80 protein-coding genes are annotated in these 109830 nt (G+C 36.2%); 47 read left to right on the top strand and 33 right to left on the bottom strand.

The window, feature by feature from the left end; all coding sequences use genetic code 11:
* Nucleotides 1-207 precede the first annotated feature (207 nt).
* The 5 genes from ACT9TX_RS07560 to ACT9TX_RS07540 form a co-directional block, all read right to left on the bottom strand.
* On the bottom strand, nt 208-2208 hold the full coding sequence (locus ACT9TX_RS07560; protein ID WP_481337662.1) for an OmpA family protein: 2001 nt from the start codon (nt 2206-2208) through the stop codon (nt 208-210).
* Nucleotides 2209-2283: 75 nt separating this feature from the next.
* Nucleotides 2284-5109 carry an Ig-like domain-containing protein gene (locus tag ACT9TX_RS07555; RefSeq protein ID WP_481337661.1) on the bottom strand — a complete coding sequence of 942 codons (2826 nt, stop codon included), beginning with the start codon at nt 5107-5109 and terminating at the stop codon, nt 2284-2286.
* 468 nt (nt 5110-5577) lie between these two features.
* Complete coding sequence (locus ACT9TX_RS07550) at nt 5578-7155, bottom strand: DUF1501 domain-containing protein (RefSeq protein WP_481337660.1); 1578 nt, start codon at nt 7153-7155, stop codon at nt 5578-5580.
* A gap of 19 nt (nt 7156-7174) precedes the next feature.
* The gene (locus ACT9TX_RS07545; protein WP_481337659.1) at nt 7175-8845 is read right to left on the bottom strand and encodes a DUF1800 domain-containing protein; all 1671 of its coding nucleotides are present in this window, start codon (nt 8843-8845) and stop codon (nt 7175-7177) included.
* A gap of 144 nt (nt 8846-8989) precedes the next feature.
* On the bottom strand, nt 8990-9823 hold the full coding sequence (locus ACT9TX_RS07540) for a polysaccharide deacetylase family protein (RefSeq protein ID WP_481337658.1): 834 nt from the start codon (nt 9821-9823) through the stop codon (nt 8990-8992).
* 176 nt (nt 9824-9999) lie between these two features.
* Between ACT9TX_RS07540 and ACT9TX_RS07535 the strand changes: the two genes are divergently transcribed.
* The 9 genes from ACT9TX_RS07535 to ACT9TX_RS07495 all read left to right on the top strand — a co-directional run bounded on the left by ACT9TX_RS07535 (nt 10000) and on the right by ACT9TX_RS07495 (nt 18296).
* On the top strand, nt 10000-10830 hold the full coding sequence (locus ACT9TX_RS07535) for a CvfB family protein (RefSeq protein ID WP_481337657.1): 831 nt from the start codon (nt 10000-10002) through the stop codon (nt 10828-10830).
* Between the two features lie 162 nt (nt 10831-10992).
* Nucleotides 10993-13335, top strand: coding sequence for a TonB-dependent receptor (locus tag ACT9TX_RS07530; RefSeq protein ID WP_481337656.1), 2343 nt, complete (start codon nt 10993-10995; stop codon nt 13333-13335).
* Nucleotides 13336-13338: 3 nt separating this feature from the next.
* Nucleotides 13339-14133: a DUF4249 domain-containing protein gene (locus ACT9TX_RS07525; RefSeq protein WP_481337655.1), complete on the top strand. Its 795-nt coding sequence runs from the start codon at nt 13339-13341 to the stop codon at nt 14131-14133.
* Between the two features lie 272 nt (nt 14134-14405).
* Complete coding sequence (locus ACT9TX_RS07520; protein ID WP_481337654.1) at nt 14406-14873, top strand: hypothetical protein; 468 nt, start codon at nt 14406-14408, stop codon at nt 14871-14873.
* Nucleotides 14863-16182 carry a hypothetical protein gene (locus tag ACT9TX_RS07515; RefSeq protein ID WP_481337653.1) on the top strand — a complete coding sequence of 440 codons (1320 nt, stop codon included), beginning with the start codon at nt 14863-14865 and terminating at the stop codon, nt 16180-16182. The genes ACT9TX_RS07520 and ACT9TX_RS07515 overlap by 11 nt, the downstream gene beginning before the upstream one ends.
* Before the next feature lie 615 nt (nt 16183-16797).
* A complete protein-coding gene (locus tag ACT9TX_RS07510) occupies nt 16798-17175 on the top strand; it encodes a hypothetical protein (protein WP_481337652.1) in 378 nt (125 codons plus the stop codon).
* Between the two features lie 184 nt (nt 17176-17359).
* On the top strand, nt 17360-17800 hold the full coding sequence (locus tag ACT9TX_RS07505) for a VOC family protein (protein WP_481337651.1): 441 nt from the start codon (nt 17360-17362) through the stop codon (nt 17798-17800).
* Nucleotides 17801-17904: 104 nt separating this feature from the next.
* A complete protein-coding gene (locus ACT9TX_RS07500; RefSeq protein ID WP_481337650.1) occupies nt 17905-18147 on the top strand; it encodes a type II toxin-antitoxin system ParD family antitoxin in 243 nt (80 codons plus the stop codon).
* Nucleotides 18144-18296 (top strand): type II toxin-antitoxin system RelE/ParE family toxin, encoded by a 153-nt coding sequence (locus ACT9TX_RS07495; protein ID WP_481337649.1) that lies wholly within the window; start codon nt 18144-18146, stop codon nt 18294-18296. Before ACT9TX_RS07500 ends, ACT9TX_RS07495 begins: the two co-directional genes overlap by 4 nt.
* Nucleotides 18297-19102: 806 nt before the next feature.
* On the opposite strand, the gene mnmE is transcribed toward ACT9TX_RS07495, so the two are convergent.
* On the bottom strand, nt 19103-20485 hold the full coding sequence (gene mnmE / locus ACT9TX_RS07490; RefSeq protein ID WP_481337648.1) for a tRNA uridine-5-carboxymethylaminomethyl(34) synthesis GTPase MnmE: 1383 nt from the start codon (nt 20483-20485) through the stop codon (nt 19103-19105).
* 267 nt (nt 20486-20752) lie between these two features.
* On the opposite strand from mnmE, the gene ACT9TX_RS07485 reads away from it, so the two are divergent.
* The 5 genes from ACT9TX_RS07485 to ACT9TX_RS07465 all read left to right on the top strand — a co-directional run bounded on the left by ACT9TX_RS07485 (nt 20753) and on the right by ACT9TX_RS07465 (nt 23174).
* A complete protein-coding gene (locus tag ACT9TX_RS07485) occupies nt 20753-21274 on the top strand; it encodes a hypothetical protein (protein ID WP_481337647.1) in 522 nt (173 codons plus the stop codon).
* Nucleotides 21275-21357: 83 nt separating this feature from the next.
* On the top strand, nt 21358-22062 hold the full coding sequence (gene trmB / locus ACT9TX_RS07480) for a tRNA (guanosine(46)-N7)-methyltransferase TrmB (protein WP_481337646.1): 705 nt from the start codon (nt 21358-21360) through the stop codon (nt 22060-22062).
* The gene (locus ACT9TX_RS07475) at nt 22043-22258 is read left to right on the top strand and encodes a C1orf53 family protein (RefSeq protein WP_481337645.1); all 216 of its coding nucleotides are present in this window, start codon (nt 22043-22045) and stop codon (nt 22256-22258) included. The genes trmB and ACT9TX_RS07475 overlap by 20 nt, the downstream gene beginning before the upstream one ends.
* Entirely contained in the window at nt 22233-22619 is a 387-nt protein-coding gene (locus tag ACT9TX_RS07470) for an MGMT family protein (protein WP_481337644.1), read from the top strand. Before ACT9TX_RS07475 ends, ACT9TX_RS07470 begins: the two co-directional genes overlap by 26 nt.
* 399 nt (nt 22620-23018) lie before the next feature.
* Nucleotides 23019-23174, top strand: a complete 156-nt coding sequence (locus tag ACT9TX_RS07465) for a hypothetical protein (protein WP_481337643.1) — start codon at nt 23019-23021, stop codon at nt 23172-23174.
* 9 nt (nt 23175-23183) lie between these two features.
* Here the strand turns inward: ACT9TX_RS07465 and ACT9TX_RS07460 are convergent, their stop codons facing one another.
* The 3 genes from ACT9TX_RS07460 to ACT9TX_RS07450 all read right to left on the bottom strand — a co-directional run bounded on the left by ACT9TX_RS07460 (nt 23184) and on the right by ACT9TX_RS07450 (nt 27654).
* Complete coding sequence (locus tag ACT9TX_RS07460; RefSeq protein WP_481337642.1) at nt 23184-23645, bottom strand: hypothetical protein; 462 nt, start codon at nt 23643-23645, stop codon at nt 23184-23186.
* A gap of 40 nt (nt 23646-23685) precedes the next feature.
* The gene (gene mfd / locus ACT9TX_RS07455; protein WP_481337641.1) at nt 23686-27177 is read right to left on the bottom strand and encodes a transcription-repair coupling factor; all 3492 of its coding nucleotides are present in this window, start codon (nt 27175-27177) and stop codon (nt 23686-23688) included.
* 87 nt (nt 27178-27264) lie between these two features.
* Nucleotides 27265-27654, bottom strand: coding sequence for a hypothetical protein (locus tag ACT9TX_RS07450; protein WP_481337640.1), 390 nt, complete (start codon nt 27652-27654; stop codon nt 27265-27267).
* A gap of 138 nt (nt 27655-27792) precedes the next feature.
* On the opposite strand from ACT9TX_RS07450, the gene ACT9TX_RS07445 reads away from it, so the two are divergent.
* A complete protein-coding gene (locus ACT9TX_RS07445) occupies nt 27793-31560 on the top strand; it encodes a S8 family serine peptidase (protein ID WP_481337639.1) in 3768 nt (1255 codons plus the stop codon).
* 18 nt (nt 31561-31578) lie between these two features.
* On the opposite strand, the gene ACT9TX_RS07440 is transcribed toward ACT9TX_RS07445, so the two are convergent.
* Nucleotides 31579-32421, bottom strand: a complete 843-nt coding sequence (locus tag ACT9TX_RS07440) for an aminotransferase class IV (protein WP_481337638.1) — start codon at nt 32419-32421, stop codon at nt 31579-31581.
* Nucleotides 32422-32599: 178 nt separating this feature from the next.
* Here ACT9TX_RS07440 and ACT9TX_RS07435 point away from each other — a divergent pair, with 178 nt between their 5' ends.
* From ACT9TX_RS07435 to ACT9TX_RS07410, 6 genes are all read left to right on the top strand, one after another.
* Entirely contained in the window at nt 32600-33697 is a 1098-nt protein-coding gene (locus ACT9TX_RS07435; RefSeq protein ID WP_481337637.1) for a Nif3-like dinuclear metal center hexameric protein, read from the top strand.
* A gap of 211 nt (nt 33698-33908) precedes the next feature.
* Nucleotides 33909-34664 (top strand): zinc ribbon domain-containing protein, encoded by a 756-nt coding sequence (locus ACT9TX_RS07430; protein WP_481337636.1) that lies wholly within the window; start codon nt 33909-33911, stop codon nt 34662-34664.
* A 93-nt stretch (nt 34665-34757) separates the two neighbouring features.
* Nucleotides 34758-36218, top strand: a complete 1461-nt coding sequence (locus tag ACT9TX_RS07425) for a tetratricopeptide repeat protein (RefSeq protein ID WP_481337635.1) — start codon at nt 34758-34760, stop codon at nt 36216-36218.
* A 92-nt stretch (nt 36219-36310) separates the two neighbouring features.
* Complete coding sequence (recN, locus tag ACT9TX_RS07420; protein ID WP_481337634.1) at nt 36311-37966, top strand: DNA repair protein RecN; 1656 nt, start codon at nt 36311-36313, stop codon at nt 37964-37966.
* Between the two features lie 427 nt (nt 37967-38393).
* Complete coding sequence (locus tag ACT9TX_RS07415) at nt 38394-39209, top strand: enoyl-ACP reductase FabI (RefSeq protein WP_481337633.1); 816 nt, start codon at nt 38394-38396, stop codon at nt 39207-39209.
* A 287-nt stretch (nt 39210-39496) separates the two neighbouring features.
* The gene (locus ACT9TX_RS07410; protein WP_481337632.1) at nt 39497-39757 is read left to right on the top strand and encodes a SemiSWEET family sugar transporter; all 261 of its coding nucleotides are present in this window, start codon (nt 39497-39499) and stop codon (nt 39755-39757) included.
* An 11-nt stretch (nt 39758-39768) separates the two neighbouring features.
* On the opposite strand, the gene ACT9TX_RS07405 is transcribed toward ACT9TX_RS07410, so the two are convergent.
* Both ACT9TX_RS07405 and pgl read right to left on the bottom strand, forming a co-directional pair.
* Entirely contained in the window at nt 39769-40500 is a 732-nt protein-coding gene (locus tag ACT9TX_RS07405; protein WP_481337631.1) for a ferredoxin--NADP reductase, read from the bottom strand.
* A gap of 531 nt (nt 40501-41031) precedes the next feature.
* The gene (gene pgl / locus ACT9TX_RS07400; protein WP_481337630.1) at nt 41032-41748 is read right to left on the bottom strand and encodes a 6-phosphogluconolactonase; all 717 of its coding nucleotides are present in this window, start codon (nt 41746-41748) and stop codon (nt 41032-41034) included.
* Between the two features lie 308 nt (nt 41749-42056).
* Here pgl and ubiE point away from each other — a divergent pair, with 308 nt between their 5' ends.
* From ubiE to ACT9TX_RS07370, 6 genes are all read left to right on the top strand, one after another.
* Nucleotides 42057-42800: a bifunctional demethylmenaquinone methyltransferase/2-methoxy-6-polyprenyl-1,4-benzoquinol methylase UbiE gene (gene ubiE, locus ACT9TX_RS07395; RefSeq protein ID WP_481337629.1), complete on the top strand. Its 744-nt coding sequence runs from the start codon at nt 42057-42059 to the stop codon at nt 42798-42800.
* Between the two features lie 8 nt (nt 42801-42808).
* Nucleotides 42809-43501 carry a type IX secretion/gliding motility protein PorT/SprT gene (gene porT / locus ACT9TX_RS07390; RefSeq protein WP_481337628.1) on the top strand — a complete coding sequence of 231 codons (693 nt, stop codon included), beginning with the start codon at nt 42809-42811 and terminating at the stop codon, nt 43499-43501.
* Nucleotides 43502-43857: 356 nt separating this feature from the next.
* Nucleotides 43858-45453, top strand: coding sequence for an apolipoprotein N-acyltransferase (gene lnt / locus ACT9TX_RS07385; RefSeq protein ID WP_481337627.1), 1596 nt, complete (start codon nt 43858-43860; stop codon nt 45451-45453).
* Between the two features lie 9 nt (nt 45454-45462).
* The gene (locus ACT9TX_RS07380) at nt 45463-46281 is read left to right on the top strand and encodes an alpha/beta fold hydrolase (RefSeq protein ID WP_481337626.1); all 819 of its coding nucleotides are present in this window, start codon (nt 45463-45465) and stop codon (nt 46279-46281) included.
* Nucleotides 46282-46305: 24 nt separating this feature from the next.
* Entirely contained in the window at nt 46306-48723 is a 2418-nt protein-coding gene (locus ACT9TX_RS07375; RefSeq protein ID WP_481337625.1) for a T9SS type B sorting domain-containing protein, read from the top strand.
* 268 nt (nt 48724-48991) lie between these two features.
* A complete protein-coding gene (locus ACT9TX_RS07370) occupies nt 48992-49243 on the top strand; it encodes a hypothetical protein (RefSeq protein ID WP_481337624.1) in 252 nt (83 codons plus the stop codon).
* 95 nt (nt 49244-49338) lie between these two features.
* Here the strand turns inward: ACT9TX_RS07370 and ACT9TX_RS07365 are convergent, their stop codons facing one another.
* The 3 genes from ACT9TX_RS07365 to ACT9TX_RS07355 form a co-directional block, all read right to left on the bottom strand.
* Complete coding sequence (locus ACT9TX_RS07365; protein WP_481337623.1) at nt 49339-51111, bottom strand: acyltransferase family protein; 1773 nt, start codon at nt 51109-51111, stop codon at nt 49339-49341.
* Between the two features lie 108 nt (nt 51112-51219).
* The gene (locus ACT9TX_RS07360) at nt 51220-52569 is read right to left on the bottom strand and encodes a M20/M25/M40 family metallo-hydrolase (RefSeq protein WP_481337622.1); all 1350 of its coding nucleotides are present in this window, start codon (nt 52567-52569) and stop codon (nt 51220-51222) included.
* A 219-nt stretch (nt 52570-52788) separates the two neighbouring features.
* On the bottom strand, nt 52789-53823 hold the full coding sequence (locus tag ACT9TX_RS07355; RefSeq protein WP_481337621.1) for a DUF3089 domain-containing protein: 1035 nt from the start codon (nt 53821-53823) through the stop codon (nt 52789-52791).
* A gap of 128 nt (nt 53824-53951) precedes the next feature.
* On the opposite strand from ACT9TX_RS07355, the gene ACT9TX_RS07350 reads away from it, so the two are divergent.
* From ACT9TX_RS07350 to ACT9TX_RS07340, 3 genes are all read left to right on the top strand, one after another.
* Nucleotides 53952-54896 (top strand): isopenicillin N synthase family dioxygenase, encoded by a 945-nt coding sequence (locus tag ACT9TX_RS07350; protein ID WP_481337620.1) that lies wholly within the window; start codon nt 53952-53954, stop codon nt 54894-54896.
* Between the two features lie 434 nt (nt 54897-55330).
* Nucleotides 55331-58360 (top strand): SusC/RagA family TonB-linked outer membrane protein, encoded by a 3030-nt coding sequence (locus ACT9TX_RS07345; RefSeq protein WP_481337619.1) that lies wholly within the window; start codon nt 55331-55333, stop codon nt 58358-58360.
* 17 nt (nt 58361-58377) lie between these two features.
* Nucleotides 58378-59826 (top strand): RagB/SusD family nutrient uptake outer membrane protein, encoded by a 1449-nt coding sequence (locus ACT9TX_RS07340; RefSeq protein WP_481337618.1) that lies wholly within the window; start codon nt 58378-58380, stop codon nt 59824-59826.
* 65 nt (nt 59827-59891) lie between these two features.
* Here the strand turns inward: ACT9TX_RS07340 and ACT9TX_RS07335 are convergent, their stop codons facing one another.
* Both ACT9TX_RS07335 and ACT9TX_RS07330 read right to left on the bottom strand, forming a co-directional pair.
* Nucleotides 59892-60977: a quinone-dependent dihydroorotate dehydrogenase gene (locus ACT9TX_RS07335; RefSeq protein WP_481337617.1), complete on the bottom strand. Its 1086-nt coding sequence runs from the start codon at nt 60975-60977 to the stop codon at nt 59892-59894.
* A 48-nt stretch (nt 60978-61025) separates the two neighbouring features.
* The gene (locus ACT9TX_RS07330) at nt 61026-61769 is read right to left on the bottom strand and encodes an NUDIX hydrolase (protein WP_481337616.1); all 744 of its coding nucleotides are present in this window, start codon (nt 61767-61769) and stop codon (nt 61026-61028) included.
* Between the two features lie 145 nt (nt 61770-61914).
* Here ACT9TX_RS07330 and ligA point away from each other — a divergent pair, with 145 nt between their 5' ends.
* Together ligA and ACT9TX_RS07320 are read left to right on the top strand one after the other, a co-directional pair.
* On the top strand, nt 61915-64068 hold the full coding sequence (ligA, locus tag ACT9TX_RS07325) for an NAD-dependent DNA ligase LigA (protein ID WP_481337615.1): 2154 nt from the start codon (nt 61915-61917) through the stop codon (nt 64066-64068).
* A 48-nt stretch (nt 64069-64116) separates the two neighbouring features.
* Nucleotides 64117-64527, top strand: coding sequence for a hypothetical protein (locus ACT9TX_RS07320; RefSeq protein ID WP_481337614.1), 411 nt, complete (start codon nt 64117-64119; stop codon nt 64525-64527).
* Nucleotides 64528-64559: 32 nt separating this feature from the next.
* On the opposite strand, the gene ACT9TX_RS07315 is transcribed toward ACT9TX_RS07320, so the two are convergent.
* The 3 genes from ACT9TX_RS07315 to ACT9TX_RS07305 form a co-directional block, all read right to left on the bottom strand.
* A complete protein-coding gene (locus ACT9TX_RS07315; RefSeq protein WP_481337613.1) occupies nt 64560-65153 on the bottom strand; it encodes a YceI family protein in 594 nt (197 codons plus the stop codon).
* Nucleotides 65154-65248: 95 nt separating this feature from the next.
* Complete coding sequence (locus tag ACT9TX_RS07310) at nt 65249-66619, bottom strand: hypothetical protein (RefSeq protein ID WP_481337612.1); 1371 nt, start codon at nt 66617-66619, stop codon at nt 65249-65251.
* Between the two features lie 56 nt (nt 66620-66675).
* Nucleotides 66676-67245 carry a YceI family protein gene (locus ACT9TX_RS07305; protein ID WP_481337611.1) on the bottom strand — a complete coding sequence of 190 codons (570 nt, stop codon included), beginning with the start codon at nt 67243-67245 and terminating at the stop codon, nt 66676-66678.
* Nucleotides 67246-67413: 168 nt separating this feature from the next.
* Here ACT9TX_RS07305 and ACT9TX_RS07300 point away from each other — a divergent pair, with 168 nt between their 5' ends.
* Nucleotides 67414-68082, top strand: a complete 669-nt coding sequence (locus ACT9TX_RS07300) for a DUF2461 domain-containing protein (protein ID WP_481337610.1) — start codon at nt 67414-67416, stop codon at nt 68080-68082.
* A gap of 125 nt (nt 68083-68207) precedes the next feature.
* On the opposite strand, the gene ACT9TX_RS07295 is transcribed toward ACT9TX_RS07300, so the two are convergent.
* Together ACT9TX_RS07295 and ACT9TX_RS07290 are read right to left on the bottom strand one after the other, a co-directional pair.
* Nucleotides 68208-69359, bottom strand: a complete 1152-nt coding sequence (locus tag ACT9TX_RS07295; RefSeq protein WP_481337609.1) for an AlbA family DNA-binding domain-containing protein — start codon at nt 69357-69359, stop codon at nt 68208-68210.
* A 1-nt stretch (nt 69360) separates the two neighbouring features.
* Nucleotides 69361-69765, bottom strand: a complete 405-nt coding sequence (locus ACT9TX_RS07290) for a hypothetical protein (protein ID WP_481337608.1) — start codon at nt 69763-69765, stop codon at nt 69361-69363.
* 406 nt (nt 69766-70171) lie between these two features.
* On the opposite strand from ACT9TX_RS07290, the gene ACT9TX_RS07285 reads away from it, so the two are divergent.
* Complete coding sequence (locus tag ACT9TX_RS07285; RefSeq protein WP_481337607.1) at nt 70172-70885, top strand: hypothetical protein; 714 nt, start codon at nt 70172-70174, stop codon at nt 70883-70885.
* 64 nt (nt 70886-70949) lie between these two features.
* Here ACT9TX_RS07285 and ACT9TX_RS07280 read toward each other — a convergent pair whose 3' ends face one another.
* The 5 genes from ACT9TX_RS07280 to ACT9TX_RS07260 all read right to left on the bottom strand — a co-directional run bounded on the left by ACT9TX_RS07280 (nt 70950) and on the right by ACT9TX_RS07260 (nt 75767).
* Nucleotides 70950-71939, bottom strand: a complete 990-nt coding sequence (locus tag ACT9TX_RS07280) for an aspartate-semialdehyde dehydrogenase (protein ID WP_481337606.1) — start codon at nt 71937-71939, stop codon at nt 70950-70952.
* Nucleotides 71940-72173: 234 nt separating this feature from the next.
* Entirely contained in the window at nt 72174-72389 is a 216-nt protein-coding gene (locus tag ACT9TX_RS07275) for a type II toxin-antitoxin system HicA family toxin (protein ID WP_481337605.1), read from the bottom strand.
* Entirely contained in the window at nt 72382-72597 is a 216-nt protein-coding gene (locus ACT9TX_RS07270) for a type II toxin-antitoxin system HicB family antitoxin (RefSeq protein ID WP_481337604.1), read from the bottom strand. The genes ACT9TX_RS07275 and ACT9TX_RS07270 overlap by 8 nt, the downstream gene beginning before the upstream one ends.
* 73 nt (nt 72598-72670) lie before the next feature.
* Nucleotides 72671-74698: a M13 family metallopeptidase gene (locus tag ACT9TX_RS07265; protein WP_481337603.1), complete on the bottom strand. Its 2028-nt coding sequence runs from the start codon at nt 74696-74698 to the stop codon at nt 72671-72673.
* Nucleotides 74699-74846: 148 nt separating this feature from the next.
* A complete protein-coding gene (locus tag ACT9TX_RS07260; RefSeq protein WP_481337602.1) occupies nt 74847-75767 on the bottom strand; it encodes a PfkB family carbohydrate kinase in 921 nt (306 codons plus the stop codon).
* Nucleotides 75768-75893: 126 nt separating this feature from the next.
* Between ACT9TX_RS07260 and ACT9TX_RS07255 the strand changes: the two genes are divergently transcribed.
* The gene (locus tag ACT9TX_RS07255; protein WP_481337601.1) at nt 75894-76484 is read left to right on the top strand and encodes a TetR/AcrR family transcriptional regulator; all 591 of its coding nucleotides are present in this window, start codon (nt 75894-75896) and stop codon (nt 76482-76484) included.
* A gap of 46 nt (nt 76485-76530) precedes the next feature.
* The gene (locus ACT9TX_RS07250) at nt 76531-77913 is read left to right on the top strand and encodes a UDP-N-acetylmuramate--L-alanine ligase (RefSeq protein ID WP_481337600.1); all 1383 of its coding nucleotides are present in this window, start codon (nt 76531-76533) and stop codon (nt 77911-77913) included.
* A 93-nt stretch (nt 77914-78006) separates the two neighbouring features.
* On the opposite strand, the gene galE is transcribed toward ACT9TX_RS07250, so the two are convergent.
* The 3 genes from galE to ACT9TX_RS07235 all read right to left on the bottom strand — a co-directional run bounded on the left by galE (nt 78007) and on the right by ACT9TX_RS07235 (nt 80964).
* On the bottom strand, nt 78007-79038 hold the full coding sequence (gene galE / locus ACT9TX_RS07245; RefSeq protein WP_481337599.1) for a UDP-glucose 4-epimerase GalE: 1032 nt from the start codon (nt 79036-79038) through the stop codon (nt 78007-78009).
* Nucleotides 79039-79182: 144 nt separating this feature from the next.
* Nucleotides 79183-80223 (bottom strand): inorganic phosphate transporter, encoded by a 1041-nt coding sequence (locus ACT9TX_RS07240; RefSeq protein WP_481337598.1) that lies wholly within the window; start codon nt 80221-80223, stop codon nt 79183-79185.
* A gap of 93 nt (nt 80224-80316) precedes the next feature.
* Nucleotides 80317-80964, bottom strand: coding sequence for a DUF47 domain-containing protein (locus ACT9TX_RS07235; RefSeq protein WP_481337597.1), 648 nt, complete (start codon nt 80962-80964; stop codon nt 80317-80319).
* 674 nt (nt 80965-81638) lie between these two features.
* On the opposite strand from ACT9TX_RS07235, the gene ACT9TX_RS07230 reads away from it, so the two are divergent.
* The 6 genes from ACT9TX_RS07230 to ACT9TX_RS07205 all read left to right on the top strand — a co-directional run bounded on the left by ACT9TX_RS07230 (nt 81639) and on the right by ACT9TX_RS07205 (nt 100292).
* The gene (locus ACT9TX_RS07230) at nt 81639-84644 is read left to right on the top strand and encodes a SusC/RagA family TonB-linked outer membrane protein (protein WP_481337596.1); all 3006 of its coding nucleotides are present in this window, start codon (nt 81639-81641) and stop codon (nt 84642-84644) included.
* Nucleotides 84645-84664: 20 nt separating this feature from the next.
* Entirely contained in the window at nt 84665-86293 is a 1629-nt protein-coding gene (locus ACT9TX_RS07225; RefSeq protein WP_481337595.1) for a RagB/SusD family nutrient uptake outer membrane protein, read from the top strand.
* Between the two features lie 90 nt (nt 86294-86383).
* Nucleotides 86384-89707: a VCBS repeat-containing protein gene (locus tag ACT9TX_RS07220; protein ID WP_481337594.1), complete on the top strand. Its 3324-nt coding sequence runs from the start codon at nt 86384-86386 to the stop codon at nt 89705-89707.
* Nucleotides 89708-90137: 430 nt separating this feature from the next.
* A complete protein-coding gene (locus ACT9TX_RS07215; RefSeq protein WP_481337593.1) occupies nt 90138-93497 on the top strand; it encodes a CRTAC1 family protein in 3360 nt (1119 codons plus the stop codon).
* Nucleotides 93497-96820 carry a VCBS repeat-containing protein gene (locus tag ACT9TX_RS07210; RefSeq protein WP_481337592.1) on the top strand — a complete coding sequence of 1108 codons (3324 nt, stop codon included), beginning with the start codon at nt 93497-93499 and terminating at the stop codon, nt 96818-96820. Before ACT9TX_RS07215 ends, ACT9TX_RS07210 begins: the two co-directional genes overlap by 1 nt.
* A gap of 127 nt (nt 96821-96947) precedes the next feature.
* Nucleotides 96948-100292 (top strand): VCBS repeat-containing protein, encoded by a 3345-nt coding sequence (locus ACT9TX_RS07205; protein ID WP_481337591.1) that lies wholly within the window; start codon nt 96948-96950, stop codon nt 100290-100292.
* Here the strand turns inward: ACT9TX_RS07205 and ACT9TX_RS07200 are convergent.
* A complete protein-coding gene (locus ACT9TX_RS07200; protein ID WP_481337590.1) occupies nt 100282-101223 on the bottom strand; it encodes a hypothetical protein in 942 nt (313 codons plus the stop codon). The two genes, ACT9TX_RS07205 and ACT9TX_RS07200, sit on opposite strands and share 11 nt — an antisense overlap.
* Nucleotides 101224-101434: 211 nt before the next feature.
* Between ACT9TX_RS07200 and ACT9TX_RS07195 the strand changes: the two genes are divergently transcribed.
* From ACT9TX_RS07195 to ACT9TX_RS07180, 4 genes are all read left to right on the top strand, one after another.
* Nucleotides 101435-103474 carry a kojibiose hydrolase gene (locus ACT9TX_RS07195; protein ID WP_481337589.1) on the top strand — a complete coding sequence of 680 codons (2040 nt, stop codon included), beginning with the start codon at nt 101435-101437 and terminating at the stop codon, nt 103472-103474.
* A gap of 30 nt (nt 103475-103504) precedes the next feature.
* Nucleotides 103505-105244 carry a glycoside hydrolase family 13 protein gene (locus ACT9TX_RS07190; protein ID WP_481337588.1) on the top strand — a complete coding sequence of 580 codons (1740 nt, stop codon included), beginning with the start codon at nt 103505-103507 and terminating at the stop codon, nt 105242-105244.
* 115 nt (nt 105245-105359) lie between these two features.
* A complete protein-coding gene (locus tag ACT9TX_RS07185) occupies nt 105360-106298 on the top strand; it encodes a hypothetical protein (protein WP_481337587.1) in 939 nt (312 codons plus the stop codon).
* Between the two features lie 109 nt (nt 106299-106407).
* Nucleotides 106408-107094 carry a hypothetical protein gene (locus ACT9TX_RS07180; RefSeq protein WP_481337586.1) on the top strand — a complete coding sequence of 229 codons (687 nt, stop codon included), beginning with the start codon at nt 106408-106410 and terminating at the stop codon, nt 107092-107094.
* Nucleotides 107095-107135: 41 nt separating this feature from the next.
* Here ACT9TX_RS07180 and ACT9TX_RS07175 read toward each other — a convergent pair whose 3' ends face one another.
* Together ACT9TX_RS07175 and ACT9TX_RS07170 are read right to left on the bottom strand one after the other, a co-directional pair.
* On the bottom strand, nt 107136-107501 hold the full coding sequence (locus ACT9TX_RS07175) for a hypothetical protein (protein ID WP_481337584.1): 366 nt from the start codon (nt 107499-107501) through the stop codon (nt 107136-107138).
* A gap of 295 nt (nt 107502-107796) precedes the next feature.
* Nucleotides 107797-108702, bottom strand: a complete 906-nt coding sequence (locus ACT9TX_RS07170; protein WP_481337583.1) for a hypothetical protein — start codon at nt 108700-108702, stop codon at nt 107797-107799.
* 241 nt (nt 108703-108943) lie between these two features.
* Between ACT9TX_RS07170 and ACT9TX_RS07165 the strand changes: the two genes are divergently transcribed.
* Complete coding sequence (locus ACT9TX_RS07165; RefSeq protein ID WP_481337582.1) at nt 108944-109363, top strand: hypothetical protein; 420 nt, start codon at nt 108944-108946, stop codon at nt 109361-109363.
* Nucleotides 109364-109830: the final 467 nt, after the last annotated feature.

The raw sequence follows: 109830 nt of genomic DNA, 5'->3' as shown, positions 1-109830 counted from the left end.
GTCGCTATCAACTTAATCAAGAATGATAAAACAACAAAAGCTAGTATCAAAAACAAAAGGATGATGTGTATATTAAATGATAAGTTCTTAGAAAATATACTCTTTAAAGAAATTTAGATGCGTTTGCCCTGTATTGCACACAAAAATGCCTGAAACAATTGCAACAAGTACAACTGCCTCAGGCATAGGTTTTATTGGGGTAATAATTTACTTGCCTGGAATAATATCGATAATAACAGTTCTGTTATAAAAACGTTCTTCTGGTAAATTATTATCAAACGGTGACATGCTTGGATCTTCACCATAACCTAACACTTCAAATTTTACACCTTTTTTGCTAGCAGCAGCCAAGGCTTTTTCTAAAATTTGTTGTGCTTCCATGGCTCTATTGTGAGATAAGGTATGGTTGTATTTTTCATCGCCTATAATATCTGTATGGCCGTGAATAATCACCGTGCTATTTTCAGGAATTAACGGTGTAACTACTTCAGTTAAAAACTTAGCGTAGCTAGCAATGGTTTTTGATTTATCAAAATCGAACAGAATACTATAACGTAAACCTTCTTGTTTTGCATCATCCATTTTCATTAAACTCACAGAGCTTTCTTTGGTAATAATTTGACCAGTTTTAGTTTCGCCAGTCATTACTACCTTGTAGTTACCTTGTTGGTTATTGCCTAAAATTGTTTTACCGGGTATAGATGCTTGGTCTTCTGTATAAGGGCCATAGTGTTGCATATTGCCTTGCTCATCTGTTACATTAACGCTCCATACTTTTAGTTGGTCAGCAGCACCATCAGCATTTAAAATCACGTGGCTATCTAATGGGTCTTGCTGAACTGCACTTATTTGCACGGGCTTTAAAAAACTAGAATTAACACCACCTACTTGCAATAATAATTCAGGTGAATTGCTAATAATATCTACACGTCTATCACCTTCACGCAACAACGCTAAATCTTTGGTAGCACCGGGTTGCTCAGATGGAATCATTGGTTTGTCTCTACCTTCAGTCGTAATTCTCGCACTATTAATACCAAAATTAGATACTAAATATTCCTTGATATTTTCAGTCATCAACTTGCCTTCTGTAGGCTTGTTATCACTAGAACCAACTAGTGTAATAGCGCTAGATGGATTGTTACGTAGACGATCACCAACAATATTTAAAATATTGTGGTACACAGCTAACTGCCTTGCAGAACGACCATTGTTTAAATTGTCTGGCTGTGCATTTTGCAAATTAGCTTCTTTAAAAGTGGTTGCTTGTGAAGGAGATAATTGCATATAACGATTAGGAATTTTGCTTGAACCCATATCGAAAAACACAGAATTACGCAAAGGGAAGTTTTCTTTTACCTGACGGTTTAAAGGCACCACTTTTGGTGCACGAACAGAAAACTGTATAGGATTGTTATTAAGTGTTACTGTGTTGGTAACAGTATTGGTAATAGTATCTGTTTTAGATGTACCTGGCAATGCTGCTAAGGCCGCTACTTTTTTACTGCCAAATTTTAAAGCCACACCTGCTCTAATGGTATTAACTGCCCAAGTTTCTACAGTACGTGGTTGGTCAAATAAATCTGTTTGAAAAGATGCAAAAGGTGACAACGTCATTTGTGTAGGGCTAGCTTTTGCAGATAAAGGAATATCAACACCTAAGCCTGCTTGTGCGCCTAACACTGTTTTACGAACATCGCTAAAATCTGCACGAACATCTGTTTGCTTTTCTTGCATGTAGGTAAATTCTTTAGATAGATTGATGGCAATGGTTGGTCCAGCAAACACATAAAAAGCATTTGAAAATGGTGCAATGCGCAAACTAGGTTCAAAGGTTACATAGCTAAGTTTGGTAGATAAATTGGCGGGGCAATTACAAGGTGCAACTACTGCATCAAAAGTGCCACCACGATTATCAAAAGCTACGTTAAGCATACCGCCTAAAACCTTGCCTGGTCTGTATTCTACCAATAAAGAACCGTAAGGTTTTACGCTGCTACCTTTATGAAAAGCAGTAGGTACAGTAAGGTTTTGATTGAGCATTTGTGTAGTACCACGATAGTTATTAAAGTTGGCTGCACCAGATTCTCCAAACCACCATGTTGGTTGTATTCTTTTAATGGTTTGTGCATTGGAAGTAATGCCTACTAGCAATAGCATCACCATTGCCAATGTTGTTTTTTGTGTTGATGTATGAATATGTTTCATGAAATTCTTTTTAAAAAATGAAAGAGTTTGTAAAAATCATCCCGACCAATAGATCGGGATGACTATATAAGGGGGTTATTGTACGTTAACAACAGTATTTACCATTGTAACAGATGATACAAGTGATATTGCTCTGCCGTTTAATGTGGTTAACACAACATTGCCAGGGGTAGAAAAAGTAACACCAGAATTGGCGATGATAGTACCAGTCATTACACCGCCACCAGCACCATTAATCACTGCGGCGCTACCTACGTACCAAAACACGTTTTTAGCTTGACCACCATTAATTAATAATACACTTTTAGCACCTGCTGGGCCAGCTGTACCTACGGTTAAGCCTGCCGCTGTTTGAAATATCCAAACTGCATTTGCATCGCCTTTAGCATCTAATACTAATGGGCCATTGGTAATATTAAATGTGCCTCCAGCAGCTTTATAAACGCCAGGCTGTAAGGTTAAACCACCTAATTCGCCAGCACCAGGATCAATACCACCAGGTTTAGAAGCTGGTGAAATACTGTTGTAAGCAACGGTTGCATCGGCTAAAGCCTGTGTTGCAATAGCGGCAGATGTTGCGTTGCCAGGTGTAGGTGGTGCAGTGTAAATTCTACCTGTTATAAGCCCTTTGTTTAAAGGTGTTTCAGTGTACACATCACCTGTAGTACCATCGTGAAAACCAGTAATTAAAGTAGAAGCAGCAGTGCTACCAATGCTACCATTAATCACGGTAAAAATACCTTGGTTGGTTACGCCAGCATTACCACCAAAAGCACCAAATATTGACATTGAACCAATAGATGGTGGCGGTAAAGCTTGTGGTGCTGTTGTAAACTGCCATACATAATTACTTGCCAAGGCATTGCCTGCAACATCTTTAGCACCTGTAGTAATAGTGGCTGTGTACAATGTTGTGGCTAATAAATTTGCCGAAGGCGTAAATGTTGCTGTAGTACCTGCATAGGTTACAACGCCTGTTACTGGTGTTGCACCATTTTTTAAGGTAAATGTTAGTGCGTTAATGGTTAATGGATCCATTACTTCGCTAAATGTTGCAGTTACTTTTTTATCTACTGCTACACCCGTTGTATTATTTAAAGGATCTATAGATAATACTGTTGGTGGTATGATGTCAGATGCTACTGTTGTAAACGTCCATATATAATTACTTACCAAATTATTACCTGCCAAGTCTTTAGCACTATTGGTAATTGTAGCGGTGTAAGTGGTATTTGGTAGTAAATTAAACGTTGGCGATAACATTGCTGTATTACCTGTATAAGTTACTAAACCAGTAATACTATTAGCACCTTGCTTTAAAGTAAATGTATTGGTATTAATAGTTGCAGGATCCATTGCTTCGCTAAACGTTGCAGTTATTTGTTTATTTAGAGCCACATTGGTAGCAAGGTTTGTAGGGTCAGTTAAAATTACAGTTGGTGCAATGGCATCTACTGCTACACCTGTAGTAAAGCTCCATGTATAATTACTAACTACCGAGTTACCTGCTAAATCTTTTGCTCCCATAGTAATGGTTGCTGTGTAAGTGGTACTAGGTAATAAATTAACTATTGGATTAAACATAGCTGTTGTACCACTGTAAGAAACTGTACCTACCACTAGTGTACCACCAAGCGTCGTATTTGCAAGTGTAAATGTTGCTGAGGTAATAGTCGTTGCGTCCATTACTTTATTAAAGTTGGCAGCCACTGTTTTATTTAAAGCAACACCTGTTGCAAAGTTTGTAGGGTCAGTGCTAATTACCATTGGCGATATAATATCTGGTAATGCACCTGTGGTAAAGCTCCAAGTATAATTGCTTAACAACGGATTACCTGCAAGGTCTTTAGCACCTGTAGTAACTGTACCTGTATAAGTAGTATTTGGTAACAAATTAACCGATGGTGTAAATACAGCAATCGCACCCGCATATGTAACAACGCCTGAAACAGCCGTGCCGCCAGCCGTTGTATTAGCTAGTTTAAAAGTAGTAGCTGTAATAGTAGTTGCATCCATAGCAGTACTAAAAGTTACCGATACTTTTTTGTTGAAAGCCACACCTGTAGCAGAATTTGAAGGGTCGGTAGCAATAACCGTAGGTGAAATAATGGCTGGTAATGCACCAGTTGTAAAGCTCCATATATAGTTATTGGCTAGTCTTATACCAGTAGGATCTTTAGCACCATTTGTAATAGTAGCGGTATAAGTTGTATTGGGCAATAAACTTGCCGTAGGTGTAAATACGCCTGTAGTACCTGTGTACACAATTGTGCCAGCTACAAGTGTACCGCCAAGCGTTGTATTTATTAATGTAAAGTTTGTAACAACAGATGTTGAATCCATCACTTTACTAAAACTAAATGATACTTTTTTGTTGAAAGCCACTGCTGTAGCAAGATTCAAAGGATCGGTAGAAGTAACAGTAGGTGCAGGGTCTGGACCAGTAGTAAAGTTCCAAACATAATCTGCTATTGGTGAATTACCAGCCATGTCTTTAACACCCATCGTTACTGTAGCCGTGTACTGTGTGTTTGGGGCTAATTTATTGGTTGGTGTTAATGTAGCTGTTACGCCGTTGTAAGCCATTACAGCAGCTATAGGTATTGTGCCTTGGCGCAGTGTAAATGTTACTGCATTTAAAGATGCCGGGTTAATGGCCTCATTAAATGTGGCACTTACTGTAGTGCTTAAACTTACAGCCGTAGCATTGCTTACTGGGCTTGTTGAAATAATAATTGGACAAACACCTGTAGTGCCTGCTTGCTCATCTATTTTTTTACAGCCACCTATAAATGCTATTACAAGTAGGCTAGTAAACAGCCATTTATTATACAATAACCTGCATAAGCCGTTTAAGGCAATATGACTTTTTTGAGCATTTGTGTAAGCGTTTCTTTTCATGATGTAAATGTTAAAATGTGAAACCAAAAGGATCTTTTGGATAAAAGCGAAGAGAGCAACCGATAGTATTATTGGTGCTATTGATGGTGTCTCACGTGTTGAATGGCAAAACTATTTTGTGCTTGAAGTGTATGTGTTACGCAATTGTGTGTATTTGTTACATTATTCGCAGATAAGCCACTTTTATATTAATAGTACATGCACAAGAGTGCAATAACACTTAGGTATTATTAGTTGCAAATGATGTGGTAAGCTAGTTTTTAAATTATGGTATATGATAGCTTGATGTAGCGGTATATTGGATGGTGTAGCGTAACATGCCTATATGTAGGCAACTACCGTGCCTCAAAAAATATAGCTTTTAAAAGGTACTCAGAAATTGACCAATACTAATGATTGAGTAATACAAAACACAACAGCCACTTATGTACATAAGTGGCTGTTGTGTTTAAAGCAATTATTGTATATCTATCTTACTTTTAGCATGGTTCTCACTTGTTGTACAGCCATATTTTGAAGCCTTGCATAGTAAACACCTATTGGCAAAGAACCACTATTAAATGTTACAGTGTAAGTACCTGCACTTGGCATTTCTCTATCTAGTAAGTTCACAATTACTCTGCCTGTGGTATCTATTATTTGTATTAATGTATGACCACCAGCAGTTGTGTAGGCAATGGTAGTGCTACTAGTGAAAGGATTGGGGTAATTGGTAATTAAATCAAAGCCACTAATATTAGGGTTAACCTTATTACAAACTGCTGCATTTACAATAGGCAATTGCTGAAAGTTTTTAAGTAGTATTTGGTTGAGGTCGTTGTCATTTACACACAACCAGTTTGATAACAGCGTACCATAAATACTTCTAAAATCATACTGAAAAGGCAAGTTGTCAGCAACGGTTACATTCATAGGTATATTTGGTGTATCGCCAAGTACACCACCAAGTACATTTTTACCAAATACAAAGCAAGGGGCAGCCGCGCCATGGTCAGTACCACCACTAGCATTGCTTTTCATGCGTCTGCCAAATTCTGAGAAAGTCATACCAACAACTCTATCTTCGATATCTAAAAATTGCAAATCATCTTGAAAGGCTTTAATGGCATCACTTACATTTTTTAATAGGTTAGCATGTGTACCTGTCGTTTTATCTAAAGCATTTACCTGATTGGCATGTGTATCAAAGCTGCCATAGTTTACCATGTACACCCTTGTTTTCAAGCCGCCCTTTATCAGCCTTGCTACAATTTTTAATTGGTCTGCTAAGGCATTGCTAGGATAAGTCACTTGTTTGGTAACGGCTGTAGCAGCGTTTTTAACCACACTGGCATAAGCTTGTGTTTGCTGAGACATTTGCCTAATAAATGTTAGCTCTTTACCAGCAGGTGTAGCAGGTGCAGGGTCTAGTATGCTATTTACCAAACTATAAAAACTAGTAGGATTACTAATACTCATGCCCATACTTACCGATGGCCCTTGTAAGGTTAAGGAAGTAACAGAACCAATTTGTATCGCCAATGGGTCGCTCATAGAACTATTGGGATAACCATTAGGAAAGTTAGGATACTCGTAGTTTAAATATCTGCCAGCCCAGCCAGTATTTAATACATTGTTGCTATCGCTAGCGCTCATCCAAATATCGGTAGCCCTAAAATGAGAGAAGCTTGGTTGTGGGTAGCCTACAGAGTTTATGATTTTTAATTTGCCATCGTTGTACAGGCTTTGAAGCCCCGTCATTGCTGGGTTTAAGCCAACCTTATTTGTATTAGTAAGCTTTAATACTTTGTCTTCTGGAATAAAAATATTGCTTCTTGCATTGGCATAGCCACTAAAATATTCCAATGGAATTACCATGTTTAAGCCATCGTTACCACCTTGTAATTGCACTATTACTAGCACATGGTCTGTCTCGGTAGTTGGTAGGCTTAAGGCTTGCATTAAAGGTGAATTAGCACCCAATGCTTTTACAGAAAAGCCATTAATGAATGATGGTATAATGGTGCTAGATAGCAGTGTTTTTTTTAAGAACTCACTTCTTTTCATGGTAAGTATTTTAAGTGGTCTAGGCTAATTGGTATTCGGATAAATTCATTAAATATTTGTACAAGTCACGCAGCTTGTTTTTAACCGTTGTGGTGTTAGCAGTATTGGTTGGTGTTGATATAAAAAGATTCCAAGCATCTGTCCAATAGCTGTCTGTTATTTGCCCACTTAGTAAAATATCTTTCTTTATCTGCGCCTTTAAACTAGCCGATAGACTGATACGGTACAAGTATTTCAAGCTATCATCTATCAGTGCATTTGGGTTAGATGGATTTGGTAATAGCCTCGCAAATTCAATACCGTCAATCAGTATTTTTTTACTGTTGTAAGTATAGCCACTTACCACCATCGTATCAGTAAATTGGTTACGTTTTGGCAAGGTGTCTGCATTAATCCATATCTCATAAAACTGTGGTGCTTGGTAGTAAGCTTTCCAGCCGCTTACATCAGGTGGGTCGCCTGGGTTTTGTTGCATATTGGTACACCAACTTACTAAATAATTGTAGAAGCCATAGTTAGTAACATAATCACTACTTGGTTGAAACGCCACATTAAATTCTCTACAAGCACCTACTACTAAATCAACAGGGCTCTTTATTTGGCAGCCTTTAGATAAGGTGTCAAAGAAGTGTTCGCTTTTAAGTAGCGCACTTAATACAGGCTTTAATTCGTAATTATTGTTTCTAAAAATATCAGCTAGTGGTATAATGATATTGGTTTCTACACTTGCATCAATATCGTAGTACACAAACCATCGGTATAGCCTACGGCAAATGTATTTGGCTACTTCTTGTGTGCTAAAAATCATATTCAGTAGCGCATCTATTTCAAGGTCGCCACCATTAGCCACATTTCTACCTTGTATGACTGTGTTGTTGAAAAATGCTGAGAATTGCTTGTTAGTAATGTCATGCCTTGATAAGGTAAAGTATGAATCGATTAAGCTTGCATTGTTACGCCAACCTGTTAATACTTTAGCCGCTGCTTTTACGTCTGCTTCTGTGTATTGTGAGTCTGGCCCTTTGCCACAAGTAAATAGCTCTAATAATTCTCTGCCATAGTTTTCATCAGGTGCTGTAGCTGTGTTTAACTGCCCATTTAAATACACCAGCATGGCTGGATCGATAGTTATTGCTTTGGTTAATGTTTTAAAATTACCCAAGGCATTGGTGCGTAGTAAATTGTGGTGTTTGTAGCAATAATTACCATTGGCTACATCTGCGGTTTCTGTTGCAAAATGATTGTGAAGAAACAAGGTCATCTTTTCTCTGATGCTTCTGTCTTGATTAATCATTACGCCCATCCACCACTTCTTAAAACTCGCTCTACGAAGGCTTTGTATGGTACCATCAATATTATAATCATTTACCCACGTAGCGCCAGCAGCAATGTTTGTATCAGGTTGTGTCAATGCAGTGGTATCACTATATTCTTTTACTGGTGGTGTTGGTAATGGTGCTGTAGGGTTTAATAATGCATCTACTACTTGTGATACTGTTTTACCTAAAAAATAATCTACATCGGCTTTCGCAGCGCCAAACATCGTACGTTTCAGCAGATGAATAATTTCTTCCTCACCAAACGTGCCAGCATATGGGTTTAAACCCGTAGTAGGTGGTGGCGCCACAAATGGCGTAACTGTTGTGTTGGTAGTTATTTTATGGGGGGATAAAAATGACCTTCTATCCATAAGAGTTGTGTTTAGGTGGCAAATAATAACAATCTTGGAGGAAAGTTATTGATAAATTTTTAAAACTCCCAAATTCATTGCCACACAAAAAAGCCACCTCTTTACAGAAGTGGCTGTCAATAATATTATAAATGGTTAAATCAATTATTTTTTGCTCATTACACTAGGATAATGATCAATCGTTTCAAAAACGTTTCTTGGGTCTTTTTTCAATTCTGCAATAAACTTGCTTAATGAATCTGCATATTGTGGCTTGCCAAACAATCTGTCGTGTGATAAAATTACCAAGGCATTTTGCTCGTAAGTGTAGCCGCTTTCAAATTTCTCGTTTACTTTTTTCAGCATTTCAGCTACACTTTCTTTTGGTGCACCTTTAAATTGGTTCCATTCAATATCCCAACCTATTACTTTGTAGCCCAGTGTGTCTAATTTTTGGCACACAAATAGTGTAGATTTTGGGCCTTGAATTTTGCCATTTGCCACCCACGCATTATTGCCTGGTAAGCGAATAATTTTTACACCTACATTCAATTCTTTCTCATTTTTCAAGAAATCTTGCACCGCATTATCTATTTGCTTATAAAACAAGCTGTAATTATCTCTACCATTGATGTTGGCATGAGAAAAACTATGGTTCGCTATTAAAAATTGTGGGTACTCATTTCTCAATGAATCAATAATACGCTTTTTAAATGGCCCTACTTGGTTCATGCCTACGGCAAAAAAAGTTGCTTTTACACCTTCTTTTCTAAACACGGCTTTGCTTACTGTTGTGCCTGGCGGTTGAGGTGAATCATCCCAAGTAAGATAAATGTAGCGCTTGCTACTATCTAATTTAATAATACTACCTGGTTGTGGTTTTGCTGCTACTGTTGCTGCTGCACTGTCTTTACCGCTGTTGGTAGCTGATGGCTTGCTATTGCAGCTAGCCAATATTGCAATGGCTGCCATTGCAATAAAACTGTTCATTCTGTTCATAATCTCTCGTGTTATATCAAAAGTACAGCTAAACAAAAGCGTAGGTTTTAATTTTTTAGCTAGGTTGAAAACTTTTAACACTTTGTCTTAGTTACGCACTACTGTCTTTGTGTGTGAAACCATTTCTAGTACAGCTCTCGATTGTAATTATCTTTACACAAGTAATTCTGACTGATATGATACAAATAGGCAACTATAATTTATTAAAAATTGATAGACTAGTAGAAATTGGTGCTTATCTAGATGATGGCGATAAAGGCATTTTACTGCCAAAACGTTGGGTGCCTGAAAATGCTAAGCGTGGCGATATCATCAATGTGTTTGTGTATCACGATAATGAAGACAGAATGATTGCTACTACTATGCAGCCTTTTGCAGTAGTAGGCGATATTGCCCTGCTTGAAGCAGTTACCATTAATAGTTACGGTGCATTTTTAAAATGGGGCGTAATGAAAGATGTGTTTATTGCGAGGTCGCACCAATTGAGCGATATGGTAATAGGTGGTAAATATTTGGTGAAATTATACATTGATGAACGTACCAATCGTGTTGCAGCAACAGAGCGTATAGACAGTAATTTCAGCAACGATATTTTAACCGTAAAAGAGTTGGAAGAGGTAGATGTAATGGTGTACCGTAAATCTGACCTTGGCTATGTAATGATTATTAATAACCAACACATTGGCTTATTACACAATAGCGAAGTGTTTAAAAAAGTAAGCATTGGCGACAAACTGAAAGGCTTTGTAAAAAAGATTTACGACACCAATAAAATAGATGTGATACTAGGTAAACCCGGTTATCAACGTGTAGAAGATGAAGTGGGCAAAGTGTTGCGTTTATTGCAAGAAAACAAAGATTTTTTACCATATAACGATAAAAGTGAGCCCTCAGCTATCTACGATTTCTTTGGTATGAGCAAGAAAACCTTTAAAATGACTACGGGTAATTTATTTAAACAAAAGAAAATTGTATTTACCCCAAAGGGTATAGAATTGGTAAAATAGTCCTTATTTGTTTGCCTTTTTCTGTTAAAAACTGTACAATAAATTAACAATTACTAAAGTTTTTTGTAACAATTGGGTAGCATGTTGTGTTTACTTTCGCCGCCAAACAATTAATGCTTGGTGCAATCGTCAACCGACATCAGAAAAGCAACCTAAATTATTATGAAATTCTATCTGAAAGGGCTTAAAATTTTTCTCTTTTTCATTGGCCTTATGCCAATATTGGCTTACGGCCAAGTAAAACCAAAGCACACGGTAAACGGTACTATTCGTGATAAGCAAACTGGCGAAACGCTGATTGGTGCTAATGTAAAACTTACTAAACTAGCAGGTTTAGGCACCGTGTCTAATGCTTATGGCTTTTATTCTATTACTGCTGAAGAAGGCAGCTACACATTGGTAGTAAGTTTTGCAGGTTATGTAAATGATACCATCGCATTGAATCTTACCCAAAACAAAGAGCTAAATATTGCACTTGTGCCTTATCGTTCGCAACTAGAAGAAGTAGTGGTGAGCACACGCAAAAAGAACGAAAACATTACCAAAGCGGTAATGGGTATACAGAAATTATCTATCAACGAGATTAAAAATGTACCAGTTATTTTTGGTGAAAAAGATGTACTAAAAACCATCCAATTATTACCAGGTATTAAAAGTGCAGGCGAAGGTAATAGTGGCTTTTATGTACGTGGTGGTAGCAGCGACCAAAACCTTATTCTACTTGATGAAGCAACCGTTTACAACGCCTCGCACTTGCTAGGTTTCTTCTCTACATTTAATAGCGATGCCATTAAAGATATTACGGTGTATAAAGGTGGTATGCCTGCTGAATATGGTGGTCGTTTATCTTCAGTAATAGATATTAAAACCAACGATGGTAGCAACCAAAAATTTGGCATGAGTGGTGGTATTGGTTTAATCTCTTCTCGCTTAAACGCAGAAGGCCCTATTGTAAAAAACAAAGGCTCATTTAACATCAGTGCAAGACGTACTTATGCCGATTTGTTCTTGGCTTTGTCTAAAGACTCATCTATTAAAAACAACAAGCTGTACTTCTACGACCTTAACGGTAAAGCCAACTACAAACTCAACGATAAAAACCGCCTCTTCTTATCTATTTACAACGGTAGAGATAATCTTGGCTTCGGTAGAACTTTTGGTATTGACTATGGTAACACTACTGCCACGCTGCGTTGGAACCACATTTACAACACACGTTTGTTCTCAAATACATCGCTCATTTACACCAACTACAACTATAAAATTAAAATCACAGCAGGTAATAATAACTTACTCATTACCTCTAAAATTCGTGACTTTAACGTAAAGCAAGACTTTCAGTATTACGTAAATGGTACTAATAAAATAAACTTTGGCCTAGACTTTATACACCACAACCTAGTGCCAGGTAGCGTTACCGCTACACAACAATCTAGCTTTAACAATACCGAGTTGCAAACCAAATACAGTATAGAAAGCGCCTTGTATGTATCACACGAATGGAGCGCTACAGAAAAGCTAAACCTTACTTATGGCTTGCGTGTAAGCATGTTTAATGCACTTGGCCCAGGTAATTTTTATAGCTACGATGCAGCAGGCAATGTAAAAGATACTACAACTTACAAGAGTGGTCAAGTTGTAAAAACCTACGTAAACCTACAACCTCGCTTTGCTACAAGTTATAAGCTTAACGATAGGCAATCTATTAAGTTGTCATATAGCCGCAACGTGCAAAATATTCACTTATTGTCTAACTCTACATCGGCTAATCCTACAGACTTGTACGTAGGTAGCAGCAACAATATTAAACCAGAAATTGCTGACCAAATTGAGGTAGGCTATTACCAAAACTTCAAAGAAAACGCTTACGAGTTTTCGGCTGAAGTGTATTACAAAGCCTTACAAAACCAAATAGATTACAAGAATGGTGCAGAATTAAGAGCCAACGAAAATGTAGAATCGCAACTATTATATGGCAAAGGCAGGGCTTATGGTATAGAGCTATTCTTTAAGAAAAAATATGGCAAATTCAATGGTTGGGTGGGCTACACTTTATCTAAAACCGAGCGCCAATTTGACCAAATAAACAACGGTGCGTGGTACAATGCTACACAAGATAGAACACACGAATTATCGGTGGTAGGTATTTATCAAGCAAGCAAAAAATGGACGGTTTCTGCCACATTTGTTTACTACACAGGCAATGCCGTTACTTTTCCAAGTGGTAAGTACAACATCAATGGGCAAACGGTATTTTACTACACCGAACGCAATGGTTATAGAATGCCAAACTACCATCGCTTAGACTTTGGTGCTACGCTACAAGGCAAAAAAACAGCTAAAACAGACCGCAGTTGGACCTTCTCACTCTACAATGCTTATGGTCGTGAAAATGCTTTTGCTATTAACTTTCAAGAAGACCCAAACAACGCTGCCAAAACGCAAGCAGTACAAACTACCTTGTTTAGATGGGTGCCTTCAGTTACTTACAACTTTAAATTCTAAGCCATGAAACAATCAATCATACAATACACCTTACTCATAGCACTTACTGCCTTTGCAGCTTGCACCAAAGTAATAGACATTAACCTTAACGATGCTGCACCACAGCTAGTAATACAAGGCAATGTTACTAACCAAGCTGGCATTACTACGGTAAGCATTAGCAAAACTATTAACTACGCACAAGACAATGTTTTTCCAACCGTATCTGGTGCAGTGGTTACTATTAAAGACAGTACCACAGGGTTTACCACAGGGCTTACACAAGTAACGCCGGGTATTTACCAAACCTCATTAATTCAAGGTGTACCAGGCCACACGTACTTGCTAAATGTATTGCTAAACGGCACCACTTACAAAGCAAGCAGCACCATGCCTAGCCCTGTAACACTCGATTCTATTACCTTTCAAGTAAACTCAGGCTTTGGACAAACGCTTATTAACCCAATGCCGAACTTTCAAGACCCAGCAGGCATTAGCAATAGCTATCAATTTATACAAACCATCAACAGCAAAATCACCAAAAAGATATTTGTATTTGACGACCGCCTAAGCGATGGTAAATACATTGCAAGACAACTATTTAACGATAGCGCCTACATACAACCAAAAGATACCATTCAGCTAGAGATGCGTTGTATTGATAAAAATGTGTTTGAATATTTTAAACAACTTAGCGGCCTAGACCCAACCAACGGTCAGCCAACAGCACCTACCAACCCTGTAAGTAACATAAGCGGTGGTGCACTAGGTTATTTTAGCGCCCACACCACACAAAAGAAAAAAGCCATCGTACAGTAGAAATAATTTATTGGTCAGCTTAGGTACAAAGCCCATCTATTTGCTTAAATTTTCAGCACTCCCGATAGCTATCGGGAGCGGCAGCAGCAAGTAGATGGGCTTTTTTTGTAGCGTAGGTGTTTATTAATTTCAGTTGGCTTTAACCAACAAAATTTATTAGGTCAGAGGCGGGTGTCTTCACTCGCCTCTAAGTGAATAGCAAGAGATTATTTGATTGTACGGCTAAAATCATATAAACTTGCTTTGTCTGTAATTTTTGACAACTGCACATTATGACAAAAAATACAATAGTAGTAACCTATGGAAGAGCAAGCGAGGGAAAGACAGAATCATTAAAGCTTTTTATAGGGTTAGTTTTGGATCAATTCGAAAATGAGATTATAGAACCCATTGACTTCAATAGAAATTTGCTTTTAAATTCAACAGATGATGTTAGAATAATCATAAGACTTAACAACGCAACAATTGGTATCGAAACCCAAGGAGACCCAGACTCTGAAAGTATAACAAGTAAAAGTATAGAAAGAATGTCTGAATGCTGTAACTACATATTTTGCAGCTCAAGAACACGTGGTCAAACTGTTCACATAGTGGACGAAATTGCTTACAATCCTGATAGATTTAATACCCTTTGGATTAGTAGTTTTTTTAGCCCCAATCTGAATCGAAGACTTCTAAATCAAAACTGTGCAAACAACTTATTAATCATATTGAATCAACTTTTAAGCGATGATCTATAAAAATATTTTTTACGTAACACTATTTTCTTTTTTAACTGTTAATTCAGAAGCTCAAATTTCAAGTAAATCAATTGAAACTAAAGAAATCGAAAAACCTCTTACAATCAAGAAGTATGACAGTTTAAAAAATATCACTAATTTCTATGGCGATAATGACGATTTTAGTTTGTTATTAGGACAAAATATCTACATCCCAAATATTGATGATAAAGTTTTGCAATCCTATAGTTTAACAAATAAGATTTTTCTATTTGAGAAACTGTATTCAAGAACAGAATTTGAAAATGAATTTTACAACTACTTTACATTAATTTCAAACGAAGCCGATAGGGACATTGAACTTAAAACCTTGTACAGAAAAAAAGATTATAAATTCGTATTTTATGATATTGACGACAAAACCTTGAGTCAAGTTCCACGTCAATATGGAGATCCAAAAGAGGAGATATTGATTTATTTAAACCAAATAGAGGAAAGGAATTCACCAGATACAAAAAATATAGTGAAATTAAAATCAATAGAAACTGGGGATGTAATTTTCATAAATAAATACACATTGATGAAACTTAATACTTTTATAGAAGGCTTTGTAATAAATAAAAGAAAAAACATCGGAAAGAAATTTGTGTTTGATAACCCTTGGCGAGGAATTTATACTGGCGATAAAAAAAAGCAATTCTATAGTATTAATTTATCGAATGGAGAATATTATGAAATCCCCTATCCTTCTACTTGGACATTTACAGATGTGCAAATATTAAATAACCCTAAAAGGCCTGATGAAGAAAAAAATAATGGTGAATTAACTTTTGGCGATTATCAATATAATTCACCAAAGTGTAATGTAGCATATTTAGGAAAAGAATACGGCGTATACTTTATAATGCAAAATAAAGAGAATGTACAAATTTTAATACCGTCATCTAGCGATAAACACAACTATTACACTGCAAATATTTTGTTTACTTCTGAAAAAGGTTATGCAGAAAAAAACAAAGCGTATAAAGAGGAACAAAATGCAATGGCTGCTATCATTAAAAGCACTCATCCAGCAGAGTATGAAAGACTAACAAAAGGAAAAGGGTTTAAACAGGAGATGATTAATATGTATGGTGAAAAGTATGGAAATGCCATTGCTGACAACAAAATCCTAATTGGTATGTCCAGAGAAATGTGTTTGATAGCGTGGGGGAATCCCATTAGTAGTAGTAAGACAACAACTGATAGTTTGACAACAACTATTATGAAATACAAAAGCGACAAAACTTTGTATTTAGTAAACGATCGAGTTACAAAAATTGTAGAATAAAACTACAGTAAACATGTGGTTTTGCATGCTGTTCGTGATGTTGATCCACTAGCGCAGGTCTGTAGTGTAGCAAACTAGCATAGCCGACCTGTGCTAGCGTGTTACTTATTTTTTCATAGTTAATAGATTTATAAACAAGTAACGAATAGCACAAGGCAAGAGACTTGCGCTAGTGAAAAAATTACACACCATCAGCAACGCTGCCACTAATCTTGCAACGAGAATGAAAGCACTACAAAATTTCCATCTTTCATTGGCAAAGTAAAAGACTAGGTTGTCTTTTCTCTATCTATCACCTGTATTTGCAACCACAACATTGCCATTATAAACCGCAACATTGTCAAATCCAACCACAACATCGCCAATGTTAATCGTTACAATGCTAATGTCAATAGCTACAATGGCAATGTAAATGTTTACATCGCCATTGTTAATCGTTACAATGCCATTGTATGGATTAACATCGTGAATGTATTCAAATACAGCAGGGTGTTATTGAACACATTCACGATGTGAACATTTTTTTTTAGATTTTTTCTAATTTTAATTTTATTGTAGGTTGTAATTATTATATTAGTGTCGTGAATTTATTGCAAACAATTAAACAACTATTTTATGGCAAACACAAAAGGTCGAGTGGTGGTTTCTCGCAACCCAGAGGAGCTGCTAAAACTTGCGGAAAAAGTGTACAAAAAGCATGTAGCCGATGGTGCTACTAGCGATTTAAACAATTTAGACGCAGAAACTTACGATTGGGCAAAAGTGGGGCCTACCATCGCTCCATGTTTAGAATTTCATGACTTGGCAGAAGAATTAAAAGGAAAAATGGAAGAAGCTTATAGAAAAAGAGATGCATTATTTGCATCAATTGATGAACATGTAAAAGGTAGCAGTGCATACTTAAAAGGTAAATATGCAAAGCAACCTAAAAAATTAAGTAATTGGGGCTTTGAGGTAGATGATACCGCAAAGGCGGCAAAGAAAAAAGCTTAGTGATATAATAAAACCCAAACAGCTTGAATCGCTGTTTGGGTTTTATTTACTGCGGGTGTCTTCACCCGCCTGTTTGCTACTCACATCAATTGCCGCAATCACCCACTTTTTTGACGTGTTTGTACCTGCTAGCTTTGGCACTTAATGGTTATGTTTGATTTCGAATCAATCAACATCTATAACCATGGCACAAATTAATCCACACATCAATTTTAATGGCAACGCAGAAGAAGCCTTTACCTTTTACAAATCAGTATTTGGTGGTGAGTTTGCAAAAATTATTCGCTTTAAAGACATAGCAAGCGAGGCGTTTCCTGTATCAGAAAAGGAGGCAAATAAAATTATGCATATTGCCTTGCCAATAGGCAAATCAAATATGCTAATGGCCAATGATGTACCCGAAATAATGGGCACAACTAACGAAAACGAGAACAGAAGTAAGATTGTGATATTCACAGAAAGCAAAGCAGAAGCAGACCATTTGTTTAATGGCCTTTCAGCTGGCGGACAAATAGAAATGCCACTTGAAGATAGCTTTTGGGGCACGTATTTCGGCGGCTTTAGAGATAAATATGGTATAGAATGGATGGTAGAATACAATCCTGAATATGCGGGTAAAATGTAGAAGCGTTAGTTGATGTAGATAGCTACAAAAGCGTTCCACTTTTCATGTAATTTACCTTTTAAAAATCCCAATGATTGGTATATTTGGTACAAATAGTATTGGCTATGGCAAGAAATACATCCATTCTTTTAGGAGAACATTTTGAAAACTTTATTAGCGAAGAAGTGTCATCAGGGCGTTATAGTTCTGCTAGTGAAGTGGTGCGTACAGCTTTGCGCTTACTAGAAAGCGAAGAGCAAAAGAAAGACGCTTTGATTAAAGCATTAGTTGCAGGTGAACAATCTGGAAAAGTTGACAACTTCGATTCAAAAGAATACTTGGCAGCACTTCATAAAAAGCACCTATGAAACTAAAGGTTGTTTTTAGAGAAGCCGCATTGGTGGATCTAGAAGAAATATGGCTGTACACTTTTGAAACATGGTCGCTTGAGCAAGCTGATAGGTATTATGAACTAATAATGACCGAAATAAACATCCTTTCTAAAAAGCCAAAGTGAGGCAAAAACATTAATGCACTGCGTGTGGGCTGCTATTCAGCAAAAAAGAAGTCACACTTTATATTTTACAAGTTTTCTCTACTGAGCTAGAAATAATAAGCATCTTGCACGAAAGCATGGATATACCTAATCGCTTTTAGAAGCTAGAAGGTATTAAATGCTCGTTTTACTATCCATTAACAAAATAAAATTCTCTACTAATGATTGAATATGAACTAAACTAAATAAAACATAATGAGAGAGAAAATTGATGCTTAAGCTAAGGCTTGTTCTAATTTCTCTTTCCACTTTTCCCAGTTGGGATATAGCCTGTTTAAAAATTATGTAAAAAAGGGCAATAGTGATTATTGGTGTACTCGTTTTAGCGGTACACTAAACCATCAATCGAATGTGCCCAACAGATGTAACTACTGCCCAGTGGCATGTTATCGGTAATTTTTTGGAATTAAACAAAAGGAAAGCACAAACATAGTTTACAAGCAGTTTGGAATGCTATTATATGTTTGGTTAAAACAGGGTGTCAGTGGCTGTAGAAGTGATCTTATTAGTGAAGTATTAAAAAGGTTGGCTACATGATGACAACTGTATTGAGAAAGGATAATAAGAAATAGCCATTTAAACCAGTTGCAAATAGATGGATTGTGGAACGAACATTCAATTGGTTTGACAATGACAGAGGATTATGTAGAAACTATGAACTGCTGATGGAATCAGCCGAAGAAATGACTAAAACACCGACTGTAAAACTTTTTAATCAATAAATTATAAACAGCCTCCAAGCATATTATTTATATAATAATTAAATGTTACTTTCCGATACAGAACTTACTGAAAATAAAATCCAATTGGTCATCATTCGTAATTTCACCAGTAATTAAGCCCAAATAATGCAAGCTTTGACGAATATCGAGAGCTAATAAATCACCAGGAATTTGATTATCTAACCCATCTTGTATATCACTTAGAGATGCCGCAAGTTGCTGCAATGCCTCAAAGTGTCTTGCGTTTGTAACAATGGTAGCTTCTGAATTAATATTACCGCCAACAGCGTTTTCGACCAAGTTTAGTTTTAGTAAATCAATATTAATGTGGTCTTTTGCAGAGATAAAAATGGTGTTAGCAAAACCACTAAATGCTTGCTGCAAACTCACGTTATCTGCATCAATTTTATTACCCACTAATAAATAATGTAAGCCTTCTTTTGCAAAGTCATCAGCAACTGTTTGCAAATCAGCCGCTGAAGTTGTATTAATGTCAAATAAATACACCACCAAATTGGCCGAACGCATTTTCTCAAAACTTTTTTCTACACCAATACTTTCTATTACATCTGTAGTATGTAATCTTATTCCTGCCGTATCTATCAGTCTAAACAAAACACCTTCAATATTTAAAACCTCTTCAATCGTATCTCTAGTAGTGCCCGCAATATCACTTACAATGGCTCTGTTTTCGTTTAAAAGCGTATTTAGCAGTGTTGATTTACCTGCGTTTGGCTTGCCAATAATGGCCACTTGTACACCGTTTTTTATAACATTACCGAGCTTAAATGAATGCAGTAAGCCATTGGTAGAATTAACTAATTCAACAATAAGATTCGATAAAGCAGTTCTATCTGCAAATTCTACATCTTCTTGTGCAAAATCCAACTCTAGTTCTATCATGGCAGAAAAACGAATCAATTGCTCTCGCAACACACTTAACGAAGATGAAAAGCCGCCACGCATATTCTTGATGGCCGTATTTCTGCTAGCTTCAGTATTACTTGCTATTAAGTCAGCCACCGCCTCTGCTTGTGCTAAATCTAGTTTGCCATTTAAAAATGCACGTTGAGTAAATTCACCTGGTTTTGCTATTCTACAGCCCTTTTTTATAAGTGTTGTAATTATTTTTTCTTGAATAAATGGCGAACCATGGCAACTGATTTCTACAACATCTTCACCTGTATAAGATTTAGGATTTTTAAATATCGCCAAAACAACTTCGTCTAAAACCTCACCAGCATCTTTTAATAAACCAACCAAAATGGTATGTGTTGGCTGCGCCGAAACATTTTTTGAAGTAAATAATTCATCTAAAATGGAAAAAGTTTTACTGCCACTCACACGTATAACGCCAATGGCACCAATACCTTGTGGGGTTGCTAATGCCACAATTGTATCATCCCAACCACTCAATTTTCCCTGCATATTTCTAGTATTTATATGCAAAAATAACCCAAATACAATCGTTTAAATACAAAATCTCAGCTACCGTAGCAACTGGGATATCTTAAAATCTGTCAACCTATTCTAGCATATTACACTGTTGTAAATTATCCCTCACCGTTTAAAAAAATATTTTAAGAAAATTAGATTGCAAAACAACATATTTGTTTCTTTGCAAATTGTATTGAGTTAATTGATTTAGATTATTAAGATTAATAATTAGCCCAAGTGATTTAATAGAATAATGCGATGACTTTACAGGATTTTAGATTAACGGATTGCAATCATTTTATTGCCTATCAAAAACACGGTTTTTTAAATAAAAGTGTTTATTTAGTGCTCACCGCTAACGATATAGTTGTAGGTATTGAGGTAAATACAAAAATAAAAACAGAAAGCGCATCGCGTTTGGGCAGCCTTTTTGCAGATATTCCTTTAGCTAAACAAAGAGGCGAAGCCGATAATCCGTACTCATATATTAATAAAGAAATTTTAAAAAACTTCGAGAAAAGGCAGTTGTTTAGCAAAGACATGCTTTTTGCAAGTAAAAACAATTTCAAAATAGATAAAGTGCACATCAATCAATTAGTATTTGCAGGGCCAGCAAACACTAACTTTCCTAATTCAGGCAACATAATTATAGAAACTAAGGTAGAAACGGTAAATCACCCCAACCCTAACTTACGCATACCAAGCAGGCAATTAACCTTAATAGGTAATCAAGATTATGAAAAAGTAATTGCCTACTTTAATACCAAACAATTACAATAATCATACAGCCTTAGAAACCACTTGAAGGCTTTTTTATTTGCTACTATCTCTAAGCTATATTTGCCCATTTCAATTAGCAAATAATGTCGCACAAAAAATTAATTCGCTTCGAGGCTATTAAGGGCTTTAACAACGTACTTGAATATCCTGAAAATATGCCAGGCAATTGGCACAATACATTTAAAAATACCAACCCAATTACGCTAGAACTCGCTTGTGGCAAAGGCGAATATGCTGTAGGCCTTGGTAGAATGCATGCGAACATTAACACCATTGGTATAGACATTAAGGGCAACCGCATTTGGCGTGGCGCAAAAACTGCCCTTGAAGATGGCTTATACAACGTGGCTTTTTTACGCACTGAGATTGATAAAATTACCAACTACTTTGCAGCAAATGAAGTGGCTGATATTTGGATTACGTTTCCTGACCCACAACTACGCCTTTCTAAAGCTAAAAAACGCTTGACGCACCCTAAATTTTTACGCTTGTACCAGCAAATGCTGAATAACGACGGTACCATTAACCTAAAAACCGATAGCCCCGATTTATACAATTTTACCAAAATAGTCATCAACTTATTCGAACTAGAATTGTTGGTAGATTATGATGATGCTTACAAACAGCCCAATATTGCGCCTGAGCTACACATAAAAACCTATTACGAAAGCCTAGACATAGCGCAAAGCAAGCGAGTGCATTATCTAAAATTTAAAATCAACAAACCGCTACCATTAGCCAAAGACGAGATATTAAAGCAACTGATACATGAGCCAGCCACTAGTTGAAAACATTGATTTTTACTACGACGAGCAATGCTATATGGTACTTACCGAAAAATACCATCTTGAAAAAGGCCATTGCTGTGGCTACGGCTGCAGGCACTGCCCTTACAACTACGATTGCGTACCAGAACCCAAACGCAGCCAATTGTTAGCCACACAATCTACACAGCAAAATGCCAAAAGCGAAGCCACAAAATAGCTTACCCAAAGTGCTACCAAGCGGTAAAAGCGACACCAGTTTTTTTGAACAAGTGTACGATGTGGTGCGCCAAATACCCAAAGGCCGTGTAACCAGTTACGGCGCTATCGCCGCATTTTTAGGTGCCAAATCTAGTGCTCGCATGGTAGGCTGGGCCATGAATGCCTCCTTTACAGTTACGCCCAAAGTACCTGCCCACCGTGTGGTTAACCGCAACGGCATGCTCAGCGGCAAAGCCCATTTTGTGCCCCCCACCCTTATGGAAGAACTGCTAGCCAAAGAAAAAATTAAAGTAGAAAACGACACCATTGTAGACTTTGACAAAAAATTTTGGGATCCTGCGGTAGCTTTAAGCCTATAATTATTGCTAGTTTTTAGAGATGTTGTAACCAGCTTTAGTACTACTATTTAGCTTTGGTGTGGCCTGTGCTGAGTTTACGTAGTATCTGCACTGGTACGTTCTTTTCGCTATGGAGCTTTTATCTAAGCGTATAAAATTATTGAAGATTTCGCAAAACCTTCAAGGATTAGTATCCCCCTACCTTCGTCAACCTTCCTTTTGCCAAGTGTAGTTATCCTTTAAACATGTGTAGGCTTTCTTTTACTAAGTGTAGTAACACTTTTGTCAGGTGTAGTGTTCATTTAATGATGGTTGCAACAGCAAATGACTCAGTTTTACTACTATTTATTTAAGTTAAATCAAATAATAACTCCTGCCCATTAAAACTTCGGTATGTTTAGTGTCTTAAATCAACACATCATGGCATTACCAGTAAACGATAAAGGCAATTTAAAATTTGGCAACCAACCCAAAAAGGGCGCTACCAATGGCTCTAAATTTTTAGCTAAGCCTACAGGCAAAGCTGTAAGCGGTGGTAAAAAGCCTGTGAAAACTGGCGGTATGAGAGGTAGTTAATATTCTTTGTTATTTTACCGTTGCTCCTTGATAAATAATGGCTTTAGGGCTTATGGTTTCAAGTGTGTACATACCTTTCCATTGGGTAAGTTGGTACTTGTTATTCGTCCATTTACCAGCACCATTCGTTTTGTCTTGCAGTAGATATTGACTACTAGCATTTGGTAAGAATAATTCAGCAGTGTCTTGTACGTCTTGGCTTTTAAATACCACAAAGGCAGAAATACTTTGGCTAGCCGTATCAGGTTTTGGGTTTAGTCTTATGCCCTCTTCAAATAGTCTTATACAGTTGTGCTTTACTTGAGACCACTGGTAACCTGCACTAGCCTTGCAGCCATGTGCGTCTACATCGTTACCTAGCATAGGTGCAGTTTGAGTTACAGTATCTTTCTGTATTTCTTTGGTATTGTTAGCAGTACCACAAGCCGCTACAAAGGCTAGTATTGGTAAATGTTTGAGTAGGTGTTTCATACAGCAGATATTGTTTTTTATTGTGGAAATAATAAGAAATTTAAACAGGTAGTTCTTCTGATTTTTCTACCACTTCTTCCTTAATCACAGCTTTCTTCATTAGCGTTAAAAAGCGTAACATTTCTTCCATACCACGTATATCATTTACCACAAGCAAAAAGTTTTTAGCTACTTGTTTTAGATGCGCTTTGTTAGTGCCTGTTTGTAAATAAGCCAATATATTTTTAAACAAATCAGACTCAAAATATGGCGAATCGTTTTTGTTAATAAAGTAGCAACGCATGGTGTTATCTTTCAGCGTCATTTTCTCAAAACCAAGATTTACGCCAGCCCAGCGACAACGCACTGTTGTAAACAAATCTTCTACTTGGCTAGGTATTGACCCAAAACGGTCTACCATTTCTGCATGAAAAGCTGTTAACGCTGCTTCGTTTTCGCAGTTGTCTAATCGTGTGTACAACGATAGTCTTTCAGTAATACTTTCTACATAACTATCAGGCAATAAAATTTCCAAATCCGTGTCAATGGTACAATCGCTTACATAGTCATCTTGCTTCGCAATCTCATCCTTAAACAAGTCTTTAAACGACGTACGTTTTAGTTCTCTTACAGCTTCTTCCAATATTTTTTGGTACATCTCAAAACCAATCTCTGCCATAAAACCACTTTGCTCACCACCTAGTAAATTACCAGCACCACGTATATCCAAGTCACGCATAGCGATTTGAAAGCCACTACCAAGATCGCTAAATTGTTCTAAGGTTTGTAAGCGTTTGCGACTATCAGTAGGCAAACTACTCATTGGCGGTGCTAATAAATAACAGAAGGCCTTCTTGTTGCTACGACCAACACGGCCACGCAATTGGTGCAAATCGCTCAAGCCAAAATGGTGTGCATTGTTAATGATGATGGTATTTACATTGGAAATATCTACACCACTTTCTACAATATTGGTACAAACGAGTACGTCGTATTTCTTGTCAATAAAATCTAAAATACGTTCTTCCAATTCATGCCCTTCAAGCTGACCATGTGCAAAGCCAATACTTAAATCAGGGCATTGTGCCTGAATAAGTGCAGCCATTTCGCCCAAACCATGCACACGATTATGAATAAAGAAAACTTGCCCGCCACGGTTGGTTTCGTAATAAATAGCATCACGAATAAAGTCGGCATTAAACACCTGAATTTCGGTTTGTATTGGCTGTCGGTTTGGTGGTGGTGTATTGATGATGCTTAAGTCTCTTGCACCCATCAAACTAAAGTGTAGCGTACGTGGTATGGGTGTTGCAGTAAGGGTTAAGCAGTCTACATTGGTTTTTAAAGTCTTCAATTTCTCTTTGTGAGCCACACCAAATTTTTGCTCTTCATCAATAATCATGATGCCAAGTTCTTTAAACTTCACTTCTTTGCCAAGCAAGCCATGCGTACCTACAATAATGTCTATTTTGCCAGCGGCTAATTTTTCTAAAGTTTCTTTTTTCTCTTTAGATGATTTAAAGCGATTGACATAATCTACCGTAACAGGAAAATCTTTCAAACGCTCACTAAAAGTTTTAAAATGCTGAAAAGCCAAGATGGTTGTAGGTACTAAAACAGCAGCCTGCTTACCATCAACCACACTTTTAAAAGCCGCACGAATGGCTACTTCTGTTTTACCAAAACCAACATCACCACACACCAATCTATCCATAGGGCTTGGTGCTTCCATATCTTGCTTTACATCAGCTACCGCTTTGGCCTGGTCAGGTGTGTCTTCATACATAAAGCTTGCTTCAAGCTCTGTTTGCATGTAGGTGTCTGGTGCATGTGCAAAGCCTTGCTGACTTTTACGTTGCGCGTATAATTTTATTAAGTCAAAAGCTATTTCTTTAACCTTCGCTTTAGTCTTTTCTTTTAGCTTATTCCAAACATCGCTACCTAGTTTATTAATCTTTGGTACCGTACCTTCTTTACCCGTGTACTTAGATATTTTGTGTAGTGAATTGATGTTTACATAGAGAATATCTGTGTCTTTGTAAATGATACGCACTGCCTCTTGTAGCTTACCATTTATCTCAAGTTTTTGTAAGCCGCTATAAGTACCCACACCATGATCAATATGCGTTACATAATCACCAGGTTGCAAGTCACGCAAGGTTTTCAGCGTAATGGCTTTGTTTTTATTATAAGCCTGTTTTACACGGTATTTGTGATAGCGCTGAAATATTTGATGGTCAGTATAGCACACTACTTTCAGGTCTTCATCTATAAAACCTTCGTGGATAGATGTGGCTACAGGAACGAAATTTATTTCAGTATTTAAGTCTTTAAAAATGCTGTGTAAACGCTCTAATTGTTTGGCTTGTTCAGCAAAAATGTAGATGCTATAATTATCAGCTTCTTGAGCCTTTAAGTTCTTAATTAATAAATCAAACTGGCGATTGAAGGAAGGTTGCGCCTTAGTAGAAAAGTTGATAGATAATGGTTCATCGCCTTGGGTAGCTGCCGCATTACCCATAAACTGTTGCCTACCGAACTCAACAATGTGTCGTTGTTGCATTTGCCTTTCAATGGTGGCAACGGGTGTAAAATCTTGTAAAGAAACTTCTTTTAAAATCTTGGTATCGTCTTCATCTTCTTCCTCTTCAACTTTATGTTTTGAGTTCGGTTTTACACTTGTACCAAATGCTTCTTTAGTTGCACTTGCTCTTTCTAAAAACAAACCAAGATCTTCTTCTTCTTGCTCAATTTTACCTTGAATAACATCCCAATCTTTCAACCAAACAATGGTATTTTCTGGTAAAAATTCTAGTAACGAAACTTTATCACCGGTTTCAAATTGCGTTTCTACATTGGGTATAATGCTTACCTGCAATAGCTTTCGTTCGCTTAGCTGCGTTTCAGGATCAAAGATTCTGATGCTATCAACATCATTACCAAACAACTCAACACGATAAGGCTTTTCGTTGCCAAATGAATAAATATCTAAAACGCCTCCACGCAATGCAAACTGACCAGGCTCGTACACAAAATCGGTACGCACAAAGCCATACATTACAAATAATTCCATCAATCCATCAAGATTAATGGTGTCATTGGTTTTGATGGAAATAATATTACCACTTAAAGTTTTAGGTAGTACTACTTTTTCAAAAATGGCTTCAGGATAGGTAATGATAATTTTTTTATTGCCGCCAGCCGCCAACTTGGTTAAAGCTTCGGTACGCAACATCACATGCGACGAATTGAGTAACCGATAATTTTTGCGTGTTTTAAAAGAAGATGGAAAATAAAATAGGTCTAATGCACTTGTTAAGTTTTCTAGTGTGTTGTGAAAATAAGCCGCTTCTTCAGCATCGTTTAGTACAATAAGGTGATTTAAACCTTGCGTTTTTGGGTGCGAAAACACTGCACCAACAATAAACTCAGCACTGCTGCCCTGTAAGTTTTTTAAAAATAATTTTTGCGTATCGGCAAAAAGAAGTCTGTCCGCCAATTGTAAAAGGCGGGGGGAATTTTGGTAATTCTCTAACAACACGTTCAAATTCATAACTGCAATTCCTATCGTAAAAAAAGAGTTGCAAAGATAGACTTATGATTGGTATGTGTGATTGAGAATGATGGAATGATACAATGATTAATAAACAGCCTTGTAATTAACACGAATAGTCGTTTCAGTAATTTTACTAGTGTCTACTGTTACCACATTAATATCGTTGTATTGGTTAAACAAATTGGCATAAAACTTACCATCAATTTTTGCAAATAGCGAGTAAGTACCTACTGGCAATGCAATAGAAAATTTGCCCATACTATCTGTATGTGTTGTGGCCATTTGCTTAGTGGCTATACTTGTATAAAAACCTGCGGTTGCATCTTTAACAGTTTGACCAATATTAGTTTTTTCGTACACAAATACTTCTGCTTGCATCGCTTTTAGCTTAGGTGGTTCTTGGCCTATCATTGGCATTTGATTGCCTCTTACTTCGTATACTATACCTGTAATTCCTTGCGTAATAATTAGCATTTTAGAAGATTTTGTTGAAGTACAACTACAGAAAGTTACTAAAAGACATATGAGCCCTGAAATATTTTTAACCATAACACTATTTTAATAGTAAAAGTATCTAAATTTAGCCAGTCATCGTTCAGAAATATATCTATTATGCTAAAGAAAAAAATCATTGTACTTGCTTTACTAGCCATTTGCCAGCAAGCTGTAGCACAAGAAAAAACAAACACTATCATCTTACAAAAACTAGCAACATCACACAAAATAGTTGAAGTTAATGATTACGAGGCGGCAGTTAAAATGGCGCAGCAAAAAGGGTGGCCTATAAATGTAGTTAGCAAAAATGGGACTGTAATGGCATTACAATCAATTGATTTTTCTGGCCAGCCTTTATATTATGCTACTTTTAATAATATTATTTCTGCTACCACAACAAGTACTAATCAATTATGGGCTGGCGGTAGTACGGGGTTAAACTTGTCTGGTTCATCCAATGCCGTAAATAGCAAGTTGGGTATTTGGGATGGTGGTCTTATTCTAAAAAATCATATCGAGCTAGCAGGCCGAATTTTACAAAAAGATTCTGCAACAAGTGCTAGGCTTAGTGATCATGCGACACATGTTGCAGGCACAATGATGGCCACTGGTATAAACCCAATAGCAAAAGGTATGGCTTTTGGTTTAAAGCAAATGATTGCCTATGATTTTATTACCAACGAGCAATCTGAAATTGCATCCGAAGCGATTAATTTACTATTATCAAACCACTCTTATGGTATAACTGCTGGTTGGAATTATGATGGCACAAATTATACTTGGTATGGCGATACAAGTATTAGTACCACAAAAGCTTACAACTTTGGGTATTATCATTCAAGAGCACAGCTTTATGATTCTATTTTATATAATGCACCCAACTATTTAATGGTTTTTGCAGCTGGCAATAGTAATGGGAGTTACGGTTCAAATAAAGGGCCTGCCATTGGTGGTAACTACCTGTATAATGGTGGTACTACAGCTATTAAACGCACCGCATCTATCCCTGACAATCCTACTTATGGTTCAATTGCTGGTGGACAAAATGCAAAAAATATTTTAACAGTGGGCGCAGTTGCTGGGTTACCAAATGGCTATAATACTGCAAGTGATGTGCAAATTGGAGGTTTCAGTAGTTGGGGACCAACAGATGATGGACGCATAAAACCAGATGTTGTTGCAAATGGCTTAAATGTGACATCCACATTTTCTACTGGTATAAATGATTATGGTGCTGAACAGGGTACTTCAATGTCTTCGCCAAATGTTACAGGTAGCCTACTATTACTTCAAGAATATTATAACCAAAAACATCCAGGTGTTTTTATGCGCAGTTCTACCTTAAAAGCTTTAGCCGTTCATACGGCAGATGAAGCTGGTACTGCACTTGGTCCAGATTATGTATTTGGCTACGGTCTTTTAAATGCAGCAAAAGCTGCCAACGTAATCACTTCGTCATTTAACAATAAAACAGATACGATTATAGAAAAAACATTAAACAGTGGCGTGCCTTATACCTTTAATGTTATAGCATCTGGCAATGGCCCATTAAAAGTAACCATCGCTTGGACAGATCCTACTGGTTCAGTGAACCAAAATGTATCAACTTTGGTTAACGATCGTACACCAAAGTTGATACACGATTTAGATTTAAGAGTAACATCTGGTAGCAATACTTATTTACCTTGGATATTAGATCCTAATGTTCCACAGAGTAATGCCACTAAGGGCGATGATAAGCTAAATAATATTGAACAAGTTTTAATTGATAGTGCAGTACCTGGCAAAAATTATGTTATAACCGTTAGCAATAAAGGTACTTTAGCTAGAGGTAGCCAAGTTTTTTCTATAATAGCAAGCGGTATAGGCGGTACAGCCTATTGTACATCTGCACCAACAAATACAGTAGGTACTAGAATTGATAGCGTAGGTTTCTCAAACATCCAAAATAAAACAGCTACTGGCTGTACTAGCTATAAAGACTTTACCAATTTAACTGGTGATATTGAGCCAAATAAAGCGACTACATTATCTGTAAAAGTGAACAGCTGTGATGGTACAAATGCCAATAAAATCGTAAAAGTATTCATTGACTATAATAACAACGGCGTATTTACTGATGCTGGTGAATTAGTAGCAACAAGTGGTATACTCAATAACGTCAGTAACATTTACACTACAGCTATTAACACTCCTTCATCTATTACTAAAGGTAGTTACATAGTAATGCGCGTTATTGCGCAAGAAACATCAAATGCTAACGATATAAATTCTTGTGGTGCTTATACAAATGGTGAAACGCAAGATTATCGCTTGCGCGTTGTAAGAGGGGCAAATGATGGCGAAGTAACTGCTGTGTTAGCACCTTCAAATGGTTCTAAATTCAATCCATCGCAACTACTATCTATAATGGTGAGCAATAAGGGAACTGCTAATATTTCAAACATTTCATTATCAGCCACAGTTAAAATAGGTACTACAACTATAGCAACGTTAAGCGGTAATTACCCAGCTACTATTTTAGCTGGCGATAAAATTATTTATACATTTCAAACTCCTTTTGCAACTACCGGCGGTACTGCTTATACTTTTAACGTAACTGCCAATGTACTTAATGATCAAGATAATACCAATAACACCTTGCTAACTACTATTACAACTGCTCAAAAGGCGGCTATACCAATAGGTAAAGCCATTCAATGTACTGCATCTTCTACAAGTTTAAGTGTAACAAACCCGGCAAATAGTAATAATTATTTCTGGTACGATACACCAGCAGCAGCAACACCACTTGCTAATACAAGTGCAGCAACAACATCTGTAGTTACATCTAATAACACCTATTATTTACAAACTGGCGTAAGAGCAACTGTAGGACCATTAACTAATACAGCACTAGGTACTGGTAGCTACGGCAGTACCTTTTCAGGTACATACACAACTGATACAGCCGCAATACCTTTAGTTATTGAAACTGCTAAGCTATATTGTAATGCTGCTGGTAAAGTTGGTATAGCATTTAGGCCTGCTTTTAAAAATGGTACAGGGTATTCTTATTATCCTACTTTAGGTGACTCTATTACCGTTGATGTATTTCCTAATCTGGATGCGAATGGGATTGATACTGGGGCTAATTATTATTTAAATTTAAAGCTTGACAACAGTCTTAAAAGTGCTTATTTAATGACTGTAAATTGTTTAAACGGTGCATCAATTTATAGAAACAATGGCGTTACTAGCAACCCTTATCCTGTAGGCATACCTGGTATATTTCAAATACTTACAAATGCGGCAACGCCACCAGCAAGTTTTTATTATTTCTTATACAATATAAAAATTGCAACACTTTCGGATTCGTTGAGCGATAGAGTTGCGATAGTTGCCGCTACCACTAAACCACCTACCATCACGCTAGTTGGTGCAGCATCAGATAGCTTGCAAACAAATGCTGTAAGTGCTATCCAATGGTACTTAAATGGTAATGCAATTGCTGGGGCTAATTCACCTAGAATTAAGCCTATTTACTCAGGCAACTACTCTGTAAGCGGTGCCGATGTAAATGGTTGTATAGCAACTTCAACAGGGCTAATTTACACTGCTACAACTAGTATTGTTAATGTAAATAATACCGAAATAGGCTTAACTACCACACCAAACCCTAATAATGGTGTATTTAAAGTAAGCTTTAAAGTAAGCAATAAAGATGACTTGCAAATTGCGTTGGTAGATTTATCTGGTAAAACAGTATTTGCCAAATCGTATGCAAATTTTGTAGGAACATTCTCAGAACAATTTGCTACTGGCAATATTGCAAGCGGTAATTATATTTTGAAAATACAACACGGCAATAAGGTTTACCGTAACAAATTGTTTATTGTAAAATAGATAGTTAGAGTAGTAAACCTATCCTAGTAAAATACTCTTCACAAATTGCTTATGCAGCAAGCCGCTTAATGCATTGGTATAGTTACTGTTTTGCAATTGCTTTACCCACCTAATGCCGTAAATACCATTGGTTAAAAACAGTTCTTGTGCTTGTAGTAACGCTTCTACTGTAATAGTGGTTTCTTCTACAGGCATATTGTGGGCTCGTAATTGTGTAAGCAAATGCCTACGCATTACACCATTTACACAGCCTTCTTGCAGGCTAGGCGTAAGCACCACACCATCGGTTACAATAAATACATTGGCTATGGTAGCGTCGGCTATACACTGATATGGGTTAAGTAAAATAGCATCGTTTATATGCTGTTGCTTAGCCCACAAAGCAGCCATGGCATAGCCTAAATAATTGTTGCTTTTTACGGCAGAAAAGCGGTCGCAAGTTTTAACTGCATCTGTGAAAATATCTAGTACCAAGCCATTCTCGTTAAGTGAATTATTGGCAGGGTTTAAATCCCAAGTTTGTATTAAGTAGTTGGGAAACATATTTTGTGGATCGTACAAGCCACCATCACCACGGTAAATAGTGAGGCGAATTCTAGCCAACTTATTGTGGTAATTACGTTTGGCAAGTTCTATAATTTGTGTTTGTAGATAATCGGCTGTTAAAAAATTAGGCACGTCAAATTGTAGTAAAGCCAAAGAAGCAAACAAGCGCTCAAAATGATAATCAGCTAGTAAAATTTTACCATCCACCATTTTCATGGTTTCAAAAAAGCCATCACCATAGCGAAAAGAGCGGTTATTGGGCGAAATACTCGCTGTTGTTTCTTTAATTATTTTGCCATTCTGATTAAGATACATCTACGATTTGAATGATTATAATGAATTAAATGATTGGGTAGTTTACCTATGCAAAGAACGTAGAATTGGCATGAATTGTTTGTTTGCCAAGTTTAAAATAAAGGTGATACTTAGCGTGTAGTCTTAAAAATCATAGGCAATCATTCAAATCAATAACATCAGCGGTTACATTTGCTATATGACTATTGCTAATATTATTGCTACGCTAGAACAAGTAGCCCCAACGGCTTATCAAGAAAGTTATGACAACTGTGGCCTTATTACAGGTAATGCTTCGTGGTTGTGCACAGGTGCGTTATGTACGCTTGATGCTACAGAAGCCGTAATACTAGAGGCAGTAGCTAAAGGTTGTAATCTTGTGGTAGCACATCACCCAATTGTGTTTAGTGGATTAAAAAAAATTACTGGTAAAAACTATGTAGAGCAAACCATTATTACTGCTATAAAACACGATGTGGCTATCTATGCCATTCATACCAATTTAGATAGTGTATTAGATGGGGTAAATGGAAAAATTGCTGAAACGATAGGCTTGGTAAATACCCAAATTTTACAGCCAAAAAGCAATGCTCTAGCTAAGTTATTTACCTATGTACCTTATGGTTATGTAGATGCGGTACGAGAAGCTATTTTTAATGCAGGTGCTGGCAATATTGGTAATTATAGTGACTGTAGTTTTGGTGTAGAAGGCATTGGCACGTTTAAAGCGGCTGAAGGCACTAACCCTTTTGTAGGTGATATTGGTAAAAGACACGAGGAAAGAGAAATGAAATTAGAAGTTATTTTCCCGAGTTATTTGAGTGGTAAAGTAGTGGCTGCCTTACAAGCTGCGCATCCTTACGAAGAAGTGGCTTATGACATTGTGCCGCTAGAAAATGCATTTACCACAGTTGGTAGTGGCTTAGTAGGTGAGCTCGCAGCACCAATGGATGAGCTAACTTTTTTACAACATATTAAGCAAGCTTTTGGTTTAAAAGTGATAAAACACACTGCACTTTTGGGTAAGCCCATACAAAAAGTGGCGCTTTGTGGTGGTGCAGGTAGTTTTTTAATAGCCACGGCAAAAGCGGTAAAAGCAGATATTTATATTACGAGCGATATAAAATATCACGAATTTTTTGATGCTGAAAACAAGCTAATTATTGCCGATATTGGCCATTGGGAAAGCGAACAGTTTACGCCTGATTTAATAATTGCTATTTTACAGCGTAAATTTCCTACTTTTGCCGTCCTCAAAAGTGAGGTGGTTACTAATCCTGTAGGGTATTTTGTGTAGAGATTCGTTAATCGAAAAATCGAAAATCGCAAGTTTGGAGCATCTTTTTTCTAGCGATTATCGATACTCGATTACCGATGAAGAATAAAGTGCTGAACGCTGCAAAGAGGTACTTCGTAAACTCAGTATTAACTTGCAACATAAGCCAAATAAGGATTACAGCAGTTGGTGACCAAAGTAAACATCATACAATTTAAACAGTATACAAGTTATGGCTTCAGTTAAAGATTATTCTGTTGAGGAAAAATTAGTAGGCTTAATTAAGCTTCAAAAAATTGACAGCAAGTTGGATGAAATCCAAGTTTTGAAGGGCGAATTGCCAATGGAAGTAAGCGATTTGGAAGACGAAATTCAAGGCTTACATGCTCGTAGAACACGTATTGAAGAAGAAATTAACGGTATTACCGAATTTATTGAAGGCAAGAAAAACTTTATTAAAGAAGGCGAAGCCACTTTAAAAAAGTACGAAAAACAAAGCGATAATGTAAAAAATAGTCGTGAGTTTGAAGCTTTGAATAAAGAAATAGAAATGATGCAACTTGAAAACAAGTTGGCAGAAAAGCATATTCGTGATGCGAATGAAGAGCTAGCGGATAAAGCGAAAGCTTTAGATGCCTCTAAAAAGCAAATTGCGGTTAAAGAAGGTGTATTGAACCACAAAAAAGGCGAATTAGATAAGATTATTGCTGATACCGAAAAAGAAGAAACGCATTTTAGAGGTATTTCTGAAGGTGCTCGTTCTTCTGTTGATGAACGTTTGTTATACAGCTACGATAGAATTAGGAAAAACTATCGTAATGGCTTAGGTGTGGTGCCTGTAGAGCGTGATGCTTGTGGTGGTTGCTTCAATGCGATTCCTCCTCAACGTCAAAGTGAAATTCGCTTGCACAAAAAAGTAATTGTTTGTGAAAACTGTGGCCGTATTTTGGTAGACGCTGATTTGAACGACAGTGTAGATGTAAAATAATACTTAACATATAATTTTTTGATGAAGGGCGGCTATATGGCTGCCCTTCTTTATTTTCGAGCCATGATAAAGCGGTTTTTATTTTGTATCTGCATGATGCTTGTTTCGGTTTTGGCAAATGCACAGAAAGTGTATGAATTTAATAGCACTTGTCAGCAAGCATATTTAGAAATATCTAAGCTAAAATTTAACAGCGCTAAAGTATTGCTTGAGAAGGCAAAGCAGCAAAACCCCAATAATTTAATACCTACTTTACTAGAAAATTACATTGATTTTTTTCCGCTGTTTTTAAGTGAAGATGCAGATGAATATGCCAAGTTTAAAGTGCGTATTGCAGAGCGCATTGCACTTTTAGAAACTGGCCCACAAACATCGCCTTTTTACAAATTTTCGCTAAGTGTAGTGTATATGCAAAAGGCAGCCATAGAAATAAAGTTTGTAGAGAACTGGCGGGCTGGCTGGGATATTCGCAAGAGCTTTCAATTGGTAAAAGAAAACAAAAAAACCTTTGCCACGTTTGCCCCTAATGATTTGGTAATGGGTATTTTACAGTCTGTTACAGCCATTGTACCTAAAGGTTATGCAGCGTTGGTGTCGTTACTTGGTATGAGTGGTTCTATGACAGAAGGCTTGAAGCTGGTTAATAATTTTATGAATAGCAGCGACCCTTATGCAAAGCTGATGAACTCAGAAGGTACACTAGTGTATTGCTACTTGGCGTTTTATTTACAAAACAAACATACCGAAGTATTTGCGCTGATTAAAAACAAGAAACTAGACATTGTTAATAATTTATCGTTGGCTTATATGGCTTCAAACCTGGCTATTAACGATAAGCAGATTGATTACGCAAAAAGTATTATTCTCAACAGAAATAAGTCTACCGAATACTTGCAAATAGCTGCTTGGGATTATGAACTAGCACATGTGAAATTGTACCGACAAGAATTTCAAGAAGCAGCGCAACATTTTGAAACTTATTTGGCAAATTTTAAGGGTAATTTTTATGTAAAAGATACTTACTTAAAACTCAGTTGGTGCTATTATTTGCAAGGAAATATGCCTGCTGCTGAGGCCGCAAGAAGCAATGTGATAAAGAAAGGAGCTTTGTACACAGATGCTGATAAGCAAGCATTGCAAGAGGCTAAAACAGGTAATTGGCAAAATATCACTTTGCTAAAAGCAAGACTATTGAATGATGGTGGTATGAACAAAGAAGCCTTGCAGGTGCTGAATGCAAAAGGCATTGCTAGTTTTACGAAAGAGGAAGAAAAACTACAGTTTAACTATCGCTATGCACGCATTAACGATGATATGCGTAACGATGCAGAGGCAATACAATATTATCTTAAAACAATAGAATTAGGCGCTACTTGCAAAGAGTATTTTGCAGCAAGAGCAGCCTTACAATTGGGCGAGATATATGAGCGACAAAATAAAAAAACGATTGCTGTTTCATACTTTCAGCAATGCCTAGATATGAAAGACCATGAGTATAAAAACTCATTAGATCAAAAGGCAAAATCTGGTATTGCAAGGTGTACGGGTGAGTAATTAACTGCTGATTAAAATGATTTTAATGATGTACATGATTTTCAGAAAGGCTTACCTAATTTTGGCAACATCAATTTAATTTCCTTAGAGCAGTGCTAAAAAAGTTACACATACAGAACTACGCCATTATTGACGAAATTGATATTCAATTTTCTAATCAGCTTAATATTATTACTGGTGAAACTGGTGCTGGTAAAAGTATTTTGATGGGGGCACTAAGCCTTATTTTAGGCGAACGTGCAGATACGAGTGCTTTAAAAGTGAACGATAAGAAATGTGTGATTGAAGGTTTTTTTAGTATAGATGATAAACCTGCTATTAAACAATTTTTAAAAGATAATGAACTTGACATAGACGAAGAATTGGTAGTACGTAGAGAGATAGCCGTGAGTGGCAAATCGAGAGCTTTTGTAAATGATACACCTACCACAGTGCAACAACTAAAAGCTTTGGCATCGCTGTTGGTTGATTTGCATCGTCAGTTTGATACTTTAGAGCTTGGTGATGAAGATTTTCAACGTGAAGTAATTGATGCTTTGGCCAACAACCACGATTTACTACAAACGTATCAAACACAATACAAGCAATGGTTGCAGGCTACTAAAACCTTGCAAGAGCTTCAGGCACAAAAGGCTTCTTTTAATAAGGAATTAGATTATCATCAGTTTTTGTATGATGAGTTGGAAGAAGTAAGCTTACAAGAAAATGAATTGGAAGATTTAGATGCAGAACTCAATTTGTTAAGCAATAGTGAGGGTATTAAAACAGCTTTAACCAAAACGTATTTCGACCTAAAAGAAAGTGAACAGCCGATTGTCGTTTCTCTCAAGCAAATCATTAATCAGCTAAGTGCTTATACGGCTTACCATCACGATTTACCAAGTGTTATTGAACGTTTACAATCTGCACACATAGAGTTACAAGACATTGCAGAAGAAGTTGAACGCATTAACGACGTTATCAACTTTGATGAAAAGCGCATCGAATTTATTAATGAGCGATTAGCTGTTGGGTATAAATTATTAAAGAAGCATGGCGTGAAATCTACGGCTGAAATCTTAGCTATTCAAGCGGATTTGCAAGACAAACTGCAAGCTGTTTTAAACATTGATGATGCTATTTTACAAAAAGAAAAAGAAGTAGCACAATTATTACAGCAAGCGGCCAAAACCGCTGAAACATTGGCCGCTAAAAGATTACAGCAAGTAGCACCTCTAGAAAAAAACGTGAATCATTTGCTACATCAAGTTGGTATGCCTAATGCAAGATTGAAAGTGCTGATAAAAGACACCGCTTTGAATTTGTATGGCAAAAATGAGATAGAATTATTGTTTGATGCTAATAAAAGCAATCGCTTTGAGCCTATAAGAAAAGTTGCTAGTGGTGGTGAATTAAGCAGGTTGATGTTGTGTATTAAAAGTTTGGTAGCAAAAAGTATGGATTTGCCAACCATGATTTTTGATGAAATAGATACTGGTATTAGTGGTGAAGCTGCCAAACAGGTAGGTGCTATTATGAAAGATTTGGCTACTAATCGTCAAATCATTTGCATTACACACCAACCACAAATTGCTGGCAAGGCCAATGCACACTACTTTGTGTATAAAGAGATTAAAGGCGAAGCTGTAAAAACTAACATTCGCTTATTATCAAATGATGAACGCATAACAGCAATTGCACAGATGCTTAGCGGCGAAAAACCAACTGCAGCAGCTTTAGAGAATGCCAAGGAAATGGTGATGAATTAGAGGTTCAATGATTGATATGTAGCTGATTTATAAAATTATGAGTAAATGAAAAATGTTCCTCATTGGCAATTATTAATGGTCATTTACTTCATTTTGGTTGCTGTACCTGTTTATATGTTGCATCTTTATCTAAAGAAAAATATCTTAAAGAACCGCACCTTTTTAAATCTTATGCTCTATTTTGGTGCTGTAGTGGGTTGTGCTTTTTTAATGAATTTTATTACCCTCGTTTTGTATTACAAATTCATTTTCTTACGTAAATAATGTAATGCTTCGTAATATAGACAACTAAAAACCACTAAGAAATGGTTATGAATTAAAGCTATCTGAAGCCAGATTTTTACGATTGATGAGATTAGAATGATTTCTTTACATTTACCGCCTCATAAATCGTACTTCGTACATCAAACATCACAAAATAATTGCTATGGCATACAACTTATTAAAAGGTAAACGTGGTATCATATCAGGTGCATTAGACGAGAATTCAATTGCATGGAAAGTTGCTGAAAAAGCACATGAAGAAGGCGCCACATTTGTGTTAACCAATGCACCTATTGCCATGCGTATGGGTGAAATTAATAAACTAGCAGAAGCTACTGGCTCTCAAATTATTCCTGCTGATGCAACAAGTGTAGAAGATTTAGAAAACTTATTTACAAAGTCTCAAGAAATATTGGGTGGTAAAATAGACTTTGTGTTGCATTCAATAGGTATGAGTGTTAACATTCGTAAAAAAATTCCTTACACTGAATCTAACTACGAATTTTTCCAAAAAGGTATTGATGTGTCTGCGTTGTCTTTCCATAAAATGCTAGCTGTAGCTAAAAAACTAGATGCTATTAACGAATGGGGTAGCGTGGTGGCTTTAACTTATATGGCTGCACAACGTACTTATCCTTTTTATACTGATATGGCTGACATTAAAGCCATGTTAGAAAGTATTGCTCGTAGCTTTGGTTATCACTATGGTGTAGATAAAAAAGTGCGTATTAATACGGTTTCTCAATCGCCTACAAAAACCACTGCAGGTAGTGGTATTAAAGGCTTTGGCGATTTCTTTGACTATGCAAATGCAATCGCACCATTGGGTAATGCTACTGCTGAAGATTGTGCTAATTACTGCATTACTTTGTTCTCAGATTTAACCAAGATGGTTACTATGCAAAACTTATTCCACGATGGTGGTTACTCTACCACAGGCGTAAGCAGCGAAGTGTTAAGCAAATTTGGTATTGAATAATAATTTCACACAAAGAAACAAAGAAGGCAAAGTACACGAAGGTTTATTTTCTTTCATTCTTTCTTTGTTACCAGCTGTTGTAGTACTTTTTTGCTTCGGTTGTGTCACTCACTTGTACGTTCTTATCATTATTCAACTTTTATCTTAGCGTATATTTTCACGCAAAGAAACAAAGAAGAAAAAGTCCACAAAGTGTGTTTATGTTAGTTAAATAACACAAGAAAAACGCTCTTTGTGCCCATTGTATCCTTTGTTTCTTTGTGTGAAACCTTACTAAATTTCTTCCCATGCCTTTTATAGAATACGTTGGTTTGTTCGGAGCATTTTTAAGTGCCATCACTTTCATACCACAAGTGTTACACGCTTACAAAACCAAAAGCGTAGGTGATTTAAGTTGGGGCATGTTATGGATTGTATTTACTAGCGTTATCGTTTGGCTAGTATATGGCTTTTATCTGCATTTGCTGCCAGTTATTATTGCCAATAGTATCATTCTTATCTTGTCTGCTGTGCTTTTGTATTTTAAAGCAACGTTTAAGAAGCAATAAGGAGACAAATTCTAGCCGTACAATTCAAAGTGAATGTCTTTTTTCTCGTAATCAAGTTGTATTATTTTTTCTCTCGCTTCATCTATCATTTCTTTCCAGCCGCATAGGTAAAAGCTAGCTGGTGCATTGTTGTTAGCTTTAATTATTCTATCGTACACAACGTGCACATAGCCTTTATTACAGCTTTCGGGTACATCTGCAATTTGTGAAAATGTAGGCTGATAAAAGAAACCTGGCACATTAGCTTCTAGCATTTCCATTTCTTCTTTATACAAAGCATCTGGCAAGGTTCTACAACCAAATATTAAGTAGATGTTGTTATGTGGTATGTTATGCTGATGAATATAATGAATCATTGAACGAAATGGTGCAATACCTGTACCGGTGCAAATGAGGTATAAGTCTTTATCTAAAACAGGTGGCATTGTAAATACACCCACAGGGCCACGTAACATAATTTCTGTGCCCACATCTGCACCTTTAAACAAGTAAGTAGTGCCTAACCCATCTGGCAGTAACACAATAATTAGTTCAAAAGTATTGGTACCATTGGGTGCAGAAGCTATTGAATAACTACGCCAACGTTTATTTTTTTGTTCGTGAATAGGTAGGTCTAAAGTAACAAATTGACCAGGTTTAAAATCGAAAACTTCCAATTCTGGTACAGTTATAAAGAAGCGACGAGTGGTAGGTGTGGCTTGTTCTATTTTGGTAATAATACCTTTTCTCCATGGCTCTAACATAAGGTGTCATTTTTGTAGGTTAATAATGAAGCACAACTTGTTTTCTAAGAGAGTTGTTGGTTGTATTTAAGCAATCGATTTTGCTAATATACTGCATTAGGTTGTATTAATGATGATAAATAAGCAGTTGTTGTATGGAAATACTTTACCTTATATGCAAAGCGTAATGATTACTAAACTTTAGTCTTAATAATAGTATTTGGATTCAAAATAGAATATGATAATAACCACCCAAAGCATTTTAAGTAAAAACATGTATTAGGTGAAAGCCACCCAAAGCATTTTAAGTAAAAACATGTAATTGGTGTATGCCACACAAGGTATTTTATATAGAAACATGTATTAGGTGAATGCCACAAAAAGCATTTTATATAAAAACATGTATTAGGTGAATGCCACACAAGGCATTTTATGTAGAAACATGTATTGGGTGGATATCACTTAAGGCATTTTGTATAATATATATTGTGGGGCGGTTCATCGTAGTTTATTTTTTTGCAAAAAAATACTTACACGCACCTACTTTACCCATTATGGCGCAGCGGCTTCTTCATCTATAAACCAATGCAAATTGCCATTTAGTGGTTTTATGCACTGCGACGGGTAAACATCTGGTTGGTATTTACCCTGTAGTACTTCTTTAAGTGCAGATGCTTTGCTTTTACCAGCAACCAAAAAGCATACGGCTGCAGCTTTATTGGTAATAGGTGCGGTAATAGTAATGCGATTCATTTTTTGTGCCTCTAAATAAAAAGACGTTGCAAGTTTTGATGTTTCATGAATTACAGATGTACCAGGAAATAAGGATAAAGTGTGTCCATCATCACCCATGCCAAGCATTACTAAATCAAAGCTATGTTGCTTGCCATCAAAATACTCATGTAGCAATTGGTCATATCTTCTTGCTGCAATTTCTGCTGTGTAATTGGTTTCAATTACATGAATTTGATTGGCTGGTACAGGCACTTTTGTAAGTAATAAATCGAATGCATGTTTAGCATTATTTTTATCATCTTCAAAAGGTACATCACGTTCATCGCCCCAGAAAATATGTAATTTTTGCCAATCTATTTTGGATGCATAAGCTTCTGAGGCTAATATTTCAAATACATCCATAGGTGTGCTACCGCCAGATAATGCAATAGTATAGCGTGGTTGTGTGGCTAATACTTTGGCAATATCTGCAATTAGCCAGTCGACAAATTGTGTAACTAACTCGGTTTTTGATGCTGATTTGTGTAAAAACATTGCAAACGATTTTCGTTGATTAACAGTAGGATAATGCTCCTAATTGCTCAAAGGTTTCTATTTATAACAATAAGATTTGTAAATGTAGTAAGACGCATTCTTACTGAATAAAAAATTATAAAAAAGATTAAAAGTTTTTTTAGTGTTGATAATCAATATGTATTCATTTGCTTGAATGGTAATTTTATTTAAATATGCGCTATTATTTTTTTAAACAAACTAGTCTCAATTCTGTAATGGAATAAGCGCATAATCAATTTAACTTTAAGTATTTCGGGTAAATACGTAATTATAATATCTTCGCAACAATGGAAAAATATGCACATGACGGTGTAGTGCCTCAAAAAGACAGCAGCTTGAGCAAAAAAGAGCAAGTAGCTGATATGTTTGATAACATCGCTTTTAGATACGATTTCTTAAACAGATTTTTAAGTGCTGGTATAGATATTACTTGGCGTAAAAAAGCTATCAAACAACTGGCTAGTTTACAACCTAAGAAAATGCTAGATGTAGCTACAGGTACTGCTGATGTTGCATTAATGACTTACGATATTTTAAAACCGACCAATATTATAGGTATAGATATTAGCGAAGGCATGTTAGATCTTGGCAGACAAAAGATTGCTGCTAAAGGCTTACAAAATGTGATTCAATTGTACAAAGGCGATAGTGAAAATATTAGTTTTGAAGACAATAGTTTTGATGCTATTACCGTTGCTTTTGGTGTAAGAAACTTTCAAAATTTGTTAAAAGGTTTGCAAGAAATGAAACGCGTATTGCAACCTGGTGGAAAATTGGTAGTTTTAGAATTCTCTAAACCTAAAAATATTGTGTTTAAGCAATTCTATAACTTATATATGAATGTGATTGCGCCTTCTTTTGGCAAGTTGTTTGCTAAAAATAAAGACGCTTATCAATATTTGAACGACAGTGTTCAAGCCTTCCCTGAAGGGCAAACTTTTTTAAACATTATGCATGAAGCAGGCTTTACCCAAACGTATTTAAAATCACTTAGTTTAGGCATATGCACTATTTATTGCGGGGTCAAGTAACAAGGGTAATGTTGCTTTTGCTAGTTATTGTTGCTAGCTCAAAAGTTCAAGCTCAAAAAGAAATTAACCGTCCTTTTCATGATGACTTAAGGTATTACTTTGGTATTACCTTGGGCTATAATTCTACATTTTTACACCCTACCAAGTCAAGCAGATTTTTGCAAGACGATAGTATTCTTGTGGCACAGCCAGGGTCAAGCGGTGGTATTACTTTAGGGCTTCTAGGTACTGCTAGGTTAAGCGATAGATTTCAACTGCGCATTAACCCACAGTTAATCATTGGCGGTGCAAAATACTTCTCTTACACATTGGGCAGCCGCTTGCCTACAGAAGCAGAAGAGCAAAGAAAGATACTGCCATCAACACTTGTAAGCTTGCCAGTGCACTTTAAGTTCAATTCTGACAGGATAGATAATTTTAGGGTCTACTTACTTGGCGGTGTACGGTTTGACAAAGATTTAAGTAGCAACTCTACTGCTAGAAACGCCGAAGATTTAATAAAACTTAAGGGTAGCGATTTTGCATTAGAGGCAGGTATTGGTTGTAATTTATTTCTACGTTTTGTAACTATTTCACCAGAAATTAAATTTACTTATGGCTTATCAAATATTCATGCACGGGATGAAACTTTGAAATATTCAAGCGTATTTGATAAGATTCAATCTCGTATGATTTCGTTTTCTATTCACTTCGAGGATTAGTATCTAATCACAATTCATAGTTTGTAATATTTTTTTGTTTGACTAACTGCACTAATCTACTAGCACTTCCTAAGTTTGGGGATACTAGTTCACAGTTGTGAGTACCACTTCCTAAGTTTCGGGATGGCAATACACCTTTGTGAATAGCAGTGCCTAAGTATGGGGATGCCAATTCACAGTTGTGAGTACCACTGCCTAAGTTTCGGGATGGCAACACACCTTTGTGAATAGCAGTGCCTAAGTTTGGTGATACCCATTCATATAGGTATGATTGATATTGCAAAAGGCGTAAAAGATAGATTTGGTAACTAGGTGTGTTAAAAAATCGTCTTAACTTTCACACCAAATTATTTGCTGTGAAGCGTTCTCAACTATTTGGTTTAAGTATTCTATCGGGTGTATTATTGTTTGCTGCTTGGCCAGTTTCACCACTCACATTTGCTATTTTTATTGCGTTAGTGCCACTGCTAATTGTGGCTGATGCTGTTGTAAAAAAGAATGTGTTTTTCGGCTTCACTTTCCTTGCCTTATTAATATGGAATGCTGCAACTACCTGGTGGATTTGGAACTCTACAGATATAGGTTCTATAGCAGCTATTATTGCAAATAGTGTATTGATGTGCTTGCCTTGGTGGGGCTATTTTACTTTCAAAAACAATTATGGTAAACGTAGCGGCTATATAGCATTGATAGCTTTTTGGATGATGTTTGAATACATTCATTTGAACTGGCAATTAAGCTGGCCATGGCTCACATTGGGTAATGTATTTGCATCGCATACTAGTTGGGTACAATGGTACGAATACACTGGTGTAAGTGGTGGTACATTGTGGGTTTTATTGGTAAATATTACTTTGAAAGAAGTTTTTGTAAAGTTTCAACAAAGAGTCAATGGTCAATGGTCAATGGTCAATAGTAAAAGTGTTAGTGTCGCAATTGGCATCATCAGTATTCCATTTATACTATCTACTATCATATCACAGCGCTTCAAAACTATCAATCCAATCAGCGGTTCAAACGTTCTTATTATTCAACCAAATATTGATCCTTATCAAAAATTTAATAGCAATTCATTAGCGCAGCAAGTGCAAATATTGGTAAGATTATCTGAGCAAAATATTGACACTTCTACCAAGTTAATTGTGTGGCCAGAAACAGCTATGAGTGCACAAGAAGAGCAAGGTCATGTAGCTGCGAGTGATATTTATAAACCGATATTCAATTTCATTCAGCAGCATCCAAATGTTACTATTGTTTCTGGCATTGAAACCTATAAAATGTATGGTACTGAAAAATATACTGCTACTGCAAGGCTAGCTGGCAATGGTAATTATTACGATTTATTTAACGCTGCTGTAGCAATTAAAGCTAGTGAACCATTACAGTTTTATAATAAAAGTAAGTTGGTGCCGGGTGTAGAAACTTTACCTACTTTCTTAAACTTTTTAGGACCAATTTTTGAAAAATTTGGTGGCAGTACTGGTGGTTATGGCAAAAGTGATAGCTCGAAAGTATTTACCGAAAATGGCAACCCTTATGTTGCAGCACCCGTTATTTGCTACGAAAGTATTTATGGTGAATATGTGGCTAGTTATGTGCAACGTGGTGCCAATATTATTACCATTATTACAAACGACGGTTGGTGGGGCAATACACCCGGCCATAAACAACATTTGCAATACGCAAGATTAAGAGCCATTGAAACAAGACGATGGGTGGCTAGAAGTGCTAATACAGGTATTAGTGCTGTGATTAACGATAGAGGTGATATTTTGGCTGCGCAACCTTGGAACAAAGAAGCGGCTTTGAAATACAATATTCCTACTGTAACTGGTGAAACTGTGTACGTTGCTTACGGTGATTATTTATACAAAATAGCAACCGTTTTTGCTGCATTATTGTTGGGTTGGCATATTGCCAGATTATTGATTAATAGGGTTGTAAAAAAGTAAATAAAACCAATGCAAGATTTTTTTGAGATTGATAATTTACGAATTGCTTACAGCCAAAAGGGTAGTGGTAATGCAGTAGTACTATTACACGGTTTTGGTGAAGACAGTAATGTTTGGCAAGACGTAGCTAACATTCTACAAACAAGCTACAAAGTGGTATTAATTGATTTACCAGGATCTGAAAAATCTTTTGTAACAACTGATGCTTTGCAAGACGAAAGGCTTAGTAATATTGATTATTATGCAGATATTGTGCATGCTTTATTGCAGTATTTAAAAATTGATAGCTGTGTAATGCTTGGTCATAGTATGGGTGGTTATATCACATTATCATTTGTCGAAAAATACCCGAATTTGCTTAAAAGTTACGGGTTGATACATTCTACTGCTTATGCAGATAGTGACGAAAAGAAAGCAAATAGGCAAAGAGGTATTGCCATGATGGATGAATATGGTGGCTATGCTTTTTTAAAAACAACTATACCAAATTTATTTTCAAATAATTTTAAGCAAACGAATAGCGATGTTATAGAAACTCTAATAAGTGAGGGTAAAAGTTTTAACGTTGTTGCTTTACAAAATTATTATCGAGCCATGATGAACAGATTGGATAAAACGGCTGTTTTAAAAGGCGGCAATTTGCCTGTGTTGTTTATCATTGGTACAGATGATGTTGCCGTTCCAATAAAAGATAGCTTAGAGCAAACGCATATGCCTAGTTGTACGTATATTCATGTATTAGAAAATGCTGGACATATGGGCATGATAGAAACACCTAGTAAAATTGCTGGGCTTATTAGTGAGTTTTTAGATGATAGCTTTCTATAACCGTCAATATGCCACTATAACCAAATGATGTTAAAAAAATGGATATTTTCTCTAGCTTTCCTTGCTGCTGTTTGTAGCGGTGGGGCGGTTTATGGTCAATGTCCTGCCAATATCAATTTTGGTGATAGAACACTGAATAATTGGTTTGCTTACACGGGTACTTTTGCATCAGGCTCAACATCAGGCTCAAATAGAAGTATTGCGTTAAGGCAAAATTATGATGCTGCATTAGCTTTTCCGCAAGGTACTATTGGTGCTGTAAGTATTACAGAATATGGCTCTTCAATACCAGGTATACAAGTAAACACTTCTGGTGGTAACGACGCTTTTGGAGGATTTTCTATTATTCCTAATATCAATGGTTATCAGTATGATTATTCTATTTTATTAGGTTCTACCAACGTAAGTTCTAATCCTGGTGGTTTTGTAAGAGGTATAGGTTATGTAATAGATGTACCTGCAGGTACCGGCCCTTACACTATGACGTATGCTTATGCTATGGTTTTAGAAAATGGCAGTCACGCATCTATTCAACAACCATTAGCATCAGCCACATTAATGACAAATGATAGTGTGATTACTTGTGCGTCGCCACAATATTTTTTACCTACTAATGGTGGTGTATTAGATGTTGCTACTGCGAACAGAAATGGATTTAGACAAAGCAATGTACCAACACCCAATAACGTTAGACCCAACGAAAATCCTTTGCGTGTATGGACAAAAGATTGGACAGAAGTAACCTTTGATTTAGAACCATATAGAGGGCAAAAAGTAACCCTTACGTTTACTGCTGAAAACTGTGTACCCAAAGGGCATTTTGCTTACGCATATATTGCCTTGCGTAACGATTGTAATGGCCTGATGATAAGTGGTGCAAGAAGGGCTTGTGTAAATGGGCCTACCACTTATTCTGTACCTGAGCTTACCGGCGCTACTTACCAATGGACGGTGCCAAATGGTTGGAAAATAATTTCAGATTCTAATTCTAATATTATCACTGTTATTCCTGGCCTTCAAAGTGGTACCATTACTGCACGTGAGCAAAATAGTTGTGCCAATCTTGAAGCAACTATTCAAGTAACAACTTCACCACCTACAGTTGCTGGTAACCTTACAGGTAATGCTATTGTTTGTGCTGGCGCAAATGCAAGTACAGTTACATTATCTGGCAATACTGGTAACGTTTTAAAATGGTTATCATCTACCGATGGTGTTACGTGGGTAGATATTCCTAATGCAACCAACACTTATCTCGCACAGAATTTAAATACCACCACAAGCTTTGCTGCTTTGGTACAAAATGGGCCCGCTTGTAGTATTGATACTGCCAAAGGCGCTACAATAGTTGTGGATGCCAAAAGTGTTGGTGGTATTTTAACACCTAATGATTTACAAATTTGTCAAGACCAAAATAAAGATGCTGTTCTAAAATTAATCAATCACAATGGTGCTATTGTAAACTGGCAATTATCTGCCGATGCCATTAACTGGACGAATTTTGCGCCAGCTAAAACAGATACATTTTATAACATTACTGGTGTACTAGCGCCTACTAAGTTTAGGGTAATTGTAAAAAATGGTGTTTGTGTGGCCGATACAAGTACCATATCTAACGTTGGTATTTTTAATGAACGTTTTCCAAAAGCTGCTGTAAGTCCACGAGATACTACTATTTGTTTTGCTACAAGTACTAATTTACGAGCCAATATTACTATTGGTACAAATTATAGTTGGACAAATACTTCTTCTATTTACAATGGAGGTAATGGACAGATTAATAGTTTGCCTTTTAGTATTAATGCCAAAGTAGCCCCATCAAAATCTACTACTTATGTTTTAAGTGTTAAAAATGGCAATTGCCCTAATTTGCTAATAGACACTTTTACCGTAAAGGTTATACCGCCTGTAACCATTAATGCAGGTAGAGATACCATGGTAGTGTTTAATCAGCCATTGCAGTTGCAAGTTACATCTAGTTTTGTAGATAGCATTAATCTTAGTTATTTATGGCAGCCAGCTAATTATTTAAACAATCCTGCTATTATTAACCCCATAGCAACCATTACTAATGCTGTAAATACAATAGTATATACTGTAAAAGCCACTACACCAGAAGGTTGTGTAGGTGAAGATGCTGTAAGAGTAACTGTGTTTAAAACCCAGCCCGATTTTTTTATACCTACAGGCTTTACACCTAATGGTGATGGTAAAAATGATATTTTAAAACCTATTGCTGTAGGCATTTCTAGTATTAAGTTTTTCAGCGTTTATAATCGTTTTGGTCAATTATTATTTACTACTAAAGAGTTTGGTAAGGGCTGGGATGGCTTGTACAATGGTTCAGCCCAACCATCAGGTACTTATATTTTTACTGCCCAAGGCATTGATTATACTGGTAAAATAGTTGAAAAAAGAGGTACTAGCGTTTTGATACGGTAACTAAGCTTAAAATTTTCTTCCCTATTTTTATATGTGCATTACGATGCATTTGTGTTTATTACTGCCTTATTCAAGAAAATATTAAATTTTGTGTTTTAAAAAAAGCTTATTGTAAGCTTAGCTTTTCGTTTTGTGTGGTAATTATCATGGGTACTTCACAGCTATTTTATTGCTATAAGTTAAGGCTTTTTTAATCTTTTCTTTGCTATTTTAAGGTGTTTTTAATGTTGTTAATTTAGTGTCATTAACAATTTAAATAGACCAGCATATGAAACGATTAATTTTATCTTCAGTAAGTGCGCTATGTATTGTAATCAGCGCTTCAGCAAACGACAAAGTTGTAAACCACAAAGACACTGCTCAATTAGAGCAGCGCATAGAATACTTAGAAAAGCAAGTAGCTAGTTTAGATAGCCAAATGAAAGTATTGAACACCAAGCTTACGCTATCACAGCCTAGCGCTACACCTAAAAAAATGGTGATTGACAGAAGAGGTAGTAAACAAGTACGATTTGAGTAATATTACTTGGATATTATAAATAAAAAGAGAGAAAAAACTAGGATATTTTCTCTCTTTTTGTTTGTTTAAACTCTCAAAATAAATTGTAAGTACTGTTAACGATGATGAATATTGTAACTAGGTAAGTTATTTATAAAATGATTAAAAACACTATCCTTTATTAGCAATGAACCAAGATGCTTAGCACCGTTTTGGGTAAGGTGCTTGCAATCTTGCGATATCAGCTTGCATTGTGGCGTAAATACAGGCACTTGATTGTTATGGTCAATAAGTAAATTTATAAGATTTACATACCTACTTGGGTGTTGTTGACTATAAAAGTTGTTAGCAGGTATATAATTTGGCTCCATTAAAACTTTAGTAAAGCATCTATTTTTAGGCGTGGTGGTATTAAAAACCCAACTTAAGTTGCTACCAAAATTTTTCGTGCCCACTATAATTATCTTGCTTTTATCTATACCATGTTTTGAACAAAATCTGTTCAAATAATTAGCGGTTATAGAACTACCAATAATTACAAAATCAGCTTTATCAATCCGCTCTTGGGTTTCGTTAGTCAAGAATTTTGATTTAAAACTAATCTCAAAACTATCGGTGTAGTTATTTTCAATAAGCATATTTACAAAGTCTCTAGCGTAGCTATTGCCTATTACTAGTAGTTTTCTTTTGCCGTTGTTGGCAAAAGGTTTATCCATCTTATACACACGCTCGTTGTATTGCCAGTAAGCATTTACATTATTTGGTTTATTTACATAAATATCTATTTCTGGTACATTTTTTACAATACCTTTTTTTAAATAGAGAATGGTGGCTGCTGTAATTGTAATACAAGTTGTAAAGCAAAGTGTAGTAACAAGCAATTTGTTGTTAACGGTTAGTTTGTTACGAAAAGGTGTTTCTACAAAATAGTAAGTAGCCATTGATAGTAGTAGAATGAGCGTAGTAATTACAGCAAAACTAGCAAGGGTAATAGTATCGCTTACCGTGATTTTATAATAGCAAATAACTACTTGATGCCATAAATAAATGCTGTAACTTATTTTACCAATAAATCGAATGGGTGGTTGCTCTAGCGCAATAACAATAAGGCTTAGCGAGTAACAATGGATGAATAAAGCGGTAGCAAAAGTGATGATTAAGCTAGAAGTAAATGGTGAAAACTGATGAGGAATAATGAGCATTAACAGTACGGTACAAAGGCTAAAAAAAGTAATTGCTTTATTGATACCTGATTGAATAATTGGCTTAATAAAAACAAGTAAAGCACCAATTGCTAACTGATAAAAACGAGAAGTAGGTGAATAGAAATGGAAGGTATTTTTTTGAGCAATAAAGTTGGAAGAGATAGACAGTATTACCAATAAACCTAGTATTACAATGGTTTTGTTTTTTGACAGCCGCAACTTGCTTATGCCCATTAATATCAAAGGAAATACTAAATAAAATTGTTCCTCTACACCAAGACTCCAAGTATGTACTAAAGGCTTGTAAGTATTGGCAATATCCCAATAACCCCTTGTGAGCAGTAATAGAATATTGTTTGCAAAAAGATTGCTTGCTATAACCGATTCGCTTAAGTTTTCTAAATCATCAGGCAAAAAAGTGTAGTAGCCAATTGCTAGAGCTATAATGCTTACTAGCAAAAGCATTGGTACGATGCGCCTTATTCTGCGTTCGTAGAAATTTAGTAACGAAAAGCTACCTTCATTTAATTGTTGTGTAATAATTCTTGTAATTAAGTAGCCGCTTATTACAAAGAAAATATCTACGCCTAAATAGCCTTTGGGTAAATAATCTGCATGAAACAAAAGCACTGCAATTACTGCAATGGCTCTTAATCCATCCATCTCTTTTCTATAAGCTAGCATATTATTACATCGTGTTTGTAAAGCAACAATACTAGTAAATATTATAGTAAAAAAATAGGGCTTATCAAAATAGATAAGCCCTTGCTTGTATTTCTCTAAAACTATTATTTATCTGCCTACACCTGGTACTACGGGTAAGCTTTCGTTACCATCGCTACCTACGCTTTGTACTGCAAAAAAATAATTGTCTTTACTGTATGGTAATTTGTATTCTAGTTCTGTAGTAAAAAACTTCTTTTGCCATACTGCACTAGTGGTTTCACGCATTAATACATAATAGCCTTTTACTGTACCCGTTTTAGGTTGTTTCCAATACAAATAGCTATAGTTAGTTAATTTTTTCACATCAATTTTTACCTCTTCTGGCATAGCTGGTGCTTTAGCTAGGTTAGCCAAATTAGATAAATTAACAGCTGTGTTTTTACGCAAATTTTCAAAGTCCATAAACTCTGGTAAGTCACCATACTGAATACCTTTTTCTACACGTACATCTTGGTGTTGGTGATAATAGTTCTCATTCATTTCGGTAAAACGTACGGCTGCATAGCCATTTTCTACATAAGGTGTGTGGTCACCACCACGAAGGAATCTGTCGTTTCTATATACCATTACCACTTCTATATTTTCTACATAACGCTCACCTATTTCTTTTATGTAACGTGCCAATTGTCTGGCTTTACCATCGTTCTCTAAACCAAGCTGGCGAATATTTCTAGCAATTCTACCAGTATCTAAAACAGATAAGCCTTCGCTAAAAACACGAATGCGTGTATTGTCAATTATATTGGTTTCGCTACTGTTATTGCTGCCCATAATATCATTGTTTAGCACCGCCTCAATATTGGCATTAGCTGCCTTCATTTTATTAGCCATATATGCAGCGCCAAGTAAGCCTTGTTCTTCACCACTTACTGTAATAAAAATAATGGTTGCGGGAAAGCTGTGCTTGCTCATAATTCTTGCACACTCAAGTACCGCTGCACATCCGCTGCCATCATCATTGGCACCTGGTGCATCATTTACTCTGTCCATTACATTGGTGCGCATATTGTCAAGGTGGCCGCTAATTAAAAAGATGCGTTTATCATTAGGGTCAGTACCTTTTAGTGTAGCTACTACGTTACCTAAAATAATGGTACTATCGATTCTTCTGCCATCTGCTTTGTAAGTGGTTGTATCTATTATGGCTGTTAGTCTGCCGTTACTTTGCTTCGCAAATTCATTAAACTTATTTAGTACCCAAACCCTTGCAGCCCCAATGCCTCGTTTAGGATTAGTTTGTGTACTTAAGGTATTGCGAGTACCAAAAGCCACCATTTGTTTAATGTAAGATTGAAGCGAATCTGCCGATACTTCCTTCACCATTTTATCAATCTCAATATCTCTATTAATAATGGTTTGTGCAGAAAGAATACTTGTAAAGCCAATGGCTAAGACCAAAAGAAATTGTTTACGCATAGTTATTTGGTTAAGGCTTTAAGATAATGACCTAGTAGATAAGGCAACAGAATTTTGGATAAATGGAAAGAATCTTTTTTTCGGTGGAAAGCATTGTAAGGCAAATGAACTACAAAGCAATGATACAAATAAGAATATAAACCTAGGCTTTTTTGTAGCTTATTTGCTCTGTTGTTTAATATTTTCATCTGCGATAATCTGTGGTGTCTGCGAGAAATACTATCGCTTCCAGAAGGCCTTAATACGTTCATTTACATTCTCTCTTACGCTTAGGTAATACAAGTTGTAATCTGCTATGTGATAGTTTTTACTCGTGTAAAAAATATTACCAAAAAAATGTGGCTTACTGGTCCAAAGTATATTGCCTATAACATTTGCATCTGCAACTTTTGGCACTAGTTTATTAAAGTTGAGTAGTATTGAGCCTTTGTTTGTAGCTCTTGCTGCCAAAGGCTTTGAACTATCCCAGGTTAATGGATTGGTAATAATTACCGATGGTTCTTTTGCTACATAATCTGGTTGATAACCTTCTTTAAAAGTGCGCCAACTGCATACACAACCTGTTTGTGTTGGTGTATTGCAAGGTTTAATATTGGTAAATAAATTTGCTTCAACTGGTATGCCTACTAAATAAGCTGCAACAAGCTTGTTTTGTAAAGAAGTATTATCGAAGAAATCTTTCAATAAACGTTTTGCATGTGTGGTACCTTGGCTATGCGAAGCAATGATAATTGGCCGATTGTTATTATAGTGCTGCATGTAGTAATTAAATGCTGTTTTGATGTCTTGATAAGCTAGTTCAAATGCTGCAATAGCTTCAGTCGTATCACTACTTGTTATTGGAAAATAGGCTTGCAAATTTGCTTGGCGATACCTTGGAGAAAACACACGGCCAGCTTGGTTAAACACACTTGCTTGATAAAAGATAGTAGAGTAGTCTGTTTTAGCGTTTAAGTCGGCATTGTCTACAGGTGCGTTGTTGCCAAATTCTTTATTGCTAGATGTATAAGTTGTTGGGTGAATAAAGAATACATCAACGGTGCTATCAAAAGTGCTTGTAGCTCTCAGTGGTTTGGGCACACTGTCACTTGGGTCGTGCTTGTAAGGGTGTGCGGCCCAATAGTTTAGCTGGCTATAATCTGGTTTACCATCGGCAGCAGTAAATTGATAACTGCTTGCAAAGCGATGGTATTTATTGGCGCAGCCAAATAAAAGAAATAGGGCTAGGCAATAGTATGAATAATGGTACTTCATGGTTTGAAAATATGCATTAAAGCGTAAACTCAATTATAATCTAGTTTAAACTATTACAATGAAGATTTATCCACAAAGAAAAGTTGTACTAAATTTTTTGTATTTTCAACCATTAAATTAAACAGATTATGTCAATACCAGTAGTTGATTTATCAGATTTTTTAAGTGGTGAGCCAGAGAAAAAAGCAGCGTTTGTGCAGTCGTTGGGTCAAGCTTATGAGACAGTTGGTTTTGTAGCAGTAAAAAATCATGGTATACCAGACCATTTAATTGGTGAATTGTACGAGTACGTGCAACAGTTTTTTTCGTTGCCATTGGAAAAGAAATTAGCTTACGAAATACCCGATTTAGCTGGTCAGCGAGGTTATACAAGTTTTGGTAGAGAACACGCCAAAGGTTCTGAAGCGCCAGATTTAAAAGAGTTTTTTCAGTTTGGGCAAATGGTAACAGATGCAGATGCTATAAAAGAAGAATATCCTGATAATGTGCAGGTAAATGAGTTGCAAAAATTCAACCCTACATTAGAAGAAGCTTATAGAAATTATGAGAAAAGTGGTAAAGCATTGTTACAAGCTATTGCTTTGTATTTAGGTCTTGATGAGCACTTTTTTGATAGTCACATTTATAATGGTAATTCTATTCTTCGTTGCATACATTACCCACCAATTACGGTAGAGCCAAAGAGTGCAATACGTGCAGAACAACATGAGGATATTAATTTGATTACGTTGTTAGTTGGTGCTTCTGCCGATGGCTTAGAAATCTTAACCAAACAAGGCGATTGGGTGGGCGTAACATCGCTACCAGAGCAAATTGTAGTAAACGTTGGTGATATGTTGCAACGTCTTACCAACAATAAATTAAAGAGTACAACCCATCGTGTTGTTAATCCTAAAAGAGAGCATTGGCATACGTCACGTTTCTCTATGCCATTCTTCTTGCATCCACGAAGTGAAATGAGTTTAGCTTGCTTAGAAAGTTGTATTGATGAGCAACATCCTAAAGTGTATGAAGATGCAACAGCTGGTGAATATTTGGATGAGCGATTAAGAGAGATTGGGTTGAAGAAGTAAAATTTGGGAAGAATGTTTTAAGAGGGGATGTCATTTTAAAATGGCATCCTCTTTTCATTGATAGATGCTCATACCAAAGCTATCATTTTAATCATTTTCATCAGTGGTTTAAAACGCAAGAAGGTCAACAAGACTGCTGACCCTCTTACTTACTAACCCATTAAATTCTAGTGCTAAAATACAAAAATGGCTGAGATTGGCAAATTAATTTTTAGTAAGGCTTTCAAGGCTTATAGTGAAAAATGTAATCCTTTTGATGATGGTTTATAGTTATTCAATTTATAAAAATATAAAGTTGAAATGCTGTTAATTTGAATAATTTGTTGTGTTTTTATGCTATTTCCATAAATTTTTTTGTGGGTTAAATTATTGTTATTATTTTAGAGCTGTTTTAAATATTCTTTAACTACTTCTTTAACCCAAAACATGAGATTATGAGAAAACTATGCACACTCGCATTGTGCTTTCTAATGGCTGTTTCACAGCTATTAGCGCAGACAAAAACTGTCACAGGAAAGGTCGTTGACGACAAAGGTGCCTCCATTGCAGGAGCCACAATTTTAGAAAAGGGTACACGTAATGGTGTGAGTGCTGGTTCGGATGGGGCATTTACAATTAAAGTAAAAGCAGGTGCAACTCTTTTGATTTCAGCAATTGGTTTTGAAGACAAATCAGTTTCAGCAGCTAATGCTAGCTCAATTAAGCTTACAACAGACGTAAAATCACTAAGCGAAGTTCTAGTAACTGGCTATCGTTCAAGCAGCAAAAAAGAATTTGCAGGTGCTGCAAGTACTGTTAAAGGTGAAGCAATTTCAGCAACCCCAATTGCATCTTTTGATCAATCTTTGCAGGGGCTTACGCCTGGCTTAGTTATGCGTGCCACTTCTGGACAACCTGGTAATAGTGGCAGTGCAATGATACGTGGTAGAGGAACGTTTAGTGCAGCAGCGGGTGCCACAGATCCATTATATATCGTTGATGGTATACAAATTGCTTCTGCTGATTTCGCTTTAATTAATCCAAACGATATTGAAACCATTAGTGTATTAAAAGATGCCGTGGGTGCTGGTCAATATGGTTCTAGAGGCGGTAACGGTGTTATTGTAGTCACTACGAAAAATGGTAAATCTGGAAAAACTAGTTTTGATGTTGAGACGTATACAGGTTGGTCAAAATTCCCCAAGTTCCGTGACTATAGATTAATGACTGCTGATGAGAAAATTTCTTATGAATTAAGAAGAGGTGGTACTGACCTTTCCTTTTATTCAAACTCAGAAATTGACTCTTTGAGAAAAATTAATACAAATTGGGAGGACGAAGTAACACAAATTGGCAAAACTTATAGTGCTAACGTTAGTGCATCTGGTGGATCTGAAAAATTGAAATACTTTACATCTGTGAATTATTTTAAGCAAGATGGTACAGTTCGTAATACATCTTTTGACAGATTGACAGGAAGAATTAATATTAGCCAAGAAGTTGGAACCTTGACTTTTAGTGTTAAAGCAACTGGTAGTTTGTCAAACTATTCGAATACTGCTGAACAAAATGCTACAATATCATCACCATTAAATGGTGGTCAATGGGCTAATGCCTATGAGAAGCCATTTGTTTTTGGTACTTACAACGCTGCTGGTAATTTTGTAGCTGGCGGTACACAACTAACAAGGCCAAGAATCACAGAAACTGGTCAACCAATTCCAACAACGGATTTATTTTGGAACAAAAATGGGAGTAAGGAAACCCGTATTGTTGCTAATGGTAATATTGAATACAAAATACCTTTTGTTTCAGGATTATCAATCAAAACACTTTATGGGATAGATTATAGACAATTCGATAATACTAGTTTTATAGACAGAAGAACCTATTCTGCTGGTTCTAATCCAAGACCAACTAGTGGTTCAAGCTCAAACTACAGAACAAGCTCTTTTGGTAGAGATTTTTCTTATAGTCAAATTGTTACTAATACCAATTCGTTAAATTATTCTAAAAAATTCGGTAATCATTCATTAGATCTTGGAGCTTACTACGAATTTATTGTAAGTAAAAATTCTAACACCGGTAATACAACTTTCGGTTTAGGTTCGCCATTTCAAAATGAAGCAGGTTCTACAATAAGTGCCGATTTATTACCAAGAATAAGGTTCGGTGGTGCCGAAAGAGATATTCAATCTTATTTTGGTGTATTAAACTATGGGTTTAAAAATAAATATTTCTTTACATCTAATTTTAGAAGAGATGGCTCATCAGCTTTTGGTGCTAACAATAGGTATGCGAATTTTGGCGGCGCTGGCGTTAGTTGGATAATTAGTGATGAATCATTTTTTGATGCACTTAGTACAACAGTCAATTTATTAAAGTTTAGAGTTAGTTATGGTACAGTTGGTTATCAAAATGGTATAGGTACTTATGCTTCTCAAGGTACAGTTGTAGCTAATAGAGCTTACAATGCTACATCTGGTTCTGCGGTTACCGTTCTTGCTAATGCAGATTTAAAGTGGGAAGTAAGACAAAAATTTAATACTGGCTTAGACTTTGGGTTATTTAAAAATAAATTAACAGGTAATGTAGATTTTTATATTGAAGATTCCAAAGATTTGTTATCGCAAAAAGAGATTTCATTGTCTAACGGCTTTGCAACAGTTACATCAAATGTGGGTAGAGCTAGAAATACTGGTATTGAAGCTGCCCTTAATTACTTAGCGATTGATAAGAAAGACTTTAAACTTTCTATTAATGCTAACATAAGCTTTAACCAAAATAAACTTATCGAATTAGGTGGAGGTGCAGGTGATACAACTGTTACGGGTAATATAGCTAGAATTAAAGGTAAGCCAATTAATTCTTTGTTTTTAGTTCAATATGCTGGCGTTAATCCGGCAAATGGTAATCCACAGTATCGTAAATTGGATGGAACTTTGAGTGAAACTTATAGTACCAGCGACAGGGTATTAGTTGGCAATACAGATCCTTCAGTTTTTGGTGGCTTTGGACTTAATGGTAGCTTTAAAGGAATAAGCTTATCAGCACAATTTAGTTATATGCTAAATTCATCTTTGTTTAATAATGAGCGTTCTAATATTGAAATTCCTGATTATTACTACGATAATGTAAGTGCAGATTTATTAAGGGAGTGGCAAAAACCAGGCGATATAACAGATATTCCAAGTCCTAGTGCCGTGTACAACTTAGATGCGACTACCCATTTTGTAGAAAATAATTCATTTTTGCGATTAAGAAGTGTAACTCTTAATTATGAGTTGCCTAAAAAAGTGCTTAGTAGTTTAAAAATTAGAGGTTTAAGTTTTTACATTTCCGGTACTAACCTTTGGACTAATACAAAGTACCGAGGTCGTGATCCTGAAATTAATCCTACTGCTACAGCTAATATCGGTACGCAAGTGGGTGCACAATATCCAGCTTTACGTACAATACAAACTGGTATAAAAATCTCGTTGTAAAAAAAAACTTTATAAAAATGAAAAAAGTATATAGTGTATTTTATTTTTTTATGATTGTAGTATTATTACTACAATCTTGTTCAAAAAATATTGATCTAACAGATCCATATAATTTCACAACAGTTAATGCATACACAAATCTAGATGGATATGCATCTCAATTAAACGGTGTTTATAGTGGTTTTGCTTCCGCAAATTATTATAATGGATTTTTAGGATGTACGGCAGAAGCCTTAAGCGATAATACTTACGAAACAATAGAATCCTTAGTTAATTATCAGAAAATAGCTAATTGGGAATACGTTGGAAACGAAGGTTTTTTTGAAAGTAATTGGCTAGCTCCATATAATGTAATTTATCAAGCTAACATTATTATTAATGGTATTGATAAGTTTAAATCTGAAAATGAGTTTAAGTATAATCGTATCCTTGGTCAAGCTTTAGCAGCAAGGGCTATAGCACATTTCGATCTTCTTAAAGGCTATTCTAATAGTTTACTTAGAAATTCATCTGATTTGGGCATTATACTTAAAACAGATAATAGCATTACTTCTTTAAAAAGAAGCACTGTAAAAGAAAGTTATGATCTTATTTATAATGATATAACAAAATCAATAACATTACTATCCAATGTAGATGCAAGTGTAAATACTACAACTAATAAAGCCAGAATAGATGTAAATGGTGCTAGGGCCGCTTTAGCAAGAATAGCTTTGTATGCTAAAGATTATGCCACAGCAGTTACAAACGCTACTGCTGTTATTACTGCTATTCCATTAGCCAGCATAACAAATTTTTCAGGCATATGGAATGACACTAATGTAAGTGAAGTTGTGTGGGGCATACAAAACAATGCTGGTGACGCAGGTAGCCCTTACCCAAGTGCTGATGTAATGAGTTTCAGATTTGATAGAAATACATTTGGGGTACATCCATCACTTATAAATTTGTACGATAAGGTAAACGATATTAGATTTAGTACATATTTTTTTGTTAGAAACACTACTGGTGGGTCTACAAATTATGCAATTCAAAAGTTTAGAGGCAAAGGCTCTGCTTCGGATAATTTAGTAAATTTTAAAGTTTTCAGAACAGCAGAAATGTATTTAATACGTGCCGAAGCAAATACATTACTTGGTGGTGCTACTAACGAAATTGCAGCATCTAACGATTTAAATACGCTCAAAGCAGCACGTATTTTGGGTTGGTTAACAACTACCTATTCTGGTTCTGCATTAATAGCTGAAATTGAAAATGAAAGAAGAAGAGAATTGTGTATTGAAGGTCATAGATGGTTTGATTTAAAAAGAACTTCTCGAACTATCTCAAGACCTTCTACCAACATTGGTAATGCTAATTTACAAGTAAAAACATCACTTACCTCATCAAGTGTTAAGTGGGTATGGCCAATACCAGAGCGTGAACTTCGCAACAATACTAATGTAATACCTAATCCTGGTTATTGATTTTTAATTAAATGTATTATGTATAATATCAAAATGCTTGGCAATCTTAGCCAAGCATTTTGATATTATAAATCACTACAAATCTTCTTAACTATACTTGGTCCTTCATACACAAAGCCGGTCCACACTTGCAATAGACTTGCACCAGCAGCAAGTTTTTCTTTGGCATCATTACCAGTAAAAATACCGCCGCTAGCTATTATAGGCACTTTGCCAGAAGTTTGTTGGTGTAAATAGCTAACCACTTCAGTACTTCTATTGGTTACAGGTTTACCGCTTAAACCGCCAGCGCCAATGGCTTCAATTTCTTGAGTATTGGTCATTAAATTTTCTCTACTTATAGTGGTATTGGTAGCTACCAAACCAGCAAGGTTTACTTCAAAAGCAAGCGATACTATATCATCTAATTGCTCAGTAGTTAAGTCTGGGGCAATTTTTAGTAATAGCGGTTTGGGTTTTGCCTTGCCCTGATTGATATTTTGAAGTTGTGATAATATTTTTTGTAAAGAAGCTTTTTCTTGTAACTCTCGTAAGCCAGGTGTATTTGGGCTACTCACATTTACTACAAAATAATCTGCGTAGTCAAATAATTCTGTAAAGCAAATCTCATAATCTTTCCAAGCATCTTCGTTAGCAGTAACTTTATTTTTACCAATATTACCCCCAACTATCAATTTGGGATTGTTGGTCGTAAATCGAGTATCTTTAGTAACTATACGATTTTCGATTTTCGATTTCTGATTATTCCAATCAGCTAACCTTCTTTTTACAACCTCTACACCATCATTATTAAAGCCCATTCTATTAATGAGTGCTTTATCTTTTGGTAATCGAAACAATCTTGGTTTATCGTTGCCAGCTTGTGCTTTAGGCGTTACAGTACCTACCTCTACAAAGCCAAAACCAAGGGCTTCTAATTCATTTAAGTACAATGCATTTTTATCAAAGCCTGCACCCAAACCAATGGGATTATTAAAGGTTAAGCCAAATACTTCCTTTTGTAAGGTTGCATTTTTTGGAGTGAAATTGGCACTGATTATTTGCTTACCTATTGTAGTGCTACAAATCAACTTTAGCTGATTCATGCTAAAGTGGTGTACAGCTTCTGGATCGAACTTGAATAAAATATCTCTTAGTAAAGAATACAACATTAGTAACAAGTGAAGTGTGAAGAGTGAATTGCCAATTTTTGAATACTTTTAAAAGTCTATGCCTATCCACTTGCGCTTACTTTTTTCATACTTGGCAAAATCAAATTTATACAGCTTGCCAGGTCTGTGTGGTACATCAGCTTCCATTTCACCCACATCTATCAGCAAATCCATTGATGCAAATTTCTTTCTAAAGTTGCGCCTATCTAGTTTGGTATTTAAGATGGCTTCGTATAAATTTTGTAGCTCTCTAAGTGAGAATTTATCTGGCAATAAATTAAAACCAAGTGGATGCTCTTGAATACGTTTTTGCAACCACTTGTAGCATTCATCTAAAATTTCTTTATGGTCAAATGATAGCTCTGTGATGCTTTGAAAACTATGCCAATGTAACTCGTGGTCGGTAATTTTTAATTGATGATGATTAATGTTTAGCAAAGAACAATAAGCAACTGTAAGTACCCTACCACCTGGGTGACGGTTAATGCCACTAAAAGCCCCCACTTGATCAAGATAGACATCATCCATACCAGTTCTTTCCTTTAAAATTCTGTAGGCTGCTTCATTTAAGGTTTCGTGTGGTAGCATTAATTCGCCCAACAAGCTCCACATGCCATTATAATATTCTAAATCCGCTCTAATCAATAGAACTTTTAGTTCATTTTCGTCAAACCCAAATATCACACAGTCAACAGTTACAGGTACACTATTGTAGGTTTCTACAAGCGCTTTTGCGTTCTTTAATAATTCTTCTTTAGATTTTATGTTTTGGTTTGTATTTGCTTTTTTCATGCAGAAAATTCAACGGAAATTTAATAATCGCTTTAGGTTTTCGGGTGGCGTAAAAGTAAGTAGCTTTCAGTAAACTATTTGGAAACCTTTACACAAAATATGCTATAACCTTTGCTACAATTATCTTTATGTTTTATTAGCAACTATGTACAGCAATTCTCAAATTCTCAATTACCAAGAAAGTACACAGCATTTCTTGCAAATGCTTACCAATACTGAAGCCGTATTACCTGAAGTAGAAGATTTACGCAACGTGCTTCGTTTTCACGAACACCGTTATTATGTACTAAGTGAGCCAATTATAAGTGATGGGCAATATGACCAATTATACAAGCTGTTAGAAGCTGTAGAAAAAGCGCATCCAGAAATTATTACAAAAGATTCACCAACACAAAGGGTAGGTACAAGTTTAAACAGTGGCTTTGAAACAGTGCAGCATTTGGTGCCAATGCTTAGCCTTGACAATAGTTACAATGCTGATGATTTGCTCGATTGGGATAGAAAAGTGAAAGAACTGTCTAGCCTTGATAATATTGAGTATTGTGTAGAGCCAAAGTTTGATGGGGCAAGTATTTCGTTGATTTATGAAAATGATATGCTAGTGCGTGCAGCCACTCGTGGTGATGGTGTAGCAGGTGATGATATTACCACCAATATCAAGCAAATCCGTTCTATTCCTTTATCGGCTAATTTCTCTACATATGGTATTCAGCAAATAGAAATTAGAGGTGAAGTGGTAATGACTAAAGCAGCTTTCGATACCTATAATGAAGGTTTAGTTGCACAAGGTTTAAGTCCATTAGCAAATCCTCGTAATGCTGCAAGTGGTAGCTTACGAATGAAAGACCCTAAAGAAGTTGCCAAGAGAAATTTAGAAGCATTTTTGTATCATGTTAGCTATTATGTCAATAGTCAGTCGTCAATAGTGAATGATGGGGTAGCTAAAACTGATTCTGAAATCCCCCTTTTGGGGGGCGGGGGGGCTTCTCACTCTGGCTCTCTGCAACTACTTTGGAATTTGGGTTTTCGTTCCCCTCAAAAAGAAAAGAAAGTAGTACAAGGTATTGAGACTGTAATACAATATGTAAATGAGTTTGAAGCCTTGAGAGATACCTTGCCATACGAAATTGATGGTATGGTAATTAAGGTAAATGACTTTGCATTGCAAGATAAATTAGGCATGACTACCCACCACCCTCGTTGGGCGATTGCTTTTAAATTTAAAGCACGCCAAGCCACTACAAAGCTGCGTGGTATTGAGTTTCAAGTGGGCAGAACTGGTGCAGTTACACCTGTTGCTAAGCTAGATCCAGTACAAGTTGGTGGTGTTACGGTAAGTAGTATTTCGGTGCATAACGAAGAATATATTAAAGAGAAAGATTTACAAATAAATGATACTGTAGTAATAGAACGTGCAGGCGATGTAATACCGCAAATTGTAAAAAGCTTACCAGAATTGCGTGATGGTTCGCAAGCGCCTATTGTATTTGTAAAAGAATGTCCATCATGTAATCAACCGCTAATTAAAGATGAAGCTGAAGCTGTGTGGCGCTGTGTAAATGCTGATTGTACAGAACAATTAATGCTGGCAATTATTCATTTTGTGAGTAAAGATGCCATGGATATAAAAAGCTTTGGCGAAGCTAATGTGAGACGCTTTTACGAAATGGGTTTGCTTACAGACATACCAAGTGTGTACACGCTAGATTTTGATAAGTTGGCTAACCAAAAAGGTATTGGTGCAAAAAGCATCGATAATTTAAAAGCTGCCATAGAAGCCTCTAAAACACAGCCATTGCATCGATTAATTTATGGTTTGGGTATTCGTTTTGTGGGCGAAACCACAGCTAAAGTTTTGGCTAATTATGTGAGCAACATTTTTGAATTTGCTAGTAAAACAGAAGAAGATTTACAACAGCTAGATGATGTGGGTGTAAAAGTGGCTAAAAGCATTTTTGAATACTTTAGTAATGAGAAAAATATTGCTATGCTAAGGCAATTAGAAGCGCTTGGCTTACAACTCGTAAATACTAAAAAAGATGCTGTTGCAGAAGGTGGTTTAGCGGGGCAAACATTTTTATTTACCGGTACATTAAATAAGCTAAAACGTAATGATGCTGAGGCTTTAGCAGAACAGCAAGGTGGCAAAATAGTAAGTGGCGTAAGTAGCAAATTGAACTACTTGGTAGTAGGTGAAGATGCAGGTAGTAAGCTAGAAAAAGCAAAAAAAATTAACACCATTAAAATAATTAGTGAAGATGAGTTTTTAGCGCTAGTTAATACTAATCAGCAGGTATAGTTTTAGTAAATTTACAACATACAATTAGCACCTTAAAAACCTACCATTATGCTTAAAAAAATTATTACCTGTGGCTTATTAGCTGGCGTGTTATTATTTATAGTAAGCTATGGAGGTTTGTTTTTGTCCATCAAATTCTTTCCAGCATTTTTTGTTGACTATAATAACCCATTGTTTAATTCTGATGGTAGTAGAGATGCCTTTTTTTATAGCCATGCATTTGTAATTAGCTTCTCACTCTCGTGGTTTTGGGAGCGCTTTAAAAGCCTTATAAAAGGCAATATGGTGTTAAGAGGTCTTGAGTTTGGTGTTATATTTAGCTTAGTAGCTATGTTGCCAGTTATGTGGATTACCTACAGTGCGCTAGATGTAACCTTAGTAATGATTGGTAGTTGGTTTGCATATGGTGCGCTTCAAGCCACCATTGCGGGTATATTATTTGCAAAAATTAACCCATAGAGACGTACCGCAGTTCGTCTCTACGGGTTAAACTATAACGTATCTAGCGTTAATTCAAATTCTACGTCTAATCTTTCGTTGGTTTTTATCATACCGCCTAGCTTTCTTGGTGGTATCAGGTTAAAATCTGAGAAGTTCACATCTTTTTTGCCTGTAAGGCGAAAATTATCTCTGGTAAAAGCAGTAAAACTATAGCTTACCAAAATGCGTTTTTTTACCCCCGCAAGTTCTATATCTACCAAGCCCGTAATATCTGCATTGGGTTTTGAGGGATCCGGTAATTTACTAAGCGAAATAAAGTTAATAATAAGCTTAGGAAAATCTTTGTACTTGAGGTTTTTGCGTAAATCGCTTGTCATTATCGGATTACCACAATTAAAAGCTGCAATATCTAGGCTTATTTTGCCACCCATTGGCAAGCTAATATCTTTATTATGAGTAATGGTAAGCGTATCGGGTGTATTGTAGTTAATAATGCGGCAAGTAAATTTATTAATATTAGTAGAGCCATCTACTTTTAGCGAGCCACCACCTTGTACCACCCATTTGGTAGTATTTGCTTTTTGCTGCGCAAATGTGTGTTGACAAAGCAATTGCCAGTAGACAAAAAATCGTATTGCTAACATTTTTACACGCATTTTTAGCAAATAATTTTGGCTAAATATAAAAACAGTCAGAATGAAGCTTCATTCTGACTGTTTAAAGTTATAAGAAATAACGATTAGAATCCTACAACAGCTTCAATAACTAAGCCTTTGAATTTACCACCATTTCTGTAATCTGTTACAGCAAAGTCTTTATAAGTTTGGTTTACATATTCTGCTTTCATCATCACATTTTTAGTAATAAACCAGCCACCAGCAACTGCAAATCTGTTCACTGTTACATCTTGTGTAGCGCCTGCAAGTGCAGCTTTTACAGTATTGTAACGTAAGCCAAAGAACACATTTTCTGCTTTACCTACTCTGTACACTGCATCACCAGCAAGTTGTGTCATTTTGCGGTTATCAGTTTCTGTTTTAGTTCTACCGCTAGCAGTTTCAAATGTGCCAAATAGTTCTAAACCTTTCACTTTTAAGAAGCCATTCAACATAAAGGCATCTACTTTTTTGCTAAAGCCAGGGTTAAATCTACCAGAGAATGCTATGGCTGTAGAAGCAGGGGCAGCAGCTGCAGAAGTACCTCCACCACTGGCAACCCATTTTTCCATTACGTCTTGATAGTTAGAACCTGTACGGTCGCCACCGTAAAGGGTTAAACCACTACCAGCAGAACTACTATTGTGGTAAAAGCTACCAGTTACTCTTACTCTTAGTAGGTCACCTAGTTTTTTATCTACACCTCCTTTTAGGTAAATAGAAGGTGCTCTATTCGTATTATCATCTTGTACAGTTGCAAGTACTGAATCAACATGGCCCTTAATCATACCATTGGTTACGCCAATCATACCTAAGAAACCGTTTTTTTGCAAGTACACTTCACCGCCAATTTCTGTAGCATAGGCATCTGCAATGTTTCCTTCCATAAATGGATTGTATAAAGCTTGTCCGCCATCGGTTCTACGAAAGTGCGCATCACCATAATTCACTTCAAAGTGACCGATTTTGATAGTGGCGATTTTCATAAAGTCATCCCAAAACTGACCTTTAAAAGGTACTTTATCAAATTGGATATAGCCACCTTTTACCCACGTTTCATTGTGGTGTCTGCTAGATAAGTAGCTAGTTACGTTTAGTTTAATACCATCTGCCAATTGTACATCCATATACAAGTTAGCTTGTGCAGTCATAAAGCCTGGGGCAATTGGATATAATTTGTTAGAACCAGCAGTTACTAAAGTTGAACCAGTATTGTTTAAGGCTGTGTTTTCGTGTGTTAAGCTTTGGTATTGTTGGGTAAAACCTGCGCCCCATCTTACTTTCAAGCCATCAAATTTTGCTGTATCTGCTTTAGATGTTTCAAATACATTGATACCTGATTTATCGTAAGCTCTAAAATTGGCTATTTTAGGTTGCTGTGCCATTACTAATAATGGTAAAATAAAGGTTGCTAATAGCAGCACCGCTCTGTATTTTCTAATAAGCGTTTTCATAATTGTTCTGTTTTGTTGTTACTTAAATAAATTAATTCAAGAAGAAAATTGGTTGGTTATTTCATTATCACTGTAAAGTTTAAAACGATGTCTTTACCTGTTTTAATAGTGCCTAATAATGCAGTTGGTGGCTCTACACCATAATCAAGCATATTAATAGTTTTAGTGCCTGTTACAGTAATAGTCTTATCTGCATTTACTTTATAAGATACAAATACATCTGTTTCTACCCCTTTGCCAGCAATGGTAAGTACACCGTGACATTTAATAGTGTTACCAGTTACAGTTGCAGTTTTTAGTAAGAAGCTAATGTTTGGGTTAGCATCTTTCTTTAAAGCTTTGTAAGTGTTTTTGTCCATACCACTGTGCTCACTTTTTAAGGCATTTACAGGGGTAATAAAGTTGAGGGCAGATAATGCGGTAATAACACCTGCTGGGCTTACAGCAATAGTAGCAGATACGGTAGCTGTAGATGATTTTACGTCCCAGTCATGCAAATTAGAAGTGCCAGATACTTTGATAGAAACACCACTTGCAGTATAGTTTACCTGCGCTGTTGCAGGGCTCACAAAAAGTAGTATTAATAACATGCCTAGTAATCCAGCAGTACATTGTAATCTCGTCATAATGCTTGTCTGTTTCATGTTTTGTTTCACGATGTAAAATTGCTCCGTTTGTAGGTGCTAATGGTTGACTTACAACAGATAATTGCATGATACTTATCATGCCAACAACTAACTTTTTATAGCCTTTTGTGTTATTATTGTTGTTGTGTAAATACAAATGCTGCATTTATGATTCAGAAAACCACCATACAGTTTTTAAAAGATTTAAAGCTTAACAACCATAAAGATTGGTTTGATGCCAATAGAAAACTGTACGAAGCTGCAAAAGCCGATTATCTGCAATTAGTAAGCCACGTATTAAAAGGTTTGGTGGCCAATGATGAGACTTTGGCACTGTTACAACCAAAAGATTGTACGTTTCGTATTAATAGAGATGTGCGTTTTAGTAAAAATAAAGACCCTTACAAAACCAATATGGGTGCAGGTTTTAGCAAAGGCGGTAAAAAAATGCAGCTTGCAGGCTATTATTTTCACCTAGAGCCAGGTGCAAGTTTTATAGCAGGCGGTATGTGGATGCCTATGGCACCAGAACTTAAAAAGATACGCCAAGAAATAGACTATTGCCTAGATGAGTTTAAAGAGATTGTTACCAACAAAGCATTTGTAAAAACCTTTGGTGGTTTAGAACATGGTGAAGATGTATTGCTAAAACGTGCACCAAAAGGCTACGAAGAATATAATCCTGCCATTGAATATTTAAAACTTAAAAGCTTTATCGTATCTACACCTATTAGCGATGCAGATTTAACAAGCCCTAAGCTAGTACAAAAAATTGTAGATGCCTGCGCTCAAATACAGCCACTAGTTTATTTCATAAATAGAGGTATAGAAGGGTAGAAGTAAGTAGAAAAAATTGATGTAACCAGCGTCATTATTACTATTAAGCGCCTGTTGCGCACACTTTTACGTTTATAACTTTATTAGGCTTTTATCGAAGAGAAGTAATTTGACTTAGTTTGTGTTTATCTCCACTTGTTTCTGCAATACTTTACTAATTCTTCAATATCATGTATATGACGTGATGAAGCATCTGCTCTAACATAAAACTCTTTCACTGTTTTATTATTTTCATCTTTTCTGTGTAAAAAAATCGGGGAATTTTCACTAGGAAATACGGTTATGACAAAAACATCCTTCTCATCAATTGAATAAAAGCCACCATAAATAGTAAATGCGATTGATGGGGGCAAATAATGTGACTTTATTCTTGTAAACTCACGCAAAAATTCATCTTTTGAAATATTTATTAAATCTATGCCGTAGACTTTCTTCTCTTTATCTGCTACTCCAATAAATAGATAGCCGCCTTTTGAATTTAAAAATGCACAGATGGTTTTTGCTATTTCGAATTCAATGTTTCGTGAAGAGGATGGTCTATTTATTAAACCTGGTTTAAATTCCACAAATTCATGTTCACCTTTTTGAAAAACAATTTCCATCGGTGGAAGTAAATCTTTTTCTAATTTGCCTTCATTGTCTTTAGTAGTTTCTTCTTCATAAGATTTGCTCCACCAATATACTTTGTCGTAACCTGTCCAGTCAAAAGGTGTTTCTAAAATGTTATGTTCTCCTAAAGCTGTCTCTGTATAGCCTTCTTTATACTCGTCAATGTCAAAGTAAGAAACAGTTTTTGAGAATCCTTTTGTGTCGTAGTTATTGGCTTCGTAAAATTCGAACTCCTCTTGTAAGTCAACCAAACTTGGTGGGTTTGGCATATCAGAACTGTCGTTATTAATAGAATGGATTGTGAGTTTGTTTTGTTGATCTTTGTTTTTAATCATTTCTACCCAAATACCATTTCCAATATAATCAGGAATCTCGATTTCTTCATCTCTTAAATTTACTTTAGTTTGAGTTTTTTGGTCGATGTATGAGTTCAAATACTTCCTTGTTTCTTTATCTGAAATGTTTTTTATCTCCCTCTCTGTTAATCCAATCCCTAAAAGCAAGCCGTGTATATAGTTATCAAAATCATTAAATACAGCTTGTCTTGCAATAATTGGGTTTACATTTTCAAATTTGTGTTCAATATTCTGGAAGTTTAATTCTCCAGAAATCGCATTTTGAAAAACTATCCTTGCACGAAGGATATAATAACATTTTTCTTGGTTCATATTATTCTTCGATTACTTGATTTTGAGAAACCCAAAAATGAATTATCTCTAATTGTTTAAGAAATGGAATAAGGTGTCCGATTGCTTTTTTTATATCATCGTCGTCAGGATGTGCGATAGCTAATTTTGCTTTTGGGTTACGTGATTTCTCATGTAACATTTTTACAAGTGCTTTTCCAAAGTGGGTTTTGATTTGCCCACTATCAAAATACTCTCTTTTTTTTGTTGGTGCTGTGTCACTTGCCTTTGCCCCTTTTACTTCTATAAGCATTACAGATTTGCCTTTACTCGCTTCAATGTCAATTCCATGTTTTTGCCCCAAGCAGAATTTGTCACCAACATGCCATCCATTATTTTCAAGATAATATTTTAGCAATTTGACTGTTTCATCTTCCGTTAATTTCATTAGAGTAAGTGATTTTTAAAATTATAGTTGCTAAACAAATATACTTCGCTTAACTACCTTTCTATGTTCATTTTTTACTGTAATATTTTCTTACGATATAAATTGAATGAATGGGGGAAAATTGATTCTCATTTCCTGCAATCACCTCAACTATTTCTAATATCTCCCCTTATTTCCGGAAATAGGCCCAGCTATTGTAAATACCTCCGCTTATTTTCAGAAATAAGGGCAACTATGGCTATAATTAGGGTTTATTTCTAGAAATAAGCCTAACTATTGTAAATAGGTGGCTATTGATACTGCATTTACCCCAATATAACAAAATTTTAAGAGCCTTGCTTTTTTATATGGTTTAGTTGTATTATTTTACATTCATAATTTTTATAACCATTCAAATTTTTACTGTATGTGTATTTACAAAATGTTTAGCCCAGACGCAGCAGGTGGCGGCACTACACCTGCAACAACTACTTCTAAGCACAAAAAAAGCCTAATACCTAGCGATATTGGTAACTTATGGGATGTTGCCGATAAGGTATGCACTAAATGGGGGGCAACGCCTACACTTATCTGCTTTTGGAAAACACAGGCAGCTTATGCCAAGGATGTAGACGATTTGGGCAAAATAATTGGTAAGCGCAATGCAAGTGGGGGTAATGTTACGTCTTTTGCCACTACACTAGACCAGCTAGATACCAAAGTGACTAAAGGCATACAAAAACTAAAACTCTATTTAGAAGAAAAATATGATGGTAAAGCTGCTGCTATAAAGCAGTACAGCAGGTTTGGCATGGTAAAAGTGGGTACCAATTATGTATTACCTCTAGATCAGCAATTGGGCTTAAAAAGCTTTGAGATGGTACTAAAAGGCATAGCAGATGATGGATTTGGTACTAAAGAATATGGCACTGCCTTTTGGACACAGTTGCAAGCAGACTATAAAATAGCGTTAAAACAAAGTACCGATAATCAGCAAGCCATAAGTGGTATAGTAGGGCAGAAGGATGTATTAAAAGCCGAAGTGAAAAAAGTATTACAAGCACTGTTGCACTTGCTAGAAGGTAATTACCCAGACACTTACGAAAGCGTGGCACTAGAATGGGGCTACAAAAGAGGATAATAAGAACAAAAACGTCGATAGCAATGCGCTACCGACGTTTTTTTATTCACTCAAAACCTACATTTTACAACAAGCCTTTACCAGTTAAGTACTCAGCAATTTGTACTGCGTTAGTAGCAGCGCCTTTGCGTAAATTATCGCTCACAATCCACATGTTTAGTGTTTTTGGTTGGCTTTCATCTCTACGTAAGCGGCCTACAAATACTTCGTCTTTTTCGTGTGCCCATAAAGGCATTGGGTAAAATTGTGCTGCATCATCTTGTTGCAATACCACACCAGGTGCAGCGCTTAACAAAGCCTTTACTTCATCAAGGTCAAACTCATTTTCAAACTCCACATTTACGCTTTCGCTATGGCCACCTATTACAGGTATACGTACTGTAGTAGCGGTTACTTTAATATTGTCGTCTTGCATTATTTTACAAGTTTCTTTCACCATTTTCATTTCCTCTTTGGTGTAGCCATTTTCTAAGAAAACGTCAATTTGTGGTATCACGTTCAAGTCTATTTGATACTTGTAAGCCATAGGGCCTTCAATACCTTTGCGCTCGTTAAATAGCTGGTCTACCGCTGCTTTACCAGTGCCAGTAACACTTTGGTAAGTGCTTACTACCACACGTTTAATGTTGTATTTGGTATGTAATGGTTGTAATGCCACCACCATTTGAATAGTGCTACAGTTAGGGTTGGCAATAATTTTATCTTCAGCAGTTAACACTTCTGCATTTACTTCTGGTACTATTAATTTCTTAGTTGGATCCATGCGCCAAGCACTACTATTGTCAATTACAGTAATGCCAGCAGCAGCATATTGTGGTGCCCATTCTAAACTAGTACCACCACCAGCAGAAAATATAGCAACAGCAGGCTTTGCAGCAATACCATCATCCATACTTACCACCTTGTATTTATTGCCTTTAAATTCTACTTCTTTACCTACAGAACGTTCAGATGCAACTGGTACTAACTCAGTTACTGGAAAATTTCTTTCTGCTAAAACCTGCAACATTTTGGTACCTACCAAGCCTGTGGCGCCAACTACTGCTACTTTCATTTTTGTTTGTTTTTGTTTGTTAATAAAATAATTTAAGATTTTTATTTCACCCCTTTAGGGGATGGGGGCATAAAAAAAACCTCCCCGTTTTGGGAAGGCTCTTAGTATGTTGTTAAAGGTACATAAAAAGGTAAGCTACTTCCCGTTTAGGATGTGTTTCTTAGTGCTCTTTATGTTCTTTATTGTTGTCATTTGCGATGCGAATGTATAAGGTAAAATGTTTTACGCCAAAAATTATTTTTCTAAATCTTGTTTGGTAAGATTCGATTGGCGAAGAATTGATGTTAGCGTTCCATTAGGGATAACCTTTCTTTCAGCTGGTATAATTACTGTTAGAGTAGGGGTTCCTAATTTTCTGTATTTAATGTGGCTACCTTTTTGTGAGACGAAATGAAACCCATTTCGCTGCAACATTTTTAAAATATCGTCTGATGAATATAGTTTAGGCATGTTCTAATTCTGTAGAAATAATTTCAGGATTCTCAATAATAGTGGCTTCATCAAACGAAACATCTTCAAAGTACAACTCTAAAGCTTCTTCTAAATTGCTTAATGCTTCTGCTTTTGTTTCACCAAAGCTCGATACATCTATATTTAGGCATTGTGCTACATACAATTCATCCTCTTTCCAAACTACATTTTGAAATGATGCTTTCATTTTAACTTGTTTTACAACCTAAAAGTAAATAAAAAAGCATCAACTTTTGTGGTTGATGCTTTTAAAATATTGATTACCAAATTTTTATTCTGTCCTTTTCTGGCTTAAACATTTTGTCGCCTTCTTTTACATTAAATGCATTGTAAAATGGTGTGAAATTCATCAGAGGTCCTAAAACTCTCCATGATGGTGGTGAGTGTGGATCTGTATTAATTGACTGCCTCATGCTTTCGTCTTTTTCTTTGCTGCGCCATATTTGGGCAAATGAAATAAAGAAACGTTGGTCTGGTGTAAAGCCATCAATTTTTGTAGTGTCTTGACCTTGTTTGGTCATTTTAAAGGCACTGTAAGCAATAGCAATACCACCAATGTCAGCCATGTTTTCACCTGTAGTTAATGCGCCATTTACATGAATTGTATCTAGCACAGTGAAGCTATTGTACAAATCAATTACACGTTTACTTTTAGCTACAAATTGTACGCTATCGCTTTTAGCCCACCAGTTTTTAAGATTACCATCTTTATCATATTGTGCACCTTGGTCATCAAAACCATGTGTCATTTCGTGGCCTATTACCATACCAATACCACCATAGTTTATGGCATCATCAGCATTAGGATTGAAGAAAGGAAGCTGTAAAATACCAGCAGGAAAAACAATTTCGTTAAAGGTAGGATTGTAGTATGCATTGATGGTTGGTGGCGTCATGCCCCATTCTGTTTTGTCTACAGGCTTGCCCACTTTGCTCATTTGGTATGCAAATTCATTTTTGGCACAAGCAGTTAAGTTTTCAAAGAATTTGCTTCTGTCAATAGTTACTTTACTGTAGTCACGCCATTTGTCAGGATAACCAATTTTCTTTAAAAAAGCATGCAGTTTATCTTTTGCTTTCTGCTTGGTCGTATCGCTCATCCAATCTAGCTCGTTAATTCTTTTTTCAAAAGCTAAACCAAGATTATTCACTAGTTCAAGCATGCGTTTTTTAGCATCTTCTGTAAAGTATTTTTTTACATATAGTTGACCTAATGCTTCACCAAGGTTGGCATCAGTAATGCGATACATTCTATCCCAACGTGGCTTTATTTTTTGTTGGCCAGTTAGTGATTTTTGATAATCAAATCGAGCATTTACAAAGCTGCTACTTAATGCTGCGGCAGCATTGCTAATGGTATGAAACTTAAGATAGGCTTGCCATACATCAATAGGTGTACTAGTTAATAACTCGTTTACTTTGGCATAAAATGCAGGCTGACTTACATTCACTGAATCAACCTTTACACCTAGTGTTTTGGTTAATGTTACCCAATCAAACGTAGGCATAGCTTTTTGTAAGTCTGCAATGGCTTTTTTATTGTAATTGCTTTGCGGATCTCTTAGTTCTACATTGGTTTTATGGCTAAGCGCTATTTGCTTTTCTAAGTTGTAAATGGCTTGCGTTTGTTTAATAGCTGTTATAGAATCGCTACCAGTTAATTGCAAAGCGTTTTGCACATAGGTTTGATAAGCTTTTTGAATAGCAACTGTTGCTGGGTCAGATTTTACATAGTAATCCCTATCAGGCATACCTAAGCCACCTTGATAAAATACTAAGATGTTCATGCTGCTATTTTTATCGTCAGCAGCAACATATGGTTGAAATAATAAGCCATTGTTTTCGGTAAGTTGTGTGCCAAGAAAACCCATGACACCTTTTGCATCTTTAATAGCTGCAATACTTGCAAATGTTGGCTTTAATGGTTCGTAGCCAAGTTTTTCTATAGTAGCAGAATCCATACCTGAGGCATAAAAATCGCCTACTTTTTGTTCTATACTACCTGCACTTTGCCCACCTTTTGACACGTCTTCTAAAATGCTTTTAAGGTTGGCTTTAGTACGATTGTAAAGCTCTAAACCAGCACCAGCACCAGCTTCAGTAGAAGGGATTTCGGTATTCTTTATCCATTTGCCATTTACAAATAAAAAGAAGTCGTCACCAGGTTTTACCGAACTATCCATATTGGTAGTTTCAATAAATTTTTGAGTAGTTGTGGCTTTGTTTTTACAGCCATTTATTGCTGCAAATGCAAGCGGCAATGCAAGCAACCATTGTATTTTTTTCATGCAATAAGAAGTTTAATGTTTTGATAAATATAGCTACTTAACTAAAGTAGCAGCGATTAATTACATAAACGCAGATAAACTGGCTTAAACTAAAAAACACTTACCGAGGCAAGTGTTTTTTAGTAAAGATTATTTTTATAAATAGAAATTATACAAGGCTAATATCGAAAGTAGCTAGCTGTACAAACTGCTGTACACGGTCGTGAATATCGCTCACAGAAATTTCACGTAAGCGTTGTGTACCAAATTTTTCAACAGCAAAACTTGCCATTGCGCTACCAACAATGATGGCTGTTTTCATGTTTTCAAAACTAATGTCTTTGGTTTTTGCAATGTGCGCAATAAAGCCACCTGCAAACGTATCGCCAGCACCTGTTGGGTCAAATACTTCTTCTAAAGGCAATGCTGGTGCAGCAAATACTTTATCCTCGTGGAATAACAATGCACCGTGTTCACCTTTTTTAATGATAACGAATTTTGGCCCCAGTTCATGAATTTTTTGCGCAGCACGTACCAAAGAATAATCACCGCTTAGCTGCCTTGCTTCGCTATCATTTACCATTAATACATCTACATGTTTCAGCACAGCTTTTAAGTCGTCTAAAGCAATATCCATCCAAAAGTTCATGGTATCTAGCACCACTAATTTTGGTTTATTTTTTAGTTGATTGATAACGCTCAACTGAACAGATGGCGCCAAATTACCTAACATTAAAAACTCACAATCTTGATAGCTGTCTGGAACAACTGGTTGAAAATCTGCCAAAACATTTAGTTCAGTTACTAAGGTGTCACGAGAATTCATATCCATGTGGTAGCGGCCGCTCCAAAAAAAAGTTTTTTCATCTTTTTTTATTTGAACACCTTCTAGTGCTACGTTACGAGCCGTTAAAATGTCTAATTCTTCTTGAGGAAAATCGCCACCAACAACGCTTATCTGTTTTACTGGTACGAAATTGGATGCACACCAAGCAATGAAAGTTCCTGCACCACCTATAATTTTATCACTCTTTCCAAATGGCGTTTCTATCGCATCAAAAGCCATAGAACCTACTACTACTAAAGACATAAGTTGTTGATTTGTTATGTTTGTATTGATTTTTACAGCGGCGAAACTATACCATTTGCCCTAAAAATTTAAAACTAACGTAAAACATTCATTAGCGCTAACGAGTGTTAGTGTATTTTTGACCTTATGGGACGAATAAAAACCGATAGCAATCACACTAGAAAAGAGGTGATTATTACTAGTGCTGCCGCCTTATTTAAAGAAAAAGGTTTTAAAGCTGCAAGTATGCGTGAACTAGCAGATGTGGTAGGTGTAGAGGCGGCAAGTTTGTACAACCATATTCATAGTAAAAGCGAATTGCTGCATATCATTTGCTTTGAAGTGGCAAATAGGTACATGCAAACGATGGATGAAATTGAGGCTGAACCCACAAACAGTATTCAAAAGATAGAGAAGTTGTTACGTTTTTTAATAACAGGCATGGTGTTGCATTATGATGAGGTGTATGTGAGCGATAGAGAATGGAAACATTTAAGTGAGCCTTATTTATCAAATTTTCAAAGTCAAAGACGCACATTTAGAAAGCGTTTTGCAGCTATTATAGAGCAAGGTATTGCCAAAAAAGAGATTAAAAAAATAGATGCGCCAACAGCTGTTTTAATTCTGTTACATGCAGTAAGTGGCATAGAAAGTTGGCACAGAAGTAAGGTGAAAATTAACGGTAAAGAACTAGAAGAAAATATGATTACGATATTGGTTGGTGGGTTGAAGAAGTAATTTAACCGCTGATTAATAATGATTTTTATGATGATAAAATAAAATTATGACTGAAGGAAAATATGACTTGAAAAAGATTGATTGCTTACACTTTATAGGCGTTGCAGGCACAGGCATGAGTGCTATTGCACAATATTTATCAGGTATTGGTAAAACAGTAACTGGTAGCGATAGATATTTTCATCCGGGTGAACCGAACGACACAAAAGAGAAGCTAGAAACTGAAGGCATTACTTGTTTTTTACAAGATGGTAGTGGCATTAATGAAGCAACACAATTGATAGTTATTTCTACTGCTGTAGAAGAAACAAATGTTGAAATTCAGAAGGCAAGAAGCTTAAATATTCCTATCATTACTAGGTCACAACTATTGACCTTAATTAGTAATGATAAACGTACGATAGCTGTTGGTGGTACAAGTGGTAAAAGCACAACATCTGCCATGTTATTTGATATTTTAGAAGTGGCAGGTTTGCAGCCAAGTATTATAAGTGGTGCAGGTTTGGTGCGCTTACAAGAGCAAGGTAAAATAGGTAATGCTTTTGTAGGTAAAGGCGATTTATTAGTAATAGAAGCGGATGAAAGTGATGGCTCTATAGTAAACTATCATCCTGAAATTGGGCTATTATTAAATCTTGATAAAGACCATAAAGAAATAAGCGAACTGCAAACTATATTTCAAACATTTAAAAGCCATTCACAACGTTTTGTAGTAAATGCTTCGCATGAATTGGCCGCGCCTTTTTCACAAAGTGTAACGCAAGATTTTTCTTCTACAAATGCAAATGCTGGCTACAAAGCAACCGATTTTTTGCAAGAAGGATTGAGTATTTGTTTTAAAATAAATGGTATTGATTTTAAGCTGAATGCCATTGGTAAGCATAACATGGAAAATGCATTGGCTGCTGTAGCTGTGGCTAATCAACTTGGTGTAAGTTTAGAGGTTTGTAGTAAAGCAATTGCACACTATAAAGGTATTTACAGGCGTAACCAAGTGCTTGGCAAAAAGGGCAATATTTGGGTAATTGATGACTACGCACACAATCCTGCAAAAGTTGCCGCAGCTATTGCTGGTGTTCAACCTTTGGCTGCAAAAGTGATTGCCTGGTTTCAGCCGCATGGTTATGGGCCTACTCGCTTTTTACGTAAAGATTTTGTAGAAGAAATAAGCAAAACTTTAAGACCCCAAGATGAAATATGGATGAGCGAAATTTTTTACGCTGGCGGTACAGCTGTAAAAGATATTAGTGCTAATGATTTGATTGAAGATATTAAAGCGCAAGGTAAAAATGCCTATTTTGTAGAAGATAGAAACCAATTGGTTGCAGCGTTACAGCCACATCTTACAGATGATTGTGTATTGCTACTAATGGGCGCAAGAGACCCAAGCTTAGATGCTTTTGCAAAGCAAGTGTATACTGATTTGTAGTTTTTTACCACATAGATAAATAGGCACATAGTTTCAATATCTCTTGTTCATTAATTGAAAAATCTATTGTTACTATGTGCCTATGTGGTTAAACTATCCTAAAACGTTCTCTGCTTTTACTTTTTGTTCCCAAGCCCAAGCAGTAGTCATCATGTCTTTAATGCCATATTTTAATTGCCAGCCTAAGCCTGTAACAGCTTGTTCATTATTAGCATAAATGGCAACTACGTCACCGCTTCTACGTGGCCCCATTTCGTAGTTTAACTTTACATTACTAATGGCTTCAAATGTATTGATGGCTTCTAGAACAGTAGTGCCATCGCCTGACCCTAGATTAAAGATGTCGCACTTGGTTTTGTTTTTACCAGCCATTAAATATTGTAGTGCCAAAGTATGTGCATGTGCAATATCGCATACATGAATATAGTCTCTTACACAGCTACCATCTCTTGTATCGTAATCGCTACCATACACCATCATTTTCGGCAATTTACCAATTGCAGTTTGTGTAATTACTGGCACCAAGTTCATTGGTTTACCCAAAGGCAACTCGCCAATATGATTGCTAGGATGTGCACCAACTGGATTAAAATATCTTAGCAAAATACTAGAAGCATTTTCAATTTTTGAGTAGTCAAGAATGATGCGTTCGCCCATTTGCTTTGTAGCACCATAAGGGCTTTCAGCTCTTTTTTCTGGTGTTTGTTCTGTTACAGGTATTGCATCAGGATTGCCATAAACGGTGCAAGATGATGAAAATACAAAGTGTGCTACATTGTATTGCTTCACGCATTTAAGAAGGTTGATAAGCGAGTATAAATTGTTTTCGTAGTAATCTAAAGGCTTGTCTACAGATTCGCCAACGGCTTTAAATGCTGCAAAATGTATAATGCCTAAAATGTCAGTATTTTCTTTAAAAATGGCTTCTGTGGCATCGAAATTTTTTAAATCGACTTCGTAGTTTTTAATGCTTTTACCAGTGATTTTTTCGATGCCGGTTAACGCATATTTTGTAGAGCGAGAATTGTCATCTACCGAGATAACTTCAAAGCCATTTTCTAATAAATCTACAATGGTGTGCGAGCCAATAAAGCCGCAACCGCCAGTAACTAAAATCTTTGCCATAGTTTTTTCATTGAGGTGGAAAAATAAGAAAAATAAGTATATGCTTGTTGGTGGAAATTGCTGATAAGCGAATAAACCGTTGCAGTGTGCGACGCAACAACTGTTAAATAGTAGTACTAGCGATGACCAACAAAAAAAATGCTCTTAAAAAAAGAGCATTGTGATGTAATAAAATATGGCTGCCATAGCTGCTGATACAGGAATTGTGACCACCCAGGCCCACATTAAATTTACTGTAACGCCCCATCGTACGGCACTTAAACGTTTGGTAGCACCTACACCAATGATAGAACCTGTAATGGTGTGTGTGGTAGAAACTGGTATTTTAAAATGCTCGGTTAAGAACAAGGTAATAGCGCCTGCTGTTTCGGCTGCAACACCTTCTAGCGGTGTTACTTTGGTGATTTTTGTACCCATTGTTTTTACAATTTTCCAACCACCACTTAGTGTGCCAAGGGCGATACATAAGAAACTTGTAAAAGGTACCCAACTGTATTGTACCACAAAATCGCTAAATGTGAGTGTTCTGCCTATTGATTGCTCGTAGTAAATAACGGCTGCGCCAATTAAGCCCATTACTTTTTGTGCATCGTTACCGCCATGACCAATACTGAATGCTGCTGACGATACTAATTGCATTCTTTTAAACCAACCATCGGCTTTGTATGGATTTGATTTTTTAAACAAATGCACTATTAGTATAGTAATGAAAAAAGCAATAATCATACCCATGAAAGGCGCTATGAAAATGAATAAAAATGTAGGTACAACTTTGGCGTAATTAATAACATCTGCGTGGCCATTACTAAAACCATGTGCATGTGCTAAAGCCGCGCCAATAAAGCCGCCCATTAAAGTATGAGACGAGCTTGATGGAATACCAAACCACCATGTTATCAAGTTCCAACAGATGGCTGCAACAATACCTGCTAGTATTACTTGTAGATTGATAAATTCAGGATTTACCCATTTGGCAACCGTGTTTGCAATACCAAAACCACCAATTAAATATTTTGAAATAAAGAAAGCCACAAAGTTGAAAACCGCAGCCCACAAAACCGCCTGAAAAGGCGTTAATACTTTGGTTGAAACAATAGTAGCGATTGAGTTTGCCGAATCGTGAAAGCCATTGATATAATCGAACACGAATGCAAGAATAATAATTATAACGAGTAAGGTAAGCATGTTTTAATGAGATGATGTGCTAATGTGCTGATGTGCTAATGACGAATCAAAAAATAGCATATTGGCATATTGGCTAATTAGCAAATTCTGTTCTTACGCATATTTAATGATGATGCTCTCAATAACATTGGCTGCATCTTCACACTTATCTGTTGCTACTTCCATTACTTGATAGATTTCACGCTTTTTAATAACTTCTTTAGCGTCATTTTCTGTATCAAAAAGTAATTCGATGCTCATGTCAAACACGTCGTCAGCTTGGTTTTCAATGCTGTTTACTTTTACCAAAGCTTCGGTCATTTGGCGTAAGTTGTTCATGTCTCTTAAACCGTACACAGCAATCTTAATTTCTTTACAACCTTGTTCTATTAAGTCTGCCATTTTTTGAATACCAGAATCGTTAGGGTTAAGATTATAGAAGTTGATTTTTTTGGCAGAACTATAAATATAATCGCAAATATCGTCTAAAGCAGTTGCTAGGTAGTGAATGTCTTCTCTATCGAATGGTGTGATGAAGTTTCTACCAAGTTCTGTAAATATTCTGTGTGTGTGATCGTCGTTTTTGTGTTCTAAATCTTCAACTTGTTTAATAAGTGGTGCACGTTTGTCTTTATCTGGCTCTGCAACTACTTTTTTCAATTGAACACCCATGTCGTACACTGTGTCTGCCACTTGCTCAAATAATTCGTAGAACACTTTATTTTTCGGCATAAACAATTTGCCAATACTATTTAATCCCATTTGTTGTTAGGTTATTTCGAACAAAAATAGAGTTATAGCTTGTAATGGAACAGCGAAGTTTTTTATTAATAATAAGTTAACATGAAAAATTATTGTTTTAGTATATTACTGTAAAATAATAATTTGATGATATTGGATTTACAATATTGTAACACAGTGGTGGCAAATTTGCAATATGTTTTAGTTATAGCGAAAAAATGTACAGTAGATTTTCTCATTACGGCCTTTGTATCTACAAGGGCTTTTTTATAGCCTTAATTACTTGCTGAGTCAGTTTATTGGCAAAATAATAATTGTATTTTTTCATTTTTAAATCAATGCTATCTGGGTCTTTTAAATTATTAATGAGTACGTAAATTTTCTCGAAAACATTTAGCAGCTACAAACCACAAACAAAGCCTAGTTGATGTAGCAATTTCTCCCCCGCAAATATTTTCGCAATCGTTTGCGACGAGTTCATTCATTTTGCCCTGTTATTAGTATTTCTTTAACGTTTACTTTTATCCAACGATTAGCTTAAAGACATAAATATGTAGCCATTTGAAAATATCTACGCACTAATACTTACGCACCAATAGTATTCCTCAGATATTTTTTCGGTTTCTCTTTCTTGACTTTAATCTTGTCGGCATTTTAGATTGTGTACTATTAACACTTTAAACCAAATGACGATTATGAATCTCAAAAAACTTGTGAAAAGCATCTTTTATGTATGCTTTCTTTTGTTTTCAACAGCGGCTTTAGCCCAAACCAAAGTGGTAACTGGTAAGGTTACCGATTCAAAAGACGGCAGTGCTGTACCAAATGCATCTGTATTAGCTACAGGCGGTAGCGGAAAAGCTGGTACACAAACTGCTGCCGATGGTACTTTTAAAATTACCGTACCATCAGGCACAACTAAGCTAGTTATTACTTCTATTGGCTTCGAAAAAACAGAAGTAAGTATTGTTGGTAAATCAAATGTAGATGTATCTTTAAAATCGGCAGCTTCTGATCAATTAAGTGAAGTTGTAGTACTAGGTTACGCAACACCAAGTAAAAAGGATGTTACAGGTGCTGTTGCATCGGTAAAAGCAAAAGACTTTAACCAAGGTCTTATTTTAGCCCCTGACCAATTGTTGCAAAATAAAGTAGCTGGTTTGGAAGTTACCAATACTAGTGGTCAGCCAGGTGCAGCGCCAACTATTCAAATTAGGGGTACTTCATCTATACGTGCAAATAACAATCCGTTATATGTTGTTGATGGCGTTGCTTTAGATGGTAATACAGCAAGACCTACGTTAGGTGGGCCATTTGGTAGTACACCTGCATCTAATCCACTGCTATATATAGACCCTAATAGTATAGCGCAAATAGATGTATTAAAAGATGCGTCGTCTTCGGCTATTTATGGTGCACGGGGTGCCAATGGTGTAATTGTAATTACTACAAAAAAAGGCGCCTCTGGTTCTATGAAGATTGAAGCTGGTATTAATAATAGTTTTAATGCTGGTTACATGAAACGCTTTGCTATATTAGATGCTACCCAATTTAGAGCCGCAATGAAAAAGTATGCAGTAGATAGCAAATATGATTTAGGTGGTAACACTGATGCTTTAAAAGAAGTTTCACAAAATGCATTTTCACAAAATTATTCTGTAGCGTTAAGTGGTGGTAATGCAGCTGGTAAATTTAGAGCTTCATTTCTTGCGTCTTCTACAAGAGGTTTTTTAAAGAAAACAGCATTAGATAAATATCTAGCAACTTTTGGTGGTAGTTACAAATTTTTGGACAATAGATTGTCGTTTGATTTTGGTGTAATAGCCGGTAATTATGGCGAGCAACTAACCAGCGTTTCTAATACAGCTGGATCAGAAGGTAATATTATTTCTTCTGCATTACAATGGAATCCTACCTACGCATTACGCGATGCAAAAGGCTTTTACAATGACTTATTAAATGGTTCTGGCAATCCCTTAGCTTTTAATGATGCTTACAACGATAAAAGTAATGTAACTTCTTTATTAGCCAATTTTACAGTTGGATATAAAATCACTAACAATTTAGAGTATAAATTACTATACGGTGCTAATTACGGTACTGGTAGAAGAGATTTAAATTTAGATGGTTGGATTACAGGTATTGCAGCTGTTTCTGGAATTGGTGCTGGTTACATAGCACATTCACAATTATTTTCTCAAACAATTACTCATACACTAAACTATAACACTGCAATTTCAAAAGATCTAAAATTGCAAGCCTTAGCAGGTTACGAGTACTTTAAGACTGATTATTCTGGTGGTTCACAACGTGCAACAGGTTTTAAAACAAACCTCGACTATACAACAAGAATTCCAATTCTATATACCAGTATTTTCCAGAATGCAAAAACGCAAGATCCTTACACACCTTTTGCTAACCCAACAGCCGAACTGCAATCTTACTTCGCAAGAGCTACATTTACATATTTAGATAAATTTTCTCTTACTGGAACAATTCGCCGTGATGGTTCTAGCAAATTTGGTGCTAATAACAAATATGGTAACTTCCCTTCAGTTGGCGTTAAATGGGATATGTCTAACGAGACTTTTTTACGAAAAGCATCCAAAGTAATCTCTAACTTAGAGTTACGCGCTTCTTACGGATTAACTGGTAACCAAGAGTTCCCAGCTGGCTCTTCTCAAGAGCAATTTAGTTTCACATCCAACAATAGGGCACCACAAGTAGTCAATGGTAATCCAAATTTAAAATGGGAGGCTACAAAATCCTTTAACCTAGGGTTGAATTTTGGGTTATTTAAAGGAAGAGTTTATGGAACGGTTGATTTTTATAACAAAAAAACAACAGATATTCTATTCCAAACAACAGCTATTCAGCCTGCTCCAAGTTCTATTTCTTTTGTTAATTTGAAAGATGCTGAATTAATTAACTCTGGTTTTGAATTTGCGCTTGGTGCAACCATTATAGACAAGAAGGATTTTGGTTGGGAGTCAAATTTTAATCTAGCATTTAATAAAAACAAAATACAGAATTTTACTGATCCTAATACTGGCTTGAACTTGTTAGTAAGAACGGCTGAAGTAAGTGGACAAGGTGTATCTGGAACACTTGCGCAAGTTATTGCTAATGGACAACCTGTTAATGTTTATTATCTAAAACCATTTTTAGGTTACAATGCAGATGGTACTCAAAAAATTGGTGACCCAGGTTCAGAAACTTTTGCTGGCGACCCAAATCCAAATACATTGGTTGGCTTTACTAATACATTAAGATACAAAAAACTTAGTTTAGTTCTAAACGTTGGCGGCGCATTCGGTTTTTTAATCTATAATAATACAGCAACTTCTGTTACTAATATTTCTGGAATAAAGAATGGTAGAAATATCGATTTAGCAGCATATAACTCGCCTGAAAGTATTAAAAGTTCGGCTGCTGCATCTACGCGTTTCTTAGAAAAAGGCGATTATTTGAAACTTAGAAATGTAACCTTACGTTACAATATTGGTAATGCTGGAAAATATGTTAAAAATTTAACAGCTTTCGTTAGCGGAACAAACTTATTCGTAATTACTAAGTTCTCAGGTTTTGATCCAGAGGTAAATATAGATAAGAATAGCAATTCATACCCATCACGTTCAATTGAGTATATTCCTTATCCTACCTCAAGAACTGTTTCTTTCGGTTTAAATTTCAGTTTGTAATATAACTTAAAAATAATTATATGAAAATGTATAAAATTGTATTAAAGTTTGCTATTCCTATAGTAGCAACTATTACCTTAAATGGTTGTACCAAACTTAATGAGAGCTTAAACTCTACCTTAACTAATAGCCAAGTTTCTTCGGCTTTAGGTACAGAGGGTACAGGTCTACTACTAGCAGCGGCATATGCTGATTTAGGTGGTCCTCTTACGTCGCAAGACCAAGTGTTTTCTTTAGAGGAAAATTCATCTGACGAATCTCTTGTGCCTACAAGAGGCGGTGACTGGGATGACAATGGTGTTTGGCGCGTAATTCACAATCACTCATGGACTGCTGATCATGGGCAGGTAACAAGTGTTTTTAATGGCTTAAACAAAGTTAACTTTGATGCTACCAATGTTCTTAATTTCAATCCTACTAAAGCGCAAGCTGCGGAAGCTAGATTTGTCAGAGCCTTGGCATTATATTATCTACTAGATTTGTATGGTCAGTTTCCTTTAAGGGCGCCTGGTGAAGACTTATTAAAAGCACCAAAAGTTTATATGGGCGCAAGTGGTGCAAGTTATATTATAAGTGAGTTAACAGCTATACTTCCAGACTTGCCATCAGGTAATGGAAGTGCATTGGCTAATCCAGATGCATGTAGAACGCTTTTAATGAAGTGTTACTTACAAAAGGGTGCGTTTGCCACACCTTCTGCACCTACGTTCGATGCTGCTGATATGGCACAGGTAATCAGTCTTGGTAATACTATTATTAATAGTGGTAAGTATAGTTATTCATCTAACTACTTTGCTAACTTTAATGCAACAAATGACAATTCTACCGAGGCTATTTTTAGAATAGATAATACAGCTGGTTCAAGTACTAATCCTTCTGATATTAGAGCAAGGTGGAATATGACATTGCACTATAATTCATATACCCCTAAAAATCCAAATGCTGGTTGGAATGGCTTCTCTACAATAAGCGATTTTTACAATAGCTTTAATACAACAGCAACAGCAACAGCCTTTGGCCCAACCGATACTTTATTTGATAAACGTATTGGAGGAAGAGTATATCCAGGATCATCCAATATTTCGGGCATTCGTCCAGGTTTTCTTGTAGGACAACAGTATAACGAAAATGGTGTTGCTCTTAAAGATAGAACTGGTGCACCTCTAGCTTATACCCCAGCGATTGCCTCAGATATGAAAGAAACAGGATCAAATCTAGAAGTGACAGGCATTAGAGTAATAAAGTACGTACCAGATTATGACCATTATCAAGATAATGCTGGGAATGATTTGATGGTTTTTAGATATCCAGATGTCGTTTTAATGGTAGCTGAAGCTCAAATGAGAACGGGTGCAACTGCTGCTGGTTTAGCTTTAGTAAATGGCTTGCGAGTTGCTCGTGGTGCTGCACCATTTGTAACATTACCTTTAGTTAATGTAAACAATGTAGATGATGCAAACACATTTTTAGCAGAAAGAGGTAGAGAATTGTATTGGGAAAGTGTACGTAGAACTGACTTAATACGTTTTGGTGTATTTACAAAACCTTGGGGTCTTAAACCGACTGACAATGTAAAGTATATATTATTCCCAATACCAAATCAAGCATTGGCTGCTAACCCAAATTTGAAACAAAATCCTGGTTATTAATTTAACATTGGCTGTTTAAATTTGTTATACTTTTACGAGAGGTCATTGAAAAATGGCCTCTCTTTTTATATAGATTACACGATGTTTGCAATGATGAAAAAAGTACTTCACAATCTTTGTTTGCCACTTGTTATTACTTGTTTTTTTGCTTGTAAAAATGCCAAAGTAGAATCACCAGCACTGTTTCAATTAATGGATAGCACGGGCATCAATTTTACCAATAACGTAGAAGATGGCAGAATAGAAAACAGCTTTTTATTCCGTAATTTTTACAATGGTGGCGGTGTAGCAATTGGCGATATAAACAATGATGGTTTAGCCGATGTGTTTTTAACGTCAAATGCTAGTGCGAATAAATTATACCTAAACAAAGGCAATTTTAAGTTTGATGACATTAGTACCAAAGCAGGCATTATTGTAGATGATAAATGGAACACTGGCGTTGTTTTTACCGATGTAAATAGCGATGGTTGGTTAGATATCTACGTGTCTGCTTCTGGCCATATGAGTACAGGTAACCGCAAGAATAAGTTGTACATCAATAATCATGATTTAACCTTTACAGAATCAGCTGCAAAATATGGGTTAGACATTTCTGCTTATACTACGCAAGTATCGTTTTTTGATTATGATATGGATGGCGATTTAGATTGCTTCATGATTAACAATAGCCCAATACCTGTTAATCAATTAGACTTTGCTAATCGTAGAGACTTACCTGAAAGCGAGTGGTCTGTTGGTGCGTTTTTAAAAGGTGGTGGTGATCATCTATTTCGTAACGATAATGGGCATTTTAAAGAAGTTACAAGGAAGGCTGGTATTCATGGTACATTAATAAGCTTTGGCCTAGGTGTTTCTGTAGGCGATATTAATAACGATGGCTACCCTGACGTGTTTGTATCAAACGATTCGTACGAAAGAGATTATTTATACATCAACCAAAAAAATGGCACATTTAAAGATGAATTAGAAACGTGGATGCAGCATACGAGCTTCTCATCTATGGGTGCAGATATTGCCGATATCAACAACGATGGTTACCCAGATTTATTTACCACAGACATGTTGCCTGTAAATGATTTGCGCTTAAAAACAACAGGCTCATTTGATAATATAGACTTGTTTAACAGTAAGCTAAAAGCTGGTTTTTATTACCAGTATATTAAAAACTGCTTACACCTAAATAATCAAAATGGCAAGTTTTCCGACATAGCCAATTACAGTGGTGTATCTGCTACAGATTGGAGCTGGGGGGCTTTGATGTTTGATATGGATAACGATGGTTGGAACGATTTGTATGTATGCAATGGCGTAAACAGAGATGTTACCAATTTAGATTTTATGGACTTTTTTGCAGATGAAACGTATCATAAAATGGCACTCGGTGGTAAGAAAAAAGAGATAGACCAATTGTTGCAAAATATACCCAGAACGCCTTTGCAGAATAAAGTATATCGCAACGAAAAAAACCTTGGATTTACAGATATTGGTACTCAATGGGGCTTTTCACAGCCTACATTTTCTAATGGTGCTGCTTATGCAGATTTAGATAATGATGGTGATTTAGACTTGATAGTTAGCAATGAAAATCAACCTTCATTTGTTTACAAAAACAATGCTCGTGAGCAAAACAAAAATAATTACATCGGCATTACTTTAAAAGGTAGGGGGCAAAATCTTTTTGCCATAGGTAGCAAGGTTACCCTGTTTGTTGGCGAAGAAATTTTAACCCGTGAAATAGTGCCTAGTCGAGGCTTTCAGTCGTCGGTTGATTATAAAGCCATTATTGGTTTAGGCAAAGCCAATACAATAGATTCTATGTTGATTACTTGGGCTGATAGGTCATACGAAAAAATATATCACCCTGCCATAAATCAAGTGCATACTATTCAACAAAAAGAAACAAAGAATAGTATTGATGATTTAAAGACAATAGTGCCAGCAACTTTTTACACACAAATACCAGCTAGCGTTTTTCAAAAACATACAGAGGATGAACATGTAGATTTTTATTACGAAAGAGGTATACCTAGAATGCTATCAACCGAAGGCCCTAAAGCTGCTGTTGGTGATGTGAATGGTGATGGACTTGCAGATGTATACATTGGTGGTGCAAAAGGGCAAGAAGGGCATTTATATACACAAACAGATAAAGGTTTTGTAGAGAAGCAAGAACCTGTATTTAAGCAATATGCTGACTTTGAAGATGTGGCTTGTGTAATGTTTGATTGCGATGGTGATAAAGACTTGGATCTATTTGTAGGTGCAGGCGGTAGTAATGCTACACCAGCAAGCAGAGAGCTACAACATCGATTATACATTAATGATGGTAAGGGAAATTTCTCAATCAACACGAATTCGTTTCCTTTAAACCAAGATAATATTTCTGTAGCTGTACCGTATGACTTTGACCATGATGGCGATATGGACTTATTTGTAGGGGCAAGAAATGTAACACAGATTTACGGTAACAGTCCTCAAAGCCATATTTACATCAATAATGGTAAAGGTATTTTTACTGATATGGTTGCAGCCAAAATGGCTGGCATTAGTAATATAGGTATGGTTACAAATGCTTTGTGGGCCAATGTTTCAGGCGATGCTAATAATGAATTAATTATTGTAGGTGAATGGATGGCGCCACATATTTACAGCTTTAAAAAAGACCATTTTGAAGAAGTTATTTCTAACTTAAATACCATGGATGGTTGGTGGCAATCTATAGTAGCAACAGATGTTAACGGTGATGGAAAAATAGATTTGGTATTGGGTAACGTAGGCGAAAACTGTTATTTAAAACCAGATAGCGCACATCCTGTAAAGCTTTGGGTAAACGACTTCAATCAAAATGGTTCTAAACATAAAATACTAACCAGTGAAATTGATGGTAAAGATTTACCATTGCTGTTGAAGCACGAAATGGAAGAACAAGTACCGCCATTAAAAAAGAAGAATTTAAAGCATGAAGTGTATGCATTGAAGTCTATACAAGAATTATTTAGCCCAGAGTTAATTACTTCTTCCTTACAAAAAACGTTTAACTATACAAGTTCTTGTGTTGCAATCAATCAAGGTAATGGGCAGTTTATTATTCAGAAATTACCACCACGTATGCAACTATCGTCTATTAATACGATGCTGTGTACAGACATTAACCACGATGGAAAAATAGATATTGTTGCTGGTGGCAATTTATCATGTTTCTTGCCTCAGTTCGAAAGGTTAGATGCAAGTTTTGGAGATGTTTTAATAAATGATGGTAAGGGTAATTTTAAATGGGCTGGTACTAATCAATCTGGTATTTTACAACGTGGCGATATTAAAGACATGGTTGAAATTCCTGCAAAAAATGGTCAATATTTATTGCTTTTGCAAAACAATGAATACCCCGTGCTTTACAAGGTTAACCATTGAGGATACCTGTAAATGCATCGAAGAACTGGTTTGCAAGAGATGCTTTATACGTTAAACACAATCGGTATTGCCCTTTTATACCTACGCTACCCCGTTAGGCAAGGGGGTAAAAGGGGTTAAAAAGGTGGCTTTAGTAGGTTAAAAAGGGGGTACTAATGGCTTTTATACCTACGCTACCCCGTTGGGTAAGGGGGTAAAAGGGGTTAAAAAGGTGGCTTTAGTAGGTTAAAAGGGGGTAGTAATGGCTTTTATACCTACGCTACCCCGTTGGGTAAGGCGGTAAAATAGGTTATAAACGTAGTTTAAATACGTTAGAAAGAGGTTGATAATGCCTTTTACACCTGCTTTGCCACGTTGGGTAAGGGGGTAAAATACAGATTTTAAGTTTTGGCAATAGGATATATTAAAAATTTAGTTAGCTATCAGATAAATGGAAATAGTTATTTACAAGAAAAGATTATTGAAAAGATATTGTAGTATTTTAATACTATGCCTATATGTGTTTGCTGCTTGCCATCAACCCCAAAAAAAAGAGACACTTTTTCAATTGATGGATAGTGATAGTACTGGTATTCATTTTGAAAATACGGTAGTTGATAACAAGGAAGAAAATAGCTTTCAGTTTCGTAATTTCTACAACGGTGGTGGTGTTGCTTTAGGCGATATTAATAATGATGGGTTGCCAGATGTGGTATTAACTTCAAACCTTGGCGACAATAAAATTTATCTTAACAAAGGCAACTTTAAATTTGATGATATTACTACTAAATCTGGCTTTCAGCAGAATGGGCAATGGAGCACTGGAGTAACATTTGTAGATATTAATGCCGATGGTTGGCTGGATGTTTACATCTGCAATTCAGGCCATGTTGGTAAAAATAGTCGCCTCAATCAACTGTACATCAACAATCACAACAACACATTTACAGAAGCCGCAAAACAATATGGTTTAAATCATTCTGGCTATAGTACACAAGCGGTTTTTTTTGATTACGATAAAGATGGCGACTTGGATTGTTTTATTATCGACAATAGTCCAATACCTTTTGGAACATTGAATTATCAGGGCATGCGTGACTCTGCATTATCTGCCTGGAAAGTTCCTGAACAATACAAAGGTGGTGGTAATCATTTGTATAAAAATACCAATCAACACTTTGAAGAAGTATCGCAGCAAGCAGGTATTCACACAAGTTTATTAAGCTTTGGCTTAGGTGTGTCTGTTGCCGATGTTAATGGTGATGGCTATCCTGATATTTATGTAGGTAACGACTTTTTGGAGAGAGACTATCTGTACATCAACCAAAAAAACGGCACGTTTAAAGATGAACTGGAAACGTGGATGCAACACATCAGCATGTCATCTATGGGTACAGATATTGTAGATATTAACAATGATGGCTACCCAGATATTTACACTACTGATATGTTGCCACCTGATGATTATCGCTTAAAAACTACTGGCACATTTGATAATGTAGACTTGTATAGAAGCAAGATAAAAGCGGGCTTTTACAACCAATATGTGCGCAACTGTTTACAGCTAAATAACAAGAACGGAAAGTTCATAGATATTGCCAATGCAAGTGGTGTATCTGCTACAGATTGGAGCTGGGGGCTTGTACTATTTGATGCAGATAATGATGGTTATAATGATATTTATGTGTGTAATGGCATTAATAGAGATTTGAGTAATCTTGACTTTTTAGACTTCTTCTCTAGTGATATGTATCAGCGTATTTTGGTTACTGGTAATAAGCAAAATATAGCGGATAGTTTAATTAAGAAAATACCTCAAACGCCTTTACTTAATAAGGCTTATCGCAATAAGGGTAACCTGCAATTTGAAGATATAGGTGAGCAATGGGGCTTTACAAAACCATCCTTTTCCAATACGGTTGCTTATGCAGATTTAGATAACGATGGCGACCTTGATATGATTGTGAATAATGAAAATCAGCCTGCTTTTGTTTATAAGAATAATGCACGTCAGCTTAATCAAAATAACTACATCAGTGTGTCGCTAAAAGGTAATGGTGGCAACACTTTTGCCGTAGGCGCAACAATAAAAATTTATCAAGGCAATCAAATTATATCAAGAGAAATTGAGCCTGTTCGTGGCTTTCAATCTTCTGTTGATTATAAACAAACCATTGGCTTAGGCAAGCTTACAAGTGTAGATGTAATGGAAATTACTTGGCCAGATTTTTCTACTACAACTATCAAAAAACCACAATTGAATAAGCATTATGTGGTAAGGCAAGAAGAGGCTGAAAGACTATCTTCTAATCCATTTGGTAGCGGGGACACTAAATTTTTTACGCAAACAAATAGCAGCTTTGAGAAGCATCAAGAGGATGATGTTGTAGATTTTTATGCAGAACAAAATATCCCTAAAATGCTTTCTAGAGAAGGGCCGCAAGCGGCTGTAGGTGATGTAAATGGTGATGGTCTTGATGATATATTTATTGGTGGTGCTACCAATCAGTCAGGGCAATTGTATCTGCAAAATGATAAAGGTAGTTTTAGTAAGAAGCCGCAAAATGGCTTTACACAATTTGCTGCTTTTGAAGATGTAGCAACTTTGTTTTTTGATAGTGATGGTGATGGTGATTTGGATTTATTTGTAGGTGCAGGCGGTAATAATATTAGCGATGCAAACAGCAGAGAATTACAACATCGCTTGTATAAAAATGATGGTAAAGGCAACTTTATTTTAGAGGTATCAGCTTTTCCACTGAGCAATACGAACATTGCAATAGCTACCCCTTGCGACTTTGATAATGATGGTGATGTTGACTTGTTTGTTGGTAGTAGAAGTATACCATTAAAATATGGTGTAGACCCTGTGAGCCACATTTATGTTAACGATGGTAAAGGCCATTTTACAGATTTACCAAAAGATAAAATAGGTGCAATCGCCAATATTGGTATGGTCACAAACGCTGTGTGGGCAAATGTTTCAGGCGATGCGAAACCAGAATTGATAATTGTAGGTGAATGGATGGCGCCTCGTGTATTTTCGTTTACAAATCATCATTTTGAAGAAGTGATTACTAATTTATCAAACCTATTTGGTTGGTGGCGAAGTATTGTAGCAACAGATATAAATGGTGATGGCAAAATGGATTTAGTGATTGGTAATATTGGTAACAATTTTTACTTACATCCAGACGAAAAGAATCCTGTAAAGCTTTGGGTAAACGACTTTGACCAAAACGGTACGCTAGATAAAATAATGACGCACACTGTTAATGGTAAAGACATGACTGTATTTTTAAAGCATGAATTAGAAGCGCAGTTGCCTATTTTAAAGAAGCAGAATTTGCTGCACGAAGTGTTTTCTAAAAAGTCTATTCAAGAGTTATTTCCTGAAAAAGTATTAAGTACAACTTTGGTTAAGCAATTCAATTATACCAGTTCTATTGTGGCTATTAATAAAGGTAATGGACAGTTTGAGGTACAATCGTTACCGTTTCTTGCACAATTATCTTGCATTAATGCAATGACGGTTGTTGATGTAAATAACGATGGTTTTAAAGATATTGTGTATGGTGGAAATGATTTTGATTTGGTACCACAGTTTGGTAGGCTAGATGCAAGCCTTGGTGGTATTTTACTGAACGATGGTAAAGGTCATTTTTCTGTTGCAGATGCTGTGTCTACAGGTGTTTCGCTACGAGGCGAAATAAAAGATATCAAACAATTGAAGGCAAATGGTAAGCCGCATGTATTGGTTTTACAGAATAATGAAGCGCCAGTTTTATATCAAATACCTACAAAGAAATAATGCAACAAAAGCAAATAAACATATGGCTATGTATTGCTGCAATATGGCTGATTGTAGGGGTATCATGTACTAGTAAACCAGCAACTACTGCTTTATTCGAATTAGCTAATAATACTGGTGTAGACTTTGTAAATAAGGTTGAAGACACTAAGGACTTTAATATTTTCAACTACCGAAATTTTTACAATGGTGGTGGTGTAGCTATTGGTGATATTAACAACGATGGACTAGCTGATATCTTTTTTACAGCCAACATGGGCACTAATAAATTGTACTTAAACAAAGGCGATTTTAAGTTTCAAGATATTACTACAACTGCTGGGGTTTCTAAGGAAAAAGATTGGAGCACTGGTGTGGTAATGGTTGATATTAACCATGATGGATGGCTAGACATTTATGTGTCAAATGCTGGATACATGCCTGGCTATATACCTAAGAACAAACTTTACATCAATAACCACAACAATACATTTACAGAACAATCAGCGCAATATGGCTTAACCAATGAAGGTAGCTATTGTACACAAGTTGCCTTCTTTGATTATGACCTTGACGGTGATTTAGATTGTTATGTTTTGAACAATAGTTTTATATCTGCAAATACTTTAAACTACTCAAACAAAAGAGACTTGCGAGCCAAAGACTGGCCTGTAGCTGATTACTATAAAGGTGGTGGTGATAAGTTGATGCGCAATGACAATGGTAACTTTACTGATGTAAGTGAGCAAGCTAATATTTACGGTAGTTTGATAGGTTTTGGCCTTGGTGTAAATGTTGGTGATATTAATAACGATGGTTACCCTGACCTCTACATTTGCAACGATTTTTACGAGAAAGATTACCTATACATCAATCAAAAAAATGGCACTTTTAAAGAAGAGCTAGAACAGCATTTGCAACATACAAGTCACTTTTCTATGGGTGCAGATTTAGGTGATATTAACAACGATGGTAACACCGATATTTTTACTACTGACATGTTGCCTAAGGATGATAAGCGTTTAAAAACAACAACAGCGTTTGAAAGTTCTGATGTAAATAATTTAAAAATAAAATCTGGCTTTTATAATCAATACATGCAGAACTGCTTGCAAGTAAACAACGCTGATGGACACTTTGTAGAAACAGCATATTACAGTGGTGTAGCTGCTAGCGATTGGAGCTGGGGCGGTTTAATATTTGATGCCGATAACGATGGGCTAAATGACATCTATGTATCAAATGGTATTTACCATGATATAACTGACCAAGATTTTATTGACTTTTTCGCCAACGATGTATTACAAAAGATGGCTGCAACTGGTGAGAAAGAACAGGTGGGCGAATTGATAAAAAAGATGTCTTCGCAAAAATTAGTAAATAAGTTTTTCCATAACAAAGGCAATTTGAAATTTAGTGATGATGGCGAAGCAATGGGTTTTACGCAGCCATCTTTTTCTAGTGGTACAGCCTATGGCGATTTAGATAACGATGGTGACCTAGACCTGGTAGTAAATAACACTAACGAACAAGCATTTATTTATAAAAACAAAAGCCGAGAAACGAATCATAACAACTATATAGCCGTTAGCTTGAAAGGTAATGATAGCAATACTTTCGCTGTAGGGAGTAAGATAAAAGTATATCAAGGTAGTGAAGAGTTTACAAAAGAAATTGTACCTAGTAGAGGCTTTCAATCTTCAATGGATTATAAGGTCGTAATAGGATTAAGTACAAAGGCTGTAGATTCGATGATTGTCATTTGGCCTAACAGAACTTTTGTAAAAATGATTAAGCCCGCAATCAATCAATTACATCAAATACAACAAACTGCAACAACTGAAATTTATCTAGAACATAAGGCTACCATATCACCATTTTTTACTGTAGTGCCTGCCACATTTGATAAACATATTGAAGACGATTATGACGACTTTTTTTATGAAAGAAATATTCCTGAAATGTTGTCGAAAGAGGGGCCACGAGCTGCTGTAGGCGATGTAAATGGCGATGGTTTAGAAGATGTATACACTAGCGGCGCAACTAATCACGCAGGGCAATTGTACTTGCAGCAAAGGGATGGAAAATTTATAAAACAGAACGAACCAGTATTTCAACAGTTTGCTGACTTTGAAGATGTTGCTACTTTATTTTTTGATTGTGATAAAGATGGTGACTTGGATTTATTTGTGGGTTCAGGTGGTAATAATGCACCAGTAAGCACAAGACAAATGCAGAACAGGCTGTACAAGAATGATGGTAAAGGACATTTTACAATTGATACAAAAGCACTGCCAACAAATGGCGGTAATACATCTGTAGTAGTGGCTAATGACTTTGATAATGATGGCGATTTAGACTTGTTTGTAGGTAGTAAAAATGTATCGTCTAATTATGGTGAAACACCCAAAAGTTATTTATTAGAGAATGATGGTAAAGGCACGTTTAAAGATATAGCAACGCCTGCTATTGCCAATGTTGGTATAGTGTCAAATGCAGTGTGGGCTGATGTTGTAGGCGATAAACTAAAAGAACTAATAGTAGTGGGTGATTGGATGCATCCAGTTGTTTTCACTTATAAGAATCATCATTTTGAAGAAGTGACAACCAATTTGGATAAACTATATGGTTGGTGGAAAACACTAGCTGTTGCAGATGTAGATAATGATGGTGATGAAGATTTGATATTAGGAAACGTAGGCGAAAACTTTTACTTGCAACCATCTGATATAAGTCCTGTAAAATTGTTTATGAACGACTTTGACGCATCTGGTTCTGTGAAAAAGATACTCACAAGAACAATTGATGGTAAGGATAAGCCTGTGTTTATGAAGCGTGATTTAACCGAACAAATACCATCGCTTAAAAAGCAAAACTTAAAGCACGCAGACTATGCAGATAAAAGCATAGAAGATTTGTTTGGTAAAGCCATAGCTACATCTAGCGTAATAAAGCAGTTTAACTATAGTACCACAATAGTTGCAGTAAATGAAGGTAATGGTAAGTTCACTATGAAGCCTTTACCCATGCAAGTGCAGTTGTCTTGCGTAAATGCGATATTGCCAATTGACGTAAATAATGATGGCATGATTGACTTAGTAATGGGTGGCAATAGATTTGATTTCTTACCACAGTTTTCTAGGATGGATGCAAGTTATGGCCATGTGTTATTGAATAACGGTAAAGGCAATTTTGAGTGGGTGAATAATGCCAAAACTGGTATATCCATGAATGGTCAAGTTAGAGATATAAAGGCCATTAATACAAAGCAAGGCAAGCAAATGTTGGTGCTACAAAATAATGAAACCCCATTGCTGTATAAACTTGTAAAGCCCTTGCGGTAAGAGTTTCAATACACTTTGGTAAAAGCTGCGTAGCGATAAGAATGATGCTGAGGTACTTCGCAAACTCAGTATAAATTCACAACAGAAGTATTATAGTAGTACTAAAGACTACTAACAAACAAAGAACATGAAGACAGTAGTATACTTTATTTTATTAGCCATCCCGATAGCTATCGGGATGATGCAAGGCTGCACATCTAAACCTACGGTAATAGAACAGCCTTTGTTTGAAGTGCTTGAAGCAAAACAAACAGGACTGGATTTTAATAATCGATTGAATCCTACAGATAGTTTTAACATGTTTAAGTACATGTATTTCTATAACGGTGCCGGCGTAAGCGCTGGCGACTTTAATAATGATGGCTCGATAGATTTATTTTTTTGTAGCAACCAAGGGCAAAATAGTTTGTACCTAAACAAGGGTAAGCTGCATTTTGAAAACGTGACAGCAAAGGCGAATATTCCTAATGATGGTGGCTGGAGCACTGGTGTAAGTGTGGTAGATATTAATAACGATGGGCTGCTGGATTTATATGTTTGTAGGGTAGGGCAGTTTGAAAGTTTGCATGGTAAAAATCAGTTGCTAGTATGCAACGGTATTGATAAAAATGGTGTGCCGAGTTACACAGATAAGGCCGTAGAATATGGTTTAGATTTTAGTGGATTTAGTACGCAAGCTACTTTTTTCGATTACGATAATGATGGTGATTTAGATATGTTTTTGTTGAATCATTCGGTGCATCAAAATGGTACGTTTGGTAATAGAAGTTTGTTTCTTGGTACATATCATCCTTTAACTGGTGATAAGCTGTATCGCAATGATGGCAAGCATTTTACGGATGTAACAAAGCAATGTGGTATTAATAGTTCGGCTATTGGTTATGGCCTTGGTATATGTGTGAGTGACATAGATTTAGATGGTTATCCTGACTTATACATCGGCAACGATTTTCACGAAAATGATTATCTGTACATCAATCAAAAGAATGGCACATTTAAAGATGATTTGCAGAATAGAATCATGCATACAAGTCAGTTTTCGATGGGTGTAGATGTGGCTGATATCAACAACGATGCATATCCTGAAATCATTTCTATGGATATGTTACCTTCTGATCCTTATATCTTGAAACGTTCTTTGGGTGAGGATGAATACAATACCTTTTACATGAAGATTGGTTATGGTTATAACTATCAATACACAAGAAATAACTTACAATTAAATAGACGTAATGGTATGTTCAGTGAAGTGGGTTTGTATGCTGGTATTGCAGCAACCGATTGGAGCTGGAGCCCTTTGTGGATGGATTTTGATAATGATGGCTTGAAAGATTTGTTTATTAGCAATGGCATACCAAAGCGCTTGAACGATATTGACTATGTAAACTTTGTATCGAATAGTGAGGTGCAAGACCAAATACGTAACAATAAAATTGCAGAGAAAGAAAAGAAAATTATCGAATCGTTTCCTCAAATAAAACTACCCAATAAATTCTACAAAAACAATGGTGACGTAACTTTTAAAGATGTTGCCGCACAAGTAACGAATGATAAACAGACTTTTTCTAATGGTGCTGTTTATGCTGATTTAGATAATGATGGTGACCTAGATGTTGTAGTGAATAATATTGATGACGCTGTATTGGTGTACCAAAACAAAAGTAATGATACCAAGCCAAAAGCTTCCGTTGACATTACTTTAAAAGGTAGCGAAAACAATATCAATGCCATAGGGGCCAAGTTGTTATTGTTTAGCAAGAAAGAGATTCGTACGTATGAAAACTATCCTGTAAAAGGCTTTCAAAGTAGTATGGAGCTACCTGTGCATATTGGTTTAGAGAATACAACGGTAGATAGTTTGTTGCTTGTATGGCCTGATAATACTTTTGAACATATCGCTTATAAATCAGGTACAGCAAAGCTTTCAATAAATTATAAAAAAGGATTACCAAAGTTTGATTACAATGTACTTACTAGGCATTACATGAATACAACCACACCAATGGTTGATATTACCAAGCAAACAAATCTACTTTGGAAACACGAAGAAAATCCTTTTAACGAATTTGACAGAGAGCCATTAATACCACATATGGTGTCTCGTGAAGGGCCAGCATTAGCTGTTGCAGATATTAATGGTGATGGATTCGAAGATGTATTTATTGGTTCTTCAAAAGGTAATAAACCTGCAATTTTTACACAACAAGCCAATGGTAAATTTATTAAAACTAATCAGCCAAGCATTGATGCAGATAGTACGAATGAAAATGTAGATGCTTGCTTTATAGATGTAAATGGTGATAAGACTTTAGACCTGGTAATAGCAACAGGTGGTAATGAATATTATGGTAATGATGAACATCAACAGCCGCAAGTATATACCAACGATGGCAAGGGTAATTTTAATAAGCTTGCACATGCTTTTGACAACTTATTTCTCACTGCTTCTTGTGTAGTGCCTTATGATTTTAATAATGATGGTGCCATGGATTTATTCATTGGTGCAAGATCTGTGCCTTGGGCTTATGGTGAAGTACCACAATCTTATTTGCTACAGAATGATGGTAAAGGACATTTTAAAAATGTAACAGAACAATACAGCAAAGACTTATCTAAAGTAGGTTTTGTACAGAATGCTATTTGGGTAGATATTAATAAAGATGGTAAAAAAGATTTAGTCCTCAGCCTTGAATGGGATGGTGTTTGTGCTTTTGTAAGTGGTAAAAGTTCGTTTACCAAACAAATGCTTACCGATAAAAAAGGTTGGTGGAATTTTACATTGCCATGCGATGTTAATAATGATGGCAATGTAGATTTTATAGTTGGTAATCTTGGTTTAAATAGTCGCTTAACGGCAAGCGATAAAACACCTGTAACGCTTTATTACAATGACTTTGATGGTAATGGTAAAAAAGAACAAGTGCTTACATATTTCTTAAACGGCAGAGAATTACCTTTTGCAAATAAGGCTGAATTAGAGAAACAAATGCCTTTGCTAAAAAAGAATTTTTTGTACGCACATGATTTTGCAAAAGCTAGTTTGAAGGAAATATTTACAGAAGAAAAACTAGAGAAAGCTGAAAAGTGGCAAGCAAATTATTTTGCAAATGCGCTATTAATGAATGATGGCAAAGGTAATTTTACCACGCAAGCTTTGCCCTATCAAGCACAATTTACTAGCTTTAAAGATGCTGTGATAATAGATGCTAATCATGATAATTTGCAAGACATTTTATTGGTTGGGAATTTTTATGAGAACAATATTCAAATGGGTAGATACGATGCTGACTTTGGCACATTACTCATTAATAAGGGTAACAATAAATTTGATGTGTCCACTATAAACGGCTTGCAGCTAAAAGGTCAGGTACGAAAAATAGAGCCCATTGTTATTAATAAACAACAGGCTTTAGTATTGGTAAAAAATAATGATAGTGTAATGGTGATACAACAACAGCAACTTAAAAAATAGGATAGTAAAATCGAGTTATCCATTTGCTTGTATCGCTTTCTTTTTCTCTGTCTGTAATCAACTGTTGGTAAGGTATTGCAGGTGATGAGTGCTTAAAATCTGCGAAATATTTTTCAAACATTTTGAATGAATGAGCTATTGTTGATGGTCCACCTTTAATGCTATCACTTTCAAGTATTCTACCTATTACCATGCGCTTAAGTTGTATGGTATTGGTTTCTGAAACGGTATGGTTTACAGGTATTGCTACCATTACCTTGTAAGATGTTTCACTTTCTTTAGTTACGTTAAGCATGGGCGCATTGATAATAGTAGCACCTTGTTGTTGTATGTGGTTTCTTAGCTGATTGACAAGGCTATAAACTTCTGCTGTTGACGGTGTATGATTTAGGTAAGTTTTAGTACTCATTAAGGCAGTATCTTTTACCATTGTACTTACTATATTAAAGCCGTAAATGTTAGATGTTTTTTCTAAAAACATCTCTAATTTTTGCATGACTTCTTTAATGTTTTGTTTAATAAAAACGCCTCTGTTATAGCGCTTAATTCTTGTAATTGGGTTTACACCAGTGGTGTCGGTATACTGGCAAATAATGTTTACAGAGTCATGTTGAGCACTTGCAACAGCAAGGTTTACAATCGTTGTTTGGTTATTGTATTCAACAGCAATTTCTGTGTTATTGTAAGATTTGCCAACAATGTGAAAGATGGCACCATTGTAAGTAGCAACAGTTTTATTGCCAATTTTCTCAAGTTTACCTGGCCACCATTTAGCCCAATGGTCTTCGTTAGAAGCGTATTCTACTGCACTAGCATAATTGGTATGTACAGGTGTAATGCTAGACACAACAAGGTGTTTGGGAATAAGCAAATAGATACTCGTAATTACTATGGCTATTAATGCCGCTAAAATTGTCAACCACTTTTTCATATACAATCGCAATAAATTACTTGAGAAATAGTGTTGCAAAATAGTACATAATCAACGATTCGGTTTTTATCATTTTCAGAAATTGTTTTAAACCGTTTGCAGGGGATAATTTCAGTGCTAATTCCTTTGCATTCATCACAATTACACAGTTTCACTTGCCTAATCTGTTTAATTTTAGAAATTCTTTTTCATGCTTGCTAATACAAAAATTATGTTTCAAAAAAGATTGTCTTTGCTCACTTTTAGTGTTGCTGTGTTATCTACAATTTGTGCTTTTGCGCAAGACCCATGGAAAATTACAACTACAAAAATTGATCCCTCAAACTACTACGGTATTACAGTAGCCAATGGTATGATTGGTGTGGTATCGTCACCAGAACCTTTTAAAGTTAAAGACGTGGTGCTAGCGGGGGCATACGATTTGTATGGTCGTGGTAGAGTAAGCAATTTCTTAAAAAGCTTCAACCTATTGAACATGTATTTAGAGGTTGATGGTAGGCGCATTGGTGGTAGCGATGCAACCAATATGCAGCAAGAACTAGACATGCATCATGCTAGTTTTACCACCACCTTTAGCTATGGCGATAAAGCCGATATTGCTTACACCTATTACTCGCTACGCCAATTGCCTTTTACTGTGTTGATGGATGTAACAGTAACGGCTAAAAAAGACATTAACATAGGTGCTGCAAGTGTAATGGAAGCACCGGATGCATTGAAAGATGTACAGAATTACTATAATGAAATTGATAGACCACATGTGGTAATTAGTCTCTTAGCATCTTCTGCTAAAAGCCCTACAGGTAAGTTGTTAATGTGTGCTTCTAATACTTTTTTGTTTAGTGAAAAACATGGTAGCGAACCAAGAGTGATTCATGAAATGTGGGATAATAATATGCACTTAATGAAGTTTGGTAAGCAACTTAAAGCAGGCGAGAAATACAGTTTCTCAATTGCAGGTTCTTCTATTACTTCTGCCCACCACGACGATCCATTAAATGAAGCTGAACGTATGACCATTACGGCTAAGCTTGAAGGTAGAGATAGATTGATAGCTTTTCACAACACCGCATGGGATAACCTTTGGAAAAGCGATATAAAAATTGAAGGCGATGCACAAGCACAACAAGATATTCATAGCATGATGTACCACTTGTATTCTTTTGTACGTGAAGGTTCTGCTATGAGTCCGTCACCAATGGGTTTAAGTGGTTTGGGTTATAATGGTCATGTATTTTGGGATACTGAATTGTGGATGTACCCTGCTATGTTGGTGCTACATCCAGAAATGGCTAAAAGTATGGTTGAGTATCGCTTTCAGCGATTGGCAGCAGCCAAACAAAACGCATTTAATCACGGCTATAAAGGCGCAATGTTTCCTTGGGAAAGCGCAGGCACAGGTGTAGAAGAAACACCAGTATGGGCTTTAAGCGGTCCATTTGAACAACATATTACAGCCTGTGTAGGTATTGCTGCATGGAACTATTATTGTGTTACGCAAGACAAAGAATGGCTACGTGAAAAAGGCTATCCATTGCTTAAAGAAACTGCTGCATTTTGGGCTAGCAGGGTAGAACGTAATGGCCCTGGCAAATACGATATTAAAAATGTAGTAGCGTCAGATGAGTGGGCAGAAAATGTAGACAACGATGCCTTTACCAATGCTGCTGCAAAAGCTGTGTTACGAGATGCTACAGAAGCCGCTACCATACTAGGCATTACACCTGATGCTGATTGGGTGCATGTGGCTAATAATATTCCTGTGTTAGCCATGGAAAATGGAGTGACGAAAGAACATGCCACTTATCATGGTGAAGGTATTAAGCAAGCTGATGTAAACCTATTGGCTTATCCTTTAAAAGAAATTACAAGCGCTGCGCAAATAAGAAAAGACCTAGCCTATTACGAAACACGTGTACCCAATGAAGGTACACCTGCTATGACGCAAGCCATTTTCACATTACTTTATGCACGCCTTGGTGATGGTGCTAAAGCCTATCACTTTTTTAAAGATGCTTACGAGCCTAATTTATTACCACCTCTACGTGTAATTGCTGAAACCAAAGGAGGTACCAATCCTTATTTTGCTACAGGTGCAGGTGGTATTTTGCAAAGTGTGTTGATGGGTTTTGGCGGGTTAGAAATAACATCTAAAGGCATTACACAAGTTGCCTCTGCTTTGCCACCAACTTGGAAAGGGCTTACGCTTACAGGTATAGGCATTGAACGGAAAACCTACATTGTTAAATAAATTTTTATCAATTTTTTAAACCCCAATAATATGTACAAATGGCTATTGGCTGTATTACTAATGGTAGTAGTTTCTGCAGCTTGTAACAACGAAAAAAAAGAAACGGTAGCAACCGATATTCCTGAAGCGCAGTGGTGGAAAGAAGCAGTGGTGTACCAACTGTATCCACGTAGTTTTAAAGATAGTGATGGTGATGGTGTGGGCGATTTAAAAGGTATTATATCTAAGCTTGATTACTTGAAAAGCCTTGGTATTACGGCTGTTTGGTTAAACCCCATTTACGAATCGCCTAATGATGATAATGGCTATGATATCAGCGATTACCGTGCTATTATGAAGCAGTTTGGTACTATGGAAGATTTTGATGCCTTGCTAAAAGGTATGCACGAACGTGGTATAAAAGTGGTGATGGATTTAGTGGTAAATCATAGTAGCGATGAACACGAATGGTTTAAACAAAGCCGTAGTTCTCGTACTAATAAATACCGCAACTATTACCATTGGTGGCCTGCTGAAAAAGGCAAGCCTACACCACGTTATAGTTTGTTTGATGTGAATCATGATGCATGGATGTATGACAGTGCCACCAATGCGTACTACTTACATTATTTCTCTCGCAAGCAGCCCGACTTAAATTGGGAAAATCCTGAATTGCGTAAAGAGGTACACAATATCATGAAGTTTTGGGCTGATAAAGGGATTGATGGTTTCAGATTAGATGCTTTTCAGTTTGCTGCTAAAGACACTACCTGGCCTGCTTTTCCTGCGGGCTACGAAAAGAACTTTTTATTGTACTATGCAGTAGGGCCGCATTTGCACGACTACCTAAAAGAAATGAATACAGAGGTATTGAGCAAATACAATATTATGAGTGTAGCAGAAGGTGCTGGTAATTCGTTTAAAGATGCGCACGACATGGTTGATGCAAGCCGTAAAGAACTGAACATGGCTTATGCTTTTGATGCAGTAGACTTAGCTAAAAAAGATGGCTACAGTGTACTAAAATTGAAAGAGATTTTTACCAAATGGGATAGCGCTTTTGCTACCAATGGTTGGCTGTCTATCTTCTTGGCAAACCACGACCAAGCAAGGCTTGTAACACGTTATGGTAATGACAGCCCTACATTTAGAGAGGTATCTTCTAAAATGCTGAGCACCTTTATTATGACGATGCGTGGTACACCTTATTACTACAATGGTGATGAGCTTGGCATGACCAATATTCGCATGGATAAAATAGAAGACTATAACGATGTGGCCACGCTAAATGAGTATAAACACTTGGTAGCTACAGGTGGCAATATTCCTCAGTTCATGGAAAATATTAAGTTCAGTTGTAGAGATAATGGCCGTACACCTTTTCAGTGGGATAATAGTACCAATGCAGGTTTTACCACAGGTAAGCCTTGGCTAAAAATTAACCCTAACCACACCACTATTAATGCTGCTGCACAAGATAAAGACCCTAACAGTACGCTTAATTATTTTAGAACGTTGGTGCAATTACGTAAGGATAATAAAGTGCTAGTGTATGGCAAATACGAATTGTTGGATAAAAATAACCCTAACATATATGCTTATACAAGAAGCTTAAATGGTAAAACAGTTTTGGTGTTGTTGAACTTTACTAGCAAGGCAAATGCAGTAAGCTTACCAACCACCTTGCAACTTGGTAAAACCTTAATCAACAACTTACCAAACACCCTAACATTGGCTAATGGTAGCACTACGTTACAACCTTACCAAGCTTGTGTGATAGAAGTGAAATAATTATTGTAAACCTATAAGGTTTCAAAAACCTTGTAGGTTTAACGCATGGTAAAGCCCTCGGAAATTAATTCTTGAGGGCTTTATTATTATATTTACGTTCTATTAACTGCGCTATATGAACAAAATTATCCTAGGTACTTTCATCATTATTTTGGTGGCTTGTGGGCAAGCCGATACTACTAAGCAAGCAACAATTACTACTAAAGATACTGTTAGTGCTGCCATTCAATATGGCACTGTGCCTACTGTTTTTTATTATAGTAAGTTAAAGGCCTATCAGCAATTTCTTGCTTCGTTAGATAATGCTGATTTAGTATCAAATACAAAAGCGTTATCGCAATTCAAAGCATTGTTTGTGGGCGAACCTGCTGCCTTGTGCGATACGGCTTATACCTTGTTCCAAACGTTTAATAACAAACTAGTAGAACAGCTAGATAGTAAGTTAAGAGGTGATTATAGCATCTCGCTAGATTCTCTGATGGCATTAAACGAAGACGGCACACCAGCTACTTTGTCTGTACCATTACAGCAATTGAAACAGCGCATTACTAGCAATGGTTTTATGCTGCAAATGGATGAAGGCGTTGCTTTTATAATAGCTGATAGAAGCTTTACCGCTAAGCAGTTACACAGCATACTGTCATCTACTATGGTTACCTACCTTGTACAGTTACAGAAAGAAGATATTGATGTATTTGAAAGCGATGCGTCTTTAATAATAAAACCTACAGCTTTTGTAGATAGAATTATTTGGTATGAAGATTTTATTGCTAAGCACCCAGAGTTTATGTATGCCAAGGTTTGTGCCGATAATTTGCATTCATACACATCGGTATTGATAGGCGAGGTTAGGTTAGACAATACCTTTTTTTACAATAGTGATAGTGAAACACTCACCGAGTATTTTGAAGAAGCATTGACATACCTCAATAAGCAATACCCACAATCACAAGCAAACAAGGTAGCACAGCCTATATACCAAGCTATTAAAGCAGGCCAAATAGATAAGGCGAAGCAATTGCAAGCAGCGTATAAAAAGATGGTGGCGATGTAGGGTTGCTTCTTATCGGCGGGTGTCCTCAACCGCTGACTGCTAGCGACTTCATTTTTGTTAGTTAGTATGCCAACAGATAAAGTGAATATATTTGAGTTCAAGCTTAATTATGGTACGGCTAATTCAGTTTATCATTGATGCACTTAAAAGAAAGCGAGAAGCAAGATTTTATGAGTTTACACCTAATGTAGATTATTCGCCTAAATACCTTGCTGATGATATGTTTGATAGAAGTTTCTATTTAAACCTTTATAAAACTATTGTGTGGACTGAGCAGATTGTTAACGCAATAGAAGACAAGTCGAAAATTGATTTCGGTACCGTTTTACGCACTACAAACCCACTTTATAATGGTAATCCATTTTATCAATTTTGTGATATAGATAGTATTGATGGTGCTTATACAAACGCTAGTACACCATATGTGCCCTTTAATTATAATGCAGTTTTAGCGTCAGCCTTACAACTAAGGCAATCTAACGAAAACATATCCATTAATAACTTGAGTGGTATGGGTAAAATCCTCAAATTTTATATTGATATAACAACTTATGACGGAGCACCTATTGCTAATAGTTTTGGCTTTGTAGATGAAGCTGACATACCACCCATTGATACTTGGTTTTACGTTACCAAAACTTATTTGTATTGTTGGATACCCACGATGTTTATTGAGCAAATGCAAGCTGCAATTGATGTAGAAATCTGTGGTAGTTATGAGTGGCTTGAGGACATAGATTCTGAGTTTAATCAGCGAATTTTTGATAGGTTGAATAGTGACATTACCACACTCTAAACCTATAAGGTTTTGCAAAACCTTATAGGTCTGCAATCGCCTTACTTCATTGCAATTGCTTTATAAATATCCCTTTCCTTTTTTACATCCTCAAGCTCTTTTTGCAGGGCGGCTATTTGCTGTTGCAAGGCTTTTTCGGCATTGGTGGTACGGCAGGTGTCTGGTATAATGGCCTGGTAAGGTTCTAGTAAGTTGTGCTGTAAATGGGTACTTAACAGTAACAGTAGCGATACTGGTTGGTCTGGTTTGGCTAGTTGATGGTGCAAATAACTAGCTGATCGCCCCATATTTTTACTTAACTGGATAACACTAATCTCTCTTTCTTTCGCATACACACTTACCATCAATGGTAAATTAATTTCTGCAAGTCTTGGTTTGATGTTGTGATGGTTAAAAATGGCACTCATGGTCATTATTGTTAGTATTTTTTCAATTTATTGTCATATTGAACAATTGATGGCTCAATATAACAATAAGTATGTTTGTTTAAAGCGTAAAAACGTTATAATGTACGTAAATATTATAAATGTGTACTATAAAAATGTAAAAATAAACGTAGATAATGTAAAAATGAACGTAAATATAGACTAAATGAACTGATGTATAGATTGTATGTATTTTTCTTGTTGTAGGCCGGATGATACACACATAAAAAAGCGGATGTACCGTACTAGTACACCCGCTTATATAAACTTGCATTATTTATTGGCTAATGCTATAGCTACCAATAATAGTGGTACTGGTGTTTTGTACATAAATACTATCTAGATTGGTAGCAATAGCCCCAAGGGTAGTGGTGGTGGTGCTGCCTGCTGGCACTGTAATGGGTGTACCCACTACCGCATTTTGTAAATGCCCCGTAAACACTAGCGCAACAGACCCTTTATTGGTAAGTTTTATGCTTGCATCGGCGCTAAAGTTGGTAATAGGCATGGCGAGTTTTGTTTCGCCCATACCTACTGTGCCCGATGTGGTATTGCTACTGCTACCACCTTGGCCATAAGTGTCTAGCACGTCTACCGCTTCAAACATATCAAACAGTAGGCGATTGGTTTTGCGGTAGGTATTCATTTTTCGGCGAATCTTCTCTAGGGTTTGCTTTATGGTGGCAATATTTCTATCTACTAGCTTGCCATAGGCGGCGGCTTCGGCACGCTTTTCTAGTGGCGTGGCTATCTTGGCTTTAAAGCTTGTAGATAAAGTTTGTAGTTCTGTAATATCTGCGGCAGATACATTGTGTTTGGCAGCCAAAGCAGTAGCAACCGCAGGTACAGCTACTTTGTCTAGTATGGTTTCGGCATACTGTGCTAGGCGCATATCTCTAAACCCTTGAATGGTAGAGATGGGAAATTCAATCATGTTTTGTAGCACAAAATCGTCCGTATCATCGGCATAGCTTACTAGGCCCGTAGCTACATGAAATACCGCATCTTCAAGGTTTACACGGTCTTCACTTTTGTCATCGGTGTGGCCGGTATTGTCTTGCGTGGCAAGGGCATCATTGTCAAGCGTGGTAGCTATTTGTGCTTGTAATTGTGGCAAAAGGGTAGTGCCAAGTTCAGGTGTAGCGGTAAGGTCGGCAGCGTGGCTCGTTAAAAAGGTAGCCACTTTTTCAGCCTGTCCTAATTGGTTGGTTTGCTTGTCGTCAATGGTAATTTGTAGTTTAAAAAGGTGAATAATTGTTACTGATGAAACTACAAAAAATGAACATGTATCACTTGCCGACTTTGTAAAACCTTTTTACTGACTTTGTAAAGCTTTGCAGTGGCTTTGTGAGGAAGTTTGACGAGGATGGAAAATTGAGCTTTAGAAACGTGATAGTTAGTAGTTGGTAGAAAGTGAGTAAACTTTGTTTGTTTCAGAACCTGAGGCTAATTTTGAGATAGTTATTCTTATCGGGTTGATAACTTCACAAGCTTTTGGACAACAAAACAAGACAATCATTTATAAAGGCGACAAATTCACTTTACAATATCCAATTGAATGGCAGACAACAAATGAAAACGGGACTTTAAATTTTTTTCCTGAGGGGAACTATGGCGCATTGACTTTTTCTTATCATGCAGGTATTGACTTTCCGTTAGACAAAACGAAGAACTTTATTTTGGAAATGAACGAGATAAAAGATAAATTTTCTTATGTTAATATGACAACAAAAGGAAACGTTACTGAATTTTATTACGAACACATTTACAAAAATGTAAAATGGGTAACAAAAGCATTTAGAAGGAATAGAGACTTTTTTTACTTACTATTAATTGTGATTTGAAAAAGTGGGAAGTAAATAAAGATATTTTTTTGAAAGCAATGAATTCATTCAAACTCAATTAAGCTAGCTTTACCAATTCCTGCTTCTTCACCCGCCGAAAAAAGAAAAAAGTTTACAAACATTCCACAGCCGCATTGTGCTGTATCATTTAGTATGCTTTTGTACTTTTTTTAATCATTAGAGAAGAAATTAGCTAGTATTTAAGTAGCATTTTTATTCGCATAACCTATTGGCAGCGTAGGTTACAGCTATACACTCTTTGTTTTAGTGGATATTTTGTGAAAAAAATTTGCTATTTAGGAATTGCGTTCTATATTTGCACCCCGCTACTATAAAAATGGTGGAAGTTCTTTAGAGGTTTAGACAATAGTTTTGAGGATTACCAATTATGATTTGGTGGTTTAAAAAACTCTCTTATCTTTGCCGCCCGTTTGTGAGGATGGGTAGTTCTTGAGGGGTTTTGGTTG

The organism is Parasediminibacterium sp. HNIBRBA5674, from assembly GCF_056745525.1.
This window is presented reverse-complemented; position numbering and strand designations above follow the sequence as displayed.

What these genes read in the sequence shown, in the direction of transcription:
- ACT9TX_RS07175 (WP_481337584.1), bottom strand. Translation starts at nt 107,501, where the DNA reads ATGAGTGCCATTTTTAACCATCACAACATCAAACCAAGACTTGCAGAA.
- ACT9TX_RS07380 (WP_481337626.1), top strand. Translation starts at nt 45,463, where the DNA reads ATGCAAGATTTTTTTGAGATTGATAATTTACGAATTGCTTACAGCCAA.
- ACT9TX_RS07430 (WP_481337636.1), top strand. Translation starts at nt 33,909, where the DNA reads ATGGCTTCAGTTAAAGATTATTCTGTTGAGGAAAAATTAGTAGGCTTA.
- ACT9TX_RS07435 (WP_481337637.1), top strand. Translation starts at nt 32,600, where the DNA reads ATGACTATTGCTAATATTATTGCTACGCTAGAACAAGTAGCCCCAACG.
- ACT9TX_RS07505 (WP_481337651.1), top strand. Translation starts at nt 17,360, where the DNA reads ATGGCACAAATTAATCCACACATCAATTTTAATGGCAACGCAGAAGAA.
- ACT9TX_RS07270 (WP_481337604.1), bottom strand. Translation starts at nt 72,597, where the DNA reads ATGAAAGCATCATTTCAAAATGTAGTTTGGAAAGAGGATGAATTGTAT.
- ACT9TX_RS07225 (WP_481337595.1), top strand. Translation starts at nt 84,665, where the DNA reads ATGAAAATGTATAAAATTGTATTAAAGTTTGCTATTCCTATAGTAGCA.
- mfd (WP_481337641.1), bottom strand. Translation starts at nt 27,177, where the DNA reads ATGAATTTGAACGTGTTGTTAGAGAATTACCAAAATTCCCCCCGCCTT.
- ACT9TX_RS07550 (WP_481337660.1), bottom strand. Translation starts at nt 7,155, where the DNA reads ATGAAAAGAAGTGAGTTCTTAAAAAAAACACTGCTATCTAGCACCATT.
- ACT9TX_RS07330 (WP_481337616.1), bottom strand. Translation starts at nt 61,769, where the DNA reads ATGAAAAAAGCAAATACAAACCAAAACATAAAATCTAAAGAAGAATTA.
- ACT9TX_RS07255 (WP_481337601.1), top strand. Translation starts at nt 75,894, where the DNA reads ATGGGACGAATAAAAACCGATAGCAATCACACTAGAAAAGAGGTGATT.
- ACT9TX_RS07545 (WP_481337659.1), bottom strand. Translation starts at nt 8,845, where the DNA reads ATGGATAGAAGGTCATTTTTATCCCCCCATAAAATAACTACCAACACA.
- pgl (WP_481337630.1), bottom strand. Translation starts at nt 41,748, where the DNA reads ATGTTTTTACACAAATCAGCATCAAAAACCGAGTTAGTTACACAATTT.
- ACT9TX_RS07265 (WP_481337603.1), bottom strand. Translation starts at nt 74,698, where the DNA reads ATGAAAAAAATACAATGGTTGCTTGCATTGCCGCTTGCATTTGCAGCA.
- ACT9TX_RS07280 (WP_481337606.1), bottom strand. Translation starts at nt 71,939, where the DNA reads ATGAAAGTAGCAGTAGTTGGCGCCACAGGCTTGGTAGGTACCAAAATG.
- ACT9TX_RS07285 (WP_481337607.1), top strand. Translation starts at nt 70,172, where the DNA reads ATGTGTATTTACAAAATGTTTAGCCCAGACGCAGCAGGTGGCGGCACT.
- ACT9TX_RS07470 (WP_481337644.1), top strand. Translation starts at nt 22,233, where the DNA reads ATGCCAAAAGCGAAGCCACAAAATAGCTTACCCAAAGTGCTACCAAGC.
- ACT9TX_RS07185 (WP_481337587.1), top strand. Translation starts at nt 105,360, where the DNA reads ATGAACAAAATTATCCTAGGTACTTTCATCATTATTTTGGTGGCTTGT.
- ACT9TX_RS07300 (WP_481337610.1), top strand. Translation starts at nt 67,414, where the DNA reads ATGATTCAGAAAACCACCATACAGTTTTTAAAAGATTTAAAGCTTAAC.
- ACT9TX_RS07200 (WP_481337590.1), bottom strand. Translation starts at nt 101,223, where the DNA reads ATGAAAAAGTGGTTGACAATTTTAGCGGCATTAATAGCCATAGTAATT.
- ACT9TX_RS07345 (WP_481337619.1), top strand. Translation starts at nt 55,331, where the DNA reads ATGAGAAAACTATGCACACTCGCATTGTGCTTTCTAATGGCTGTTTCA.
- ACT9TX_RS07250 (WP_481337600.1), top strand. Translation starts at nt 76,531, where the DNA reads ATGACTGAAGGAAAATATGACTTGAAAAAGATTGATTGCTTACACTTT.
- ACT9TX_RS07510 (WP_481337652.1), top strand. Translation starts at nt 16,798, where the DNA reads ATGGCAAACACAAAAGGTCGAGTGGTGGTTTCTCGCAACCCAGAGGAG.
- ACT9TX_RS07235 (WP_481337597.1), bottom strand. Translation starts at nt 80,964, where the DNA reads ATGGGATTAAATAGTATTGGCAAATTGTTTATGCCGAAAAATAAAGTG.
- ACT9TX_RS07530 (WP_481337656.1), top strand. Translation starts at nt 10,993, where the DNA reads ATGAAATTCTATCTGAAAGGGCTTAAAATTTTTCTCTTTTTCATTGGC.
- ACT9TX_RS07440 (WP_481337638.1), bottom strand. Translation starts at nt 32,421, where the DNA reads ATGTATCTTAATCAGAATGGCAAAATAATTAAAGAAACAACAGCGAGT.
- ubiE (WP_481337629.1), top strand. Translation starts at nt 42,057, where the DNA reads ATGGAAAAATATGCACATGACGGTGTAGTGCCTCAAAAAGACAGCAGC.
- ACT9TX_RS07260 (WP_481337602.1), bottom strand. Translation starts at nt 75,767, where the DNA reads ATGTCTTTAGTAGTAGTAGGTTCTATGGCTTTTGATGCGATAGAAACG.
- ACT9TX_RS07555 (WP_481337661.1), bottom strand. Translation starts at nt 5,109, where the DNA reads ATGAAAAGAAACGCTTACACAAATGCTCAAAAAAGTCATATTGCCTTA.
- ACT9TX_RS07540 (WP_481337658.1), bottom strand. Translation starts at nt 9,823, where the DNA reads ATGAACAGAATGAACAGTTTTATTGCAATGGCAGCCATTGCAATATTG.
- ACT9TX_RS07375 (WP_481337625.1), top strand. Translation starts at nt 46,306, where the DNA reads ATGATGTTAAAAAAATGGATATTTTCTCTAGCTTTCCTTGCTGCTGTT.
- ACT9TX_RS07485 (WP_481337647.1), top strand. Translation starts at nt 20,753, where the DNA reads ATGACTTTACAGGATTTTAGATTAACGGATTGCAATCATTTTATTGCC.
- mnmE (WP_481337648.1), bottom strand. Translation starts at nt 20,485, where the DNA reads ATGCAGGGAAAATTGAGTGGTTGGGATGATACAATTGTGGCATTAGCA.
- ACT9TX_RS07335 (WP_481337617.1), bottom strand. Translation starts at nt 60,977, where the DNA reads ATGTTGTATTCTTTACTAAGAGATATTTTATTCAAGTTCGATCCAGAA.
- ACT9TX_RS07220 (WP_481337594.1), top strand. Translation starts at nt 86,384, where the DNA reads ATGATGAAAAAAGTACTTCACAATCTTTGTTTGCCACTTGTTATTACT.
- ACT9TX_RS07535 (WP_481337657.1), top strand. Translation starts at nt 10,000, where the DNA reads ATGATACAAATAGGCAACTATAATTTATTAAAAATTGATAGACTAGTA.
- ACT9TX_RS07560 (WP_481337662.1), bottom strand. Translation starts at nt 2,208, where the DNA reads ATGAAACATATTCATACATCAACACAAAAAACAACATTGGCAATGGTG.
- ACT9TX_RS07500 (WP_481337650.1), top strand. Translation starts at nt 17,905, where the DNA reads ATGGCAAGAAATACATCCATTCTTTTAGGAGAACATTTTGAAAACTTT.
- ACT9TX_RS07230 (WP_481337596.1), top strand. Translation starts at nt 81,639, where the DNA reads ATGAATCTCAAAAAACTTGTGAAAAGCATCTTTTATGTATGCTTTCTT.
- ACT9TX_RS07450 (WP_481337640.1), bottom strand. Translation starts at nt 27,654, where the DNA reads ATGCTAATTATTACGCAAGGAATTACAGGTATAGTATACGAAGTAAGA.
- ACT9TX_RS07195 (WP_481337589.1), top strand. Translation starts at nt 101,435, where the DNA reads ATGTTTCAAAAAAGATTGTCTTTGCTCACTTTTAGTGTTGCTGTGTTA.
- ACT9TX_RS07305 (WP_481337611.1), bottom strand. Translation starts at nt 67,245, where the DNA reads ATGACGAGATTACAATGTACTGCTGGATTACTAGGCATGTTATTAATA.
- ACT9TX_RS07410 (WP_481337632.1), top strand. Translation starts at nt 39,497, where the DNA reads ATGCCTTTTATAGAATACGTTGGTTTGTTCGGAGCATTTTTAAGTGCC.
- ACT9TX_RS07295 (WP_481337609.1), bottom strand. Translation starts at nt 69,359, where the DNA reads ATGAACCAAGAAAAATGTTATTATATCCTTCGTGCAAGGATAGTTTTT.
- ACT9TX_RS07360 (WP_481337622.1), bottom strand. Translation starts at nt 52,569, where the DNA reads ATGCGTAAACAATTTCTTTTGGTCTTAGCCATTGGCTTTACAAGTATT.
- ACT9TX_RS07240 (WP_481337598.1), bottom strand. Translation starts at nt 80,223, where the DNA reads ATGCTTACCTTACTCGTTATAATTATTATTCTTGCATTCGTGTTCGAT.
- ligA (WP_481337615.1), top strand. Translation starts at nt 61,915, where the DNA reads ATGTACAGCAATTCTCAAATTCTCAATTACCAAGAAAGTACACAGCAT.
- ACT9TX_RS07290 (WP_481337608.1), bottom strand. Translation starts at nt 69,765, where the DNA reads ATGAAATTAACGGAAGATGAAACAGTCAAATTGCTAAAATATTATCTT.
- porT (WP_481337628.1), top strand. Translation starts at nt 42,809, where the DNA reads ATGTTGCTTTTGCTAGTTATTGTTGCTAGCTCAAAAGTTCAAGCTCAA.
- ACT9TX_RS07445 (WP_481337639.1), top strand. Translation starts at nt 27,793, where the DNA reads ATGCTAAAGAAAAAAATCATTGTACTTGCTTTACTAGCCATTTGCCAG.
- ACT9TX_RS07350 (WP_481337620.1), top strand. Translation starts at nt 53,952, where the DNA reads ATGTCAATACCAGTAGTTGATTTATCAGATTTTTTAAGTGGTGAGCCA.
- ACT9TX_RS07460 (WP_481337642.1), bottom strand. Translation starts at nt 23,645, where the DNA reads ATGAAACACCTACTCAAACATTTACCAATACTAGCCTTTGTAGCGGCT.
- galE (WP_481337599.1), bottom strand. Translation starts at nt 79,038, where the DNA reads ATGGCAAAGATTTTAGTTACTGGCGGTTGCGGCTTTATTGGCTCGCAC.
- ACT9TX_RS07405 (WP_481337631.1), bottom strand. Translation starts at nt 40,500, where the DNA reads ATGTTAGAGCCATGGAGAAAAGGTATTATTACCAAAATAGAACAAGCC.
- ACT9TX_RS07355 (WP_481337621.1), bottom strand. Translation starts at nt 53,823, where the DNA reads ATGAAGTACCATTATTCATACTATTGCCTAGCCCTATTTCTTTTATTT.
- ACT9TX_RS07320 (WP_481337614.1), top strand. Translation starts at nt 64,117, where the DNA reads ATGCTTAAAAAAATTATTACCTGTGGCTTATTAGCTGGCGTGTTATTA.
- ACT9TX_RS07425 (WP_481337635.1), top strand. Translation starts at nt 34,758, where the DNA reads ATGATGCTTGTTTCGGTTTTGGCAAATGCACAGAAAGTGTATGAATTT.
- ACT9TX_RS07520 (WP_481337654.1), top strand. Translation starts at nt 14,406, where the DNA reads ATGACAAAAAATACAATAGTAGTAACCTATGGAAGAGCAAGCGAGGGA.
- ACT9TX_RS07180 (WP_481337586.1), top strand. Translation starts at nt 106,408, where the DNA reads ATGGTACGGCTAATTCAGTTTATCATTGATGCACTTAAAAGAAAGCGA.
- ACT9TX_RS07215 (WP_481337593.1), top strand. Translation starts at nt 90,138, where the DNA reads ATGGAAATAGTTATTTACAAGAAAAGATTATTGAAAAGATATTGTAGT.
- ACT9TX_RS07205 (WP_481337591.1), top strand. Translation starts at nt 96,948, where the DNA reads ATGAAGACAGTAGTATACTTTATTTTATTAGCCATCCCGATAGCTATC.
- ACT9TX_RS07465 (WP_481337643.1), top strand. Translation starts at nt 23,019, where the DNA reads ATGGCATTACCAGTAAACGATAAAGGCAATTTAAAATTTGGCAACCAA.
- ACT9TX_RS07495 (WP_481337649.1), top strand. Translation starts at nt 18,144, where the DNA reads ATGAAACTAAAGGTTGTTTTTAGAGAAGCCGCATTGGTGGATCTAGAA.
- ACT9TX_RS07415 (WP_481337633.1), top strand. Translation starts at nt 38,394, where the DNA reads ATGGCATACAACTTATTAAAAGGTAAACGTGGTATCATATCAGGTGCA.
- ACT9TX_RS07475 (WP_481337645.1), top strand. Translation starts at nt 22,043, where the DNA reads ATGAGCCAGCCACTAGTTGAAAACATTGATTTTTACTACGACGAGCAA.
- ACT9TX_RS07310 (WP_481337612.1), bottom strand. Translation starts at nt 66,619, where the DNA reads ATGAAAACGCTTATTAGAAAATACAGAGCGGTGCTGCTATTAGCAACC.
- ACT9TX_RS07210 (WP_481337592.1), top strand. Translation starts at nt 93,497, where the DNA reads ATGCAACAAAAGCAAATAAACATATGGCTATGTATTGCTGCAATATGG.
- ACT9TX_RS07525 (WP_481337655.1), top strand. Translation starts at nt 13,339, where the DNA reads ATGAAACAATCAATCATACAATACACCTTACTCATAGCACTTACTGCC.
- trmB (WP_481337646.1), top strand. Translation starts at nt 21,358, where the DNA reads ATGTCGCACAAAAAATTAATTCGCTTCGAGGCTATTAAGGGCTTTAAC.
- ACT9TX_RS07190 (WP_481337588.1), top strand. Translation starts at nt 103,505, where the DNA reads ATGTACAAATGGCTATTGGCTGTATTACTAATGGTAGTAGTTTCTGCA.
- ACT9TX_RS07515 (WP_481337653.1), top strand. Translation starts at nt 14,863, where the DNA reads ATGATCTATAAAAATATTTTTTACGTAACACTATTTTCTTTTTTAACT.
- ACT9TX_RS07365 (WP_481337623.1), bottom strand. Translation starts at nt 51,111, where the DNA reads ATGCTAGCTTATAGAAAAGAGATGGATGGATTAAGAGCCATTGCAGTA.
- ACT9TX_RS07340 (WP_481337618.1), top strand. Translation starts at nt 58,378, where the DNA reads ATGAAAAAAGTATATAGTGTATTTTATTTTTTTATGATTGTAGTATTA.
- ACT9TX_RS07370 (WP_481337624.1), top strand. Translation starts at nt 48,992, where the DNA reads ATGAAACGATTAATTTTATCTTCAGTAAGTGCGCTATGTATTGTAATC.
- ACT9TX_RS07275 (WP_481337605.1), bottom strand. Translation starts at nt 72,389, where the DNA reads ATGCCTAAACTATATTCATCAGACGATATTTTAAAAATGTTGCAGCGA.
- ACT9TX_RS07315 (WP_481337613.1), bottom strand. Translation starts at nt 65,153, where the DNA reads ATGTTAGCAATACGATTTTTTGTCTACTGGCAATTGCTTTGTCAACAC.